The 115343-nt window shown below is 33.2% G+C and carries 113 protein-coding genes and 1 pseudogene (2 of these 114 running past the window's edge); 78 read left to right on the top strand and 36 right to left on the bottom strand.

Annotated elements, in window-relative coordinates; genetic code table 11:
• The 5 genes from L1276_RS11910 to L1276_RS11930 form a co-directional block, all read left to right on the top strand.
• A protein-coding gene (locus L1276_RS11910; protein WP_253788063.1) for an OprO/OprP family phosphate-selective porin crosses the window boundary here: on the top strand, nucleotides 1-370 show its 3' end. It extends 851 nt beyond the left edge of the window; 370 of the gene's 1221 nt are visible here — the last part of the coding sequence; its start codon lies off the left edge, out of view; its stop codon occupies nucleotides 368-370.
• Nucleotides 371-461: 91 nt separating this feature from the next.
• Nucleotides 462-1409 (top strand): DUF6515 family protein, encoded by a 948-nt coding sequence (locus tag L1276_RS11915; RefSeq protein ID WP_253788064.1) that lies wholly within the window; start codon nucleotides 462-464, stop codon nucleotides 1407-1409.
• Between the two features lie 121 nt (nucleotides 1410-1530).
• Entirely contained in the window at nucleotides 1531-2673 is a 1143-nt protein-coding gene (locus L1276_RS11920) for a formylglycine-generating enzyme family protein (RefSeq protein ID WP_253788065.1), read from the top strand.
• A 121-nt stretch (nucleotides 2674-2794) separates the two neighbouring features.
• Complete coding sequence (pepT, locus tag L1276_RS11925; RefSeq protein WP_253788066.1) at nucleotides 2795-4072, top strand: peptidase T; 1278 nt, start codon at nucleotides 2795-2797, stop codon at nucleotides 4070-4072.
• Entirely contained in the window at nucleotides 4073-4660 is a 588-nt protein-coding gene (locus L1276_RS11930; RefSeq protein WP_253788067.1) for a YdeI family protein, read from the top strand.
• Nucleotides 4661-4854: 194 nt separating this feature from the next.
• Here L1276_RS11930 and yajC read toward each other — a convergent pair whose 3' ends face one another.
• The 3 genes from yajC to L1276_RS11945 all read right to left on the bottom strand — a co-directional run bounded on the left by yajC (nucleotide 4855) and on the right by L1276_RS11945 (nucleotide 7535).
• A complete protein-coding gene (yajC, locus tag L1276_RS11935) occupies nucleotides 4855-5130 on the bottom strand; it encodes a preprotein translocase subunit YajC (protein ID WP_253788068.1) in 276 nt (91 codons plus the stop codon).
• Nucleotides 5131-5225: 95 nt separating this feature from the next.
• Nucleotides 5226-6137 (bottom strand): transcription antitermination factor NusB, encoded by a 912-nt coding sequence (gene nusB / locus L1276_RS11940; RefSeq protein WP_253788069.1) that lies wholly within the window; start codon nucleotides 6135-6137, stop codon nucleotides 5226-5228.
• Between the two features lie 291 nt (nucleotides 6138-6428).
• Nucleotides 6429-7535, bottom strand: a complete 1107-nt coding sequence (locus tag L1276_RS11945) for a Glu/Leu/Phe/Val dehydrogenase (RefSeq protein WP_305881997.1) — start codon at nucleotides 7533-7535, stop codon at nucleotides 6429-6431.
• Between the two features lie 205 nt (nucleotides 7536-7740).
• Here L1276_RS11945 and L1276_RS11950 point away from each other — a divergent pair, with 205 nt between their 5' ends.
• The 4 genes from L1276_RS11950 to L1276_RS11965 all read left to right on the top strand — a co-directional run bounded on the left by L1276_RS11950 (nucleotide 7741) and on the right by L1276_RS11965 (nucleotide 11513).
• Entirely contained in the window at nucleotides 7741-9519 is a 1779-nt protein-coding gene (locus tag L1276_RS11950) for an ABC transporter ATP-binding protein (protein WP_253788070.1), read from the top strand.
• Nucleotides 9520-9587: 68 nt separating this feature from the next.
• Entirely contained in the window at nucleotides 9588-9956 is a 369-nt protein-coding gene (locus tag L1276_RS11955; protein ID WP_253788533.1) for a PUR family DNA/RNA-binding protein, read from the top strand.
• A 163-nt stretch (nucleotides 9957-10119) separates the two neighbouring features.
• Nucleotides 10120-10950 carry an alpha/beta hydrolase gene (locus L1276_RS11960; protein WP_253788071.1) on the top strand — a complete coding sequence of 277 codons (831 nt, stop codon included), beginning with the start codon at nucleotides 10120-10122 and terminating at the stop codon, nucleotides 10948-10950.
• Nucleotides 10951-10967: 17 nt separating this feature from the next.
• Entirely contained in the window at nucleotides 10968-11513 is a 546-nt protein-coding gene (locus L1276_RS11965; RefSeq protein ID WP_253788072.1) for an alpha/beta hydrolase, read from the top strand.
• Between the two features lie 76 nt (nucleotides 11514-11589).
• On the opposite strand, the gene L1276_RS11970 is transcribed toward L1276_RS11965, so the two are convergent.
• Nucleotides 11590-11925 (bottom strand): tRNA-binding protein, encoded by a 336-nt coding sequence (locus tag L1276_RS11970; RefSeq protein WP_253788073.1) that lies wholly within the window; start codon nucleotides 11923-11925, stop codon nucleotides 11590-11592.
• Nucleotides 11926-12055: 130 nt separating this feature from the next.
• On the opposite strand from L1276_RS11970, the gene L1276_RS11975 reads away from it, so the two are divergent.
• From L1276_RS11975 to L1276_RS11985, 3 genes are all read left to right on the top strand, one after another.
• On the top strand, nucleotides 12056-12949 hold the full coding sequence (locus L1276_RS11975; protein ID WP_253788074.1) for an alpha/beta fold hydrolase: 894 nt from the start codon (nucleotides 12056-12058) through the stop codon (nucleotides 12947-12949).
• Nucleotides 12950-13137: 188 nt separating this feature from the next.
• Complete coding sequence (locus L1276_RS11980) at nucleotides 13138-13692, top strand: thioredoxin family protein (RefSeq protein ID WP_253788075.1); 555 nt, start codon at nucleotides 13138-13140, stop codon at nucleotides 13690-13692.
• 387 nt (nucleotides 13693-14079) lie between these two features.
• The gene (locus L1276_RS11985) at nucleotides 14080-14475 is read left to right on the top strand and encodes a GreA/GreB family elongation factor (protein ID WP_253788076.1); all 396 of its coding nucleotides are present in this window, start codon (nucleotides 14080-14082) and stop codon (nucleotides 14473-14475) included.
• Nucleotides 14476-14583: 108 nt separating this feature from the next.
• Here L1276_RS11985 and L1276_RS11990 read toward each other — a convergent pair whose 3' ends face one another.
• The 8 genes from L1276_RS11990 to L1276_RS12025 all read right to left on the bottom strand — a co-directional run bounded on the left by L1276_RS11990 (nucleotide 14584) and on the right by L1276_RS12025 (nucleotide 20378).
• On the bottom strand, nucleotides 14584-14898 hold the full coding sequence (locus tag L1276_RS11990; protein WP_253788078.1) for a cytochrome c: 315 nt from the start codon (nucleotides 14896-14898) through the stop codon (nucleotides 14584-14586).
• 98 nt (nucleotides 14899-14996) lie between these two features.
• On the bottom strand, nucleotides 14997-15929 hold the full coding sequence (locus tag L1276_RS11995) for a peptidylprolyl isomerase (protein WP_253788080.1): 933 nt from the start codon (nucleotides 15927-15929) through the stop codon (nucleotides 14997-14999).
• A 46-nt stretch (nucleotides 15930-15975) separates the two neighbouring features.
• On the bottom strand, nucleotides 15976-16269 hold the full coding sequence (locus tag L1276_RS12000) for a hypothetical protein (RefSeq protein ID WP_253788082.1): 294 nt from the start codon (nucleotides 16267-16269) through the stop codon (nucleotides 15976-15978).
• 1 nt (nucleotide 16270) lies between these two features.
• Entirely contained in the window at nucleotides 16271-17413 is a 1143-nt protein-coding gene (locus L1276_RS12005) for an MFS transporter (RefSeq protein WP_253788084.1), read from the bottom strand.
• A gap of 141 nt (nucleotides 17414-17554) precedes the next feature.
• Nucleotides 17555-17905, bottom strand: coding sequence for a cupin domain-containing protein (locus L1276_RS12010; protein ID WP_253788086.1), 351 nt, complete (start codon nucleotides 17903-17905; stop codon nucleotides 17555-17557).
• A gap of 49 nt (nucleotides 17906-17954) precedes the next feature.
• Nucleotides 17955-18827 carry a TIM barrel protein gene (locus L1276_RS12015; protein WP_253788088.1) on the bottom strand — a complete coding sequence of 291 codons (873 nt, stop codon included), beginning with the start codon at nucleotides 18825-18827 and terminating at the stop codon, nucleotides 17955-17957.
• Nucleotides 18828-18855: 28 nt separating this feature from the next.
• Nucleotides 18856-19752, bottom strand: coding sequence for an archaemetzincin family Zn-dependent metalloprotease (locus tag L1276_RS12020; protein WP_253788090.1), 897 nt, complete (start codon nucleotides 19750-19752; stop codon nucleotides 18856-18858).
• A gap of 260 nt (nucleotides 19753-20012) precedes the next feature.
• Nucleotides 20013-20378 (bottom strand): hypothetical protein, encoded by a 366-nt coding sequence (locus L1276_RS12025; RefSeq protein ID WP_253788092.1) that lies wholly within the window; start codon nucleotides 20376-20378, stop codon nucleotides 20013-20015.
• 266 nt (nucleotides 20379-20644) lie between these two features.
• On the opposite strand from L1276_RS12025, the gene trmD reads away from it, so the two are divergent.
• Nucleotides 20645-21325, top strand: coding sequence for a tRNA (guanosine(37)-N1)-methyltransferase TrmD (gene trmD / locus L1276_RS12030; RefSeq protein WP_253788094.1), 681 nt, complete (start codon nucleotides 20645-20647; stop codon nucleotides 21323-21325).
• 74 nt (nucleotides 21326-21399) lie between these two features.
• Here trmD and L1276_RS12035 read toward each other — a convergent pair whose 3' ends face one another.
• Nucleotides 21400-22137, bottom strand: coding sequence for a hypothetical protein (locus tag L1276_RS12035; RefSeq protein WP_253788096.1), 738 nt, complete (start codon nucleotides 22135-22137; stop codon nucleotides 21400-21402).
• A gap of 278 nt (nucleotides 22138-22415) precedes the next feature.
• On the opposite strand from L1276_RS12035, the gene rplS reads away from it, so the two are divergent.
• The 16 genes from rplS to L1276_RS12115 all read left to right on the top strand — a co-directional run bounded on the left by rplS (nucleotide 22416) and on the right by L1276_RS12115 (nucleotide 39449).
• Nucleotides 22416-22766, top strand: a complete 351-nt coding sequence (gene rplS, locus L1276_RS12040; RefSeq protein WP_253788098.1) for a 50S ribosomal protein L19 — start codon at nucleotides 22416-22418, stop codon at nucleotides 22764-22766.
• 282 nt (nucleotides 22767-23048) lie between these two features.
• On the top strand, nucleotides 23049-25271 hold the full coding sequence (locus L1276_RS12045) for an NADP-dependent isocitrate dehydrogenase (RefSeq protein WP_253788100.1): 2223 nt from the start codon (nucleotides 23049-23051) through the stop codon (nucleotides 25269-25271).
• A 145-nt stretch (nucleotides 25272-25416) separates the two neighbouring features.
• Nucleotides 25417-27798: a TonB-dependent receptor gene (locus tag L1276_RS12050; protein ID WP_253788102.1), complete on the top strand. Its 2382-nt coding sequence runs from the start codon at nucleotides 25417-25419 to the stop codon at nucleotides 27796-27798.
• 31 nt (nucleotides 27799-27829) lie between these two features.
• Nucleotides 27830-28651, top strand: coding sequence for a DUF4249 domain-containing protein (locus L1276_RS12055; RefSeq protein WP_253788104.1), 822 nt, complete (start codon nucleotides 27830-27832; stop codon nucleotides 28649-28651).
• A gap of 2 nt (nucleotides 28652-28653) precedes the next feature.
• Nucleotides 28654-29136 (top strand): GyrI-like domain-containing protein, encoded by a 483-nt coding sequence (locus tag L1276_RS12060; protein WP_253788105.1) that lies wholly within the window; start codon nucleotides 28654-28656, stop codon nucleotides 29134-29136.
• A gap of 46 nt (nucleotides 29137-29182) precedes the next feature.
• The gene (locus L1276_RS12065) at nucleotides 29183-29632 is read left to right on the top strand and encodes a DinB family protein (RefSeq protein WP_253788107.1); all 450 of its coding nucleotides are present in this window, start codon (nucleotides 29183-29185) and stop codon (nucleotides 29630-29632) included.
• Between the two features lie 94 nt (nucleotides 29633-29726).
• Nucleotides 29727-30182, top strand: coding sequence for a RidA family protein (locus L1276_RS12070; protein WP_253788109.1), 456 nt, complete (start codon nucleotides 29727-29729; stop codon nucleotides 30180-30182).
• 68 nt (nucleotides 30183-30250) lie between these two features.
• On the top strand, nucleotides 30251-30913 hold the full coding sequence (locus L1276_RS12075) for a thiamine diphosphokinase (RefSeq protein WP_253788111.1): 663 nt from the start codon (nucleotides 30251-30253) through the stop codon (nucleotides 30911-30913).
• A gap of 211 nt (nucleotides 30914-31124) precedes the next feature.
• On the top strand, nucleotides 31125-32075 hold the full coding sequence (gene rlmF, locus L1276_RS12080) for a 23S rRNA (adenine(1618)-N(6))-methyltransferase RlmF (RefSeq protein ID WP_253788113.1): 951 nt from the start codon (nucleotides 31125-31127) through the stop codon (nucleotides 32073-32075).
• A 79-nt stretch (nucleotides 32076-32154) separates the two neighbouring features.
• On the top strand, nucleotides 32155-32391 hold the full coding sequence (locus L1276_RS12085) for a uroporphyrinogen decarboxylase (RefSeq protein ID WP_253788115.1): 237 nt from the start codon (nucleotides 32155-32157) through the stop codon (nucleotides 32389-32391).
• Nucleotides 32392-32477: 86 nt separating this feature from the next.
• Entirely contained in the window at nucleotides 32478-33419 is a 942-nt protein-coding gene (locus L1276_RS12090; protein WP_253788117.1) for an alpha/beta fold hydrolase, read from the top strand.
• Between the two features lie 47 nt (nucleotides 33420-33466).
• A complete protein-coding gene (gene uvrB, locus L1276_RS12095) occupies nucleotides 33467-35458 on the top strand; it encodes an excinuclease ABC subunit UvrB (protein ID WP_253788118.1) in 1992 nt (663 codons plus the stop codon).
• Between the two features lie 113 nt (nucleotides 35459-35571).
• A complete protein-coding gene (locus tag L1276_RS12100) occupies nucleotides 35572-36801 on the top strand; it encodes a hypothetical protein (protein WP_253788121.1) in 1230 nt (409 codons plus the stop codon).
• Between the two features lie 44 nt (nucleotides 36802-36845).
• Nucleotides 36846-37856: a dipeptide epimerase gene (locus L1276_RS12105; RefSeq protein WP_253788123.1), complete on the top strand. Its 1011-nt coding sequence runs from the start codon at nucleotides 36846-36848 to the stop codon at nucleotides 37854-37856.
• Between the two features lie 2 nt (nucleotides 37857-37858).
• On the top strand, nucleotides 37859-38893 hold the full coding sequence (locus L1276_RS12110; protein ID WP_253788125.1) for an aminotransferase class I/II-fold pyridoxal phosphate-dependent enzyme: 1035 nt from the start codon (nucleotides 37859-37861) through the stop codon (nucleotides 38891-38893).
• Nucleotides 38894-38990: 97 nt separating this feature from the next.
• On the top strand, nucleotides 38991-39449 hold the full coding sequence (locus tag L1276_RS12115) for a DUF1456 family protein (RefSeq protein WP_253788127.1): 459 nt from the start codon (nucleotides 38991-38993) through the stop codon (nucleotides 39447-39449).
• Nucleotides 39450-39772: 323 nt separating this feature from the next.
• Here L1276_RS12115 and L1276_RS12120 read toward each other — a convergent pair whose 3' ends face one another.
• Nucleotides 39773-40480 (bottom strand): LytTR family DNA-binding domain-containing protein, encoded by a 708-nt coding sequence (locus L1276_RS12120; RefSeq protein ID WP_253788128.1) that lies wholly within the window; start codon nucleotides 40478-40480, stop codon nucleotides 39773-39775.
• Nucleotides 40481-40484: 4 nt separating this feature from the next.
• Nucleotides 40485-41525 carry a sensor histidine kinase gene (locus tag L1276_RS12125; RefSeq protein ID WP_253788130.1) on the bottom strand — a complete coding sequence of 347 codons (1041 nt, stop codon included), beginning with the start codon at nucleotides 41523-41525 and terminating at the stop codon, nucleotides 40485-40487.
• Between the two features lie 220 nt (nucleotides 41526-41745).
• Here L1276_RS12125 and L1276_RS12130 point away from each other — a divergent pair, with 220 nt between their 5' ends.
• Nucleotides 41746-42543 (top strand): DUF5694 domain-containing protein, encoded by a 798-nt coding sequence (locus tag L1276_RS12130; protein ID WP_253788132.1) that lies wholly within the window; start codon nucleotides 41746-41748, stop codon nucleotides 42541-42543.
• Nucleotides 42544-42997: 454 nt separating this feature from the next.
• Here the strand turns inward: L1276_RS12130 and sucC are convergent, their stop codons facing one another.
• Complete coding sequence (gene sucC, locus L1276_RS12135; protein ID WP_029268636.1) at nucleotides 42998-44191, bottom strand: ADP-forming succinate--CoA ligase subunit beta; 1194 nt, start codon at nucleotides 44189-44191, stop codon at nucleotides 42998-43000.
• Between the two features lie 415 nt (nucleotides 44192-44606).
• On the opposite strand from sucC, the gene gltB reads away from it, so the two are divergent.
• The 25 genes from gltB to L1276_RS12260 all read left to right on the top strand — a co-directional run bounded on the left by gltB (nucleotide 44607) and on the right by L1276_RS12260 (nucleotide 69528).
• Nucleotides 44607-49121: a glutamate synthase large subunit gene (gltB, locus tag L1276_RS12140; RefSeq protein ID WP_253788134.1), complete on the top strand. Its 4515-nt coding sequence runs from the start codon at nucleotides 44607-44609 to the stop codon at nucleotides 49119-49121.
• 95 nt (nucleotides 49122-49216) lie between these two features.
• On the top strand, nucleotides 49217-50671 hold the full coding sequence (locus tag L1276_RS12145) for a glutamate synthase subunit beta (protein ID WP_253788136.1): 1455 nt from the start codon (nucleotides 49217-49219) through the stop codon (nucleotides 50669-50671).
• Between the two features lie 889 nt (nucleotides 50672-51560).
• A complete protein-coding gene (gene lysA / locus L1276_RS12150) occupies nucleotides 51561-52853 on the top strand; it encodes a diaminopimelate decarboxylase (protein WP_256527390.1) in 1293 nt (430 codons plus the stop codon).
• 246 nt (nucleotides 52854-53099) lie between these two features.
• Entirely contained in the window at nucleotides 53100-53561 is a 462-nt protein-coding gene (locus tag L1276_RS12155) for a DUF4262 domain-containing protein (protein WP_253788140.1), read from the top strand.
• A gap of 54 nt (nucleotides 53562-53615) precedes the next feature.
• Complete coding sequence (locus tag L1276_RS12160; protein WP_253788142.1) at nucleotides 53616-53777, top strand: hypothetical protein; 162 nt, start codon at nucleotides 53616-53618, stop codon at nucleotides 53775-53777.
• 297 nt (nucleotides 53778-54074) lie between these two features.
• The gene (locus L1276_RS12165; RefSeq protein WP_253788144.1) at nucleotides 54075-55010 is read left to right on the top strand and encodes a hypothetical protein; all 936 of its coding nucleotides are present in this window, start codon (nucleotides 54075-54077) and stop codon (nucleotides 55008-55010) included.
• A gap of 539 nt (nucleotides 55011-55549) precedes the next feature.
• On the top strand, nucleotides 55550-55942 hold the full coding sequence (locus tag L1276_RS12170) for a helix-turn-helix domain-containing protein (protein WP_253788146.1): 393 nt from the start codon (nucleotides 55550-55552) through the stop codon (nucleotides 55940-55942).
• A gap of 93 nt (nucleotides 55943-56035) precedes the next feature.
• A complete protein-coding gene (locus L1276_RS12175) occupies nucleotides 56036-56395 on the top strand; it encodes a hypothetical protein (protein ID WP_253788148.1) in 360 nt (119 codons plus the stop codon).
• Between the two features lie 329 nt (nucleotides 56396-56724).
• On the top strand, nucleotides 56725-57504 hold the full coding sequence (locus L1276_RS12180) for a hypothetical protein (RefSeq protein WP_253788150.1): 780 nt from the start codon (nucleotides 56725-56727) through the stop codon (nucleotides 57502-57504).
• Between the two features lie 3 nt (nucleotides 57505-57507).
• On the top strand, nucleotides 57508-57879 hold the full coding sequence (locus tag L1276_RS12185; RefSeq protein ID WP_253788152.1) for a hypothetical protein: 372 nt from the start codon (nucleotides 57508-57510) through the stop codon (nucleotides 57877-57879).
• Between the two features lie 37 nt (nucleotides 57880-57916).
• On the top strand, nucleotides 57917-58366 hold the full coding sequence (locus L1276_RS12190; RefSeq protein ID WP_253788154.1) for a hypothetical protein: 450 nt from the start codon (nucleotides 57917-57919) through the stop codon (nucleotides 58364-58366).
• Nucleotides 58367-58523: 157 nt separating this feature from the next.
• Nucleotides 58524-59684 (top strand): DUF1624 domain-containing protein, encoded by a 1161-nt coding sequence (locus L1276_RS12195; protein WP_253788156.1) that lies wholly within the window; start codon nucleotides 58524-58526, stop codon nucleotides 59682-59684.
• Nucleotides 59685-59799: 115 nt separating this feature from the next.
• Entirely contained in the window at nucleotides 59800-60351 is a 552-nt protein-coding gene (locus L1276_RS12200) for a hypothetical protein (RefSeq protein ID WP_253788158.1), read from the top strand.
• Between the two features lie 35 nt (nucleotides 60352-60386).
• Nucleotides 60387-60854 (top strand): DUF1572 domain-containing protein, encoded by a 468-nt coding sequence (locus L1276_RS12205; RefSeq protein WP_253788159.1) that lies wholly within the window; start codon nucleotides 60387-60389, stop codon nucleotides 60852-60854.
• 97 nt (nucleotides 60855-60951) lie between these two features.
• A complete protein-coding gene (locus tag L1276_RS12210) occupies nucleotides 60952-61626 on the top strand; it encodes a hypothetical protein (protein ID WP_253788161.1) in 675 nt (224 codons plus the stop codon).
• A gap of 31 nt (nucleotides 61627-61657) precedes the next feature.
• A complete protein-coding gene (locus L1276_RS12215; protein ID WP_253788163.1) occupies nucleotides 61658-62371 on the top strand; it encodes a M949_RS01915 family surface polysaccharide biosynthesis protein in 714 nt (237 codons plus the stop codon).
• A gap of 170 nt (nucleotides 62372-62541) precedes the next feature.
• The gene (locus tag L1276_RS12220; protein ID WP_253788165.1) at nucleotides 62542-63729 is read left to right on the top strand and encodes a hypothetical protein; all 1188 of its coding nucleotides are present in this window, start codon (nucleotides 62542-62544) and stop codon (nucleotides 63727-63729) included.
• A 143-nt stretch (nucleotides 63730-63872) separates the two neighbouring features.
• Nucleotides 63873-64199: a helix-turn-helix transcriptional regulator gene (locus tag L1276_RS12225; protein WP_253788167.1), complete on the top strand. Its 327-nt coding sequence runs from the start codon at nucleotides 63873-63875 to the stop codon at nucleotides 64197-64199.
• Nucleotides 64189-64689: an SRPBCC domain-containing protein gene (locus tag L1276_RS12230; RefSeq protein WP_253788169.1), complete on the top strand. Its 501-nt coding sequence runs from the start codon at nucleotides 64189-64191 to the stop codon at nucleotides 64687-64689. The genes L1276_RS12225 and L1276_RS12230 overlap by 11 nt, the downstream gene beginning before the upstream one ends.
• A 44-nt stretch (nucleotides 64690-64733) precedes the next feature.
• A complete protein-coding gene (locus L1276_RS12235) occupies nucleotides 64734-65237 on the top strand; it encodes an SRPBCC domain-containing protein (protein WP_253788171.1) in 504 nt (167 codons plus the stop codon).
• A gap of 85 nt (nucleotides 65238-65322) precedes the next feature.
• Nucleotides 65323-66192, top strand: a complete 870-nt coding sequence (locus tag L1276_RS12240; protein WP_253788173.1) for an alpha/beta hydrolase — start codon at nucleotides 65323-65325, stop codon at nucleotides 66190-66192.
• Nucleotides 66193-66876, top strand: coding sequence for a GNAT family N-acetyltransferase (locus L1276_RS12245; protein ID WP_253788175.1), 684 nt, complete (start codon nucleotides 66193-66195; stop codon nucleotides 66874-66876).
• Nucleotides 66877-66944: 68 nt separating this feature from the next.
• A complete protein-coding gene (locus tag L1276_RS12250) occupies nucleotides 66945-67382 on the top strand; it encodes a hypothetical protein (protein WP_253788178.1) in 438 nt (145 codons plus the stop codon).
• Between the two features lie 35 nt (nucleotides 67383-67417).
• The gene (locus L1276_RS12255) at nucleotides 67418-67786 is read left to right on the top strand and encodes a nuclear transport factor 2 family protein (protein WP_253788180.1); all 369 of its coding nucleotides are present in this window, start codon (nucleotides 67418-67420) and stop codon (nucleotides 67784-67786) included.
• Nucleotides 67787-67938: 152 nt separating this feature from the next.
• On the top strand, nucleotides 67939-69528 hold the full coding sequence (locus tag L1276_RS12260) for an ABC-F family ATP-binding cassette domain-containing protein (protein ID WP_253788182.1): 1590 nt from the start codon (nucleotides 67939-67941) through the stop codon (nucleotides 69526-69528).
• Nucleotides 69529-69624: 96 nt separating this feature from the next.
• On the opposite strand, the gene L1276_RS12265 is transcribed toward L1276_RS12260, so the two are convergent.
• The gene (locus tag L1276_RS12265) at nucleotides 69625-69930 is read right to left on the bottom strand and encodes a MazG nucleotide pyrophosphohydrolase domain-containing protein (RefSeq protein ID WP_253788184.1); all 306 of its coding nucleotides are present in this window, start codon (nucleotides 69928-69930) and stop codon (nucleotides 69625-69627) included.
• A 46-nt stretch (nucleotides 69931-69976) separates the two neighbouring features.
• Nucleotides 69977-71512: a YifB family Mg chelatase-like AAA ATPase gene (locus L1276_RS12270; protein WP_253788187.1), complete on the bottom strand. Its 1536-nt coding sequence runs from the start codon at nucleotides 71510-71512 to the stop codon at nucleotides 69977-69979.
• Between the two features lie 100 nt (nucleotides 71513-71612).
• On the opposite strand from L1276_RS12270, the gene L1276_RS12275 reads away from it, so the two are divergent.
• Entirely contained in the window at nucleotides 71613-72311 is a 699-nt protein-coding gene (locus tag L1276_RS12275) for a DUF1963 domain-containing protein (protein WP_253788189.1), read from the top strand.
• Between the two features lie 14 nt (nucleotides 72312-72325).
• Here L1276_RS12275 and L1276_RS12280 read toward each other — a convergent pair whose 3' ends face one another.
• The gene (locus L1276_RS12280; RefSeq protein WP_253788191.1) at nucleotides 72326-73303 is read right to left on the bottom strand and encodes a Gfo/Idh/MocA family protein; all 978 of its coding nucleotides are present in this window, start codon (nucleotides 73301-73303) and stop codon (nucleotides 72326-72328) included.
• Nucleotides 73304-73620: 317 nt separating this feature from the next.
• On the opposite strand from L1276_RS12280, the gene L1276_RS12285 reads away from it, so the two are divergent.
• A complete protein-coding gene (locus L1276_RS12285; RefSeq protein WP_253788193.1) occupies nucleotides 73621-74937 on the top strand; it encodes an ammonium transporter in 1317 nt (438 codons plus the stop codon).
• A gap of 101 nt (nucleotides 74938-75038) precedes the next feature.
• Here L1276_RS12285 and L1276_RS12290 read toward each other — a convergent pair whose 3' ends face one another.
• The 4 genes from L1276_RS12290 to L1276_RS12305 all read right to left on the bottom strand — a co-directional run bounded on the left by L1276_RS12290 (nucleotide 75039) and on the right by L1276_RS12305 (nucleotide 80142).
• Complete coding sequence (locus L1276_RS12290; protein WP_253788194.1) at nucleotides 75039-75263, bottom strand: hypothetical protein; 225 nt, start codon at nucleotides 75261-75263, stop codon at nucleotides 75039-75041.
• 3 nt (nucleotides 75264-75266) lie between these two features.
• Nucleotides 75267-77351, bottom strand: a complete 2085-nt coding sequence (locus L1276_RS12295) for a protein-disulfide reductase DsbD (RefSeq protein ID WP_253788196.1) — start codon at nucleotides 77349-77351, stop codon at nucleotides 75267-75269.
• A complete protein-coding gene (gene tilS / locus L1276_RS12300) occupies nucleotides 77351-78661 on the bottom strand; it encodes a tRNA lysidine(34) synthetase TilS (protein ID WP_253788198.1) in 1311 nt (436 codons plus the stop codon). The genes L1276_RS12295 and tilS overlap by 1 nt, the downstream gene beginning before the upstream one ends.
• 194 nt (nucleotides 78662-78855) lie before the next feature.
• Complete coding sequence (locus L1276_RS12305) at nucleotides 78856-80142, bottom strand: anthranilate synthase component I family protein (RefSeq protein WP_253788199.1); 1287 nt, start codon at nucleotides 80140-80142, stop codon at nucleotides 78856-78858.
• A gap of 140 nt (nucleotides 80143-80282) precedes the next feature.
• On the opposite strand from L1276_RS12305, the gene L1276_RS12310 reads away from it, so the two are divergent.
• A complete protein-coding gene (locus L1276_RS12310) occupies nucleotides 80283-81473 on the top strand; it encodes a VWA domain-containing protein (protein ID WP_253788200.1) in 1191 nt (396 codons plus the stop codon).
• A gap of 242 nt (nucleotides 81474-81715) precedes the next feature.
• Entirely contained in the window at nucleotides 81716-82090 is a 375-nt protein-coding gene (locus L1276_RS12315) for a DoxX family membrane protein (protein WP_253788201.1), read from the top strand.
• A 54-nt stretch (nucleotides 82091-82144) separates the two neighbouring features.
• Here the strand turns inward: L1276_RS12315 and L1276_RS12320 are convergent, their stop codons facing one another.
• The 5 genes from L1276_RS12320 to L1276_RS12340 all read right to left on the bottom strand — a co-directional run bounded on the left by L1276_RS12320 (nucleotide 82145) and on the right by L1276_RS12340 (nucleotide 85876).
• Nucleotides 82145-82687: a lipocalin family protein gene (locus tag L1276_RS12320; RefSeq protein WP_253788202.1), complete on the bottom strand. Its 543-nt coding sequence runs from the start codon at nucleotides 82685-82687 to the stop codon at nucleotides 82145-82147.
• 164 nt (nucleotides 82688-82851) lie between these two features.
• On the bottom strand, nucleotides 82852-84255 hold the full coding sequence (lpdA, locus tag L1276_RS12325; protein WP_253788203.1) for a dihydrolipoyl dehydrogenase: 1404 nt from the start codon (nucleotides 84253-84255) through the stop codon (nucleotides 82852-82854).
• 299 nt (nucleotides 84256-84554) lie between these two features.
• On the bottom strand, nucleotides 84555-84845 hold the full coding sequence (locus tag L1276_RS12330; RefSeq protein WP_253788204.1) for a type II toxin-antitoxin system RelE/ParE family toxin: 291 nt from the start codon (nucleotides 84843-84845) through the stop codon (nucleotides 84555-84557).
• Nucleotides 84835-85080 carry a hypothetical protein gene (locus L1276_RS12335; protein ID WP_253788205.1) on the bottom strand — a complete coding sequence of 82 codons (246 nt, stop codon included), beginning with the start codon at nucleotides 85078-85080 and terminating at the stop codon, nucleotides 84835-84837. The genes L1276_RS12330 and L1276_RS12335 overlap by 11 nt, the downstream gene beginning before the upstream one ends.
• Nucleotides 85081-85417: 337 nt before the next feature.
• Nucleotides 85418-85876, bottom strand: a complete 459-nt coding sequence (locus tag L1276_RS12340; protein ID WP_053471104.1) for an Lrp/AsnC family transcriptional regulator — start codon at nucleotides 85874-85876, stop codon at nucleotides 85418-85420.
• Between the two features lie 357 nt (nucleotides 85877-86233).
• Between L1276_RS12340 and L1276_RS12345 the strand changes: the two genes are divergently transcribed.
• On the top strand, nucleotides 86234-87478 hold the full coding sequence (locus tag L1276_RS12345) for an aminotransferase class I/II-fold pyridoxal phosphate-dependent enzyme (protein WP_253788206.1): 1245 nt from the start codon (nucleotides 86234-86236) through the stop codon (nucleotides 87476-87478).
• 89 nt (nucleotides 87479-87567) lie between these two features.
• Here the strand turns inward: L1276_RS12345 and L1276_RS12350 are convergent, their stop codons facing one another.
• The 3 genes from L1276_RS12350 to L1276_RS12360 all read right to left on the bottom strand — a co-directional run bounded on the left by L1276_RS12350 (nucleotide 87568) and on the right by L1276_RS12360 (nucleotide 94007).
• Nucleotides 87568-88665 carry a DUF695 domain-containing protein gene (locus tag L1276_RS12350; protein WP_253788207.1) on the bottom strand — a complete coding sequence of 366 codons (1098 nt, stop codon included), beginning with the start codon at nucleotides 88663-88665 and terminating at the stop codon, nucleotides 87568-87570.
• Nucleotides 88666-88818: 153 nt separating this feature from the next.
• Nucleotides 88819-90747 carry an amino acid permease gene (locus tag L1276_RS12355; protein WP_253788208.1) on the bottom strand — a complete coding sequence of 643 codons (1929 nt, stop codon included), beginning with the start codon at nucleotides 90745-90747 and terminating at the stop codon, nucleotides 88819-88821.
• A 353-nt stretch (nucleotides 90748-91100) separates the two neighbouring features.
• Nucleotides 91101-94007 carry an FAD-binding and (Fe-S)-binding domain-containing protein gene (locus tag L1276_RS12360; RefSeq protein WP_253788209.1) on the bottom strand — a complete coding sequence of 969 codons (2907 nt, stop codon included), beginning with the start codon at nucleotides 94005-94007 and terminating at the stop codon, nucleotides 91101-91103.
• A 199-nt stretch (nucleotides 94008-94206) separates the two neighbouring features.
• Here L1276_RS12360 and L1276_RS12365 point away from each other — a divergent pair, with 199 nt between their 5' ends.
• Nucleotides 94207-95019 (top strand): mechanosensitive ion channel family protein, encoded by an 813-nt coding sequence (locus tag L1276_RS12365; protein ID WP_253788210.1) that lies wholly within the window; start codon nucleotides 94207-94209, stop codon nucleotides 95017-95019.
• Nucleotides 95020-95140: 121 nt separating this feature from the next.
• Here the strand turns inward: L1276_RS12365 and L1276_RS12370 are convergent, their stop codons facing one another.
• Together L1276_RS12370 and L1276_RS12375 are read right to left on the bottom strand one after the other, a co-directional pair.
• Nucleotides 95141-95680, bottom strand: coding sequence for a hypothetical protein (locus L1276_RS12370; protein ID WP_253788211.1), 540 nt, complete (start codon nucleotides 95678-95680; stop codon nucleotides 95141-95143).
• A gap of 41 nt (nucleotides 95681-95721) precedes the next feature.
• Nucleotides 95722-96144 carry a hypothetical protein gene (locus L1276_RS12375; RefSeq protein ID WP_253788212.1) on the bottom strand — a complete coding sequence of 141 codons (423 nt, stop codon included), beginning with the start codon at nucleotides 96142-96144 and terminating at the stop codon, nucleotides 95722-95724.
• Between the two features lie 455 nt (nucleotides 96145-96599).
• On the opposite strand from L1276_RS12375, the gene L1276_RS12380 reads away from it, so the two are divergent.
• Entirely contained in the window at nucleotides 96600-96833 is a 234-nt protein-coding gene (locus tag L1276_RS12380; protein ID WP_253788214.1) for a hypothetical protein, read from the top strand.
• 186 nt (nucleotides 96834-97019) lie between these two features.
• Nucleotides 97020-97567, top strand: a pseudogene (locus L1276_RS12385) (transposase).
• A 194-nt stretch (nucleotides 97568-97761) separates the two neighbouring features.
• Here the strand turns inward: L1276_RS12385 and L1276_RS12390 are convergent.
• From L1276_RS12390 to L1276_RS12400, 3 genes are all read right to left on the bottom strand, one after another.
• A complete protein-coding gene (locus tag L1276_RS12390) occupies nucleotides 97762-98595 on the bottom strand; it encodes a T9SS sorting signal type C domain-containing protein (RefSeq protein ID WP_253788216.1) in 834 nt (277 codons plus the stop codon).
• Nucleotides 98596-99213: 618 nt separating this feature from the next.
• Nucleotides 99214-100170, bottom strand: a complete 957-nt coding sequence (locus L1276_RS12395) for a DUF3137 domain-containing protein (RefSeq protein WP_253788218.1) — start codon at nucleotides 100168-100170, stop codon at nucleotides 99214-99216.
• Nucleotides 100170-100727, bottom strand: coding sequence for a LemA family protein (locus L1276_RS12400; RefSeq protein ID WP_253788220.1), 558 nt, complete (start codon nucleotides 100725-100727; stop codon nucleotides 100170-100172). Before L1276_RS12400 ends, L1276_RS12395 begins: the two co-directional genes overlap by 1 nt.
• A 443-nt stretch (nucleotides 100728-101170) precedes the next feature.
• Here L1276_RS12400 and L1276_RS12405 point away from each other — a divergent pair, with 443 nt between their 5' ends.
• From L1276_RS12405 to ribB, 15 genes are all read left to right on the top strand, one after another.
• A complete protein-coding gene (locus L1276_RS12405) occupies nucleotides 101171-102379 on the top strand; it encodes an anhydro-N-acetylmuramic acid kinase (protein WP_253788222.1) in 1209 nt (402 codons plus the stop codon).
• Between the two features lie 181 nt (nucleotides 102380-102560).
• Nucleotides 102561-104132 (top strand): glycoside hydrolase family 10 protein, encoded by a 1572-nt coding sequence (locus tag L1276_RS12410; RefSeq protein ID WP_253788224.1) that lies wholly within the window; start codon nucleotides 102561-102563, stop codon nucleotides 104130-104132.
• Entirely contained in the window at nucleotides 104119-105390 is a 1272-nt protein-coding gene (locus tag L1276_RS12415; protein ID WP_253788226.1) for an MFS transporter, read from the top strand. The genes L1276_RS12410 and L1276_RS12415 overlap by 14 nt, the downstream gene beginning before the upstream one ends.
• A 22-nt stretch (nucleotides 105391-105412) precedes the next feature.
• Complete coding sequence (locus tag L1276_RS12420; protein ID WP_253788227.1) at nucleotides 105413-105754, top strand: hypothetical protein; 342 nt, start codon at nucleotides 105413-105415, stop codon at nucleotides 105752-105754.
• Nucleotides 105755-105774: 20 nt separating this feature from the next.
• Nucleotides 105775-106224 carry a GNAT family N-acetyltransferase gene (locus L1276_RS12425; RefSeq protein WP_253788229.1) on the top strand — a complete coding sequence of 150 codons (450 nt, stop codon included), beginning with the start codon at nucleotides 105775-105777 and terminating at the stop codon, nucleotides 106222-106224.
• Complete coding sequence (locus L1276_RS12430) at nucleotides 106224-107837, top strand: glycoside hydrolase family 3 protein (RefSeq protein ID WP_253788231.1); 1614 nt, start codon at nucleotides 106224-106226, stop codon at nucleotides 107835-107837. Before L1276_RS12425 ends, L1276_RS12430 begins: the two co-directional genes overlap by 1 nt.
• A 125-nt stretch (nucleotides 107838-107962) precedes the next feature.
• Nucleotides 107963-108601, top strand: coding sequence for a peroxiredoxin (locus L1276_RS12435; protein WP_253788233.1), 639 nt, complete (start codon nucleotides 107963-107965; stop codon nucleotides 108599-108601).
• Between the two features lie 224 nt (nucleotides 108602-108825).
• The gene (locus L1276_RS12440; protein WP_007805605.1) at nucleotides 108826-109134 is read left to right on the top strand and encodes a co-chaperone YbbN; all 309 of its coding nucleotides are present in this window, start codon (nucleotides 108826-108828) and stop codon (nucleotides 109132-109134) included.
• Nucleotides 109135-109192: 58 nt separating this feature from the next.
• Nucleotides 109193-109450 carry a hypothetical protein gene (locus tag L1276_RS12445; RefSeq protein ID WP_008462029.1) on the top strand — a complete coding sequence of 86 codons (258 nt, stop codon included), beginning with the start codon at nucleotides 109193-109195 and terminating at the stop codon, nucleotides 109448-109450.
• 335 nt (nucleotides 109451-109785) lie between these two features.
• A complete protein-coding gene (tpx, locus tag L1276_RS12450; RefSeq protein ID WP_253788235.1) occupies nucleotides 109786-110283 on the top strand; it encodes a thiol peroxidase in 498 nt (165 codons plus the stop codon).
• A 13-nt stretch (nucleotides 110284-110296) separates the two neighbouring features.
• Nucleotides 110297-110671, top strand: coding sequence for a diacylglycerol kinase (locus L1276_RS12455; RefSeq protein WP_253788237.1), 375 nt, complete (start codon nucleotides 110297-110299; stop codon nucleotides 110669-110671).
• A gap of 13 nt (nucleotides 110672-110684) precedes the next feature.
• Nucleotides 110685-113132, top strand: a complete 2448-nt coding sequence (locus L1276_RS12460; RefSeq protein ID WP_253788239.1) for a DNA translocase FtsK — start codon at nucleotides 110685-110687, stop codon at nucleotides 113130-113132.
• A 7-nt stretch (nucleotides 113133-113139) separates the two neighbouring features.
• The gene (locus L1276_RS12465) at nucleotides 113140-113832 is read left to right on the top strand and encodes an outer membrane lipoprotein carrier protein LolA (protein ID WP_253788241.1); all 693 of its coding nucleotides are present in this window, start codon (nucleotides 113140-113142) and stop codon (nucleotides 113830-113832) included.
• An 8-nt stretch (nucleotides 113833-113840) separates the two neighbouring features.
• Nucleotides 113841-115301 (top strand): LptF/LptG family permease, encoded by a 1461-nt coding sequence (locus tag L1276_RS12470; RefSeq protein ID WP_253788244.1) that lies wholly within the window; start codon nucleotides 113841-113843, stop codon nucleotides 115299-115301.
• Between the two features lie 2 nt (nucleotides 115302-115303).
• Nucleotides 115304-115343 carry the 5' end (the start) of a 3,4-dihydroxy-2-butanone-4-phosphate synthase gene (gene ribB / locus L1276_RS12475; RefSeq protein ID WP_256527391.1) on the top strand. Its footprint extends 1091 nt past the window's final position, so 40 of the gene's 1131 nt are visible here — the first part of the coding sequence; it begins with the start codon at nucleotides 115304-115306; the stop codon falls past the right edge of the window.

The raw sequence follows: 115343 nt of genomic DNA on the forward strand, positions 1-115343 counted from the left end.
AGAAACTGCCTTTATGTATCGCGGTTTTTCATGGCAGAGCGAATGGCATACCAAACAAATTATTGATAAATTAAATAACGACAGTACAACAACTTTAAAAGGATATTATGTTCAGGCTGGATATTTTTTTCACAATACTTTTAATTGGTGGCCAAAACATTTAGAAATGGCCGGACGTCATGCTGCGTATAGACCTGATAATGACATCAGACAAAATAGACAAGATGAAACTACGATTGCTTTTAACTGGTTTTTTAAAGGACATAAAAACAAATTGACATCGGAGTTTAGTTATTTCAGCTTCGAAGACAAAACACTTCCTTTAGAGGCGGGATGGCGTTTTAGAATACAATGGGATATTTCACTCTAAGACGCCTGGCTTTCTCTATAGAAAATTCTTACTCCATTTTTAAATACAAATTCATTTTTTTAATAACTTTATCTAACTTAAAATACTGAAAATGAAAACCATAAATAAAAAAATAAGAAAAACAGCCCTAATTTTTTTGATCGGATCATCATTTTTGATTTCGATTGACACTATGGCTCAACGTCGTGCCGGCGGCGGCGGCGCTGGTATTCACAGAGCCGGCGGCGGTTCACAAGCTAGACCGGCAGTTTCAAGACCAGCCAGTCAATCACGACCTACGGTAAACAGACCAGCGGCCACAAGACCCGGATCTAATGGAGGAACAAGAGTTACAAGACCTGCTAATACTTCAAACACAAACATTAACAACAGAAACAATACAAACAACCGAAACTCTGGTAACATTAGAAATTCAGGCAACAGAAACACAAACATAAGCGGTAATACCAGAAATGTTGACAGAAGCAGAGACATTACAATAAACAACAATAGAAATACAGTTGTTAGACGAAATACCGTTGTTTACGCCCGACCGCCCTATGTATACGGCGGATATAGATATCACGCCTACAATCCTTATTTCTTTCATCCTTACACTCCATTTTATTATGGTCCTGTTTGGCATCCGTGGGGATTTTTTGTTGCAACTTTAGCCGTTACAGCAATTGTAGTGAGCGTTGAAAGCACACAATATCATTATGATCAGGGTGTTTGGTATGCCCCTTCAAACGGAGGGTATACAGCCGTTCCTGCTCCAGTTGGCGGAACAGTAAATAATATTCCGAGTGGTGCACAAACCGTCAATACAGGAACCGTAAACAATTATTATTACGGAGGAACTTATTATGAAAAAGATGGCAGTTCGTATAAAGTAGTACCTCCAACAGCCGGAACAATCGTTGACAATTTACCAGAAGGCGGTAAAGAAGTTACTATTGGTGATGTGAAATATGTGAAATTTGGAGAAACTTACTATCAGCCTGTACAAGTTGATGGTAAAAACAAATATGAAGTAGTTTTAGTGGAAGAAGATAAATAACAAAATCAGCATAAATTGTATTACTTCTATATAATAAATAGAGTTATATTTGTTTTTAGATACTTATAACTTTTTTATATATATTTACTTACAAAAAAGATACGAATTAAAAACAATTGCAATGAAAAATAAAACCTTTTGGATTTTCTCATTTTTGACAATCTGCATCATTTCAATTACTTATGGCGTTACACGATTAATTTCACCTAAAGAAAAATTAACAAAAACAGCTTTAGAATGCCATGAAATTCCTAATACATCAGAACCATCTGCGTTTAAACCTACTATCGAAAACAAAAACAAACCTGCCGGAAAAGCTCCAAAAGGAATGGTTTGGATACCAGGCGGCGAATTCTCTATGGGAAGCAATGTTGAAGATGAAAGTTTATGCAGTTTATCCGGTGTAACAAAAGATGCCGCTCCTATTCATCGTGTTTACGTTGATGGTTATTACATGGACGAAACTGAAGTTACCAACCAGGAATATGAAAAATTTGTAAAAGCTACCGGATATATAACGGTTGCTGAACAAAAACCAACTAAAGAAGAATTTCCAACAGCCGCAGAAGAAGATTTAATTACAGGTTCGGTAATATTTACTCCTACTTCATCAGCGGTTAATTTGAATAATTTTTTACAATGGTGGTCTTATGTTGGAGGAGCAGACTGGAAACATCCGCTTGGACCTGAAAGTTCTATTAAAGGAAAAGAAAATTATCCTGTTGTGCATATTACTTATGAAGATGCTGCAGCGTACGCCAAATGGGCTGGAAAAAGACTTCCAACTGAAGCAGAATGGGAATTTGCCGCAAGAGGAGGAAAAACCGGAGAAATTTATGCTTGGGGAAACACACTTAAACCAAAAGGAAAATTTCAGGCTAATATATATCAGGGGCATTTCCCTATTAAAGATGGCGATACAGGAGAAGACGGTTTTAAAGGAATTGCTCCTGTAAAACAATATGCTCCAAATACTTACGGCCTTTATGATGTTGCAGGAAATGTATGGGAATGGATAAACGACTGGTACAGCGTAGATTATTACAAATCATTAAGTGAAAGCGGGAAAGTTACTAAAAATCCGCAGGGGCCGGATGCTTATAATGACCCTAAAGATCCAACACAAATAAAACGGGTACATCGCGGTGGTTCATTTTTGTGTACTGACCAATATTGTACTCGTTACATGGTTGGGACAAGAGGAAAAGGCGAAATCAGATCAGCCGCCAACCACGTTGGTTTTAGATGTGTAAAAAGTATTTAAACCATAAAAAAACAGCACTGGAAAAGGGTTCTATAAAACAGAATCCTTTTTTATTTTTGAAGATAAAACACAGAATATGTCTGCTAAAAAAAATGTCTATATTTGCTAAAAATAAAAAGAAATGCAACATATCATAGATCGTTTTATCAGTTATGTAACAATTGATACTGAATCAGATCCAAATTCGAAAACAACACCCAGTACAGAAAAACAATGGAATCTTGCCAATAAATTAGTTGAAGAGCTAAAAACAATTGGTTTAACAGATGTTACAATAGACGACAAAGCTTATATCATGGCGACACTGCCAAGCAATGTTGATCACGAAGTACCTACAATTGGATTTGTTTCTCATTTTGATACTTCTCCAGACTTTAGCGGTGCCAATGTAAAACCTCAAATAGTAGAGAATTACGACGGAAAAGATATTGTTTTAAATGCTGAAAAAAACATCATTTTATCTCCGGATTACTTCAAAGACTTATTACAATATAAAGGTCAAACAATTATTACCACTGACGGAACTACGTTGCTGGGTGCCGATGATAAAGCAGGAATCACGGAAATTGTTTCTGCAATGGAATACCTAATTCAGCATCCGGAAATTAAGCACGGAAAAATCAGAATTGGTTTTACGCCTGATGAAGAAATTGGCAGCGGTGCACATCATTTTGATGTCGAAAAATTTGGTGCTCAATGGGCTTATACCATGGACGGAAGCCAGATTGGCGAATTAGAATATGAAAATTTTAATGCTGCCGGAGCTAAAATTACTTTTAAAGGAAAAAGCGTTCATCCGGGTTATGCAAAAGGCAAAATGATTAACTCAATGCTTCTTGCCAATGAGTTTATTAATGAACTTCCTAAAGGAGAAACGCCGCAGGAAACTAAAGGTTACGAAGGATTTTTCCACGTACATCATTTAACAGGAAGTATTGAAGAAACAGTTTTAGAATTGATTATTCGTGATCATAACAAAAAGAAATTCGAAAAACGTAAAGAACTTATTGAAAAAATTACGAAGAAATTCAACAAAAAATTCGCGAAGAAATTTGGCGAAGATATTGTAATTTCAGAAGTAAGAGATCAATATTACAATATGAAAGAAAAAGTACTTCCGGTAAAACATATTGTAGATATTGCCGAAAAAGCAATGCGCGAATTAAACATCAAACCAATCATAAAACCTATTCGCGGAGGTACTGACGGATCGCAGCTGTCTTTTATGGGACTACCTTGTCCTAATATTTTTGCCGGCGGACACAACTTCCACGGAAAGTATGAATATGTTCCTGCAGAAAGCATCCAGAAAGCAACTGAGGTTATTGTGAAAATCGCAGAACTTACCGCAATTCCTGGTATTTTTGATATAAAAGAAAATTCTAAAGTGAAAAAATAATTGGATTCTGCTTCCGAAAATAAAGGCATCTGGAAATACAGCAGTCAATGGGAAGAAGAATTACTTCTTCTTAAAGCTGTCATTGATAAAACTGAACTAAGCGAAACCACAAAATGGGGAGGTTCAGTGTATGTTTATCAAAAGAAAAATGTAATTGGTTTAGGAGGTTTTAAAGATTATTTTGCGATTTGGTTTTTCAATGGTGTTTTTCTAAAAGACAACAAAAAGAAGCTGACTAATGCTCAGGAAGATAAAACAAAATCATTGCGTCAATGGCGTTTTAAATCGAAAGAAGAAATAAACGAGACCGCAATTATAGAATACATCTTAGAAGCAATTGAAAATGAAAAACAAGGAAAAATCATTAAACCTTCAAAGAAAGAAGCCATAATTTCAGAACTTCTTGAAAAGGAAATGATTCAAAATCCTCTTTTAAAAGAAGCTTTCCAAAAGTTTAGCCCGTATAAACAATATGAGTTTCTGGAATATATTGAAAGTGCCAAACAAGAGAAAACAAAACTTTCGAGAATTGAAAAAGTGATTCCGATGATTTTGGCGAATGTTGGGTTGAACGATAAATACAGGTAGTTTAATTTAAAACTATACGAAAGACCTTTGTCAGAGTTTTAAACTTTGACAAAGGTTTTTTCTTTACGGCAAAGTATTGTCATTTCTTCGGCTGTAATAACACACTTAGTGCAGTTATACAAAACAAAAAAATCCCAAACTCCATTGTGAAGTTTGGGATTTATTATTTTAGAATTTCTTTTTTTACAAAAAAATTAAGCCTTTTTATTCAAAGCGGCACTCAATTCTAAAGAAATAGCTGAACGCTCTATTTTTAATTTTCCTGACATAGTTTCGATGACAACTGAAGTTTCAGCAAGCTCAACAACTTTACCATGAAAACCACTTTTAGTAATTATTTTATCACCTACTTTTAGGCCGCTTTCAAATTCTTTTTCGTTTTTTGCTCTTTTTTGTTGTGGTCTGATCATGAAAAAATAGATTACCACGAACATTAATAGGAATGGCGCAAATTGAGTTAATTGTCCCATAATTTAAATTCTGTTTTTGATTTATATTAATATTTTTTTTAAGGACTCTTCGACTTCGCTCAGAGTGACACTCAAAAATTAATTTTTATTCATTTTTACATCAAACCTCTACCCACTTTTACCATCTTTTTGTTGGCTTCAAGCTCTTTTACAAGGTTATCTAAAATTCCGTTGATAAAAATACTGCTTTTTGGTGTAGAATACTCTTTTGCAATTTCTAAATATTCGTTAAGAGTTACTTTTACTGGAATTGAAGGGAATTTCAAGAACTCGCAGATCGCCATTTTTAAGATAATAGTATCAATTTCAGCAATCCTTTCACTATCCCAGTTTGGAGTTTTATCGTCATATTCCTTTGCTAAAACCGATTCGTTTAAAACTGTTCTTCTAAATAAATCTTTTGCAAAATCTTTATCTTCAACGTCTTTATACAATTTAGGAACTCTAAAATCGTCTGGATCTTCTGTTTTAATTGCTTTTAACTGTTTGATAATATGTGTATTTACAACCGGAATATCATCAACCCAAGTTAATTTATCATCCTCCAAATATTCATATAATTTGTCATTTGGAACAATCACTTCTGCAAATAAATCAGCAACAAACTGTTTATCTTCCTCAAAAGTATTAATGTTATTGCTCATGTATTTTTTATACAAATCGCTTGCTTTTATATCATTTAAAAGCAAAATAATATAATCATCGTTTAATGACCAATTGTTGATTTTACGATTTTCTAAAGCAATACTAAGGGAATTACTTTCGGCAAGAAGCTGAAAGATTTTGTTTTTGATGAACTTTTCGTTCGGATTACGTTCTGCTGCAGTAGCAAGATGTTTTTTACTTGACAAATGCAAAAATACCGATTCTTTTTTGCAAATTTCAATCAATGAAGAAAGCATTATAAGATATAAGTCCTGAATATTATCTATACTGTAAAAAAGAAACTTCTCTTCTTTTTCCAGATTATCAGAACCGCTTTGGTGCATTGCATAAATGGATTGCATTACTTTAACGCGTATGTGTCTTCTATTTACCACCTTGTAAGAACATTTAAAAATTAGTCTGCAAAATTAGGAATTTCAATCCTGATATTAAAATTAATTCGTAAAAAAGTCGTCGTTTAAGTGGTCAGTTTTCAGAATTTAGTGGTTAGTCTGATTTGAAGTAAATCATTTATCAGTATTTAGTGAGCAGTCCAGTATATTGACAAAAAAAATCTCAGCTTACAGACCAAACTGTAAACTGAGACTAAATGCTATATATTGAACACTAAAAAAGTCAACACTGAATACTAATTACTTTTTAGCGTTTTCAATTTTTCTTGCATCAATACGATTTTGAGCAATTGTAAGCGCAGCTTTATGAGTTGTGATTCCGTTTTTTACAGCGTAATCAATAATTTCTAAAGTAGTATTATAGATGTTTTCGGTTTTAGCCATGATTTCAGATTTACCATAATGCTCTAATTCAGCATAAACATTGATAATTCCACCAGCATTGATCAAGAAATCCGGAGCATATAAAATACCTCTTTCCTGCAGTCTTGCACCGTGAACATTTTCATCAGCCAATTGGTTGTTTGCTGCACCAGCAATAACTTTCGCTTTAATTTTGTTTACTGTGTCGTCGTTAATTGTTGCCCCCATTGCACATGGTGCGTAGATATCAACATCGGCAGTATACAAATCTTCGCCTGTATAAATTGATGCGTTATATTTTGAAGCAACCTGGTATAATTTTTCTTCATTAATATCTGTAATTGTAACCTGAGCTCCTTCTTTAGTTAAATATTCAACCAGAGTTTCACCCACGTGTCCAATTCCCTGAACTAAAACTTTTTTACCATCCAGAACATCAGAACCAAACTGACTTTTAGCAGCGGCTTTCATTCCTAAATAAACTCCGTAAGCTGTTACAGGAGAAGGATTTCCAGAACCACCTCTTTCTTCAGAGATTCCGGTAACATAAGGTGTTACATCTCTTACAGTGTCCATGTCTTTCGTTTCCATTCCAACATCTTCAGCTGTAATATATCTTCCGCTTAAAGAATGTACAAACTCACCAAACTTACGCATTAATTCAGGCGTTTTTTGTGTTTTTGCATCTCCAATAATAACCGCTTTTCCACCGCCAATATTCAGACCGGTAATAGCTGATTTATAAGTCATACCTCTAGAAAGACGCAAAACATCATTTAACGCTTCCCACTCAGTATTGTAATTCCACATTCTTGTGCCTCCTAAGGCTGGTCCCATAACAGAATTATGAATACCAATAATTGCTTTTAAACCTGTATCTTTGTCATTGCAAAATACAATTTGTTCGTGATCATCAAAAGATAACTGACCAAAAACAGGGTCCATTTTTTGAAGTTCCTTTCCAGTTGCGAAAGCTGCATTCATAGTGTTAGTTTTAATTTGTTTAGAAATTATGAATTCGTCAAAAAGACAATCCAAACATAAACAATATATATATATGTGCTAATTTTTTATCTTTAAAATAACAATTTTACAATATAATTGTTTTGATTAAATTTCATTTTATTATAATTTTATTTAATAATAATTCATAAATTTAAATCAATTCAATATCGAATTTCTTAAAAAAATGAAAGAATTAAGCTATTTAAATAAATATTTCATCAAATATAAATACAGTTTTTCTCTAGGTATTTTAATCACCATAATCGCACAAATATTCTTTTTATTTACTCCAAAGCTAGTCAGTAAGTCTTTTGATATCATCGAGAAATTTCTAAAATTATCAGAAACAGATCAAAAATCATCGATACTAATTAACCATTACGAGCAGGATTTAATTCATAACATCCTCTTAATCATAGGAAGTGCAATTATTGGAGGATTCCTTACTTTTTTAATGCGGCAGACTTTAATTGTAATGTCACGCCATATTGAGTTTGATTTAAAAAATGAAGTTTTCAAGCAGTATGAAGTTCTTACTCAAAATTTCTACAAACAAAATCGCACCGGAGATTTAATGAATAGAATCAGTGAAGATGTTTCAAAAGTTCGTATGTATGTTGGACCTGCAGTAATGTACACCATTAACACTTTTATTCGTTTTGCCATCGTACTGCTATATATGTATAATGTTTCGCCTCTACTTACTTTATACACCATACTTCCACTGCCTATTTTATCGTATTGTATCTTTAAACTGAGTTCTGAAATCAATAAACGAAGCACCACATTTCAGCAGTATTTATCTAAAGTTTCAAGTTTTACTCAGGAAATATTTTCAGGAATCAGAGTTATAAAAGCCTATTCATTAGAAAATCAGCATCAAAACAATATGGTTGATCTTGCCGAAGAAAGCAAACGCAAAAGCTTAGATCTTGCCAAAGTACAATCGCTGTTTGGACCTTTAATGATTGCCCTTATCGGAATTAGTAACTTAGTAGTCATTTACTTTGGAGGCGTTATGTACATTAATGGGACTATCCCTAATATAGGAACTATTGCCGAATTTATCTTATATGTAAATATGCTTACCTGGCCTGTTGCTTCTCTTGGATGGGTATCCTCTATGGTTCAGGAAGCCGAAGCTTCTCAAAAACGATTAAATGAATTTTTGAAGATTGAACCAGAAATTAAAAATAACAATACAAATTCATCCGATATTCAGGGTGAAATTGCTTTTCAAAATGTTAGTTACACTTACGAAGATACCAATATCGAAGCCCTTAAAGAGCTATCTTTTACCGTAAAAAAAGGAGAAACACTGGCTATTTTAGGCAAAACAGGTTCTGGAAAATCTACAATTTTATCCTTGATTTCACGTTTGTATGATGTTACCAATGGAAAAATAACAATTGACGGAAACGAAATCAGTACTTTAAACTTAAATGATTTAAGAAACAGTATCGGAATTGTGCCTCAGGACGCTTTCTTGTTTTCGGATACTATTAAAAATAACATCAAATTCGGAAATCAAAATGCTTCTGACGAAGAAGTTATTGCAGCAGCTAAAAACGCTGTAGTACATGACAATATTATTGCTTTTAACAAGCAATACGACACCATTTTGGGCGAAAGGGGCATTACACTTTCTGGTGGACAAAAGCAACGTGTGTCTATCGCGAGGGCTATTATTAAAAATCCGGCGATTTTGCTTTTTGATGATTGTTTGTCTGCAGTTGATACAGAAACTGAAGAAACAATTCTAAATAATTTATTTGAGTTTTGTAAAGATAAAACTACAATAATTGTCAGTCATAGAGTTTCTTCAGCTAAAAATGCCGACAAAATCATCATTCTTGAAAATGGTAGGATTATTCAACAAGGCTCTCATAATCAATTAATAAATCAAGAAGGTTATTATGCATCGTTATATTTAAAACAACTTTCGGAAAAAGAATTACTTTAATTGTTGCGTAATCGATAAATTTTTATGATTTTTGAGTACTATTAATTCCAAAAATGATAGAACGTATTATGAGAGAAAATGACATGTTAGAAAAAGAAGAGATTTTTTCTAAAGTATTACGAGCAGGAAGAAGAACTTATTTCTTTGATGTGAGAGCTACTAAAGCTGACGATTATTATATCACGATTACCGAAAGCAAAAAATTTACTGAAGAAGATGGTTCTTTTCATTTTAAGAAACACAAAATTTATTTATACAAAGAAGATTTTAGTGCTTTTGCTGAAATATTAGAAGAAATGACTTCGTACGTTTTAAACCACAAAGGCGAAGAAGTAATCTCTGAAAGACATCAAAAAGATTTCAAAAAAGAATACGGTTCTGATAAAGCTGAAACACACAGAACAAGCTTTACTGATATTGATTTTGACGATATTTAGTCTGATATAACTTTTTTTTAAAGAAAGTACAAGTCCAATGTGTCCAGCATTTTGGACTTTTTTTATACATTTAAATTCTCAATTTTAATTTTTTAGGTTTTTTGGAATTTTTGAGATTTGGATTTTAAAATTTGAGATTATTAAAAGCAATAAACTATTTAAAATGAAAAAAATAACACTTTTACTTTGTTTCTTATTTATTGGAATCTCTTCATTTTCTCAAAATTCAGAATACGAAACAAAATCAAACATTCAATATCATAATACAGCAACCAACAAAGCTGACAATTATATTAACGAAAGATGTGTTCTGGACATTTATTATCCAAAAAACACAAAAGGCTTTGCTACTATTGTTTGGTTTCATGGAGGAGGATTAACAGGCGGTGATAAAGAGATTCCGGAAGCTTTAAAAAATAAAGGTTTTGCCATTATTGGAGTTAATTACAGGCTTTCGCCGAAAGTAAAAGCAGCAAAAGCGATTGAAGATGCCGCGGCTGCAGTAAGCTGGGCATTTAACAATATTACTCATTATGGAGGTGACCCTTCATCAATATTTGTTTCAGGACATTCGGCAGGTGGATATTTGGGAATGATGATTGGTTTGGATAAAAAATATCTTCAAAAAGAAGGGATTGATGCGAATAGAATTGCCGGTCTTATCCCGTTCAGCGGACAATGTATCACACACTTTGAAATTAGACAAGAAAACGGAATTCCGGAAAAACAGCCTACAATTGATGCTTTTGCACCTTTATACCACGTTCGCGCAGATGCTCCGCCGCTTTTATTGATTACAGGAGACCGCGAATTAGAAATGTTAGGCCGATATGAAGAAAACGCTTATATGGCCAGAATGATGAAATTAGTGGGGCATACACAAACAAAACTGTATGAATTAGACGGCTACGGCCACGGCATGACTGAACCTGCTTTTCCTTTATTGGTAAACGAAGTCAACCGAATTTTAAAAGAGAAACAAACTAAAAAATAACATATAATTCCACGGCAATGGAAACACAACTTTTAATTTTACCGGGATTAGGAAATTCCGGAGAGAAACACTGGCAGACCTTTTGGCATGAAAAATTCAAAAACTCAATTCGTTTAATTCAGGACAATTGGGATGAGCCTGTTCGAGAAGACTGGATTTCACGTCTAAACGAAGCCGTTGTAAAACTCGAAAAACCAACTATTTTAGTGGCGCACAGCCTGGCTGTTTCATTAGTTTTACATTGGGCAGAAACCAATTCAAATAAAAATATTATTGGCGCTTTATTAGTAGCTCCTGCCGATGTTGATTCACCTGAACATACTCCGGATATTATTAGAAATTTTTCTCCAATGCCGCTCTATAAATTGCCTTTCCCTTCAATAGTTGTGGCCAGCGAAAATGATCCGTACGCTTTATTTGAAAGAAAACAATATTTTGCAGAAAAATGGGGAAGTGATTTTGTAAATGTTGGCGAACTTGGCCACATTAACTCTGATTCTGATTTAAGATATTGGGAAGAAGGTCAGTTGATATTGCAGAAGTTGATTGAGAAAGTTTCTTAGCATACACTCTCAGTCACAGTTTTCAGTTTTTAATATGCTGATCACTGTGACTGAGACTGAAAACTGCGGCTGCAAACTATCCTATACGCAGTCCATTTGCTATTTTAAAATCGGGAGCCAATAAAATAACATCCCCCTCCTCGCCTACAGCGCCTAGAACCAGACATTCACTCATAAATTTTCCAATTTGCTTTTTAGGAAAATTTACAACAGCAACGATTTGTCTGTTTACCAAATCTTCTTTTTTGTATCGTTTTGTAATTTGTGCAGATGATTTTCTAATACCAATTTCGACACCAAAATCTATTGTGAGCTGAAAAGCAGGTTTTCTGGCTTCAGGAAAATCATTTACTTCAATAATTGTTCCTACGCGCATATCTGTTCTTTCAAATTCATTCCAGGTTAAATCCATTTTTAAAATTGTTTATTTACAAACCTATAAATTTTGTAAGTAATACAACTAATTCTATAACCTGTTTTTTCATACTACCATTAATTTTACTACATATATACGAGTAACTAATTAGTAAAAAATATAAACAATGGAAAATAGTGTAATAAATGCCAATCCAACTCTTAGAGATTTAGATTTTGATATACAACAATTAAATACGGATAAATATATTGAAACGGCCAAAAATGTAAAGCTTTATGTAAAAGATTACGGAAAAGGAAAACCGGTTATTTTAATTCACGGATGGCCGCTTTCTAATGAAATGTGGGAATATCAAATTGATTTTTTGGTTAAAAATAATTACCGCGTAATTGCTTATGACCGCCGTGGTTTTGGTAAATCCTCTCAGCCTTGGGATGGATACGATTATGATACTTTAACTGATGATTTAAGTGAAATTATAGAACAACTTCAATTAGAAAATGTGACTTTGGTAGGTTTCTCAATGGGAGGCGGCGAAGTAGTTCGTTACTTTAGCAGACATCAGGGAAAAGGTGTAGTCAAAGCAGCTTTAATTTCGTCTATTATTCCATTTTTATTAAAAACCGAAGATAATCCCGAAGGACGTCCAAAAGAAAAAACGGAAGCAACTGCAGCTTCAATACACGAAGACAGAATTGGCTTTTTAGATAATTTTGGTAAAACCTTTTTTGGAGTAAATATTATTAATAAACCATTAAGCACTCCTTTGTTGGAGTATTACCGAAATTTATGTTCTGCAGCTTCTCCAAGAGCAACATTGCAATGCGGAGAGTCATTAAATACTACTGATTTTAGAGATGAACTTCATACGATTAAGGTTCCGACTTTAATAATTCACGGAGACGATGATAAAAATGTTCCTATTGAAGTCAGCTCCGAAAAAACAGCAAAAGCAATTCAAAACAATACTTTCATTGTTTACGAAGGTGCGCCGCACGGCTTATTCTATACCGAAAAAGATAAATTAAATAAAGACTTACTTGAATTTTTAAATTCATAAAAATAAATTTAGCCAAAGATTGAACAGATTTAAGTGATTTTTTTTTAGATTAAATTTTATTTAAAATTATTAAATCTGTTCAATCTCTGTTTAAAAAAATTACTCCATTCAGAAAAATAACATTTTTTCTTGTGCTCTTTTTTTTACAGAATTTTAAAGCTATTTTTGAGAATTAATATTCAATAAAAATGGCACGAACTTCTTCAAATATGATTTCGCTTGGAACAATTGCTCCAGAATTTAATCTACCGGATACAAATTCGAATAACATGTATTCGTTTGAGGATTTAAAAGGATCAAAAGGAACTCTTGTTATTTTTATGTGCAATCATTGTCCGTTTGTGCTTCATGTAATCAATGAAATCGTTATGATTGCCAATGATTATCGTGTTCAGGGACTTGGCGTAATTGCTGTCTCAAGCAATGATATTGTAAAATATCCCGAAGATAGTCCAGAATTAATGACTGATTTTGCTTTAGAACATAAAATTGATTTTCCATATTTGTTTGATGAAACTCAGGAAACGGCCAAAGCTTATGACGCTGCCTGTACGCCTGATTTTTATTTATTCGACAATCAGGATCGCTTGTTTTACAGAGGACAATTAGATGATTCAAGGCCCGGAAACGGAATTCCGTTAAGCGGAACTGACTTAAGAAATGCTATTGATGCCTTGATTTATAATCGAACTTTAAATGAAATTCAGAAACCAAGTATTGGCTGTAATATCAAATGGAAATAAAGATTGCCAGCATTTAAAAAACTTTACCTATCTTTGTAAATCAAATTAACATTCCTCATTGTGAGCACTATAACAATATTTACAGTTTCTGCTTTGCAGTTTTCTTTTAGAAGAAGACCGCTTTCTGCTGTATTTATTTCGCATAGTAAGGCCTTTATCAATTAGGCCTCCGTCTATTTCATTTCTTCTTTCAGGCGGAGGATTTACATCAATTTAAACATTTATTTATTTGACAAAATGAATTTTGGTCAGATATTTTTTTGTTTTTCAAATTAACCATTTTAAGTATTTTCCTGCTTTAAAAAGCAGGTTACCAAATAACTTGTTTTAAAAAGCATAAAAGAAGAAAAATCATTCAAAAAATAAAACAATAAATTCAATATAGATATGAAACCAACACCCACTTTCTGTAAATCAGATTATCAATTTTTAAGAGAATTGATTTTAAAAAGTAAAAATTCAACAAATACTAAAGAAGCAAATCAGCTTTCACAAGAATTAGACCGTGCTGTAATAAGTAAAGAGAGCGAACTGGACAATTCAGTTATCAGGATCAATTCTCTAGTAACAATTGAAGATGTAAACGCAAAAAAACAAATGAAAATTCAAATCGTTTTACCATCAGCAGCAGATGTAAAACAATCTAAAATTTCAATTCTGGCACCTTTAAGTGTAGCTATTATTGGTTTTAAAGAAAATGATGAAGTTGATTGGGAACTGCCGGCCGGCATAAAAACTTTAAAAATAATTGCGGTAGATAATACGGCTGTACATCATTCATAACTTTTTAAACACCTCATTCTGTGAAGGTGTTTTTTTATATCTAATTGAAAACAAAAAACCTGTCCAATACTTTATTGAACAGGTTTTTTGTTTTTTTTGAAATACAAATTACAATTGCGAATGAAGATAATTTGTTATCGAAGCCATTTTTATATCGTCAAGCTTTGCTTTCTTCTGCATGCGAACCAAAATGGGCTGCCATTCTTCTTTACTAAATTTAGTTGGCTCATATAGTTTATGACATCTTACACAACTGTTTTCGTACAAATTTTTACCTTCTGCTAATTCTGGCGTTAATTCAACAGATGCTACTGTTTCTGCTGCGGGCGTCGTAACTGCAGAAGCAACAGCAGTTGATTTTGTTGAGCTGCACGCGGCTAAAAATAATACCGAAAAAGTGATACTTACTATTCTTAATTTCATCTTGTTTTTGTTTCGTTTTTAAGTAAAAATAAAAAAATCCCATTCGATAACCGAATGGGATTCTAGTTTAAAACAATTTTAAATTGTCTTATATATTCTTATTTCACGTCCATTAACTCAACGTCAAAAATCAATGTTGCATTTGGCGGAATAACTCCTCCAGCTCCAGCTGGTCCGTATCCTAAATCAGAAGGAATTACAAAACGAGCTTTGTCTCCAACTTGTAATAAAGCAATACCTTCGTCCCATCCTTCGATAACTTGTCCAACTCCTAATTTAAATTCGATTGGTTTTTTGCGTGGGTAAGATGAGTCAAAAACTTTTCCGTTTTCTAACGATCCTTCGTAGTGAACAGAAACTGTTTTTCCAGCTTCAGCTCTTTTACCTTCACCTTTTTGAATCATTTTGTAACGTAAACCGCTTTCTGTTTTATCAAAACCAGCCGCTAATTGTTCCATTTTCGCTTCAGATTCTGCTTTTAAAGCTGCTTCACGTTTTAGACGTGCCCCTTTTAAACCAACAAAAGCTTCAATTGCATTCCATTTTTGAGCTTCTTCACCTACTCTGATAATCTCTAAAGTTTCTAAAGCATCTCCTTGAGCTACTGCATCAACAATATCTTGTCCTTCTACAACGTAACCAAAAACACTATGTTTTCCGTCTAACCAAGGAGTTGGAACGTGTGTAATGAAAAATTGAGAACCATTACTACCAGGACCAGAGTTAGCCATAGATAAAACTCCCGGACGATCGTGTTTTAAACTTGATACAAATTCGTCATCAAATTTATAACCAGGATCTCCAGTTCCAGTTCCTTTAGGACATCCACCCTGAATCATAAAATCAGGAATTACTCTATGAAAGTTTAATCCGTCATAGAATTTTTGTCCTTGAGGTTTTACTTTATTTTCCATATTTCCTTCTGCAAGAGCAACAAAGTTCCCTACAGTTCCAGGTGTCAAATCGTGTGTAAGTTTTACTAAAATCGAACCTTTGCTTGTGTTGAATTTAGCGTATATTCCGTTTTCCATTGTTGTTATTTTTTAATTGAACGCAAATTTACAAATTAATTCTCTATCATTTTGCGTGAAAAATACAAGTATCCTTAATTACTAAATTTTCAAGATTAATAACTGATATTTTCGTATCCTCATCAAAATTGTTTGTCCGTTTTACAATTTTACCATACGGTCTTCTTTTTAAGAATATCGTATCGTTTCTTAGAATTGTGTTCTCATCAAAAACGATTATATCACTTAATCCGCATGGAATTCCGCATTTCCAGACATATTTTTTTATTTCTTCATCAGAAAGTGTCTTTTGACAACCTATAATCAAAAATAAGCCTGCAAAAACTGCCGTTTTTTTCATTTTAAACTTGTTTTTTAGACTTAGTTTTATAAGTCAATCCGTAAACAACTAATGATAATAACGATAAAATGACACATCCTATTGTAACAGCATGCCATCCACCCAGTTTCCACAATAATAATCCGTAAGCAGATCCTGCAGCAGTTCCTAAAAAGCTAAACGACATAAATACTGTATTTAGTCTGTTTCTGGCTTCTGGCAATAATGAATAAACTCGTGTTTGATTTGAAATATGAACACCCTGAATTCCAATGTCGATAAATACAATTCCAATTGCAATTCCAATTACGCTTTCTATAGCAAAATAGAAAACCAAGAAGCTTATCAATATCAATAAACAACCATATCCTACTGCAATTCTGGAATTTCCTTTATCACCAATTCTTCCAACTAAAGGCGCGGCTAAAGCTCCAGATGCACCTACAATTCCAAATAAACCAATTGTGGCGCTATTAAAATGAAACGGCTCTCCTGAAAGCAATAAAACCATTGTAGTCCAGAACGCTCCAAACTGAGCAAAACTGAATACGTTGATTGCCGTTGCTTCGCGCAGAACCGGCTGTGTTTTTATAAGAGTAAATAAGGATTGAATTAATTGGCCGTAAGTTCCTTTAAACTGAGGTTTATTAACTGGAAATTTACTTTGAATGACAAAAAAGATTAAGAGACAAATTCCGGCCGCAATAAAAAACATCGATCTCCAGCCCAAAACCTGCCCTATAAAACCACTTAAGGTTCTGGAAAGTAAAATTCCGACTAATAAACCGCTCATGATGGTTCCAATAACTTTTCCTCTTTGTTCAGGCGTACTTAATGAAGCAGCCAAAGGCAAAATAAGCTGTGGCACTATCGAGGTTATTCCAATTAACAAAGAAGCAATTTGTAAAATAAGAAAACTCTTGGCCGTTGCAGCAATAAGCAAAGCAATAACTGAAGCAAAAGTGGTAATTAATATCTGTTTTTTTCGTTCTAATTTATCGCCAAGCGGCACCATAAAAAACAAACCAATAGCGTATCCGGCCTGAGTTAAATATGTGATGGTTCCGGCGCTGGCTTCCGGAATTTTAAATTCGTTGGCAATTAAAACAATTAAAGGCTGGCAGTAATAAAGATTTGCAACTATAAGACCAGTGCAAACTGCCATAAACAGGACGTTGGTTTTAGATAAATTCATTTTGCAAAAATACCGATCTAATCTTAATCAAAACTTTAAAATAATTATAAAATTTATAAATTTAAGATCAGATCGAGGTTTTTAAATGATAATTCTCTTGATTTAAAATTTTTAAGGTTTGAGAAAATCTTCTCTTGCCGGGCCAAAAACATCTGTAAGCATACCACTTTCTAAGCATACAACTCCATGAATTGCGTGGGGCGGAATGTAAAAACTATCGCCTTCTTTTAAAGTTTCCGTTACGCCGTTTATCGTTACATCAAATTTTCCGCTTGCCACATACGTAACTTGTGTATGATAATGTTCGTGCAAAACACCAATTCCTCCGGTTTCAAAATGTACATTTACAAGCATAACTCTGTCATCAAAAGCCAGAATTTTGCGTTTGATTCCTTCTCCTACTACTTCCCACTCTATTTCGTCTCCTTTTATAAACTCTTTGCTTGTTCCTATATCCGACATAACTTTCAAAATTGATTTTTACAAAAATAAGACATTTTGATGATTATCTTTAAATCAATTGTTTTGAAATAAAATCAGCACTTGCTTTAATAGACTGAAATGAATTTACTGCAAAATTATTTTCCTGTTCTACAAAAAAATGAACGAGTCCGGATTGTTTTGCTTCTTTAAAGAAAGGCTTAAAATCAATTAATCCAGATCCGACTTCTGTATTCAGCGTCTGATTTTTTTTATCCATATCCTTGACGTGCCACATTTTGAAACGTCCGGGATTTGCTTTGAATAATTGCAGCGGATCATATCCTGAGAAAATTACCCAATACAAATCTAATTCAAAGTAAACTAGTTTTTTATCTGTTTCATTCAATAAAATCTCATAACCCGTGATGCCGTCATGTTTTTGAAACTCGAAATCATGATTATGATAGGCTAATTTTAAACCCGCATCTGCACACATTTTTGAGGCCTGATTTAATCGTGAAGCAATTTTTTTATAATCATCAATATTTTTTCTAAAAGGTTCATCAACCCACGGAACAGTTAAAAATTCACTTTTAAGAATCTTTGCTGCTTCAATTGAAGCTATGAGTTCAGTTGTATTTCCATCATATAAAAAACTTCCTAAATTATAATGTCCGCTTACTGCTTTTAAATTATTTTCATCTAAAATCTTTTTTAATTCAATTGAAGACAATCCCCAAAACTGATCTTTAATCGAAAAACCATACGTTTCTACATTCGTATATCCTGAAGCGGCCACTTTTTCTAAAGTCGTATTTACATTTTTTGGAAGTTCTTCGCGCAATGTGTACAACTGCAAACCTATTTCTTTCTTTTTCATAGAAAATGCTAATGAGGGTAAAGCCAAAACTGCTGTCGCAGCAAGGCTGGTATGAATTAAAAAATTTCTTCTTGTGATCATCTTAATTATAATTCAAAATGTGGCTTGATCAATGAATAATATCTAAATCTTTTTTCATATCCAGATATTCTTCAGTTAAATTATTTCTTTTAAAATAATTTTCTAAATTGGTCAGTCTGTTCTTATTATCATACTTAATACATGAACTTAATTTTTGCTGACAAACAGAACATAATCGTATCGAATGTCTGTCAGTTTCGCTCATACTATTGGTTCCATTCATAACGCAATTTGCATTTGTACAATGATGTAAACCAAACATATGTCCAATTTCATGAGAACTAATTTTAAGTAATCGGGATAAACAGAGATTAAAATTCTCAGAAGTCAATTCTCCATCCTGCAGTCTGTAAATAGAACTTACTCCCACTTTATCCCGATAAGACGCCAATCCAAAAACATAATTCCATTCTGGTTTCGGGTATAAATCGACTTCAGAAAGTCCCATTAAGGCAATTCTGTTTAGAGGTTTTTCTTTCTTTAAAATGCTGTCCAAAAGATAGCCTGCCAGAAATTGTTCATGATTTTCATAAAGCATTCTTCTAGCCGATTTGGGAACGACATTATTTGAAATTGCTTCTAAAGTTTTTGTTTTTAATTGAAAGTAAATTTCCAGATATTCATTTAATAATTCTATCTGTTTTTTTTGCAATACAGTAAAATTTCCGATAGGTCGTATATAAATAATATTCGACTCCTTTGTTGGAACAATATGTTTAGATTTTTCATATTGTTCAAAAGTCTGCCCATTTTCTTTATGCGAAAACAACCAATCTCCATAAGCAGGTTTTCCTAGTTTAACATCATTAATTTCAATACTTTTGAAATACGGATCTTTGGGCTTGGGCTGGGATTTATTATCTGAATCTTTCTGTTTGTTACAAGCGCAAAATAATAGAAGAAGGAAGATGGTTATTTTTTTCATTTATTTCTTTGAATCTATTTAAAAAGCAATTTTAAATTAATTCCTTAAAAATAAACTTTTCGTCATAATCGACTTCAAATTTTTCAAGAAAATTCATGTACTCTTCTCTAAATTTTCTTTTCATGACGCTGTTCTTGATTCTCAATATAATTATAACGGCATTTAATTGAGATTTGCTATATGAAAATGCTCCATATCCTTCTTGCCATTCAAGAAAAAAAAATCAATCCTAGTATGAATTTGTTCCGTAGAGACTACATTTATTTGGCTGTCAACAAATTCATTCCGTGAATCTTTTGGGAATCTATTGCCTGTGGAGGATAATTCTGTTTCTCTTTTCTTGTTGAAGTCACTTTCCCATCTTTATTTATATATACATAATTGTAGTTCCAATAATTTTGTCCTGCTATTTTTGAACCATCAGAATGCTCCATGTTAGTAAAAACCTGATCTGCATATACCAGGATTTCACCATTCTCATTGTCAGCTAAGGTTCTGACAGGTGATCCCCATGTTTTAATTAGTTTTGATTTTGATTCTCCTATCGCAACTTCCATCGAATTTTTAGTACTGGAGCAAGAAACAAGAAGAACAAACATAACGGTCATTAGTAGTATCTTTTTCATAAAGTTAGTTTTTGGGTCTGTATTACTTGTTTTTTATATAATTAAGCATTGTAATAATACCTGAAATTAATACTTATTTATTTACACAATTATAATCGAATGTTATATAATTGTCATTTAACATTCTGTAAAACAACATATTGAACTTTAAAGTTTTTTATAACAAAAAATGTATTAAAAGAAGGTTTCAAATTATTTGCTTTTCGTTTTTTAGAATGCCAATTATTAACTTGTATCTTTGCATCCTAGAATAATTACAGAAAAAAATGCGAATTGACATTATAACGATTTTGCCGGAATTATTAAGAAGTCCGTTTGAGGCTTCGATTATGAAACGTGCTATAGATAAAGGTTTAGTAGAAGTACATTTTCATAATTTACGCGATTATACCACCAATAAACAAAAAAGCGTAGATGATTATCAGTTTGGCGGAGGTGCCGGAATGGTTATGATGGTACAGCCAATAGATGATTGTATTACACATTTAAAAAGCCAGCGCGAATACGACGAAATTATTTATATGTCGCCCGATGGTGAAACTTTAAACCAAAAAATGGCGAATAAAATGTCGATGTATGAAAACATAATCATTTTATGCGGACATTATAAAGGTGTTGATCAACGTGTAAGAGATCATTTTATTACCAAAGAAATTTCTATTGGCGATTATGTTTTATCTGGCGGAGAATTAGGCGCTTTAGTTTTATCTGACGCATTAATTCGCTTAATCCCTGGTGTTTTAAGTGATGAAACCTCAGCTTTGACTGATAGTTTTCAGGATAATTTACTTTCAGGACCAATATATACAAGACCAGCAGATTATAAAGGATGGAAAGTCCCTGAAGTTTTAACAAGCGGACATTTTGCTAAAATTGAAAAATGGCGTGAAGACAAGGCATACGAACATACAAAAAACAGACGTCCGGATTTATTAGAAGATCATTAGAAAAAGTTTACAGTCACAGTTTTCAGTTTAATTTTGATAACTGAAAAACTGTGACCGATAACTGTGACTGAAAACTATCCGTCGTAATTCATCGAAACAATCGCTTGGTTTGTTAGTTCGATATCTAAAATATGATCTTGAGAAAAAGTGTCTCCTACTGAAATCAAAGTTTCAATATCTCCTGAATTATTAAGCGTTATTTGAATACTGTAAATATCTAAAGTATCATACCAATAATCATTGGCTTGTATATTAGTAAATTCATTGTTTTGATTGTAAAATTTAATTAATTCGTTTTTGCAATCTGAAAGCCCGTTGATATGTTTAAAAATTGTATCTGAATATTTTTCAATATCCAAATCAGGAATATATATAGAGATTTTTCCTTTTACATTTTTATTGAATATTACAATCTCCTTTTGAGGGATTTCAAACTTATTATTATCTTCCTTAGAAATTTTAAAATCTGATAAAGTCAGCTTAGGCAGTTCTTTCTTTTCCTTAAGTTTTCTAATATCTTTTATACTAAAATTATTACCATGTGATTTGGCTTTTTGCTCCATTACATATAATTTAGAAACCTCTTTATTGTTACTCAAGTCTACAATTTCTTTAAAAACTTCATACGCCGATTTATGAAACCCTAAAAGAATATATACGTTTGAAAGTACTAAATTATCTTCTTTACTTTTGTCCACATTCTCCAATTCATAAAGCAGATCATAAATGTTTTCTACACTTTCTTTTGAGTCGTTTGATTTTCTAAATGCATTAGAAAACTCAATATATTGTTTCAAATAATTTTTCTCCATTCAATTTTATCCTATAATTGCATTCTGTTTATTACGAATATAAGATTTCTATTTCTTAAAAGTAAAAGAAAGACTTTATTTGGGGGATTTTAAAAAGGAAAAAACTTAAAATTATGACTAAAAAACTCATACTAATACCCCTTTTATCAGCGGCTTAAAATAATTTACAATTTATAATTCATAATTTATATTTATTTTCTACATTTGCACCCGAATTAGACTAACCTCTGGCGAGATCCGTGAATGTTACTCTATTAAACTATAATAATAAAATTATCATGGCAGATTTATTAAAATTCGTTCAAACCGAATTCGTTGCTAAAAAAGATTTCCCTGCTTTTGGAGCTGGAGATACTATCACAGTTTTCTACGAAATTAAAGAGGGTGAAAAAACAAGAACTCAGTTTTTTAAAGGAGTTGTTATTCAAAGAAGAGGTTCTGGTAACACAGAAACTTTCACGATTCGTAAAATGTCTGGAGCTATTGGAGTTGAGCGTATCTTCCCAGTAAACTTACCAGCTTTACAAAAAATCGAAATCAACAAAAAAGGTGCAGTTCGTAGAGCTAGAATTTTCTACTTCAGAGAACTTACTGGTAAAAAAGCTAAGATTAAAGATAAAAGAAGATAATCATTTATCAATCTGTTATAAAAAACTCGTTTCATACTATTTGAAACGAGTTTTTTTTATGTCTTTTTTTTAACCAATATCAAAACTGTAATTTTTTAATATCAAAATCATCGATTTAGCAATTTTACGAAATCGTATTAGCAATCTGATAATTTCAGCAATTATCAGGAAATCTAAACCGTTTTCGGACTGTTTTTATTATATTTGCTCCGCTCGTTTTGAGCCGACATATACCTTTTACATCGCCATTCTTTGACGACACGATTATAAAAAAAAAAAAAAATGACACAGAATTCAAAAATTTTTTACACCTTAACTGATGAGGCGCCATTATTGGCGACGTACTCTTTATTACCTATTGTTCAGGCTTTTACATCTACTGCTGGTATTGCTATTGAAACTAGAGATATCTCTTTGGCAGGAAGAATTTTATCTAATTTTCCTGAGTCTTTAACAGATGCTCAAAAAACAGGAGATGCTCTTGCAGAACTTGGTCAATTAGCTACGCAGCCAGAAGCTAACATTATCAAGTTACCAAACATTTCGGCATCTGTACCACAATTAAAAGCGGCTATTGCTGAATTACAATCTCACGGTTACAACATTCCTAATTTCCCGGAAGATCCTCAAAATGATGCTGAAAAGGAAATTAAAGCAAAATATGCAAAAGTATTAGGTTCTGCTGTAAACCCTGTTTTACGTGAAGGAAACTCAGATCGTAGAGCGCCAAGAGCAGTTAAAAACTTTGCAAAAGCAAATCCACACTCAATGGGTGCATGGTCTGCTGACTCAAAAACTAAGGTAGCTTCAATGACTGGAGGTGATTTTTACGGAAGTGAAAAATCATTGACTGTAAACGAAGCAAACGATGTAAAAATCGAATTTGTTGCAAAAGACGGAACTACAACTGTTTTAAAAGCAAGCACGCCGCTTAAAGCTGGAGAAATCATCGACAGCTCTGTTTTAAGTGTAAAAAAATTAAAATCTTTTGCTGCTGATGCCATTGCCGAAGCTAAAAAAGAAGGTGTTTTACTTTCTGTGCATTTAAAAGCTACAATGATGAAAGTTTCAGATCCAATTATCTTTGGCGCTATCGTTGAAGTATATTTTGCTGATCTTTTCAAAAAATACGAAACTTTATTTGCAGAATTAAACGTTGATACTAAAAATGGCTTAGGTGATATCTATGCTAAAATTGCAGGAAGACCTGAGCAGGCTGAAGTTGAAGCTGATATTACTAAAGCTATCGAAAACGGACCAGCTTTAGCAATGGTTAATTCTGATAAAGGAATTACAAACTTACACGTTCCTTCTGATGTTATTGTTGATGCTTCTATGCCGGCAATGATTCGTACTTCTGGACAAATGTGGAACAAAGAAGGTAAGGCACAAGATACAATTGCAGTTATTCCAGATCGTTCTTATTCTGGAATTTACACAGCAACTATAGATTTCTGTAAAAAACACGGTGCTTTTGATCCTAAAACAATGGGAAGTGTTCCTAACGTTGGATTAATGGCTCAAAAAGCAGAAGAATACGGATCTCACGATAAAACTTTTCAAATAAAAGGTGATGGTGTTGTTCGCGTTGTTGATGCAAACGGAACTGTTTTAATGGAACAAAACGTTGAAACAAACGATATTTTCAGAATGTGCCAGGCAAAAGATGCTCCTATTCAGGACTGGGTTAAATTGGCTGTAAACAGAGCTCGTTTATCTAGTACTCCGGCCGTTTTCTGGTTAGACGAAAACAGAGCACACGATAGAGAATTAATCGTAAAAGTTCAAAAATATCTTAAAGACTACGATACTACAAACTTAGATATCCGTATTTTAAACCCGGTTGCTGCTACAGAATTTACTTTAGACAGAATCATCAAAGGTTTAGATACTATCTCTGTAACAGGAAACGTTTTACGTGATTACCTTACAGATTTATTCCCAATTTTAGAATTAGGAACTTCTGCAAAAATGTTATCTATCGTTCCTTTAATGAATGGTGGCGGATTATTCGAAACCGGTGCTGGTGGATCTGCTCCTAAACACGTTGAGCAATTTACAGAAGAAGGATATTTACGTTGGGATTCATTAGGAGAATTTTTAGCTCTTGGTGCTTCATTAGAGCATTTAGGGCAAACTTTAGACAATTCTAAAGCAATTGTTTTAGCTGAAACTCTAGACGAAGCAAATGATAAATTCTTAGCAAACGATAAATCTCCGGCTCGTAAAGTGGGGCAGATTGACAATCGTGGTTCTCACTTTTACCTTGCATTCTACTGGGCTCAGGCTTTAGCTGCTCAAAATAAAGATGCAGAATTGAAAGCGATCTTTACTCCAATTGCTGCTGAATTTGAAGCAAACGAAGCTAAAATCGATGCAGAATTAATTGATGCACAAGGAAAAGCTCAAAGTATTGGCGGTTATTACCAGCCAACTCCTGAGTTAATAAGCAAAGCTATGCGTCCTAGCGAAACATTCAATGCTATTATTGCTAAAATTAAATAATTTAAACGCACAGCGTGCGTCTCAATACTATACCGAAAGGACAACTCACAAGGTTGTCCTTTTTTTATTCTTAACTTATGTTTAACAAAAGTTCGTCTGTAATATTTAGTAAGAATCACTATCTATGTATATCAAAACCAGTACAATGATTACAAAAAAACTCAGCCTTTTTCTAATTATTATCTTTACAACTTTTACTTCTTTTTCTCAAGAAAAATTTACACTAAGCGGTACAATAAAAGATTTTAAAAATAACGAAACTTTAATTGGTGTTAATATTTACATTCCGGCTTTAAAAATAGGAACAACCACAAACGAATATGGTTTTTATTCTATTACAGTTCCTCGCGGTGAACATCAAATAGAAATAAGTTACGTAGGCTACCAAACCATTCAGCAGACGATTGTTTTAAACCAAAACACCAAAAATAATTTTGCCATCAGCGAAAGCGGCGAAGAACTTCAGGAAGTTGTAATTACTGACAATAAAGGCAAAATAAACATTAAGTCTCCCGAAATGAGTGTAAACAAACTCTCAATTTCAACCATAAAAAAAATGCCGGTAGTTTTAGGAGAAGTCGATGTTTTAAAATCTATTTTATTACTTCCGGGAGTTACAAATGCGGGCGAAGGCGCATCAGGATTTAATGTTCGCGGCGGCGGTGCTGATCAGAATTTAATTTTATTAGATGAAGCTACTATTTTTAATTCATCACACGTTTTCGGGTTTTTCTCGGTTTTTAATCCAGATGCTATTAAAGATTTAAAATTGTATAAAGGAGGCATTCCGGCTCGATTTGGAGGACGCGCTTCTTCTGTTTTAGAAATTTACCAGAAAGACGGAAGCAGTAAAAATTTTCATGTAAACGGTGGAATTGGTTTAATCTCAAGCCGTCTTCTTTTAGAAGGCCCAATTGTAAAAGACAAAGGTTCTTTTTTAATTGGAGGAAGAGCTTCTTATGCGCATTTGTTCCTAAAACTATCCGAAGAAAATAAAGATAACTCTGCCTATTTTTATGACTTAAATGCTAAATTCAGTTATAAACTAAACGACAATAACAGCTTATATTTATCTGGCTATTTTGGTCGTGATGTTTTCAGCTTAAATAAAAGTTTTACCAATATTTACGGAAATTCAACTTTAAACCTTAGATGGAATCATTTGTACTCTGATAAACTGTTCTCTAATTTATCTTTAATCTACAGTGATTATTATTACGGACTTGACTTAGATTTCGTGGGTTTCAAATGGGATTCAGGGATTAAAAACTACAATATCAAATACGATTTCAAACATTATATTTCAGATAAATTCAAACTAAATTATGGTTTAAACGGAATTTACTACGAATTCAATCCCGGAACGATCAAACCAAGCGGAAATGATTCCGGAATTAATCCCGATCAGCTGGATAAAAAATATGCTTTTGAACCTTCTGTTTATTTAGATGCCGAAAATCAGCTTTCTAAAAAAATTACTATTGCTTATGGTTTGCGATACAGTTTGTTTTATCGTTTGGGTTCTTCGACTATCAATTATTACGACGATAATAATCCCGTTATTTTCAATTCTGATATGCAGATTTATGAAAAAGGCACGCCAACCTCAACAAAGTATTTTGGCAAAAATAAAGTAATTCAGGATTACAACAACCTTGAACCAAGACTTGCCGTTTCTTATCAATTAAACGAAGATCAATCTGTAAAAGCGAGTTACAATCGTATGGCGCAATATCTTCAATTAATTTCAAACACCTCATCTCCTACTCCTCTTGACGTTTGGATGCCAAGTGACAATTACATCAAACCGCAGATTGCAGATCAGGTGGCTTTAGGTTATTTCAGAAATTTAAAAGACGGTGATTATTCACTTGAAGTTGAAACTTATTACAAGAAAATTCAAAATAGATTAGACTATATTGATGGTGCCGACTTAATTGCTAATGATGCGATCGAACAGGTGATTTTAAACGGAAGAATGCGTGCATATGGTCTGGAAATTATGGTTAAGAAAAACACTGGTAAATTCAACGGCTGGGTTTCTTACACCTTATCAAAATCTGAGCAGCAAACACCCGGAAGAACTCCTGAAGAAATTGGAATTAATGATGGAAAATGGTACAGTTCTGCTTATGATAAAACACATAATTTAGCGATCACATCGGCTTATAATCTAAACGAAAAATGGTCATTTGGCGCTAATTTTGCTTTACAGTCAGGTCAACCGGTTACGTACCCAAACGGACAATATGAGTATTTAGGAATTACAGTTCCTAGTTATGGCCAGCGAAATGAAAACAGGCTTCCGGCTTATCATCATTTAGACGTTTCTGCAACTTTAACACCTCGAAAAAACAAAGACAGAAACTGGAAAGGCGAATGGGTTTTCAGTATTTATAATTTGTACAACCGAAGCAACGCAGCCTCTATCAATTTCAGACAAAATTCTGATACAGGATTAAATGAAGCGGTACGATTATCGATTTTCGGAATAGTGCCGGCGGTTAGTTATAATTTCAAATTTTAAACAATTTTTCTTAACTGAAAATAAAGATCCCATGAAAAAAATAATAATATTCATCTTCTTATTTACATCGTTTTTCTTTACAAGCTGTGAAGATGTTGTCGATGTTGATCTCGATAACGCTCCTCCCAAATTAGTAATTGAAGCTGCCATAAACTGGGAAAAAGGAACAACAGGAAAACAACAATTTATAAAATTAACTACAACAACTGGTTACTTTGAAAATGTAATTCCAACAGTTTCAAATGCCGTAATTTATATCACAAACAGCCAGAATGAAAAATTTAATTTTAATGAAATCCAAAAAACGGGACGTTATGTCTGTAACGATTTTATTCCCGAAATAGATGAAACTTATAAACTGACGATCATAAGTAACGGCACAGCATATACTGCCTCCGAAACATTAAAATCTGTTGCTCCCATTACAAGAATTGAACAAAATAACCAAGGAGGTTTTACAGGAAAAGATATAGAAATAAAAGCCTATTATAACGATCCAGCCGATGAAGATAATTTTTATTTGTACCGATATTTATACTCCAATAAAATAACATCAAACTATTATGTTGATGAAGATAAGTTCTTTCAGGGAAATGAATTCTTCAGCGTTTCAGATGATGATGAACTTGAGACCGGTGATGAAATTGAAATTACACATTACGGAATTTCAAAACAATATTACAATTACATGAGCATTTTGGTGAGTATTGCAGGAAGCAATGTCGGCGGACCTTTTCAATCGCCGCCCGCAACTGTAAAAGGAAATATTATTAATACAACTGACAAAACAAATTATCCGTTAGGCTATTTTTCACTTAGCGAAAAAGAAACAAAAAAATTCAAAATTCAATAATAATGGAAGCAAGAATTGAAACTTTGACTGAGAAAAAACTCATTGGAAAATACATTGATATGTCTTTTATCGAAAATAAAACATTTCAGCTATGGAGCAGTTTTATGCCTAAACGAAAGGATATCAAAAATACTATCGATAATAATTTATATTCTTTAGAAGTTTTCTCTCCAGATCACTTTGATAATTTTGATCCAGCCAAAACATTTCAAAAATGGGCTGCTGTTGAAGTTGAAAATTTAGAGCATGTTCCGCCAAGAATGGAAACTTTAATTGTTCCTGATGGGCTCTATGCCGTTTTTGTTCATTACGGACCTGTTTCAGAAGGACACAAAACGTATCATTCCATATTTGCAGAATGGCTTCCAAAATCAGCATATATTGTTGATGACAGACCCCATTTTGCTGTAATGGATCACAAGTACAAAAAAGACGATCCGGATTCTGAAGAAGAAATATGGATTCCGATAAAAAACAGAGATTGATTTTTCAGTCGTGAAATATTCTTCTTAACTTTCAGATAAAAAAAACATGTTAATCGAAACACTAAAAATACTTTTCAACAGGGATTTAAATAAACTAAAATTCGAAATCGAATCGTATGAAAACGAAAATCAAATTTGGGCAGTTAATCACGATATTTCTAATTCTGGCGGTAATCTTTGTTTACATTTAATTGGAAACCTGAATACTTACATAGGAGCCGAAATTGGAAAAACAGGATATATTAGAAATCGTCCTTTAGAATTTTCTCTAAAAGATGTTCCGAAATCAGAATTAATCCAGAAAATTGAAGATACCATTTTGGTCGTAAATAATGCACTCGACATTTTAACCGAAGCCGATTTACAACAAATTTATCCACAGATAGTTTTTGAGAAAGAAATGACAACCGGATTCTTTTTGATTCATCTTGCTACACATTTAGGCTATCATTTAGGACAGATAAATTATCATAGAAGACTGCTGAATCAGCCATAAAAAATATAATAAAACCGTAAAACCTCAACATATGTAAATGTTTTAGAAATTAGAATTACGAAATCTTTGTACTCTTAATTTTAATTTTTAAAACATGAAACATTTAATAGCTTATTTAGTCTGCATTTGTGCATTACAAACAAAAGCACAAACTTTCAAAAATCCTGATTCGTTATTTGATCCTGCACCGTATGGTTTCAGTCATGCATCTTCAGTAAAAACATCTGGAGAACTGGTTTATATTTCTGGTCAGAGCGGCGGTTTTGGCAAAGAACATATTTTAAGTTCAAACTTTAGAGAACAAGTTCAAACGGCTTTAAAAAACCTGACAACAATTTTAAATAATTATGAGCTAAAGCCAGAAAATGTAATGAAAATTACAATTCTTATCGTAGACCATTCCTCAGAAAAACTAAAAATATGGGAAGAAGAAATGAGCAAAACATGGAAAAACAAACCATTTCCCGCAAGTACATTAATTCCTGTACCCAGATTAGCACTGGACAAAATGTTGATAGAAGTTGATGCCGTTGCCTTTAAATCCAATTAAATAAGCAGATCTCCAAGTCAAAGCCCGTAAGTTTTGTACATTTGCGACATATTTTAAAAAACATCTACATGTCATCACATCATATAGTTCGCGACGATCAGGAACCCGCTTTAATAATTGCCAATGGAGCAGCCTGTAATCCCGAATTATTAGGACAATTGCTCGAATGGTCTCCGTTGGTTATCGTGCTAGATTCAGCGATGGAAAGAGTGGTTGAATTAGGGATTAAAGTCGATGTGCTGCTTGGTGATTTTGACCGTGGTTTTGACCCAGAAATTTATAAAACTTCGCAATATCCTATTGAAATTGTCCACACGCCAGATCAGGATAAAACCGACTTAGAGAAGGCTTTTGATTATTTGGTTAAAAGAAAAATCCCTGCCGTAAATGTAGTCTGGGCAACCGGAAGACGTGCCGATCATACCATAACAAACCTTACAAATATTGTTCGTTACCGTGATTTACTTAAAATCGTAATTCTAGACGATCATTCGAAGATTTTCCTTCTACCAACAAAATTCGAAAAATGGTATACTGCAAAAACTCCAATTTCCTTAATTCCAATTGGCGTTGTAAATGGTATTTATTCAACCAATTTAAAATATGAATTGAATGATGATACCCTGACAATGGGTTACAGAACCGGAAGCAGTAATTCGGTTTTAGAAGATGGTCTTATATCAATTTCTCATACAAACGGAGATTTGTTGTTAATGGAATGCTTTGATTAAAAGCTAAAAAAATAAAAAGTCCATGCGGGACGGAATATTTATAGTTTAAAATATCTTGTACTAATTAAAGCTCCAGCGTGGTGACACACAATATAAATGTCGCTCCGCTGCAGCTTTAATTACCCCTAAATTAAATCCCTGTAAATATTACGCTCCTTCGGAGCTTTCTTAAAAAAAGGAATATCTATCTTTACGCAGAAATAAATCAAAAATGAAAGCAGAAAACAATTCTCAAAAAGACAATTTACATCCTAGAAATCTTCACCGTTCGCGATATGATTTTGAACTTCTGATCACTAATTGTCCTGAATTAAAAGCTTTTATTTCCATAAATAAATACGGAATCGAAACCGTTGATTTCAGTAATCCGCTTGCTGTAAAAACTTTAAACAAAGCTTTACTGCAAACCTATTACGATATTCAGAATTGGAATATTCCTAAAAATTATCTGTGTCCGCCAATTCCGGGACGCGCTGATTATATTCATTATATAGCCGATTTATTAGCAGAAACAAACAATAACCAAATTCCCGAAGGTAATTCTGTCATGGGACTGGATATTGGAACGGGTGCAAATTTAATCTATCCGATATTAGCAAATTCAATTTACAACTGGAGTTTTGTTGCAACAGACATTTATAAAAGTTCAATTGAAAACGCAAGTAAAATTATCGAAGCCAATCCAAGATTAATTGATGCCATTAGTCTACAACAGCAGACTGAACCTCGATTTATTTTCAAAAACATTATAATTCCAGAAGACCGATTTACATTCACCATGTGCAATCCGCCTTTTCATGCATCGGCAGAAGAAGCAAATAAAAGTACTTCAAGAAAAGTTTCGAATTTAAATCCGAAGGAAAAGAAAAACACAAATCCTGTTTTAAACTTCGGAGGTCAAAATGCTGAATTATGGTGCAATGGCGGTGAAATTGGATTTGTAACCCAAATGATTTACGAAAGTGCAAAATACGGTTCACAATGTTTATGGTTTACGACGTTAGTTTCTAAAAAAGAAAATCTTTCCTCTATCTATAAAACTTTAAAAAAGGTGAATGCAGTTTCGGTTAAAACAATTGAAATGTCGCAAGGACAAAAAAATAGTCGTATTGTCGCATGGAGCTTTTTAAATGAAGGTGAACAAAAAAAATGGTTCCTGTAAACTTCTGATTTCCAATAGAAACCTTGATTTTATAATTTCGTTTTGCTACATTTAGTATAAACTATTTAAAATCAAGATTATGGCAGAATATATAGGTTATCTCGCATCTGTTTTTATTGTTGGAGGCTTTTTACTGAAAAACCTCAGAACCATCCGCTTCATTAATATGTTTGGCTGTATTTGTTTCGTTATCTATGGCATTTTTTTAAATGATTACAGAGATCTTAACCAATGGCTTTTACCCGTAATTATTCCAAATGCTATTTTAGCTTTAGTACAGGTATATTATTTGACATCAAAAAAAGAGGAATCTTAAAATTATGATATTTTAAACCAAAATTCTGATACATTTTTCACTTACGATAATCGTAACTTTAAGGTTGAAAACAGAATTTCATCACCATGTTAAAACTATATTCTCGCCTATTTATCGTGTTATTTTTAATCACAAGTTGTGCTTCAACCAAAAAAGCAAAATTTGAAGATTATGTTTTTAAAACTAAAATTGAAGAACAAAAATATCAAATTGCTTACGACAAGTCTTTAAAACTCTGGGGATTTCCTTATACAGAAGAAAACGTAAAAACCAGTTTTGGAACGGCACACGTAATTATTTCCGGACCTAAAAACGGAAAGGATTTAGTTTTACTTCACGGAATGGACGCCAGCTCCACAATGTGGTATCCAAACATTAAGGTTTTAGCTAAAAATCATCGCATTTATGCCATTGATTTTATAATGGAACCGAATAAGTCGCACTTAACTGCAAAACCGCTTTCTTCAGAAGAAATTGTAATTTTGTACAACGAAATTTTCAGTTATTACAAACTAAAGAAATTTGATATAATTGGTGCATCAAGAGGCGGTTGGATCGCAACTTTATTAGCCGCACAAAAACCGAATTCAATTGACAAAATTGTTTTATTGAGTCCTGCTCAGACATTCAAATTTATCGATAAAATGGGCAAAACAACTTCGGCTTTAATGCTGAAACTTTTTCCAAGTGAAAAGAAATTCAGTAAAACACTTTCGACATTTTCAACTCATCCGGAAAAAATAAGTCCAGTGTACAAAAGGCAGTTTTATTTGGCTAATAAATATGCAAAATCAAATTCGAGTTTGTTAAAAATGCATCCGTTTTCAGACAAAGAATTAGAATCAATTAAAAATCCGGTTTTAGTTTTAATTGGTGATAACGACGTTATTAACTCGGAAGAAAGTTTAGAACGTGCACAAAAATATTTGGCAAACAGCAAAACAAAAATCATCAAAGATGCCGGACATTTTTTAACAATCGATCAGCCTAAAATTACAAATGATGCTGTTATTAATTTTTTAGAATAGCATCCAAACTTTGTATCTTTACAAAACTAATTTTTCATCAGTAACAAATGAATTTCCAAGTAACTTCAGATTATAGTCCAAAAGGAGATCAGCCTCAAGCCATACAAAAACTGGCGCAAGGTGTAGTCGACGGAGAAAAATATCAAACTTTATTAGGAGTTACGGGATCTGGTAAAACCTTTACTGTGGCAAATGTTATTCAGGAAGTACAGCGGCCTACCATAGTTTTGGCACATAACAAAACTTTGGCGGCGCAATTATATTCCGAGTTTAAACAGTTTTTTCCAAATAATGCCGTTGAATATTTCGTTTCTTACTACGATTATTATCAGCCTGAAGCTTTTATGCCTGTAACAGGGGTTTTTATTGAAAAAGATTTATCTATCAATGAAGAGCTCGAAAAGATGCGTTTAAGCACTACTTCTTCCCTTCTTTCGGGTCGTCGTGATGTTTTGGTTGTGGCATCAGTTTCTTGTTTATATGGTATTGGAAACCCAGTTGAATTTAAAAAGAATGTTATTGAGATAAGCAGGGATCAGGTCATTTCGAGAACCAAATTACTTCATAGTCTTGTACAGAGTTTATATGCCAGAACAGAAGCTGATTTTAATCCGGGAACGTTCAGGATTAAAGGTGACACGGTTGAAGTGTATCCAAGTTATGCCGATGATGCTTACAGAATTCACTTTTTTGGAGATGAAATTGAAGAAATAGAAGCCTTTGATGCAAAAACTTCACAAGTCATTGAAAAGTTTAAAAGACTTACGATTTACCCTGCCAATATGTTCGTGACTTCTCCCGAAGTTCTGCAAGGCGCTATTTGGGAAATTCAGCAGGATTTGGTAAAACAAGTAGATTATTTTAAAGAAACAGGAAAACATTTAGAAGCCAAACGTCTGGAAGAAAGAACCAATTTTGATCTAGAAATGATTCGCGAATTAGGTTACTGTTCCGGAATTGAGAATTATTCTCGTTATCTTGACGGAAGACAGGCCGGAACACGACCTTTCTGTCTTCTGGATTATTTTCCAAGCGATTTTTTAATGGTTGTAGATGAAAGCCACGTTACCGTTTCTCAGGTTCACGCTATGTACGGAGGCGATCGCAGCCGTAAAGAAAACCTGGTTGAATATGGTTTTAGATTACCTGCCGCAATGGATAACCGACCTTTGAAGTTTGAAGAATTTGAAGCGCTGCAAAATCAGGTAATTTACGTTTCGGCAACTCCTGCAGATTATGAATTGCAGAAATCAGATGGTATTTATGTAGAACAGATTATTCGTCCAACCGGATTATTAGATCCTGTTATTGAGGTACGTCCAAGTTTAAATCAGATTGATGATTTGATCGAAGAAATTCAGGTTCGCTGCGAATTAGACGAAAGAGTTTTAGTAACTACTTTGACCAAAAGAATGGCAGAAGAATTAGCTAAATATTTAACAAAAGTAAGCATCCGCTGTCGTTACATTCATTCTGAAGTTGATACTTTGGAACGTATCGAAATTATGCAGGATTTACGAAAAGGTATTTTTGATGTTTTAATTGGAGTTAACTTACTTCGTGAAGGTCTAGATTTGCCCGAAGTTTCTCTAGTTGCTATTTTAGATGCTGATAAAGAAGGATTTTTAAGAAATCACCGTTCTTTAACCCAAACTATTGGGCGTGCGGCAAGAAATTTAAATGGTAAAGCTATTATGTATGCCGATAAAATTACGGCAAGTATGCAGAGAACAATTGACGAAACCAATTATCGCAGAACAAAACAGATTAATTACAACGTTGAAAACAATATCACTCCTCAGGCCTTAAATAAAAAAATAGACAGTGCTTTTACAAAAAATCCTTTGGTAGAATACGAATTAGGCCATACTTTACAAGCTGCCGCAGAACCGGAAACGGCTTATTTATCAAAAACTGAACTGGAAAAACTGATTCGGGAAAAACGAAAATCTATGGAAAAAGCAGCAAAAGAACTGGACTTTATGCAGGCAGCCAAACTTCGTGATGATATTAAAAAACTCCAGGAACAATTGGCTTAAGCATCTAGTTTTAAAAAAGTTAAAAACAGCAAATAAGAAATTCATTTTTTAAAAATTATCTAATCGAGTCTTTTCAAAATTTATTAGATTTATGAAAATTTTTAAATTCTGAAATGAAATATCATTTACTCTTTTTTCTGTTTTTAATTTTTAACTGTTTTTCAACAGCGCAATCCGGCAAAGATGATTTTTGGAATGAAGAGTTAGAAAATTCATCTGAAATTATAAAACCTAATACCCTTTCTACTCATCCTTTTGGAATTTATATCTCAAGGTTAAATCACAATTTCAACGTTCGGAATACTGATAAATATTCCTTTTCGTTTGAAATTTCAAGCGGTAATGTTGTACTTCCTTACGTAAAATCATACGAATTAACAGATCCTAATGATCGTGAAATATCTAAAAACCAGCCTTGGCATACTCGTGAATTTTCATTTGATTTAAATAAAGTTCCATCAAAAATAAAAGAATTTGAGGCGGATGGCGTTATTAGATCGTATCGATTTAACTTTACATTACCCCTTACGGTTAATCATGAACTGAATTTCAGCCTGCGTGCCAATTCACTGGATCGCGGTAAATATCCTTATTCTATTTTTACTTCTGATGAATCGATTGAATGGTTTCATCGCAATATTGCCGGTGGAAAAGATCCCTTTTCAAGGTATCATTATGGTATAAACAAAGCCGGAATATCTTATAAAGATGAAAACGGAAAAGTTCTAAAAATGGACAACAATAATTTCACAATACCGGGAGCCGATATAAATTACACCTATTACCCTAAGTTAGAAATGAATGAAAAACACCATATATATCTAAATTTTGGAGCGCAGTTAGGGATTAATACTTCTAAATATAATCCTGCTGCTGATTTGGGAGTTTCTTCTTCCATCTTAAAAAAAATGATAATCAAGAATAAAAACATTCTAAGTTTTGGCTTAAGTGCCGGAGTTTTACGTCAGCATATTTTTGAATATGGAGACGGCGTAAACCTCAGCAATCAGGATTTTTTATGCAGTTTTGAAGGTTTGATTAATTACAAAGTAAAACTGAGAAACAGTAATCATATTTCTTATGGAATCAATTATAATTTCCAAAATTCTTATAATAAGAAAAGCGACATGGATTATATTGTTTTAACCGGTGAAAGAATAAATACGCATTGGCAGAAAACAATATCGCATTTATATGAAGATTTAGAAGGATGGAGTGCAATTTGTACTTATTCTACGAAGCGATTTTCTTATTTTGTGTATCTTCGGGAAGATTTAAATTTAGATAATGCGCCTGATTTACAAACAGGTATTGGAGTAAAAATGTCAATTAAAAAGAGTTAGAATTCTATTTTTTTCGAACAAAACAAAAAACAAGCTTATTAACCATGAAATTAATTTTAAGAGAATACAATCTCAAACTAAAACATACTTTCACCATTTCAAGAGAATCTATTGATTTTCAGCCTTCGTTAATTGTTGAACTTCAAAGTCAAGGTTTTTCTGGTTTTGGAGAAGCAACTTCAAATCCGTATTACAATACAACAGTTCCTGTAATGATGCAGGATTTAGAGAAAATCCGCAACGTTATTGAAAGTACAGAAGATGAAACTCCTGAGGTATTTTGGGCAAAAATCCATCCGTATTTAAAAAACGATATGTTTGCTTTATGTGCATTAGATTTGGCTTATAATGATTTATATGCACGAAGAAAAGGCAAAAAATTATACGAATTATGGAACTATACAACCGAGAGAAACCCAATGACGGATTATACTATTGGAATTGCTTCTATAGAAAAAATGGTTTCTAAAATGCAGGAACTTCCGTGGCCTATTTATAAAATTAAATTAGGAACCAAAGAAGATATCGAAATTGTAAAAGAACTTCGTAAACATACTAATGCTGTTTTTAGAATTGATGCCAATTGCGGCTGGGGAGTTGAAGAAACTATAAATAATGCAGTAGAACTAAAAAAACTGGGCGTTGAGTTTCTGGAACAACCTATGAAGGCAGACAATTGGGAAGGCCACAAAGAAGTTTTTAAGCATTCTGTACTTCCGGTAATTGCAGATGAAAGCTGTATTATAGAAGAAGATGTGAAAAAATGCTTCAATCATTTTCATGGTGTGAATGTGAAATTGGTAAAATGCGGCGGACTTACACCTGGAAAAAGAATGATCGAAGAAGCTAAAAAATTAGGTTTAAGAACCATGGTAGGATGCATGACCGAATCTACTGTTGGGATTTCTGCAATAGCTCATTTACTGCCTCAGCTGGATTATGTTGATATGGATGGCGCTCTTCTTTTAGCAGAAGATATTGCAACAGGCGTTACTATAAAAGACGGCGTTGTAAGTTATTCTGATTTAAACGGAACCGGAGTTACACTTCTATAAAAATGAAAGTCGAAAAATTTCCCGATAGAATTATTGAAATTGGGCAGGAACAGCATTTGTATTTTGGCGGCACTGCGTATTTAGGACTGCCAACAAATACCACATTTCAAAATTTGGTTATACAGAATATTTTAAAATGGGGAACCACTTATGGCAGTTCTAGAACTGCCAATATTCAATTAACCGCTTACGATTCGGGCGAAAGTTTTTTAGCCTCTCATATTGGTTCAGAAAGTACTGTCACGGTTTCGTCCGGAATGCTGGCTGGAAAACTGGTTTTAGAAAAATTGAAAAAACAAACCGATTGTTTTTATCATTTAAATGAAATTCATTCGGCTATCCAGATTGAAAATAGTCTTTCTGTATTTGTGAATGAAAAATTAAATGATCGCTTGTTAGATTCAAAACCTGAAAAAATAACGATTTTGACTGATGGCGTTCCTTCATTTCAAACCAAAGCTGTCGATTTATCTTTCTTAAAAGAAATTCCAAATCATAAAGAAATTACATTGGTTATTGACGAATCTCATTCGTTTGGAATTATTGGCCAAAATGGTTCCGGACTTTACTCTTCAATTCAATATCCAATTAAAAGAAAAATAATGGTTTCTTCTTTAGGGAAAGCTTTTGGATTAACAGGCGGCGTAATTGCATCTGATCACGAATTTATCAAAGAAATAAAAGAAATCGAAACTTTTACAAGTGCTGCCGGTATGAATCCTGCCTTTGTACAAACGCTTTCTGACGCCACTGAAATTTATAAAACCCAGAATCAAAAATTAAAGGAAAATCTAAATTATATCGATTCGATTTTGATCAAAAGCAGCAATGTCAAATTTGATAAGAACTATCCTTTAATTTATCTGTTATCAAATGAATTGGTAGAAAAATTAAAGCAAGAAAGAATCATTATTGCAAGTTTCAAATATACTAAAGATGCCGAACCTTTAAATCGAATTGTAATTACAGCTAATCATTTAAAAGAAGATTTAGATAATTTGGTTACAACTTTAAATGATTTCAATTCTAGATTTTAATCATTTTAAAAACTACCTTTGTAAAAATAAATGAGGAGTTGTAGTTTCAGATTGGAAAACCTGGAACTTGAAACAGAAAAAACCTGAAACAAAAATTATGACAAATAACGATATACTTAAAAAACTTCGCGTGGCTTTGATGCTCCGTGATGACCAAATAGTTGAAATTTTAGAATTAGTAGATTTTAGAATTTCAAAATCAGAATTGGGTGCTTTTTTTAGAGCCGAAGATCATCCCAATTATACGGAATGCGGCGATCAGGTTTTACGTAATTTCTTAAACGGATTGGTGATTCATTTAAGAGGAACGAAAGAAAACCCTAAAAACCCTACAGATGTTTTAGCTAAACATAAAGCTGAAATTCCGAAGAAGGAAACTTCTAAAGATAGACCAGAGTTTAAAGCTGCACCAAAAGATTCAGAAAAATATAGAGGCGATCAAAATCGATCAAAATCAAGTTCATCAGCTGGAAAACCTAAAAAGAAAACATTCCCGAAAGGAAATGGAAAACCAGATGTTGTAGAAAAAGTAGTTTTTAAAAACGGAAAAAAATAAGAAATAATTTAACCGCAAAGAGCGCAAGTTTTTTTTCTTAGCTGTACGCTCAAAAACGCAAAGTTCGCAAAGCTAAATTGATAAAGCTTTGCGAACTTTGCTTTTATAAAAAAATTTTAATTACGATTAATTTTAAAATATAGCCCGCGGTTTCAACCGTGGGAACGCCCAGAGATACATTGAGCGGTATAAATTGTGTCCTCGTGGTTGAAACCACGGGCTATGCTGAAATAAGATTTGTAAAATTTTAAGATTTAGCTTTGCGAAATTTGCGTTCGTAATGACAAAGAAAAGTAAATATCTTAGCGCTCCTTGCGGTTAAATTATATTTTATTCTCCTCTATTTTATCAAAAAAAGCATCTTTAAAAGTCGCTCCAATTGGCAGTTCTTTTCCATTAATAAAAACAGAAAAATTATCCGTTGATTCGATATGCTTTAAAGAAATAATATGTGATTTATGAATCTGAATAAAATTATTTTCAGGAAGAGATTCAATTACATTTTTCAAGGAAGAATGCGTAATAATCTGTTGTGTTGAAGTATGAATACAGACATAATTCTGGAGACTTTCAACATATAAAATATCGCTTAAAAAAATCTTTTGAAATTTATTTTTTCCATCTGTTTTAATGAACAAAAAATCGGGTGTATTATTTTGGTTTGAAATTACCACTTTAGGCTCTGAATTCAGTTTTGAAACAGCCTGATAGAAACGTTCAAACGAAATAGGTTTTAATAAATAATCAACTGCATTCAACTCAAAACCTTCTAAAGCAAAATCAGGATAGGCTGTGGTAAAAATGACTTTTATATTTTTCGAAATAATTCTGGAAAGCTGTAAACCTGTTAATTGTGGCATTTGAATATCTAGGAAAATCACATCAACAGATTGCGTATTCAGAAATTCCAACGCCTTTAATGAATCATTAAAAACACCGGCTTTCTCTAAGAAATTCACCTTGCCAATATAGTTTTCTAATATTCGGGTTGCAGGCGGTTCATCATCCACAATAATGCATTTAAAAGCCATAGATTTATTTTTTTAGTGGTATTTTCAAGTACGTTTTAAAGGTATTATTTTCTTCTGTTTTTTCAAGTGTAAATTGTTCTTTATACATATATTCAAGTCTTTTCGTCAGGTTTTCAAAACCAATTCCTGTTGAAGAATAATTTTCTCCATTTACATTATAATTGAAAGTTGAAATCTCTAGAAACTCCTCTTTTATTTTGATCGAAATAACTGCTTTTTCATTTTCATTGTTCAGTTTTCCATGTTTAAAAACATTCTCTACAAAGTGAATTAAAGCCGAAGAAAGTATTCTTTCAGTTGAATATTCTCCTTCAACAGAAAAATCCAAATACAGCTGATCTTCAAAACGTTTTTTCTGCAGATGAATGTAGTTCTGAATAAACTGAATTTCTTTGGATAAAACCGCTTCATCTTTATCTGTTTCAGTAATAACATATCGAAGCAAATCTGAAAGTACCAAAATATCATCAGCCATTTCATCTTCTTTTAAAACTAACTGACTGTAAAATGAGTTCAATGTATTAAATAAAAAATGCGGGCTAACCTGTGCTTTCAGAATTTGAAATTCGGCTTTTTTATTCTCCAAAAGCAATTCCTGATTTTGATATTGTGTAGTTTGAAACTGCCAAAACAAAAAAGTCAATGCGCTTAAAATTACAGCCGGCAATCCGAAGAAAAAATTATCTTTTATATAATAGGTTATTTCTCTGGCTTCTTCATAGTAGTTGTGCATTCCAGTAATATTAAACATAATAACTTCTTCCAAAAAATAACGAACAGCCGTAAAAAGTAATAATGAAATTGGAATTGTCAGAATATAAAAGAGTAATTTCTTTTTGTTTAAAAACCAATTGCAAAAGAAATAAAAATTGAGAATGTAGATAATAAAAACAGCCAGTAAATAAGCTGGAGTAATTCCTAAATAAATAGCTTTTAAGACTACTTTCACTTCTCTATTATTAAGCCCAATATCCCAGAAAACATAAGTTAGGAACAATAAAAAGAAAAAGACAATATGATAGTAAAAAGGAATTTTTGATTTCATAGTTTTTGATAATTAATCCAAAAATACAATTAAGCCTTAAATAGAAAATTATATTTATTTAAAAGATACTTTTTTAGGGATGAACTATCAAAAACATTACACGAAATTATTCCATAATGAATTTCCTGTGTTTATAAAATGAAATCCTATGTTCATCAAAAACAAAAAATAGAGGTCAAAAGACAGCATACATTTGTCATGAATTTAAAAACAAACCGTCATGCAAAAAATCATTTTATTACTAGCAATTATTACATTAAACTTAACTTCTGCTCAAACTAAGAAAAAGCAGATTCTATTGGTTGGAACTTTTCATTATGCAAATCCAGGTCTTGATGTTGCTCAACTAAATAATTTCAACATCATGTCTGAAAAAAGCCAAAAGGAACTCGAAATAATGAGTGACAAAATCAAAAAATTTGGCCCAGATAAAATATTTGTAGAATGGGAATTTAAAAAACAAGCCGACTTAGACAAGTTTTACAATAAAAATACTGACAGTCTTTTTAAAACTAACAAAAGCGAAATAACACAACTGGCACTTCGTACGGCAAAGAAACTGAATCATAAAAAATTATACGGAATGAATCTTTATACTTCTTTTCCCTATGACAGTTTAATGATGGCAATGGAAAAAGCTAACCAGAAGGACTTATTGGAGAAGAATAAAGCGATAACTGAAAGTTTCGAAAAAAAACATAACGAAAAAATTAGAAAAAGTTCGTTACAAGAAATGATGTTGTATTACAATACAAAACAATCCGAAAATGAAAATATTCAATGGTATTTGGAAGTAGCAAACAGAGCTGGAAATCCAGATGATTTTACAGGACCGTCTTTAGTTTCAAATTGGTACAAGAGAAACTTATACATGTATTCTTTAATTCAGAAATTAACGGAAAGTACAGATAATAAAATAATGATTTTAGTCGGCGCCGGTCACGCTGCTCTGATTAGAGAATTTATAGAACATGACCCTACATTTGAACTTGTAGAATTATCTACTGTTTTGAAATAGTATTTTTTAACCGCAAAGGGCGCAAAGAATCACGCAAAGTTCGCAAAGTTTTTTAGCCACAGATTATTCGGATTAAAAGGATTTTTAAAATCTGTGCTAATCTTTGTAATCTGTGGCTAACTTTTCAAACAAAAGCTTTGCGAATTTTGTGTTTATAAAATGATTTTAATTACAAAATCCAATTATCAAATATAGCCCGTGGTTTTAACCACGGGGACACAATACATATGACAATCTGTTTATCAAATCTGTATGTCACGGAGCGTCCCCGTGGTTGAAACCACAGGCTATATTGAAATAAAATCCACAAAATTTTATCGATTTGGCTTTGCGAACTTTGCGTTTGTATTCATAATCCTTGACAAAAAACCTTGCGCTCTTTGCGGTTAAATTAACTCCAAAAAAAATCCCTCCGAAGCGGAGGGATTTCTATATAAATTGATTTCTTATTTAATTAAGAAAGAGCAGCTTTAACTTGGTCAGCAGCTTCTTGGAATTGAACTGCAGATAAGATTGGCATACCAGAGTTGTCAATTAATTCTTTTGCAATTTCAGCATTTGTTCCTTGCAAACGAACGATAATTGGCACTTTAATAGCGTCTCCCATATTTTTGTAAGCATCAACAACACCTTGAGCAACACGGTCACAACGAACGATTCCTCCGAAGATATTAATTAAGATAGCTTTTACGTTTGGATCTTTTAAGATAATACGGAAAGCTGTTTCAACACGTTTTGCATCAGCAGTACCTCCTACATCAAGGAAGTTAGCAGGCTCAAAACCAGCGTATTTAATTAAATCCATAGTTGCCATTGCAAGACCAGCTCCGTTTACCATACATCCTACAGTACCGTCAAGGTCAACATAGTTAAGACCAACTTCTTTAGCTTCAACTTCAATTGGATTCTCCTCACGGATATCTCTCATTTCAGCATATTTAGGTTGTCTGTATAAAGCGTTATCGTCGATGTTAACTTTAGCATCAACAGCCATAATTTTATTGTCTGAAGTTTTCAAAACTGGATTGATTTCAAACATAGAAGCATCAGAACCAATGTAAGCATTGTATAATGAATCGATGAATTTAACCATTTCTTTGAAAGCATTTCCAGAAAGACCTAAGTTAAAAGCAATTCTTCTAGCTTGAAAGCCTTGTAAACCTACAGAAGGATCAACTTCTTCAGTAAAAATTAAATGTGGAGTGTGCTCAGCAACTTCTTCGATATCCATTCCGCCTTCAGTAGAATACATAATCATGTTGCGTCCTGTAGCTCTATTCAATAAAACAGAAACATAAAATTCAGACGTTTCACTTTCACCAGGATAGTATACATCTTCTGCTACTAAAACTTTGTTTACTTTTTTACCTTCAGCAGAAGTCTGAGGTGTAATCAATTGCATTCCGATAATTTGTCCTGCAATTTCTTCAACTTGTTGTAAATTTTTAGCCAATTTAACTCCACCACCTTTTCCACGACCACCGGCGTGAATTTGTGCTTTTATAACGTGCCATCCTGTACCAGTCTCGGCAGTTAATTGTTTTGCAGCAGCTACAGCTTCAACTGCATTGTTAGCCACGATTCCGCGTTGAATACGTACTCCGTAACTCGCTAAAATTTCTTTTCCTTGATATTCGTGTATGTTCATAATATAGAATTTGTCTGGTTCTGAATTTAGTTCAGAATAAAAGTGCGACAAAAGTAACAAAATACAACTTAATAGTAAAATCTTTTTCAATTAAATAATGTTACATATACGTATTAACAGTTCAATACTTTTCAACGCAAACAAATCGTTAACGAAACAATTTGTTAATGTTAACACAAAACGATTAAAACGTTTGATATTTAACAAAAAATTCACTGAATTTATTGACCTAACGACGATTTTTCTTAATATATTTTATTGTCAATTATGATTTTGATAATTCGCAATCGTTTATATAATAATATTATCATTTAAGAACCCTTTTTCTAATATTACTATAAAAATGAAAGTGAATATATAATTTCACTACATTATGTTTAACGAAATCTTTATTTTTGTAGAAAAAATATCAAGAATGAGAGTTAAAGAACAAGGGCTTTATCTGCCTGAATTTGAACACGACAATTGTGGTGCAGGATTTATTTGTAATTTGAATGGTATTAAGTCAAATGATATTATTCACAAAGCATTAGACATCTTAATTAAATTGGAACATCGTGGTGCCGTTAGTTCTGATGGAAGAACTGGTGACGGGGCCGGAATTTTATTCGACATTCCTCATGATTTTTTTAAGAAAGTTTGTGACTTTGAAATCCCGGAAGCGCGTGAGTATGCAGTAGGAATGGTTTTTTTACCAAAAAGCAAAAACCAGGTTTCTTTTTGTATCAATGCATTTGAAGCAACTATTAAAGATCAAAACTTGAAGATCTTAGGTTGGAGAGATGTACCTGTTGACGTTGAAAATTTAGGGCAAATCGCCGCAGAAAAAGAACCAACTGTTAAACAAGTTTTCGTTTCTAAAAACGGACAAGATTTAACTGAACAAGAATTTAATGCAAAACTTTTTGCAGCTAGAAAAATTGCAGAACATGCCGTAAGAGGATCTAAAACCTCAGAAAGCCATATGTTTTATTTTACTAGTTTATCGACAACTACTATAATATATAAAGGTCTATTGATGCCGGAAGACATCAGCCGTTATTATATAGATTTGAAAGATCCGGACTTGGTGACTCGTTTAGCGCTTGTACACCAGCGTTTCTCTACAAATACATTCCCATCTTGGGACTTAGCTCAGCCGTTTAGATACATGTGTCATAATGGTGAGATCAATACACTTCGTGGAAACGTAAGCCGTATGCGTGCTCGTGAAGAGCTTATGCAGAGCAAAGTTTTTGGCGATGATATCAAAAAATTATTCCCAATTATCTTAGAAGGAAAATCAGATTCTGCTTCTATGGATATGGTGGTTGAACTTTTATTAATGACAGGTCGTTCGCTTCCAGAGGCAATGATGATGGTGGTTCCTGAAGCTTGGGAAAAACACCAGACAATGTCTCCGGAAAAAAGAGCTTTCTACGAGTTCAACGCTTGTATTATGGAGCCTTGGGATGGTCCGGCTTCTATTCCGTTTACAGATGGAAACGTAATTGGTGCTTTATTAGACAGAAACGGATTGCGTCCTTCTCGTTACACTTTAACAAAAAGCGGATTCGTAATTATGTCTTCTGAAATTGGCGTATTAGACATTGATCCGGAAGATGTAATTCAGCACGGTCGTTTAGAACCAGGAAAAATGTTCTTGGTTGACATGAACGAAGGTCGTATCATCGAAGACGAAGAAGTTAAGAAAGCAATAGTTACAAAACGTCCGTACCAAGAATGGTTAGATGCTAACTTGTTGCCTTTAGCAAAAATCCCTTACACAAATAATCCAACTCCTGTTGAAAAATTAGATTTCTTAACAAGACAAAAATTATTTGGTTATACAATTGAAGATTTAAAAACAATCATCAACCCAATGGGAGGCCAGGGAGCTGAAGCTATCAGTTCTATGGGTAACGATACGCCGTTGGCAGTATTGTCAGACCAGCCTCAATTGTTGTACAACTATTTCAAACAATTATTTGCTCAGGTTACCAATCCTCCTTTGGATGGTATTCGTGAAGAAATCATTACAGATATTAGTTTAGCAATTGGTGGTGATTTCAATATATTTGAAATTGAATCGAAACAATGTAAAAAATTAAAAATCCAAAATCCGGTTATTTCTAACGAGGATTTAGATAAAATAAGAAATATTGACCATGCAGATTTCAAATCGGCTACTATTTCTACTTTATACAAAATAGAAAAAGGAGTTAACGGTCTAGAACGCGCTCTTGAAAAATGTGTTCAGGCAACTTACAAAGCTGTTTCTGAAGGATGCAACATTATCATTCTTTCTGATAGAGGTGTCAGCGAGCAATTAGCACCAATCCCAATGTTATTGGCTTGTTCTTACATTCACCATTCTTTAAACATTTTACAAGTTCGTTCTAAATTCGGAATCATAATCGAATCTGCAGAACCACGTGAACCGCATCATTTTGCTTTATTGTTTGGATATGGCGCAAGCGCGATCAATCCGTACATGGTAAACGAAATCATTTACGATCAGGTAGCGCAAGGTTTCATTACCGGAGTAAAAGCCGATTATGCTGTAGTTAACTACAACAAAGCGATTGCAAAAGGAATCGTTAAAATCATGAACAAAATTGGTATCTCTACATTACATTCATACAGAGCTGCGCAGATTTTCGAGATTTTAGGTTTAAATAAAACATTTACCTCTAAATACTTCCCTTACACGCCATCAAGAATCGAAGGTATTGGTTTAATGGAAGTAGAAAAAGAAGTAAAAAAACGTTTCCAAAAAGCTTTCCCAAATTCAAAAATTGCAAACTTGCTTTCTTTAGAAATTGGAGGTATTTACAGATGGAGACGTGGTGGTGAAAAACACATGTTTAACCCAACCACTATTTCTAAATTACAACAAGCGGTTCGTTTAAACAGCCCGGAAAGTTATAAAGAATACTCTAATGCAGTAAACGAGCAAAGCTCAAACTTAATGACTATTAGAGGTTTATTTGAATTCAACAATTTAGATCCAATTTCTATTGATGAAGTAGAACCTTGGACAGAAATTGTAAAGAAATTCAAAACGGGTGCGATGTCTTACGGATCTATTTCGAGAGAAGCGCACGAGAATTTAGCGATTGCAATGAACAGAATTGGCGGAAAAAGTAACTCTGGAGAAGGTGGAGAAGATCCAAAACGTTTCCAGAAAGAAATTAACGGAGATTCCAGAAACAGTGCTATCAAACAAGTTGCATCAGGACGTTTTGGTGTTTCGATCAACTATTTGACAAACGCTAAAGAAATTCAGATCAAAATGGCTCAGGGAGCGAAACCTGGTGAAGGTGGACAATTACCTGGAGAAAAAGTGGTGCCTTGGATTGCTGAAACAAGAAACTCTACACCTTATGTAGGTTTGATTTCGCCTCCTCCTCACCACGATATTTACTCAATTGAGGATTTATCTCAGTTGATTTACGATTTGAAAAATGCAAACCGTGAAGCTCGTATTAACGTAAAATTAGTTTCTGAAGTTGGAGTTGGAACCATCGCTGCCGGTGTTGCCAAAGCAAAAGCTGACGTTATCTTAATTTCAGGTTATGATGGAGGAACGGGAGCTGCGCCATTAACATCTTTACAACACACAGGTATTCCGTGGGAACTTGGTTTGGCTGAAGCGCAGCAAACTTTGATCTTAAACGATTTAAGAAGCCGTGTAGTTTTAGAGTGCGACGGACAGTTAAAAACAGGTCGTGACGTTGCAATTGCAGCTTTATTAGGAGCTGAAGAATTTGGTTTTGCAACTGCACCGCTTGTAGCTTCTGGATGTATCATGATGAGAGCTTGCCACTTAAACACTTGCCCAGTTGGTATTGCAACTCAGGATCCTGAATTGAGAAAAAATTTCAAAGGAACTCCAGAGCACGTAATCAACTTCATGTATTTTATTGCTGAGGAGTTAAGAGAAATCATGGCGCAGTTAGGTTTCAGAACTTTAAAAGAAATGGTAGGTCAGTCACAAAAATTAAATGTGAACAAAGCCATCAAACATTATAAAGCAAATGGTTTAGACTTGTCACCAATTCTATACAAACCGGAAAAAGCAAAAACAGAGCCGAATCATAATACAACTACTCAGGATCACCAACTTGAAAACGTATTGGATTTTGACATCATCAAAGAAGCAATTCCGTCTATTTATAGAAAAGAAAAAACAAGAGTAACCTTTAAAATTAAAAATACAGACCGTTCTGTAGGTGCGATTTTGAGTAACGAAATCTCAAAAATCTACGGTGCACAAGGATTACCTGATGACACTATTTTAGTTGATTTTGAAGGTTCTGCCGGACAAAGTTTTGGTGCTTTTGCAACAAACGGATTGTCGTTTAAAATTCACGGAAACTGTAATGATTATTTAGGAAAAGGTCTTTCTGGAGGAAAATTAATTGTAAAAGTACCTCCTACTGCGACTTTCAGCCCTGAAGACAATATCATTATTGGAAACGTTGCCCTTTACGGAGCTATTACCGGAGAGGCTTATATTAATGGAATGGCCGGAGAGCGTTTCTGTGTTAGAAATTCTGGAGCAACAGCAGTTGTGGAAGGAATTGGAGATCACGGATGCGAATACATGACCGGTGGTACAGTAGTAGTTTTAGGAAAAACAGGAAGAAACTTCGCAGCTGGTATGAGCGGCGGTGTGGCTTATGTTTATGATCCAAATAAAAAATTCGACTCAACAGTTTGTAACATGGAAATGGTTGCATTTGATCCGTTGGAAGAAGAAGATCTTACGAAACTAAGAAAACTGATCAAAAATCATTCATTGTACACAAGCAGTCCATTAGCAAAAAGAATTTTAGCAGACTGGGAAAACCAACAACAGCACTTCGTAAAAGTAATGCCAACTGATTACAAAAAAGCATTACAAAGAATTGCAGAAGAGAAAAAAATAGAAGAATTAATAGCTTAATTAAAAGGTTCTGAGATACAAAGGTGCAGAGGTGCTAAGTTTTTCAACTCACCTCTTACATTTTACAACTCACAACTAAATTTATTAAAAATGTCATGGGTAAAATAGGCGGATTTAAAGAATATAATAGAGCCGACGAAAGTAATTTAGCAGTAGCAGAACGTGTTTCTAACTACAACGAATTTACTATTCCGTTAGCAAAAGATAAAGTAAAAGAACAAGGTTCAAGATGTATGGATTGTGGTATTCCTTTTTGCCACAGTGGTTGTCCGTTAGGAAATTTAATTCCTGACTTCAACGACATGGTACATCAGGAAGAATGGCAGAGTGCATTAGAGATTTTACAATCGACTAATAACTTTCCTGAATTTACAGGACGCTTATGCCCTGCTCCATGCGAAAAAGCATGTGTATTAGGAATCATAAAAGATCCTGTTTCAATCGAAAACATTGAGAAAAACATTGTAGAAATTGGTTTTGCAGAAGGCTGGATCAAACCACAAACTCCAAAAACAAGAACTGGAAAAACAGTTGCCGTTATTGGTTCCGGACCTGCTGGACTTGCAGCAGCACAACAATTAAACAGAGCTGGCCACACCGTTACTGTTTTTGAAAGAGACAATGCAATTGGAGGTTTATTACGTTACGGAATTCCAAACTTCAAATTGGAGAAAGGAATTATCGACAGACGTGTAGCCATCCTTGAAGCAGAAGGAATCACTTTTAAAACAGATGTAAATGTTGGTGTAAACTTTAGCATTGAAGAATTAAACGCATTTGATTCTATCGTTTTATGTGGTGGAGCAACTGAAAGAAGAAGCTTACCAACTAAAGGAATCGAAAGTAAAGGTGTTGTTCAGGCAATGGATTTCTTGACACAGCAAACTAAAGTTTTATTTGGAGAATCAATTCCAGATCAGGTTAAAGCAACTGGTAAAAATGTTATCGTTATTGGTGGTGGAGATACAGGTTCTGACTGCGTTGGAACATCTAACAGACACGGAGCAAAATCGGTAACTAACTTTGAGATTTTACCAAAACCTCCAGTTGGAAGAAGCGAGTCAACTCCTTGGCCTTTCTGGCCATTGCAGTTAAAAACATCTTCTTCTCACGAAGAAGGCTGCGACAGAAACTGGTTAATCAATACTAAAGAATTCATTTCGAACGACAAAGGCGAATTAACTGGATTAAAAACAGTTGAAGTAGCTTGGAAAATGACTCCGGGTCAGCGTCCAGAATTAATCGAAAAAGAAGGTTCAGAAAAAATATGGCCTTGCGATTTAGCTCTGTTAGCTCTAGGATTTACAGGCCCAGAGAAAACATTAAGCGAGCAATTAGGAATCGAAACTGATTTTAGAAGCAATTACAAAGCACACAACTATCAGACAAACGTTCCTCACATTTTCACTGCTGGTGATATGAGAAGAGGACAATCATTAATCGTGTGGGCTATTTCAGAAGGTCGCGAAGCTGCAAGAGAGGTAGATTTGTTCTTAATGGGCTCTACCAACCTGCCTACTAAAGGAAAAGGAGATCTTCCTAGCCTATAATTTTAGGTTCTAAGATTCTGAGATGATAAGGTTCTAAGTTTTTTTTCCTTGCATTTTATTCAATCTTTATTCCGATGAACAACATAACTACTAACAAACCCTTGAATTGATATTCAGGGGTTTTGTTTTTTTAGTCCTAGATTATTATGATTAAAGGGATTTTTTGCTTGCCACGACCAGAGCGATAGCGAACAGGCGAAGCAATTCTCTAATTTCCACAAATTTTTATTCCTGGCCGATTTCTATTTCGAATATAGCCCGTGGTTTCAACTACGGGAACACAATATAAGATTACGTCCAATCCGCCATGTTTCCCGTGGTTAAAACCACGGGCTATGTTTTTGAGTATTCTGCGAAAATTCAAAATTAAGAATCTAATCTTTAAATATAACCCGTGGTTTCAACCACGGGAACTCAATATAAGATTACGTCCAATCCGTAACGTTTCCCGTGGTTGAAACCACGGGCTATGTTTTAGCATTTTGCAAAAATTCAAAATTAAGAATCTAATCTTTAAATATACCCCGTGGTTGAAACCACGGGAACTCAATATAAGATTACGTCCAATCCGTAACGTTTCCCGTGGTTGAAACCACGGGCTATGTTTAGCATTTTGCGAAAAAATCTTAGACTAAAAAATTAGAGAAAATTAGAGAATTGCTTCGCCTGTTCGCTATCGCTCGGGTCGTGGCAAGCAAAAATAATCTGTGAAAATCATTTTAATCTGTGGCAAAAAACAATTTCATCAGCATTTAAGAAATAGTTAATTCCTAAATTCATGGCAAAAAAACTTAGTATCTTAGCATCTTAGAACCTTAGCATCTTAAAAAAGGTTATAAAAATCCAAAACAAACAACTTTTTGTTTAAAAACAAACAATTTGTTACAATTTGTTATTTTTCTGCAAAAAATTTGTCGTTACTCAAAAGTGTAATAACTTTGCCCAAAATGATTTAAAAATGCAAGCAAAAGATTTACTGCAGTTAGCAGACCAATTTGGAAGTCCATTGTATGTTTACGATGCCGAAAAAATCCAATCTCAGTACAACAGATTAACTAAAGCTTTCTCTAAAGTAGAAAACTTAAGAGTTAATTACGCCATGAAGGCATTGTCAAACGTTGCGATTCTTCAGTTATTAAAGAACATGGGGTCTGGCTTAGATACTGTATCAATTCAGGAAGTTCAGTTAGGACTTCACGCTGGCTATGAACCCGAAAGAATTTTCTTTACACCAAACGGCGTTTCTCTAGAAGAAATCGAAGAAGTTGCCGCAATGGGTGTACAAATCAATATCGACAATTTATCTATTTTAGAGCAATTCGGAACAAAACATCCACATATTCCGGTATGTATTCGTATCAATCCACACGTAATGGCGGGCGGAAATGCAAATATTTCGGTTGGACATATCGATAGTAAATTCGGAATTTCTGTTCACCAGATTCCGCATATCTTGCGAATTGTTGAAAATACTAAAATGAGCATTGTCGGAATTCACATGCACACAGGATCTGATATTTTAGATATCGAAGTATTCTTGTATGCTGCTGAAATCTTGTTCGATACCGCAAAAAATTTCAAAGATTTACAATTCTTAGATTTCGGAAGCGGATTCAAAGTTCCTTACAAAAAAGATGATATCGAAACAGACATCGAAGAATTAGGTAAAAAATTATCGAAAAGATTCAATGCTTTCTGTACAGAATACGGCAGAGATTTAACACTGATTTTCGAGCCAGGAAAATTCCTGGTGAGCGAAGCAGGTCATTTCTTAGTAAAAGTAAACGTAGTAAAACAAACAACATCAACAGTTTTTGCTGGAGTTGACAGTGGTTTCAACCACTTAATTCGTCCAATGTTGTACGGATCTTCACATCATATTGAAAACATCTCAAACCCAAAAGGAAAAGAGCGTTTTTACTCTGTTGTAGGATACATTTGCGAAACTGATACTTTTGCCAACAACCGCAGAATTCAGGAAATTACTGAAGGAGATATTTTATCATTCAGAAACGCTGGAGCATATTGTTTCTCAATGTCATCCAACTACAATTCAAGATACAAACCAGCCGAAGTTCTTTGGATGAATGGTCAGGGAATTTTAATTCGCCAAGCTGAAACATTTGAAGATTTACTTAAAAATCAAATTCCGTTACCGCAAGAAGTTGCTGCAACAGTTTAAAATAAAAAAAAAGAGAATATCACCGAAGTCCCGTTTCTTAATTGAGGCGGGATTTTTTTATTGTAGATTTTATAGTTCAGATTTTAGATTTATAAACGTCTGTCAGGCTGAGCGAAGTCGAAGCCCACGCAAAGTTTATCCCACCAACTACCATCCCAAAGCCAAAGTTTCTGACAATCTTGATTTCAAAAGAAGATAAGAAATTATATATCCTACAAAAATATTATATTTGAAAATAATAAGCATATGAAACAAAACGAAGAAGATAGGAAGCAAGTATATTTTAAACAGGTTTATGATAACATCAAAAACATTGGTTATCATACAACTGCAATAATGGAGGAAGAGAATTTTACGCCTTTTACATATTCTACGGGACTATTTGAAAATTTTAAAATTCCAGAATTATTTATTTCTGGACTTGGACCTAATCTATCAGGAGAAATAATTAAAAATTATGCTGAAAAGTATAAGAACAAAACAGTGCCTGTATATAAAAAAATAGATGATTTAATAGATACATTTCCTATTTACTTTATAAAAGTAAACAATCACGACTTGGCAAAATATGCTCTTACTTCGATTAAATTTTATGAAAACAGTTATTACGAATATTTACAATTAGTTTTCCCTGATTTAAACGGAAATTTTCCTAACGAAAGTACTTATAATTACGATCAAGAAATAATTGGAGAGTTTACTATATGAACCATTTGATTATAAAAAAGACTTTGATGAATTTCTAATTAAAAGAAAGAAGAAATGAAAAGTGTAAAAAAAATAGTTAAAGCAACAAGAGTAGTTAATAAAGATTCAAAAGTTACTGTAGATCCATCACTTAAAGAACTTAAAGATATTAAGTTTAAGTCAGGAAAAACAGATGAAATAAATAAACTGAATTTTAAACTAAGTTTTAATTCTTAAACATCATAGCTTAGGCTCAAGCATATCCCGTTTCTTAATTGAGGCGGGATTTTTTTATTTTAGATTTCTTAGATTTTAGATTGAAGACGTTTATCAGGCTGAGCGAAGTCGAAGCCCACGTAAAGTAACCACAAAGTTTAAAAACTGAAACTTCAAAATTATTTCCAAATCATTTTGATTTACATTTATACAGTAGTTAAATTAATTATAAATTAGCTGGATTAATATCCAAAACCTATTTTGTGTAGAGAAATCACTACAATCATTTTTACAAAAGTTAACGAAACAGAATTAAACATGAAACAAACCATTACGTCATTATTCTTAATTATAACGTATTTAACAAATGCTCAGGAAAATAATAAAGCTGAGCTGGATCTAGAAAAGTATTTTTCGAAAATAAATGAAAAAAATATTGAATATCTTATTCCCTACAGAAATTATGAGTCAATGTTTGGATGGTATGATATGCGTGATGGAAAGATCGTTACTCCCGCAATTTTTAATGAAGTAGATTTTGAGACAAATAAAACTTTAACCTTTACTTATAATTCTATTGAATATAACTTTAGCTTACCGCAAAAAATTGAGCAAGTAAAATGGGTCCGTGGTTTTCTTCCAGATGATCCTATTGCTGATGATAGTCTTTTAGGATTTCATGTAGAGAACCAAACAATCGACAGATATTCAAGTAAATTTAAAAAAGTTCGCATCATAAATGAAAAATCAGATTATAAGATTGGTATTGCAACCAATTTAGAAAACATGCAAGGAATAATAGATGAAAAAGGAAATATAGCTGCAGGCTTTGATTTTAAATTTAGTGAAATTGATTATTTCAAAAATGACAAAGATGAAATATATTTTATAACAAAAAGACCTTCAGAAAAATTATACGTAATGTATTCAAAAGATGGAAAGGAAGTGTCTACACGACCAATAATTGATTATCATTTGGTTTCTCCCAACAGATTGATCAAACATGGGGAATATCCTTTTCAAAAAGAAAAAATTTGTGTAGTGACCTTTCCAAATTATGAAGATAATATTTTAGATGAAAATACTTTTAATTTTATTTTATCAAAAAATGATTATGGAATAACTAAAGTCAATGTACGAGAGTTAATAATTAATAATAGGAAAGTAAAAAAATATATTTGTCTCGCAGTCAATAATGATGGACTTTACTATGTTGATGAGTTAGGCATTAAATATAAATATATGATTAAATAAACTGATCGCTCAAATTTGTAATACCTTCCAGCTCCCGCTAGCGCATATCTCGCTCGTGAACAGAAGCAAAAAAAATCAACATCATAAAAACTTTACAGGCACGAGCGAAACACTCTCACTAGCAAAAGATAATTCCAATTAAATACTATGAAAATCATAATCCGAATATTATTTTTTATTGGACTTTTTCTTTTAATTGTCAGCTATTTTATTACTCCATACATTATCGACGATGGAGAATTTATAGTAGTTGACGAAGATGCAGTAGGTTTCTTAAAAATATTATATATCATCACTAGTATTATTTTTGGATATCTATCCTTTACATTTCTTAGAATTTTTAAAAACAAAAGCTATCTGATTTTTTCTTTTATTTTTCTTGTTCTCAGTTTAATATTTCTAGCTAAAATGTTTTTATATTTTGATAGTTTTTTAGAATAATTACAAGATATAGAATTGAAAATTTTAATATCCAACGATTAATTACTGTAAGAAAAACTGTATTTTTGTTTCAGAAAAAAATTAAATACCTTTGAAATATGAGCACAACAACAAAACCAAAACATATCGGTAGAAACATCAGCCGAATTAGAGAGCTTAAGGGTATGAAGCAGGAAGCGCTTGCGCAAGCAATTGGCTCAAACCAACAAGCAATTTCTATTATTGAAAACAGTGAAACTGTTGATCAAGAAAGACTTGCTAATATTGCAGAAGCACTTGGGGTTACGGTTGAAGCCATAGAAAGTTTTTCTGAAGAAAATGTATTTAATTATTTCAATACTTTCAATGATTCAGTTTCAAACAGCAATTTTGGGCATAATAATATTTGTAATTTCAATCCACTTGATAAAGTTGTAGAACTTTACGAACGTTTAGTTCTGGCTGAAAAAGACAAAAACGAATATTTAGAAAAATTATTAAAAGGAAAATAATTCCTTATAAATAAAAATCCAGCAAAAGCACAAAGATCTTATGATTTTGTGCTTTTTTTGTAAACGGAAAACAAACAAATAAAATACAACAAAATGAAACCACAAATAAGAATCCTGCTTTACTCCATTCTATTCTTTTTATATCTTTCTTCCACATCATTTTTTCTTTCGCTGGGAGAAATATTAAAAACCGATCCTTATATAACTTTAGGCTGCGGGTTTGCTGTTTTAAACCTTATTTATGCTTTTTTTGGATTAAAATGGAAACCTTTGCTTAATATAATTTCTGCTGTTGTTATTGCTGCTTTGGCTTTATTTCTGGCTTTAAAATTTACCAATCTGCACTGGTTTATAGATTATGACCCTTATCAGGTTAAAACCGCCATATTTGCTAATGCTGTTTTTTCTATTATTTTTTGGGAAATTGTGTATCAGATAAAAATTAGAAAATAATTAAAGACATTCATTTCGTTTAATTTTCAATTTCTGCAAACAACGATAAGAATTAATCTATGTCAACATTAAAAATTACTTCAAAATTTAAAATTGCAAATAGGATTTTTTATGTCTTAGGAATTCTTTTTTTCTGCTTTTTGAGTATTCTTTTTTTTTCTAAATATAAAGAAAATCACTCCAATGCAGGGAATTTAATACCTGTTATCTTATTTGCGCTTTTTGCAATATTCGTTTTTTATTATATTATTTCTTTGCCCAGAATTTATGTTTATTCAGATAAAATAGAATTAAAAAGCCACTTTGGCCTATTTAAAAGAACCTATCTTTTGAGTGAAATAGAAAACTGGCTTGTTAGACAAAAAGAAAGTAAATACGGTAATTATGAAAATTTGTATCTCACTTTAAACAGTAAGAAAATCGTAAAATTAAAGAGTTATGATTATGATGATTTTTATGAAGTACGATCAGTAATAACTAGAAACAAACCACAAAATAAGATATTAAAAGACCAATTAGATAAAAAAGAATCTTTACGATTAGCCATTTTCTGCACACTTTTGGGTTTACTCTTTATTTATATTGCAGCCCAATTTTACAAAGATGCAAGTCTAACAAAAAATGATGTATCAATTATAAAAGCAAAATTATCAGATGATATTAAACTAAAACGTCACAAACGTTCGAAGTCTCTCATTTGTACACTAGAAAATTTCAATGAATTCGAATTTACAATTGGAAGTCTGGCAATAAAAGAAACGTATTATAGAGATTTGATGAACGATTTAAAGAAAGGAAATCTAATTAGTCTCACAATCGAAAAAGATCAATATCAGAAAAAAATAAGTAAAAAAACTCCAATGTCAATTTTAGACAAATACTTTCATTATGAAAAAATTGATGTAGTTGAAGCAGAAAGCAAAGATTTTAAATATTTATCATTATCTGACTATAATAAAGTAAATAGGCAAAATGATTATTGGGGAATAGGATTTTTTGGTCTTTTTGGAGTATGTCTGTTAATTGGAGTATTTTTTTATTTGAAAAAAGAAAAACCGTTCAGTAAAAATCAATTACTATATACTTCTTCAAACCAACTTAAAAAATAGTAAATGAAATTATATATCAGAGTTTTGATTTATTGTGTAATGGTCATTATATACTTCTTCTCTACTGTTGCGTTAATAAAACTAGATCAGATTCTAAAATTAAAAGAACTTTTTATAACCTTAGGTTTCGGATTCACATTAATCAATATCGCTTACTCCTTTTTAATATTAAAATGGAAACCAGAATTAAACATAATTTTCTCTATTGTCATTGCATCATTATGTTTATTTTTAGCCCTAAAATTTGCCAATCTAAATTTATTCTCCAGTTATGATGCTTACAATATAATGACAGCCATATTGTCCAACGCTGTTTTCTCTATTATCTTTTGGGAAATTTTGTATCAGGTAAAAACCAGAAAATCAAAAATTTAAATATCAAAAACTCTCCAAATCTAAAATCCAAAAACCTATGAAAATTACGATTACCCTGTCGGCGTTATTCCTGTTATTTACTGCCAATGTATTCAGCCAAACCTTAGCTGATTTAAAATTAAAACCCAAAGAAATTCCAAAAGGCTATACTCCTAACGACGGTCAAATTTGTGTTACACCTCAGGCCTGCAATTTTTATACTGATATCGAAACCTACAGCAATATTGTTGGGACTGTAAAAAACAAACAAATTCAGAGTTTTAAAAACAGAGCCGACAGCGGTTCTATTATGTATTTTGAATTCGAACACGTTTTTAAAGGAGACCGATTCCTGCAAGGATTATTATGGGGAAAAGCCGGTCAGCCAACTGATGAACATCCGGAAGAATATCTGGCCAAAGGAAAATTTCTAATTATTTGGAGTTTTCATCCGGACAGTCCTGTTAAAGAAAAATCAGAAAATAAAATAGAAGCGATTTTGCAATAAGAGGTAAATCCAAAACTGAGTTATTTTAACTGGGCATTTCATTTGTTTAGAACCGAAAATAAAATTTTATGATGCTCTAAATTTTCATTATTTTTTATTGACAATACTTTTACAAAAAATCATTAGATTTACTTATAAGTATTTAAAAATCAAACTCATGAAACGACAGCCATCAATTGATATTGTCCGCGGCATTGTAATGATTATTATGGCTCTTGATCATGTGCGTGATTTGATGCACGCCGATTCGATTACTCAAAGTCCAACCGATTTAGCAACTACTTCGCCTTTATTATTTTTTACTCGTTTTATTACACATTTATGCGCGCCCACTTTTGTTTTCCTGGCAGGAACTTCGGTTTATCTTTCGCTTCAAAAAACAAATAATTTTACCGAAACAAGACAGCTATTATTAAAAAGAGGTCTTTGGCTCATTCTGCTTGAATTTACAATTGTCAATTTTGGATTGTTCTTCGATATCGGTTTTCACACACTTTTATTTGAAGTGATAGCCTCAATAGGTTTCGGTTTTATCGCTTTAAGTTTGCTGTTGAAAGTCCGTTCCCAAACACTTGGAATAATTGGACTTTTGATTATCGTTTGTCACAATCTCTTACCACTTATTCCATTTGCAGAAAATTCGGTTATAAAAACTGTTTTAGCACCTTTTTTTAGTCCGGTTGTGTTTCCGTTTTCGGGAAGAGCTTTCGTCATGGGATATCCGCCGATTCCTTGGCTTGGAATTATGCTTGTTGGTTTTGCAGCAGGAAAATTCTTTGAATTGGCAGAAGAGAAAAGGAAAAAACTATTCACAAAAATTGGTTTAAGTGCTTTAGTCCTATTTACAATAATTCGCTTTATAAATATTTATGGCGACCCCGCTTTGTGGACAACACAAAAAAATGCTGTTTTTACCTTTTTATCTTTTATGAATGTAACCAAATATCCGCCTTCACTCCTATTCTGTTTGGTTACTTTGGGCATTATGTTTTTACTGCTTGCCTTTGCAGACCAATTTCACAACAAAGCTAAAGAGGTAACTTTAGTTTACGGAAAAGTACCTTTATTTTACTTTGTCGTTCATTTTTATGTTATTCATATCTTAACCTTAAGCATGCTTTTTATACAAGGTTTTGATTGGTCACAATTTGAATTTGCTTCTGGAACTTTTGGAAGACCTAAAGGCTTAGAAAGCGGCTGGCCACTTTGGACCATTTATTTAATTTGGATTTTTGTTGTTGGATTGCTTTACAAACCTAGTCAATGGTTTGGAAAATATAAGGCTGAAAATAATTTTTGGTGGCTGAAATATATTTAAATAATTAATGAAAAAATAACACAATAAAAAACTTAAGGGCTTAAAAAACAACGGAATTTCGTACATCTTTTTTATATTAGCAGTTTCAAATACTTATGAATTGCAATCAAAAAACATGAAATTTAAAATTTTACTTTTATCCGCCTTTATTTTTATCTCTTGCAAAAAAGAATCAAAAACTCAAAAAACTCCAATTGCTTTAAAAGACACAGTTGCATCAGTTGAAGAAATTGAAATTATAAACGACGATTTAGATACAATTGTAGTTTCTGCCAAACATAAAACGAACAAAATTCTTTGCGATTTAGACGGAGACGGAAAAAACGAAACTGTTGAAATTGTTAGAAGTACAAATAATGATAAAAGCGGTTTACGCATAGTTTTTGGAAACGGAAATCGCACAGATTATTTCGGAATGGGAAATAACGTTCTGGGACAGGGTTTTGACGAAATCGACTGGGCCGGAATATTCGAAAAAGCCTCAAAAGGAGAAATTGTCTGGAACAATGTAAATGAAGACGGCGAAATTATGGGCGATGAAGAAATAAAAGAAGAAGACAAAATTAAACTGCCAAATGACGGTATATTTATTCATGCCGTTGAAAGCTGCGGAGGAGGAATTATTTACCTGAAAAACGGTAAATACGATTGGATTCAGCAGGAATAAATCAATTCTTATTATAGATTCTAAAATATTGAAATATGAAAAATACTGTAGAAATTGCGAATCGTTTTAGAGAAACTATTTTAAACGGAACCTGGATCGCCAATACCAATTACAAACACCAGCTGCAAAATTTGAATTGGAAAACAGCCGTAACTCCCGTAAAAAACCTCAATACTATTTCGCTTCTTGCACAGCATATTCATTATTACATTAACGGAATAAATACCGTTTTTAAAGGCGGACCGCTGGATATAAAAGATAAATTCAGCTTTGACTTTGCTCCTGTTAATTCACAGGAAGAATGGGAAACTTTTTTAACCAGATTCTGGAATTCAACCGAGGAATTTGCCTCTTTTGTAGAACAAATGCCCGATGAGAAATTAGATCAGGTTTTTGTTGATGAAAAGTACGGAACATACAAAAGAAATATTGATGCCATGATAGAACACAGTTATTACCATTTGGGTCAAATTGTATTGATTAAAAAACTATTGGCAGAATAAAAACTGGAAATAAAAAGAAAATCCGAATATTTCATTTGAAGAATAATTTTTAATATTTTTATAAATAAAAACTCTAATATGATAAACAGGAATTAGAATGAAACAATTATCTAATCCATTTTTAAATCTAGCTATAACCTTTTGGGCTGTACTTTTTTTTGTTTCCTGTCAGAAAAAATCGGAAAATAGTAACAATGTTTCTATCGAGAAAAAAACTATTCTTCAAAAAAAATCTTCTCCAATAGACAATCCAAAAAACCTTAAAGAAGAAGTTCTGCTTAATTATATAGATAAAGCGACAACCATTAAGCCTAATTCTAAAAATGGCGTACCGTTTGACAAACTTGATTATGATAAAGTCATTGCTTACGATTTTGACGGAAGCGAAGAAACATATCCAAAAGTGATAGATAAACATGGGAAATTTGTTCCTGTTGTTTTGGCGCAAAAAGTACTCTCGCAAATTCAGGCGGACAAAATACTTTCGACATTAACAAAAAAATCAACCTACGGCGAAGGGACAGCTGCTTGTTTTAAACCACATTTTGCAATTATTTTTTATAAACAGAATAAAGCAGTTAATCAAATTAGCATTTGCTTAGATTGCAACTATTTAATTTCGGATATTGATATTCCTGCCGAAACATATTCAAAAGTAAATAAAGGAACTCCAGAAGAATATTCACTAATAGGGTTTACAAAATCAGGAAAAGCTGCCATAATAAGTTTATCCAAAGAACTGGGATTTTATTATCAGCAAAAAAACCAATAAACATAAAATTTTAAAAGCCTCAAAAAGCCCTATGAAAAACATTTCATTTTTATTACTATCAATACTTTTATTATCAAGCTGCAAAGAAGATAAAAAAGAAGAAACAAAACCCACAGCAAAAACTGAACTGGCAGCAATTGAATACAAAGACTTTGCTTTAACGGTAGAAAAAATTGATTCTACACAATTTCCTGCTTCAATTAAATATGAAGGTTTCGTCAAAAATGCCGTAAGATGGAAAGATAAGTTAGGAGATAATATCGTAATTACTACAGAAACGGGATATCATATCAACAAAAAATTCCAACATGAATCTGACGGTTCTGATGCCGAATTGTTTGCGTATCATTTTATAGTTTCTGGGAATAAAGTGAAACAAGCCTGGAAAGTTTACGATTATATTTCTGATTGTCCGGTTGATATTGTGGCTTCGTTTGTAAAAAACACATTTCAGGTAACCGATCTTAACAAAAACGGAATTGCTGAAACTTGGTTAATGTATAAAACAGCCTGCCACGGAGACGTAAGTCCTTGCAACATGAAGATTATTATGTACGAAGAAAATCAAAAATATGCCATGCGAGGCGAAAGCAAAATTCAGGTTGGGCTTCTTGACAATGGCGAAAAGCAATTTATAGGCGGTGAATATAAACTGGATGAAAACTTCAAAAAAGGTCCAAAAGTTTTTAAAGAATTTGCCCAAAAATTATGGAGTGATAATTTAATTGAAACTTGGGAAGATTAATTTTTCTGTTATTTTCAAGTCTTTTTTGTCATTTCTCCTTTGGTTGAAATGATATACTTTGCTTTATTTCTCATAAAAAAACGCTCATTTATACTCCTTAAAATAATTTAAAAAAAGGCATAGTTGTTGAAAATTAAAAAAGATATATTTACACCTTCAAACAGAATGCTATGCAAAAAATTACTTTTTTAATTTCTATACTATTTTTAGCTCTTTCTTCTTGCGGCGTTAAAACAACGCAGTCGATGCTGAGTGACGGAAATTATGACGGCGCCATTGATCGCGCGGTTGAAGCACTGCGAACTAAAAAAGATTCGAAAGGAAAACAAGATTATGTTTATCTGCTGGAAGAAGCGTTTGCAAAAGCCAAAGATCGCGATTTGCGTAATCTTGAAATGATGACAAAAGAAGCAAATCCTTCAAATGCAGAGCGTATTTACAATACGTATTTACAGCTTAATAATCGTCAGGAAAAAATTCGTCCTTTACTGCCTCTGCCTTTATTAAAACAAGGAAAAAATGCGTATTTCCCTTTTGATAATTACTCAGATCAAATTGTGAGCAGCAGAAATGCACTTTCGAAATATTTATATGAAAATGCGTCGGCACTTTTAAAATCAAATAACAAACTGGATTTCAGAAAAGCATATGATGATTTTGTATATTTAGAAAGCATTAATCCAAACTATAAAAACACCAAAAAACTGATGGACGACGCTCAGTTTAAAGGAACTGATTTTGTAGATGTCTACGCCAAAAATGAAACCGAAATGGTCATTCCGAAAATACTTCAGGAAGACTTACTGGATTTTAAAACTTACGGATTAAATGACAAATGGACAGTTTACCACAATGCAAGACAAAAAAATGTGTCGTATGATTACAGTTTAATTATCAATTTCAGACAAATCCTAATTTCGCCTGAGCAGATAAAAGAGAAAGAATTTATTAAAGAAAGACAGATAAAAGATGGTGTAAAAACACTTTTAGACAGTCGCGGAAGACCTGTAAAAGATAGTTTAGGCAAAGAAATAAAAGTAGATAATTACAGAACGCTTCGTGCTAATATTTATGAATTCAGACAATTTAAATCCTGCCAGGTAACGGCAAAAGTAGACTATATTGATTTAAAAACGAATCAGTTAATCCAGACTTTCCCGGTAAGCAGTGAGTTTGTTTTTGAAAATATTTATTCGACTTACAAAGGCGATAAAAATGCGTGCGAAGATAGTTATATCTCTTATTTTAATAAACGTGCCGTGCCATTTCCAAATAACGAACAAATGGTTTTTGATACGGGCGAAGATTTAAAAGCAAGACTCAAAGATATTATTGTTCGGAATAAATTTAGAAGCTAAATTAAAACTACAAAAAGGTGCATTTTTATGCGCCTTTTTTGTTTTTATAAAAATCCTCATCTAAAAAAATTATTAAAATTAATTGCGCAGCCAAAAAGTTGCTTATATTTGCAACTGATTAGTTGCGTAAATTACATTCAAAAATGAAACGAGATATTTTTCAGGCTATTGCCGATCCTACACGAAGAGCGATTTTAGTTTTAATTTCTGCCAATGCATTAACGCCAAATGCCATTGCAGAACAATTTAATACGACCAGACAAGCCGTATCGAAACATATCAAAATTTTAAATGAATGTGAATTACTCGATGAAAAAAAAGTGGGCAGAGAAATTTATTATCAGCTCAAAATCGATAAAATGAAAGAAGTGGATCAATGGCTCGAACAATTCAAAAAAATCTGGGAAAGCCGTTTCAGCCAGCTTGATCAAGTATTAATAAATCTAAAATCTAAAGAAAATGAAATCTAACCTGTTAATGAATTTTACTGTAGACAAAGAAAATAAGACTGTAAATATCAAACGTGAGTTTGATGCCTCACTTTCAAACGTTTGGTCAGCATGGACAGAACCTGAAATTTTAGATCAATGGTGGGCACCGGCTCCGTTTAAATCTAAAACAACAATTATGGAATTTAAAGAAGGTGGACGCAGATTGTATGCTATGGTTGGACCGGACGGCGAAGAACGCTGGAGTTGTTTTGACTATACTTCGATTTCTCCCAAAACAAACTTTAAACATTCTACCACTTTTTGCGATGCCGAAGGAAATCCAAACTCCATTTTTGGTAGTTCGTATTGGGATTTAACGTTTTCTGAAAAAGGTGATTTGACAGTTGTTGATATTGCAATTAGACGAGACAGCTTTGAAGAATTAGAAAAAATAATCGAAATGGGTTTCAAAGAAGGAATTACAGCAACTATGCAAAGTTTAGATAAAATCTTTGAATCCAGAAAATAAAACAGTTTCAATAAAGTAATAATGAATTTAAAATCCAGAGAATTATGAAATCAAATCTTTTAATGAATTTTACTGTAGACAAAGAAAATAGTACTGTAAATGTAAAACGTGAGTTTAGTGCATCATTAGAAAACGTTTGGTCTGCATGGACAGAACCTGAAATTTTAGATCAATGGTGGGCACCTGCTCCGTGGAAATCCAAAACAAAAAGCATGGATTTTAAAGAAGGCGGACGCAGAATATATGCTATGATTGGCCCGCAAGGCGAAGAACATTGGGCTATTGCCGATTTTACTTCTATCAGCCCGAAAACAAATTTTAAATATCTGGATGCTTTTAGCGACAGCGAAGGAAATTTAAATACTGATTTTCCGAGATCAGATTGGAATGTAAATTTTTCTCAAGAAGGAAATTCAACTATTGTTGATATTGCCATTAAACATGAAAATTTATCCGATTTGGAAAAAATTATCGAAATGGGTTTCAAAGAAGGATTTACAATTGCAATGGAAGGTTTAGACAAAATTTTTGCTAAAAAAGCAAAATAAATAAGACTGAATGATATAAAAAGACGAAAGCAGCAGAAAATAAATTGTAACTTTCGTCTTTTTACAAATCATTTTTACTTCTATAATGAACAAGTTTTTTACCCTCACTTTTTTATTTCTTTTCTCAACATTTATTTTTAGCCAAAGCAGCAAACCTAAAACCACAGAAACGACCAAACCTTTTATTTTAGGCGTTATAGATGAAATACAATCTAAGGAATTAGGCGAAAACAGAATCTTAAACATTTATCTTCCTGAAGGCTATAACCCAAAAGATCAGGAAAAATATCCAGTAATTTATCTATTGGATGGTTCTGCTGATGAAGATTTTATTCATATTTCGGGCTTAGTGCAGTTTAATAGTTTTGAATGGATCAATCAGGTTCCAAAATCGATTGTGGTAGGTATTGCGACTGTAGACAGAAAAAGGGATTTTACTTTCCCTACATCTATTGAAAAGGATAAAAAAAAATATCCAACAACTGGGCATTCAGATAAATTTATAGCTTTTATCGAAAAAGAATTACAGCCTTTTATTAATAAAAAATACAAAACAACCACTTCTAAAACCATTATAGGCCAGTCTTTGGGCGGATTACTGGAAACCGAAATCTTATTTAAAAAACCTTCCCTTTTTAATAAATACGTAATTGTAAGTCCAAGTTTATGGTGGGACAATGGTTCTATTTTAAATCTGGATTCTGAGATTTTTCAGGAGAACTTTAAACAACCCGCTGAAATTTACATTGCTGTAGGTAAAGAAGGTCTTACGCCAACCGAAGTCCCTAGAGTTATGGAAGTGGATGCTAATGTATTGGCCGAAAAAATAAAAGCTTCAAAAAGCAAAAACATCAAAGTTTATTTTGATTATTTCCCTGCAGAAAATCATGGTACGATTTTGCATCCGGCGGTTTCGAATTCTTTTAAATTCTTTTATCCTCAAACAAAAGAATAAATGAGTACAGAAGAAAACAAATTAGATAATCCGGTTTGGAATTCGTTGCATGAAAGTCACGAAAAATACGCTCTAGATTATAACGGAACCCAATTTTATAATCCTGATTATTGTCCGTTTGGAGGGTTTTCAGAATATGAAAGTACTTTAAAATCCGCAGATGAATATGCTTCGTTATGCGAAAATTTCTTTATTGTTGGCGAAAAACCTAAAATTTCAGATACTTTAAAAATCAATAAAGAACTAGTTTGTCTGCAAATGATCATTCATAAAAAACCTCAAATAAACTTTGACAGCGAAATCATTAAATTAACCGAGGAACACAGCGAAGAATTGGTAAATTTGGTGAATTTGGTTCAGCCCGAATATTTTAAAAGCAAGACCTTTTCATTAGGCAGTTATTACGGAATTTTTAATAATGGAAAATTAGTTTCTATTGCCGGCGAAAGAATGAATATGAACAACTTTACAGAAGTCAGCGCCATAATTACACATCCGGATAATACCGGAAAAGGTTACGCCAAACAATTGACTTCGCACGTTGTAAATACTATTTTTGATGAAGGTAAAATTCCGTTTTTGCATGTTGTTGAAACCAATATGGGCGCAATAAAACTGTATGAAAAACTTGGATTTATAACCCGAAGAAAAATGAGTTTTTGGAATATTTCTAAAAAGTTGTAAAGCAATAAAATTCAAAATAAATTTCAATCAGTATTTTTCAATGAAAATCAATATATTATAATTAAAAAATGAAATTTCCAACTACAGCAGACGATCTAAAGAATGAGATTTTTGAATCGGTTGACAAAATAAACCAAGTTGGAGATTTACGCATTCGCCAGTTAATTCGAATTTTACCCAAGATTAATGATCAAATAATTATTGAAAGTGTTCTCCAGATTTTTGAGAATGAAAATAGAATTGATTCTGTTTATACGGATCAAAAATATGCCGGAATAATTTTGAAAAAGTTAAATCCAAAAACAGAACAAAGTGCAGTTTTAATCCTTAGCAGAACATTAAAAAATTGGAACAAAAGTGTAACAGAATTCCCCCAATGGCTGAAAAGTAATTATGGAATTGAAAATCTTAAATATGTATTTTCTGAATTTGAAAAAAATAATTTAACTACTTTAGAATCAGAAAATTTAAAAACAATGAAATGGTTTTTAGAAATTGAATCTTAAAATTAATATTCTTAATTTAATTAAAATTTTTGATCATGACACCAAATAAACAAACTGTAAACGAATATATGGCCGCTTTTATGGTAAGCGATCATGAAAGAATTCTTGCCTGCCTTACTGAGGATGTAGTTTGGGAAATGCCCGGAATTTATCAGCACGTGGGTAAAGAAGCTTTTGACAAGGAAATTGAAAATGACAATTTTGTTGGAAATCCAACCATTCAGATTATTAAATTGATTGAAGAAAATGACATTGTGATTGCCGAAGGTGCCGTTCAGGGAAACATGAAAAACGGCAATAAACTGGATGCCGTTTTTTGTGATGTTTTTGAAATGCAAAATGGAAAAATCAAAAAACTTACCTCCTATTTAATGTCTAAAAATGCCAATTTAAAATTTGAATAGTTTGACATTAAAATCTTAAAAAATATTTTTTATATCTTTGCATTACTAAATAAACTGCACAAACTCTATGTGAATAAAAATTTCTTTCGGACAATTTTAAGGTAAGCTGCTAAACGGCTTGCTCATTTGTTTATTCCTTAAAGAAAGAAATTATGGTTATTTTACAGAATATCTCATACATACATTCAAACAAAGATTTATTGTTTGACAAAATCACTTTTATAGTTAATCATCACGAAAAGATTGCTTTAATTGGCAATAACGGCGTTGGTAAATCGACATTGTTAAAAATTATTGCAGGAGAATTACAACCTGCCGACGGATTTTTAAAAACCGACTCCAAACCTTATTATCTGCCGCAGATATTCGGGCAATTTAATCATCTTACCATTGCACAAGCTTTGCAGGTTGAAGTCAAACTGAATGCGCTTCAGGAAATTCTTAACGGAAATGTTTCCGAACAAAACCTCAACGCTTTAAACGACGACTGGACAATTGAAGAACGTTGTAATGAAGCATTGCAATATTGGCAATTGCAGGATTTAAGTTTAAATCAGAAATTAGCAACATTAAGCGGCGGGCAAAAAACAAAAGTTTTCCTGGCCGGAATTTCAATTCATCAGCCTGATCTTGTTTTACTTGATGAACCGAGTAATCATTTGGATATTTCGGGAAGAAGCATATTATACAATTTTATAAAAAGTACTTCTTCAACTTTGATAATTGTAAGTCATGATCGAAAATTATTAAACTTATTAAATTCGGTTTACGAATTATCTAAATATGGAATTACAGTTTATGGCGGAAATTATGATTTTTACACTGAACAAAAACTAATAGAAAACAATGCTTTGAGTCAGGATATTCAAAGTAAAGAAAAGGCTTTGCGAAAAGCGAAAGAAAAAGAACGCGAAACTCTCGAACGGCAAAACAAACTGGATTCCCGCGGTGAAAAGAAACAAAAGAAAGCCGGAGTTTCCAGAATTATGATGAATACTTTACGCAATAGTGCCGAAAACAGTACCGCTAAAACAAAAGGTGTTCATGCTGAAAAAATTGGCGGAATATCAAAAGAATTACAAGAATTACGATCGTCTTTACCGGATATTGACCAAATGAAATTTGGTTTTGACAAAACGGATTTGCACAAAGGAAAAACACTTTTTACAGCGGCTGAAATTAATCATAGTTACGAAGATCTATTCTTATGGAAAAAACCGCTTAGTTTTCAAATTCTGAGCGGCCAGCGTTTGGCCTTGAAAGGTTTAAATGGTTCAGGAAAAACCACTTTGATTAAAATAATTATGGGCGAATTACAACCCAAAACCGGAAGTATATACAAAGCCGATTCGAAAATTATTTATATCGATCAGGATTATTCGCTTATTGAAAATGAAATTTCAGTTTATGAACAGGCTCAAAAATTTAATGTTTCCGGCTTACAGGAACATGATATAAAAATGAAACTGAACAAGTTTTTGTTTTCTCAAAATGACTGGAATAAACCTTGTCTTGCTTTAAGCGGAGGAGAAAAAATGCGTTTAATGCTTTGTTGTTTAACGATTAATAATCAAGCGCCTGATATCATTATTCTAGATGAACCTACAAATAATCTTGATATCCAAAACATCGAAATCCTGACTGTGGCAATTAATGAATATACAGGAACTTTAATTGTGGTTTCGCATGATGTTCATTTTTTAGAGGAAATTCATATTCAGGATTTTATTGAACTTTCTTGAAACAGCTGTATTAATCCATAATATACTTTTTTTTTGCGGCCGAAAACAGACCAAATAATTTCTGCCGCGAAAAAAAATGTTATTTTAAAAACTCTGTTATTTTAAATATGAAAACCATTTTTCTTCCATAGATTTTTCTATATCAATATCATGATAATTGGCAAATAATAAAATTTGTCCTAGAACATCAGCCAGTTCATGCGAAATATTGTTTTTTAATTCTTCTTTCGTTAGATTTCTATTTCTTCCCCGAAGCGTATACGAAAGATAATTTTGCGTTAATTCTCCAATCTCTTCATGTAGTTTTAAAATGTACCAATCTTCGTCTCTTTTTATTTTACAGTTTTTTTCATATTGATCCGAGACCATCAGAACTTTTTTTGTCAATTCCTTTAAATCCATTAGTTTTTATTTTTTAATCTTTATTTGTTTAGCAATAAAAAATCAATCATCCAAGCCATCCCTCACGATCCAGGCTTCGATATTGAATCGCTTCGGCAATGTGGTGTGAAATTACATTTTCAGAATTATCTAAATCGGCAATCGTGCGTGATACTTTCAAAATCCTATCGTAAGCTCTTGCCGAAAGATTTAACCGTTCCATGGCGTTTTTCAATAATTCTTTCGATTGTTCATCTAAAGCACAAAACTCTCGGATAAGTTTACTGCTCATTTGTGCATTGTAATGAATATTTTCTATGTCTTCAAAACGCTTGGTTTGAATTTCACGTGCTGCCGTTACACGTTTACGGATTTCTACACTACTTTCAGCTTTGCGGTCATCTGCTAATTTATCAAACGGAACCGGTGTAACTTCAATATGAATGTCAATTCTATCCAAAAGCGGACCCGAAATTTTACTCATATAACGCTGCATTTCGTGCGGAGAAGAAGTATTGGGCATACTTGGATCATTAAAAAATCCACTCGGACTTGGATTCATGCTTGCCACCAACATAAATGAAGACGGATACGTCACCGTAAATTTAGCTCTCGAAATTGTAACTTCTCTATCTTCTAAAGGCTGACGCATTACTTCTAAAACATCTCGTTTAAATTCCGGAAGTTCATCCAAAAACAAAACACCATTATGTGCCATCGATATTTCTCCCGGCTGCGGATAACTTCCTCCTCCAACAAGCGCAACATTCGAAATTGTATGATGCGGACTTCTAAAAGGCCTTTGATTCATTAAACCAACTTCTTTTAATTTTCCGGCAACACTATGAATTTTAGTAGTTTCAAGTGCTTCACGCAGCGTCATGGGAGGTAAAATACTTGGAACTCGTTTTGCCAGCATTGTTTTTCCGGCTCCCGGCGGACCAATTAAAATAATATTATGTCCTCCGGCTGCAGCAATTTCCATACAGCGTTTTATGCTTTCCTGTCCGCGAACGTCTGAAAAATCAAATTCAGGGAAATCCAGGTTTTTATAGAATTCGGTGCGAGTATCGATCACAGTTGGCTGCAATGTTCCTTTTCCAGCAAAAAAATCGATTATTTCCTGCACATTAGAAACACCGTAAACATCTAAACCAGCCACAATTGCTGCTTCTTTTACGTTTTGAATTGGCAGAAAAAAACCTTTATATCCTTCTTCTTTTGCTTTTATGGCAATAGGCAATGCACCGCGAATGGGCTGTAAACTTCCATCAAGAGAAAGTTCGCCCATAATAATATACTGCTCAATTTCCGGAGCTTTTATCTGGTCTGAACCAACTAAAATTCCCATTGCCAAAGTTAAATCATACGAAGAACCTTCTTTTCGAAGATCAGCCGGAGCCATATTGATTGTTATTTTTTTTCCGGGCAGACTGAAACCATTATTTTTAAGTGCTGCAGCAATTCTGTAACTGCTTTCTTTTATTGCATTATCTGGAAGTCCAACTAAATGATAACCAATTCCTTTATCCATATGAACCTCAACTGTAATTGTTGTGGCTTCAACCCCAAAAACAGCACTTCCGTAAACTTTTACTAACATAAATTAATCTTAATTGAAAAAGTAAAAGTATTTAATTATGTAGAAAAAAATACTATTTTTGTAAATATTTTATTACTTTTTAAAATTTAGATTTATAGTTATGAAAGAAGTCGAAAAAATAAAAGATAAGCTTTCAAAAAAGGCAACTGAATTTATTACTGGGGGATTTAAACCAACAAATTCAATGACAGAAAGTTGGATTGGAAGGGTTTATCTATATGATGAAAATGAAGAAATTCCTTCGGATAGTAATGGAAATTTAATGTTTCCTTTGTTTCAATTATGCTTTAATCAATTACCTTTTACTCCAGAAATTTTAAAGGATACCAAAATTATTACAGTTTTTATATCTCAAGATTTCCCAATAGATTTAACTCCAAATAAAAATAATTGGGTTTTACGTGAATATAAAAACTCAGATAATATCGTGTTTAAGAATTTAAAAAATGATTCTTCATTTATAAAACCATTTCCTTTATCAAATAAATTTGTAGAAGAAGATTATCCCGTTTGGGAAGATTCAGAAATACCAGATGACGTATTTGATAAAATTAATGAACTCGAAGATTCAGGAGAAATTGATTCTTATTACGATTTTTTCGAAAATATTGATGGACACAAAATTGGAGGCTATGCAAGTTATTGCCAATCTGGAATATATTTTGGTGAAGATTATGAGTTTGTTTTTCAAATCGCTTCTGATGAAAAGGCAAATCTTAACATAATTGATAGTGGTAATTTCTATTTCGCAAAAAATAGAAAAACTGGAGAATGGGTTTATTATATTGATTTTTATTAAATTATAAAATCGGATTAAACAAAACTTAATCCGATTTGTGTTTTAATTTCTTCCACAATCTTACTTAAATCCAAGCTATTTTGATGAGACCAAAGTTTGCTTTCAATCTGGTTATTTCGAATACAATTTTGACATTCTATAATTTCATGAGAATATCCTTTTCCTAAAGTCGGCAAACTGATCACAGCCTCCTTTTCTTCATTTATAAATAAAGAATATCCATCAGCGACAAACCAAGGTGCATTTAATTCTATTCGTCCTTTTGTACCTCCAATAACCGCTTTCATATCCGATTCTGAAACAATAGATGCATGCAAAACCGATTGTGCCGACTCATATTGTAAAATCATAGAAGTCTGCAAATCTATATCGTTTTTATGTTTAATGGCTTTTGCAATAATCTCTTTGGGATTTCCTAATAGAACATAGGATAAAAATAATGGATAAACACCAATGTCAAAAAGTGCTCCACCTCCTAATTCTTTATCAAAAAGTCTTTTATTTTCAGTTTCACTTCCGTGAAAGGCAAAATCGGCTTTTATATAATTTACGTTTCCAATTATTCCATTATTAATTTTCTCTAACACATCCTGAACCGACGGAATAAATCGTGTCCAGAAAGCTTCCATAAAAAACGTATTATGTTTTCGAGAAGCTTCAAACATACGTTCGGCATCTTTATGCGAAAGAGCAATTGGTTTTTCGCATAAAACATGTTTTCCATTTTCTAAAGCCTTTATAGAAAGTTCTGCATGCGAATCGTGCGGTGTTGCAATATATACGATATCTACTTCTGCATCTGCAAAAAGGGACTCATAAGAATTATAGGCTTTTGCAGCATTATATTGCTGTGCAAATTCTTCTGCTTTAGCAATATCCCGAGAAGCTGCGGCGGTTAATACGGCATCTTCAACTAATAATAGATCTGTTGCAAATTGATTGGCGATGTTCCCTAAACCAATAATTCCCCATTTTATTTTTTGATTCTTCATTCTTATATTTTAATTATAAAAAATGTTAAAAACACTAAATATACTTTACCAATTAAAGATAATTAGATGTTTTTAAATAACAAACAACAAGTTTAACTCAAAAAAGTGTATTAAAAAAATAGGAAAATTATACAATTTGCAAAATAAGAGAAAAAAAATGCTGCTAAAATGTAAATTTTAAGTCTGTTTTAACAAATAGACTCAAATTTAAGGGGGTTAAATTTTAAAATTAACAAAAATAAAGGATTAGACTCTATTTTTTTAGGGGGTATTAAATCATTTTATACTTTTATCAAAAATTTTAAAACTAAATAACTATGCGAAAAATTATTTTAAGTGTGATTCTTATCACTATTTTGGTACTAACCTTTATATCAAATTTCATCATCGCCGATAACCCAATTCCGGCAGAAGCTGTAAAGTTTGATACCGGAGATACAGCCTGGATGATCGTTGCAACTGCTTTTGTATTGTTAATGACTCCAGGATTAGGATTTTTCTACGGAGGAATGGTAGGTAAGAAAAACGTTATCAGTACTATGCTTCAAAGTTTTATGGCAATGGTAATTGTTACAATTTTATGGGTTGTTGTTGCTTTCGGATTAGCTTTTGGTCCTACAATTGGAGGAATCATTGGAAATCCATCTACTAATTTATTCTTTGAAGGAGTGGGAACCAACACTGCTTGGAGCCTTGCACCGACGATTCCATTTATGTTATTCGCGTTATTTCAGGCCAAATTTGCCATCATTACTCCTGCTTTAATTACAGGTGCTTTTGCAGAACGTGTGCGTTTCTGGGCTTATTTGTTATTCATGGTTTTATTTATATTATTGATATATGCTCCATTAGCCCACATGACTTGGCATCCTGATGGAGTTTTCTTTAAAATGGGAGTTCTTGACTTCGCTGGTGGAACTGTAGTACACATGAGCGCTGGATGGGCTGCATTGGCCGGAGCAATTTTCTTAGGAAAAAGAAAAATTCAAAAAGTTAACCCTGCGAGAATTACTTATGTATTACTTGGAACAGGTTTACTTTGGTTCGGATGGTTTGGTTTCAATGCAGGATCTGCATTAGGAGCAAATGGTTTAGCTGTACAAGCTTTGGGAACAACTACTGTTGCTGCGGCTGCGGCTGCAATGGCCTGGGTTTTCCTTGACAAAATTTTGGGTCATAAATTATCTGCACTTGGCGCTTGTATCGGAGCTGTTGTAGGTTTAGTTGCAATAACTCCTGCTGCCGGTTTCGTAAGTATTCCTCACGCTATCTTCATTGGTTTATTCTCTGCAATTGTAAGTAACTTGGTAGTAAGCAAATTTCCTAAAGGAAAAATTGATGATGCTCTGGATGTATTTGCTTGTCATGGTGTTGGTGGTATGGTAGGGATGTTATTAACTGGAGTTTTCGCTTCAAAAGCTATTAACCCTGCTGTTGGAGATAACCAAGGTTTAATTTTTGGAACTCCAACTTTATTCATCAATCAGTTAACTGCTTTAGTTATTGTATCCATCTTTGCTTTTGCAGCTTCTTATGCTTTATTCTTTATCGTAAATAAAATTACTCCTCTACGAGTTACAGAAGAAAAAGAAGAGTTAGGACTTGACATTTCTCAACACGGAGAGTTCTTATAAAAATTAATTTTCCCTTTTTCCCTTAAATAAAAAAGCACTCTAAGTTTAACTTAGAGTGTTTTTTGCTTTGAATTAAAATCAAACCTTATTTATTATTTTGATTAAAGTGAAAGGGAACCAATGAATGAGAAAAAATACCCAAGACCTAATATGCATAATAAGATAATTATTATCCAGGATTTAAAAATTTCAGCCTTTGTAATCGATTCATCATCTCCTTTTTCCCTACGAGTCTTCGCATTATCGCTGCTAGCTAAATACCATAAAAACGCAGCTAAAACAAATGCCCCACTTATTATTAAATCTAAAAAAACAGAAAATTTCATTTTTTATTTAAAATTCGAAATTCCTTCTTTTAGCCATTTTAAATATTCATCAGCACTTACATAACTAATTGTTGGTTTAGAAGTATGTAGATTATTTCCTTCTAAGTCTGTAATAACATATAAAGGCTGTGTATTGGTTTTATATTTGGAAATCATGAAATCTGTCCATTTATCACCAACTGTAATGATTTTATCTCCTGATTCTGTAACAAATTGTTCTTCTTTAGGAAGATCACGTTTATCATCAACATAAAGAGAAATCAAAACCACATCATTCTTTAGAATTGGTAAAATCGCTGGTTCAGACCAAACATTGTTTTCCATTTTTCTACAGTTTACGCAGGCGTAACCTGTAAAATCAAGCATAATAGGTTTCTTGATTTCTTTAGCGTAAGCTAATCCGTCTTCGTAATCGTGAAAAACCATAATTCCATGCGGGCCTAATTCAGCGCCTTCCGGAAGTCCTTTTATGGATTCTGAAGAAACAGCACCATTACCAGAGCCACCTACTCCAAACGGACTTTCGCTGTATTGCGGCGGCGGCGGAAATGCGCTGATTAATTTCAACGGCGCTCCCCAAAGTCCAGGAATTAAATACATTGTAAACACTAAAGTAAGCAATCCTAAATACAATCTGCCAACCGAAATATGATGAGTTGGACTATCATGCGGCAATGTAATTTTTCCGAATAAATATAAAGTCAAAGCACCAAAAATAGCAATCCAGATTGCGATAAAAACCTCTCTTTCTAAGAAATGTAATTGAAGAACTAAATCAGCATTAGATAAAAATTTAAATGCCAAAGCTAATTCTAAAAACCCTAAAACCACTTTTACGGTATTTAACCATCCGCCAGATTTTGGCAATGAATTTAACCAGCCCGGGAACATGGCAAATAACATAAACGGAAGTGCTAATGCTAATGAAAAACCAAGCATTCCAACTACCGGAGCAATTCCTCCGTTTGAAGCCGCTTCAACCAATAAAGTTCCAACAATTGGTCCTGTACAGGAAAATGATACAATTGCCAAAGCCAAAGCCATAAATAATATTCCTATTAATCCGCCTTTATCAGCCTGCTGATCAGCTTTATTTGCCCATGAATTTGGAAGCATAATTTCAAAAGCACCCAAAAATGAAGTAGCAAAAATGATTAAGATTACAAAGAAAATCAAGTTAAACCAAACATCTGTAGACAATGCATTTAAGGCATCGGCACCAAATACTTTAGTAACAATAAGACCTAAAATCACATAAATTGCAATGATGGAAAGCCCGTAAATAACAGCATTTCTAATTCCTTTTGCACGGCTTTTACTTTGTTTCGTAAAGAAACTAACCGTCATAGGAATCATTGGGAAAACGCAAGGAGTCAACAAAGCTGCAAATCCAGATAAAAATGCAATAAAAAAGATCGACCACAAACTTCTTGCAGGTGCAGGAGCCGGAACATCTTCTTTAACTTCATTTTCAGCTTTTACGGATTGATCTTTAGTTCCTGCTGTTTCTTTTTTAAGAGTATCAACTGCTAAACCAGCCGTTTTTGTTTCGTCTAATTTCGCTTCTGTTATAACCGGAACTTCATCTATTTTGAAAGTTGAAGGAACAGAAATCGAAAATTTCTTGCTTGAATTGATACAAACTTCTTTACAAACCTGAAAATCAAAATCAACATCAACCGTTTTTAGATTCGGGTTTATAATTTTTATTTCCTGTTCGATATGCGCTTTTCCTTCAAAAAAGGTTTCATCTACACCAAAGACATCGTTGTAGGCTGTTTTTGTTTTTCCTTCTTTGGCTTTTCCAACCAATTCGTAATTCCCTTTTTGATTTTTAAATAAAATTTCCAGCGCAAGTGGTCCGCCTTCGGGTGTAAATTGCGAATACATGTGCCAGTCTTTTTCAATCGTCCCATCGAAAATTAAGACTGCGTTTTTCCCTTTTTTTTCAATTTTAGAAGTCCATTTTACCGGCTCTAAAATTTGGGAATTTCCTGCCAGAGTAAAAAAGAATAAAAGTAAAAAGGCGGTTATTTTATTCCAGATACTTCTTGTGAGTATCACTTGATGGTTTCGATTAATATTCATTATTGCAATTCTATTTTAAGTATTTTATTTGTGGTATTTTTAATTCTAAAACGTTCGTCCTGCCTTATCCCAACAACCCAGACTATTTGATTATCAGATGATAAAATCCATGTTTTTTCTTTTTCGATCAATGATAGTTTTTCATCTTTAAAAAGTTTGCTCACTTTTTTAGATTTCCCATTCATTCCAAAAGGCTGAAAAACATCCCCTTCATTCCATTTACGTAAAATCAAAGGAAACCGGATTTTTTCGGCGTCCACAAATATAGCTCTATTTGAATCTATAGTTATGTGACCTACGTTACAAAGTGTCATTTTTAAGGGAAAATTAACTTCTGTATCGTTTTCATGAATTTGAAATTCTTCTTTTTCTGATGTTTCTGAAACTGGGCTCAAAATCAAAATTTCCCGATTCTTTAACAATCTGAATTCTTCCGAAAAAATTTGTTTTCCTGATTGACCTTCAACCAATTCATAAATATCTTTCCATGCCGAAAAACCAAACTCATTCAGCCATTGATACAAATAGGATTTATAGTTGGGAAGTTTTTTAAGCTGATTTAAATCGAAATGAATATCATCTCCGGCTTCTTTCGCCACCTGCTGATAAATCATAATTGACGCGTCTTCAACCATTTCTTTTGATTCCTGAAGATAGGATTGCGTTTTTTGAAAAGCAGTCAAAAAATTCGGATTGATTTCTTTTAAAATCGGAACTAAATTGTGGCGAATTTTATTTCGCAGATATTTGTTAGAGGCATTACTGCTGTCTTCGCGCCATTCGATTTTATTATCTTCGGCATATTTCAAAATTTCTTCTCTTGAAAATGGCAAAAGCGGCCGAATAATTTTATCGTTTTCTTCTGGAATTCCTGTTAAACCGTCTAATCCGGTTCCGCGGGTTAAATTAATGATAAAGGTTTCTAAGTTATCATCTGCATGATGCGCCGTTAAAATGTAATCGAAGTTTTTTTCTTCTAAAAGTTCGTAAAACCAACTGTAACGAAGTTCCCTTGCCGCAACCTGGGTTGATAATTTATAGTCTTTTGCGAAAGCTTCGGTATCAAATTGTGTTATAAAAACGGGAATATTATTTTTATCGCAATACTCCTGAATAAAATTCTGATCTCCAAAACTTTCTAAACCGCGAAGCTGGAAATTGCAATGTAAAACAGCAATTTCATATGGTAATTGTTTTAGCAAATGCAGTAAAACCATACTATCTAAGCCCCCGCTAACAGCAAGAAAAAGCTTTTTCTGGGCTAAAAATGGAAATCTGGACGTAATATGGTTTTCGAATTTTGAAAGCATCTGATAAAAGTAACAAATTAAATTTTATCTATTTTTAAATGAAATGTTAAGCAATGTTTTTTTTGTTTGCCATGAATTACACTTTTACGAATTATTTTTAAAATCATTTTAATACTTTGAGCTGTGGCTATATTTTTCACCTCAAATTGAAGAAAAAAATTAATGGAAATTAGTGTAATTCGCGGCAAACCTTTTTACTGTAAAACCTCGTGCATTGCCTTAGCTTTCAATAAACATTCTTCGTATTCTTTTTCTGGGATTGAAAGTGATGTTATAGCGCTCCCAACAGAAAACGAGACGTATTTTTTATCCTGATTGTATAATATACTGCGAATTACGACATTGAAATCAAAATCACCTTCGGGCGTAAAATATCCTACGGCGCCACTGTATAAACCTCTTTTGGTTTCTTCCAGATTTTCGATGATTTTCATAACCGAAATCTTTGGCGCACCCGTCATACTTCCCATTGGAAAAGTTGTTTTTAAAACATCGATGAGCGAATATTGAGCATCTAATTTTGATGTAATGGTCGAAATCATTTGATGAACCTGCAGAAAAGAATAGATTTTGCAAAGTTCTGTAACTTCAACTGAACCTTTTTGTGCGGTATGTGATAAATCATTCCGAACTAAATCTGTAATCATGATATTCTCAGCACGCTCTTTTGTATCAGATTCTAAATATTCTTTTGATTTTTGATCTTCCTCTGGATCTAAAAAACGTTTGGATGTTCCTTTTATGGGCTGCGAAATAATTTTATCTTCTATTTTTTTTAAATAACGTTCCGGAGAAGCCGATAACAAATATTGCTTGTGATTTTTAAAGAAAATAGAAAACGGAGCTTGTGAAATCTCATTCAGCTTCTTAAATTTTTCCAGCGGATTAATCTCGGCATTTTCAGCAAAAAATTCCATACAGAAGTTGGCTTCGTACATATCTCCTATATGAATATGTTCCAGCATTTTATTTACTTTTTGTATATATAAATCTCTAGAAATACGTTGTTCAATCTTTATAGATTCTGCACTTTCGACTTTCAACTTGTGACTTTTGACTATTTCAATAAAATCATCTTCCATTTCATCATCACAAAGCAATAAATACTGAATTTCAAGCTGATTCCCTTTTAAGGCAAATATTTTTTTTGGCTGGAAGAAGAATAAATCCGGAAAATCCAATCCGTCAAAATTATTTGATTTTAAATCTTCAACATCATTTTTTAAATCATAAGATAAGTAACCAAACAACCAGTCTTTAGTAGTTTGCTGATATTGTTTTAGATCTTCAAAAGCATTCTGAAAATCGGTTTTTAAAGACGTAAAAGCATCAACAGCGAGCAAAAAATCAAAACTTGAATATTCCTGCGGATAGGAATTACTGTCTAAAAAAATGACTTCTCGAAATTGCTGTGCCCAGTTTAAAAGCTGTTGTTTAAACTGCTCCGGATTGGAAATAGGTTTGGTAATAGAAACTCTCAAAAATGAATAGATTTTTAAATTACAAAATTACAACAAAAAAAATCTAATGTTTAAAAATTCTTGGCACGCTTTTTAATACTTCGAACTTGTATTAATACACGTGCATTTAACAATCAAAAACTTAACAATTTAAAACTTTTATGAAAACACTTCTAAAATTAAGCTTTATAAACTTCTTAGTAATCTTTTTGCTTTTCTCTTGTAAAAAAGCTGACAGCACTTCATCGGCAGAAATAAAAACAGAAGCTTCAGCTGCTACAGATGCAAGCGGTTCTGAAACTGAAGGACCGCAACAGCAGCTGCAAATTCAGGCAGGTCAAATTACCGCAGGAGAATGGAATGATTTAAATAATTGGGCGTTCTGGGAATCATTAAATGAAAATTCTGAATTTTCAGAAATGAGTACTTATTGGAATTACAACTTAAGGGACAGAATCTCTGTAAATATAAAATCTGGTTCAGAAAACGTAATTGACATTCCTGTATCGTTACTTAATTCAAAAAATGAAATCGTTTGGATTTCAAGAACCAATAACAAAGGAAATGCTGAATTATGGCCTCTTCTGAAAAACTCAAAAAATTCAGAATCAAAAAATTTAAAAGTAAAGATTGGGAATGAGACATTTGAAAACATTCAAAATTATAACAAATTAAAAAACAATAATTTATCTCTTAAAAATTATAGCAAAAGAAATCATGAAACCATAATTGATGTTGCGTTTATGGTTGATGCTACGGGCTCAATGGGAGATGAGATAGATTATTTAAAAGAAGAACTATCAGATGTTATCTCAAAAGTAAAAGAGCAAAACCAAAATGCAAAAATAAACACAGGTGCTGTGTTTTATAGAGATCAAAACGAGGAATATGTAACTAAAGTTTCTGATTTTTCATCTAATATCAACACTACTGTCAGTTTTATAAAAGAGCAGTCTGCTGCTGGAGGAGGCGATTTTCCAGAAGCTGTTGAAACTGCCCTGGATAAATCAATTAATTCTTTACAATGGTCAGGAAATGCAACTTCAAGAATACTTTTTCTAGTACTAGACGCACCGCCTCATTATGATGAACAAATTGTATCTCAAATTCATACATTAGTTGAAACGGCAAGTAAAAAAGGAATCAAAATTATTCCTATTACCGCTAGCGGCATTGACAAAGAAACTGAATTTTTAATGCGCTATATGGCAATTGCTACTAATGGCACTTATGTATTCATTACTAATGACAGCGGTATTGGTAATGATCATATTGCGGCATCTGTAGGAGATTATCAGGTAGAGTATTTAAATAAACTGATGGAAAGACTAATAAATGAAAGTTTAGAGTAAAAACAGGACTAAAGACACATTAGCAAAAATTAAATAAAACTGTTAAAAACCAATATTTTAGTAAGAAAAAAATCATTATATTTGATATAGCATTTACACTAATCCCAAAATAGAATATTATTGATTATTAAATTCTCAATAAAATGACACTGAAAATAGATTTGCATTTTATTTGAAGAAGTATTGATTTGCATTTTCAGCACACTAATTATATCATTTTAACCTATCAAATTCTAAGTATTATGAAAATTGCTACTATTATTGTCCGCGTTTTGATCGGCCTTTTACTGCTGTTTGCTTCTATTTCGTTCTTTTTTAAACTTGCGCCGGAACCAGAAACAACAGGTAATTTTAAGGCTTTTAATATGGGTTTAGTTGCTTCAACTTATTTGCTTCCCCTTGCAAAAACAGTTGAATTGCTTTGTGGTCTTTCATTTGTAACGGGTCGTTTTGTGACTCTGGCAAATATTCTGATTTTACCAATTACTATCAATATCTTATTTATCAATTATTTTTTAGCGCCGGAAGGCCTTCCAATTGCCATATTACTTTTTCTGGCTAATTTATTCTTGATTTATAGATATTGGGATAATTATAAAACTGTCTTTACGCCTTAATTATATATCGTATAAAACAAACAAACCCGACATTTAGAATGCCGGGTTTTTTATTTAGTTTGATTTGTCGTGTTTTACCCAAACCAAATCTGATATATTGTAGCCAATATCCTGAGCTTTGATCAGAAAATCTGCTTTAATGCTTTCCGGCATTGTAGTTTCTCTCGAGAGTATCCACATATACTTCAGGCTTTCACCTGCCACAAGTGCGTACTTATAATCTGGATCTACGGCAATAACATTGTATCCGGAATAAAAAGGACCAAAAAATGAGACCTTAAGCATACCAACATTGTCCTTTTTGACAAGCTTGGCTTTCCCGATGCTCTCCTCCCATTTGTCTTTTTTGACATTATAGCCCTTATTATCAACTTTTATGGTGCCGTTTTCATTCAAAGAATATTCGGCAGTAACATTATCTAGATTTTTTTCCCATTTATAGTCTAATCTGGCAATTTCATACCATTTACCAAGATACTTTGCTTTGTCAAAATTAGTGACTGCAGCTGCATTTTTGGGAATCGTTGAACCGCAAGAATAAAGTACCAATGCAATTCCTGCTCCTAATAAAACCGGAGCTATATATTTATTTTTCATGATGTAATCTTTTTATTATCATAAAGATAACATCATAATTACACATCTAATTTACAAAATTTTTCTTTGATTTTATATTTTTCACGTATTTAAATTTGCGTCCAAATAAAAACCCGTCTCGTTAAAAAACGAGACGGGTCTTAAAATATAATTTTACGTAAATATTATACGTGTATCGCTCTATTTTCTGTTGCTGCCAATGCTGCTTCTTTTACCGCTTCCGCGAAAGTTGGATGCGCATGGCTCATTCTTGAAATATCTTCAGCAGAAGCTTTAAATTCCATTGCAGTAACCGCCTCAGCAATTAAATCGGCTGTACGTGCTCCAATCATGTGAACTCCTAAAACCTCATCTGTTTTTTCGTCAGCAAGAATTTTTACAAAACCGTCTAAGTCAGCACTTGCTCTTGCACGTCCTAACGCTTTGAAAGGGAAACTTCCAGATTTGTAAGCAACTCCTGCCGCTTTTAATTGCTCTTCTGTTTGTCCAACTGCAGCAACTTCCGGCCAAGTGTACACTACACCAGGAATTAAGTTGTAATCAATATGTGGTTTTTGACCCGCTAAGATTTCAGCAACCATTGTTCCTTCTTCCTCTGCTTTGTGAGCTAACATCGCACCGCGAACAACGTCACCAATTGCGTAAATATTTGGAACATTAGTTTGTAAATGGTCGTTTACTTCAACTTGTCCTCTGTCTGAAATTTTTACTCCGGCTTTGTCAGCATTCAATCCGTCTGTGTAAGGACGACGACCAACAGAAACTAATGAATAATCTCCTTCAAGAGTAATTGTTTCTCCTTTTGCATTTTCAGCCTGAACTGTAACAGCATCGCCGTTTCTTTCAACTGATTTTACTTTGTGAGAAACGTAGAATTTCATTCCTTGTTTTTTCAATACTTTAGTCAATTCTTTAGAAAGAGAACCGTCCATTCCAGGAATGATTCTGTCCATGAATTCAACTACAGAAACCTGAGCACCTAAACGAAGGTAAACTTGTCCAAGCTCGATTCCGATAACTCCTCCACCAATAATTACCAAGTGTTTTGGAACTTCTTTTAAAGCTAAAGCTTCAGTAGAAGTGATGATTCTCTCTTTATCAATTTTGATGAATGGTAAAGAAGATGGTTTTGATCCTGTAGCAATTACAGTATATTTTGCTTCGATAGTTTCAGATGTTCCGTCAGCTTTTGCAACTTCGATGTGAGTTGCGTCTACGAATGAACCTAAACCATTGAAAACAGTAATTTTATTTTTATCCATTAAGTAGTTAATTCCACCAACGGTTTGATCTACAACGGCTTGCTTGCGCGCGATCATTTTCTCTAAATTGATTTTTACATCTCCAGAAACTTCGATTCCGTGATCTGCAAAATGAGCAATTTCAGCATAATGATGAGAAGAAGATAATAATGCTTTTGAAGGAATACAACCTACGTTAAGGCAAGTTCCGCCTAATGAATTATATTTTTCTACAATTGCAGTTTTAAAACCTAATTGTGCGCAACGAATTGCTGATACATATCCTCCAGGACCTGAACCTATAATGACTACGTCAAATGAACTCATAGTATTTTGTTTTTATTTTAGCGGTTACAAAATTAATGAATAAAGTTTTGTTTAAAGTTTAATTTTCAATGTTTTTTGTGTGAAATTTTGGATTGGGGTTTTCTGCCACAAAGGCTCAAAGACACAAAGTTTTTTTGTTTTTTTATCTTGCAATCGGGAGCACAGCTGCAAAGTGTCTACGTAAGCTTGTCATCCTGAGAAACGAAGGATCACACTAGAAGTTCCACATGCAAAACTGCTCTGCGTCTATACAAAAAAACCTTTGAACCTTTGTCACTCTGAACCTTTGTTCCTCCTGCCTAAGGTTTTCTTTCTGGATTTCTAGAAGTGTGAAATACAGAATAAATTACTATTTCGGTTCCAATAATCTCATATATAATAACAAATGGAAATTTAACCAAAGTCATTTCTCTATAATCTGGTTGTTTTTTAATTTCGAATAATTCTGGATTTGTTTTTAAAACTTGGAGATAAGATTTTAAATAAGTTAGAAATTGCTTCCCTAAACCTTTACTTCTGCTTTCGTAAAACGCAATAGATTCATCAATTTCTTTTTCTGCTAATGGTAAAATTCTAATTTTAAAAACCATATTTTGCATTCAAACGTTTCTCTGCTTCTTCCCAAGAGCTTGCCTCTACTTCTCCAGACAAATATTTTTCTCTTTCTTCAGCAACTAAGTTGTAATGCGAATCTGGAATAACTGACTCTTTTTCATCATGATTTATGGCATCAAAAACGCTTTCTAAAATCTCTAATTTTGAATCGTCGTCTATGAATTTTCCAAAATCTTTGATAAGCTTGCGTCTTAATTCTTTCGTTTCCATTTTGTTTGTATTTAAACTCAAATTTAAGATTTATAATGATTCAATTATGTTAAAAAAATTTTCTGCCACAAAGGCTCGAAGACACAAAGTTTATTTGTTTTTTATCTCGCAATCCCAATAGCTATCTGGAGCAGAGTCGCAAAGTGTCTACGCAAGCTTGTCATCCTGAGGAACGAAGGATCACACTAGAATCTCCTCATGCAAAATCGCCAATCTTTGTAGAGTTACGCATGTGATCCTTCGTTCCTCAGGATGACAAACTGGACGTTAGACGCACTGCAGTGCGTGTCTACATGAAAACCTTTGAACCTTTGCCACTCTGCAACTTTGAACCTTCCTAAAAAGAAATCACTGTCGAGTTCTTCACTTCGCTAATCATAAACATGCTTTGCGTGCTTCCAATATGTTGTAAACTCGTAAGTTTCGTTACTAAAAATTCTCTGTAAGCTTCCATATCTTTTACTAAGACTTTTAAAATATAATCGTAGTCGCCGCTTACGTGATGGCATTCTAAAACTTCATTTAGTTTTATGACTTCGCTTTCGAATTTGGTTAAAAATTCTTTGGTATGCTGAATCAATTTTAGATGGCAAAAAACTACAAAACCTTTTTCAATTTTAGATTTATCTACTAACGCTGCGTAGTTTTTTATTATGCCTTCGCGCTCGAGCTTTTTGATTCTTTCATAAACCGCAGTTACCGAAAGATTGAGTTTTAAAGACAATTCTTTGTTTGTTTTTTTACTATCGGTTTGCAGTAAAACCAGGAGTTTTTTATCGATTTCGTCTAGAGTCATTTTTAGTTGATGGTTTTTGGTTGATGGTTGATGGTTGATAGTTTATCACAGAAGAAAGAAAATCTATTCAACTGTGTTTCTTAGATCAAATTTAGATTAAAAATCATAATAAAAACATATTAATAGTTTTAAAATCTAATTTTTCATTTTATAGTTGATTAATTTTCTAATTAGACCTTATTTTGAACAGAATTTCTTTTGAAAATGAGAGTCCTAGCCCTGATAGAAGCGACATCCTTTTATGGTGGGGTTCACCATAAAAGATACAGCGGATAGCAGGAAACTGCTCCAAATTATTCAACTGAAAAATCTCCACTATAAGAACTTGAAACTTGAAACAAAACAAAAACTAACTATATGAAAGACTTTAACCCAGCAGATAAAATTCAGGATTTGCAATACTTTGGTGAATTTGGCGGCGTGAATCCGTCGATTTCTGATTCTTCGACTTATACTTTTCTTTCGGCAAAAACTATGTTTGACACTTTTGAAGGAAATATGGAAGGCTGTTATTTGTATTCGCGCCATTCGTCGCCAAGTAATTTGTATTTGGATCAGGCTTTGGCAGCGATGGAAGTAACAGAAACGGCAAATGTTTCGGCTTCTGGAATGGGAGCGATTACACCTACTCTATTACAGCTTTGCGGTGCGGGCGATCACATTGTTTCTAGCCGAACTATTTATGGCGGCACTTATGCTTTCCTGAAAAACTTTACTCCAAGATTCGGAATCGAAACGAGCTTTGTTGACATTACAAAACTGGATGTTGTAGAAGCTGCAATTACACCAAATACGAAAGTTTTGTATTGTGAAACGGTTAGTAATCCGCTTTTGGAAGTGGCTGATATTACTGGTCTGGCTAAGATTGCTAAAAAGCATAATTTAAAATTGGTTGTCGACAATACGTTTTCACCTTTATCGGTTTCTCCTGCAAAATTGGGTGCTGATATCGTGATTCACAGTTTAACGAAATACATTAACGGAAGCAGCGACACAGTTGGCGGCGTGACTTGTGCCTCGAAAGAATTTATTAACGCTTTGAAAAATGTAAATTCTGGTGCGAGCATGCTTTTGGGGCCAACAATGGATAGTTTGCGTTCGGCAAGTGTGATGAAAAATCTTCGTACGCTTCATATCCGAATTAAGCAGCACAGTCATAATGCACATTTTCTGGCCGATCAATTTGAAAAAGATGGTTTAAAAACGGTTTATCCGGGATTAAAAAGTCATCCAAGTCATGAATTGTATAAAACGATGATTAATCCGGAATATGGTTTTGGCGGAATGCTGACAATTGATGTTGGAACTTTAGAGAAAGCAAATGAATTAATGGAGTTGATGCAAGCCAGAAATTTAGGTTATCTGGCAGTAAGTTTAGGTTTTTACAAAACATTATTCAGCGCGCCCGGAACTTCGACTTCAAGTGAGATTCCGTTGGAAGAACAAAAGGAAATGGGATTAACGGATGGTTTGATTCGTTTTTCGATTGGCTTGGATAATGATATTGATCGTACTTACGAAATGATGAAGGCTTGCATGACAGAACTTGGTATTTTAAATTCCGCAAAGATTGGCAAAGAGGTTTTCTCAGAGATTCGCTAAAGTTTTTTTCTCACGCAGATTTGGCTGATTATGCCGATTTTTTTATAGAAAAAGCCGTTCTGAATACTATCTGAACGGCTTTTTATAATTTATCTGGGTTCGTAATGTCTGAATGTCTGCCAGTATTTGTCTTTATATATTTCGTAACTTATATCGAAAGATCGACTGTGTTTTTTAATTAACTGGTCTGCTGTTTTTGACGGTTTTCTAAAGTCTTTGCAGGCAAAAAAGATTTCTCTTTTGTTGTTTACTGTTTCTCTTCCAAGATTTAAATAACCATCTGAATCTTTAAGATGCGATACAACTTCATCTTCTATTTCGTTTAATAACTGATAAGTGTCTTTATCTGGCATTCCGTTATTATTATCACTTCCATCAAATGGAATTGTGATAATAAAGATCCAGGGATGCGATGCTTTTTGATCCCAGCTTAAAAGATCAGTATTCATTAATCCTATGACAACCCCTCCATCTTTTGTATTTGACTCGAAACCTGAATAGTTATCATTTTCTGTATTATGCCTTGTTCCGTCGTATTTTTCAACAAATTCTTTTTCTCTCCAAATCAGATAATCTTTTAATTTTTCAATTGGAATTAATTCTTCAGAAGTGTCATTTGGTCCCACTACCTTCATATTATCGATTAAAGTCAAAGAATTTAATTCTCCCAAATAGTTATCCAAAAAGATATAAACACCATTCACTATTCTTCCTTTATTTTCTTCCACGAAATCATCGTACACAACTGTTAAATCTATTTCATCAGGATAATCTTCGTGTGTATTTGGACAAAATTTTAAATTATCTTTATTGAACTTAAAACCTTCATAATCAATACCAATATTTTGAATATCTGATGAAGGTTTTAGTGCAGTAATTTTCCAGCCTTTAATTTGAGGAGCCGCGTTTACCAATTCTTCAATTGCATAAATATTTCTGATCGCTCCATCTGGCGTTAGGATCAATTCAACTGTATCATCATCAAACATTCCTGTTAGGAAATAAATTCCGTTATGAACTTCATCCAGTTTTGGTGCCAGCTTTTCAAGAAAACCTTGATGTATGTTTTGTCTGCTTTTTACGACTTTAAAAAAATCTTTTTCATTTTGTAAAAACCAATTCCAAAAATCAGCATTAGATTGTATTGGAGCTTCTTTTTTGCCCAATATTTTATCCAGAAAACCCATATATTATATATTAATTTTAATTTTTTAATAGAAACAAACTTAAGGAAAAGTGTTTTTAAAACATAAGAATATTTCTATAAAAACTACAAGAATTTAAAAAGCCGTTCTGAAGTACTCAGAACGGCTTTTCATTTATAATTTATAACTTTTACCTTATAATTTAATGTTGAGTTTACTGTTTTTTCTACTGTAAGTAAAGTAGATCAACAATCCTATCAGAAGCCAGATTGTAAAATAAATCCAGTTCCAAACACTTAATTCAGCCATCATGTAAAGACAGCAGATTAATCCTAAAAGCGGAATTAAAGACAAGTTTCTTCTGAATGCCCAAACAGCTAATCCAACTAAAACAAATAAGAAAATCCACATTGGGATTTTGTGTTTGAATAAGCTAAATCCTGACTCATATTTTGCAGAATCATCAATTGGCAAACCTTTTACAACTTGGGCATATTTTGCTTCGTCGTCTTGATATTGTCCTAACAAATGGTCTAAGTCTGATGTTTCGGCAGTTTTATTGTTTACTTCGATACTTTTTAAATAATTGAATACTTTTTCAGATTCTGTTTTATCTAAAGATGTTACAATTGTTGTTGCATCGTTTATTTGTGTATCATTATTAATAAACGCCATTGTAGCTTTATTGTTGAAAGCAAAAGCATAATACAATCCGGCAATCATTAAAACCGGTAAAATATATTTTGAATTTACATAAGGCGTTTTGAATTTTCCTCTTGGAATTTCAGGTTTGTTTTGTAATACTAAAACTCCTGCACAAACCAATACAAAGGCAAATAAAGTTCCTATACTGCATAGATCGGTTACCATCGTAAGATTTAAGAATAATGCCGGAATTGCTACTACAAAACCGGTTACGATTGTAGCAAAAGATGGTGTTTTGAATTTTGGATGAACAGTAGAAAATTTCTTTGGCAATAAACCATCACGGCTCATACTCATCCAGATACGCGGCTGTCCCATTTGAAAAACCAATAAAACACTTGCCATTGCTACTACTGCACTTACTGCAATAATTCCAGACATCCATTTTAAGTCTAATTTATCGAAAACAAATGCCAGAGGATCTCCAACATTTAATTCGTGATATTTTACCATTCCGGTTAAAACCAAGGCAATAGCAATATATAAAATAGTACAAATGATAATGGCCCACATCATTCCTCGTGGTAAATCGCGCTGTGGATTTTTACATTCTTCAGCAGTTGTCGAAATAGCATCAAAACCAATATAAGCAAAGAATACGGCAGAAACTCCTTTTAAAACCCCGCCAACTCCATTTGGAGCAAACGGATCCCAGTTTGCCGTATCTACATAAAATACTCCTACAGCAATTACTAAAAGTACTACGCAAAGTTTTACAACAACCATTAAATTACTAGCGTTACGAGATTCTTTCATTCCTCTGTAAACCAAAGCCGTAATCAAAATAATAATGAATAAAGCAGGTATATCAGTAACAAAATGAAAAGATCCTATTGTTGGTGCAGTTGTCCATGCTGTGTGCGCCTGCTGCAAAGCTGCACTTAAATTTTTGAAAGATTTTCCGCCGCGCATTAAAGCTTCGGCATCATTAAATCCGTTTGAAGCAGTTAAATAATCCATTTGAATCCATTGCGGCAAATGAATACCGCCACTCTGGAGCAGTCCCGTAAAATAATCACTCCACGATATAGCAACGGTTATGTTCCCTACGGCATATTCCATGATTAAAGCCCAGCCAATAATCCAGGCAATTAATTCCCCAAAAGCAACATAAGAATAGGTATAAGCACTTCCTGAAACCGGAACCATCGAAGCAAATTCGGCATAAGCAAAAGCGGCAAAACTACAAGCCAAAGCTGTAAATAAGAACAAAAAGATTACGGCTGGTCCACCGTCTGCACTGGCTTTTCCAATCGTACTAAAAATTCCCGCTCCAACAATAGCCGCTATCCCGAATGCAGTTAAATCCCTTGTAGTCAAATGTTTTCCTAAGGCATTATGACCGTCTGTTTCGTTCTGAGCAACCTGCTTCAGAATATCCTGTACTGTTTTCTTTCGGAATAAACTTGATAATGCCATATATGTTTTCCTGTTATAAATTAATTTAATTCAGTCGTTTTTGTTTTATTTTGCAAATAATGCAAAAATTATCCTTATTTCAAATATATAAAACGATTTTGTTTTCGCTGAAGTTTTTTTTTCGCCACGAATTGCACTAATTTCTCGAATTATTTTTTTGCCACAGATTAAAATGATTAACACAGATTAAAAAATTTAAATTAAATCTGCTCAATCTGCCAAATCTGCGAGAGAAAAAATCTTTCCAATCTTTTTATCCCAATGGCTCTCGAGAGTGGTTAAAACTAAAACAAAAAAATCCGTTGTTATCCGCGTTTTCACGAAGTGAATCCGTGTCATCCGCGTGCAATTTCTCAACGCAGACAATTCCTCAAAATACTAACCGGATGCTGTGCTTCTCGTTTTGTTCCGTCGTAAATTTGATGGCGGCAACTCGTTCCTGCAGCCGCTATTTTTACATTTTCGGCGGTGTTTCTTACTTTTGGGAAAAGCGTGTCTTCCCCCATTTGCATGCTCACTTTATAATGTTCTTTTTCATAACCAAAAGAACCCGCCATTCCGCAGCAGCCCGAATTGTAAATTGTAACCGTATTATTTTTAGGTAAATTCAGCATCGCAAAAGTTGCTTCAACAGAACTTAAAGACTTTTGATGGCAATGTCCGTGAATTTTAATTTCTTTCGTTTCTTCAGAGAAAGAATCCGGCGTTATTTTTCCGTCAATTATTTCTTTTTTGAAGAATTCTTCGATTGTAAAAGCATTTTGCGAAATACGTTCTGCGCTTTCTTTATCCGATGCCAATCGTAAATATTCATCTCTAAAAGTCAAAATCGCCGAAGGTTCAATTCCTATTAACGGCGCTTTCGCAGAAATCAAATCTTTGAATATATTGATATTGATATCCGTTATTTTTTTCGCTTCTTCCAAAAACCCTTTTGATAAATATGTTCTGCCGCTTTCCTCGTGATTTACAATTAAAACTTCGTAACCTAATTTTGTCAACAATTCAAAAGCATCGATTCCGATATTTACGTCGTAATAATTCGTAAATTCATCTACAAACAAATACAATTGTCCGTTTGGAAAAGCTACATTTTTAGGTTTATTACTTTCATACCATTTTCTAAAAGTCTTTTTTGCTAAAAGCGGCACTTGTCTTTCGGGCGCAATTCCCATTGATTTTTTAACCAGCGAATGATTCGAAATAAAATTCGTAATCGACGGAAACAAACTTCCCATTTTATTCAGTTTTGCGTTGTTGGCAAAAATCTTGCTTCGGGTCGAGAATCCGTTTGCTTTTTGATATTGGTATAAAAATTCGGCTTTTAGAGTTGCAACGTCAACATTACTCGGACATTCGCTGGCGCAGGCTTTGCAGCTTACACACAACTCAAAAACTTCGTATAATTCTTTCTGATCAAATTTGTTTTCTTTTTCAGAATAGGTCAAATATTCTCGTAAAGCGTTTGCTCTGGCACGAGTCGTTTCTTTCTCATTTCTAGTAGCACGATAACTCGGACACATTGCGCCTCCCGCCGATGGCATTTTTCGGCAATCGCCAGAACCATTACATTTTTCGGCAGCACGTAAAATTCCCAAACTGTCTGAGAAATCCTGAAACGTTTTAATATCCGGTTCTTCCCTTCCTGAAATCACACGATGATTTTCATCCATTTTCAAGGCATTGACAATCTTCCCGATATTTAAAACCGAATTCGGGTCAAATGCTAATTTGATTCTTTTCAGCAATTCGTAATTCTTTTCGCCAATCATAAACGGAATAAACTCCCCGCGCACAATTCCGTCACCGTGTTCACCGCTTAACGAACCTCTGTATTTTTTTACCAAATGCGCCACATCGGTCGCAATAGTTCTAAATAATTTTAAGTCAGATGTTTTCTTTAAATTCAAAACCGGACGCAAATGCAGTTCTCCTGCACCCGCATGCGCGTAATAAATCGCTTCCTGTCCGTGACGTAACATCATCGCCGAAAACTCTGCAATATAAGCCGGTAAATCACTTAATTCTACGGCCGTATCTTCAATAGAATCGGCAGCTTTATTGTCGCCTACAATACTTCCTAAAAGTCCGAGTCCAGCTTTTCTAAGTTCGTTGGCTTTATCAATATCAGCACCGTAAATTTTCACGAGCGCGTAACCAAAATTGTTTTTTTCTAAATCAGCAATTAATGCATTCGCCTGATTTTCGGCATCTTCTAAAGTATGAGACGCCACTTCAAAAAGCATAATCGCTTTGGGTTCGCCAACCAAAAAGAAACGGTTTTTAATGTGTTCACGATTCGTTTTCGTACAATCCAAAATCGTATCGTCGATCATTTCACAAGTGTACAAATGATGTTTCATTGCCACGACAACAGACTCTAAAGATTCCTGAATCGTATGATAATGTCCAACGACCATAATACTGTGCGCTGGCGGTAAATCATCAACTTTTAAAGTGATTTCGGTTGTAAAAGCCAGCGTTCCTTCGCTTCCGCAAAGCAGTTTTCCTAGGTTTATTGTTGGCTCGGTTCCGCCAAATAATTCTGATCGTAACAAAATATCAACGGCGTAACCTGTATTTCGTCTGTGAATTTCCGGTTTCGGAAACTCTTTTATAATTTCTTCCTGAATTGCTTTTACAGAAAGTTCGTCGTAAACGCTTTTATAGATTTTATTTTCTAAAGAATCGCCTTTGGTTTTCTCAATAAATTCTGCCGAGGTCAATTCGCTAAAAGCTACTTCAGATCCATCGCTCAAAATCGCTTTTACCTCGGCAATTTTATCACGCGTAACACCATAACGAATCGAAGTTGTTCCAGATGAATTATTTCCTACCATTCCGCCAATCATCGCGCGGTTTGAAGTTGATGTAATGGGTGCGAAAAATACGCCGTGCGGTTTTAGAAATAAATTCAGTTCGTCGCGAATAACGCCGGGCTGAACGGTAACCGTTTTTTTCTCAGCATCGTAACCTAATATTTTGGTAAAATGTTTCGAAACATCAACCACAAGTCCGTCTCCAACGGCTTGTCCGGCAAGTGAAGTTCCGGCAGTTCTTGGCGTTATCGAAATATTATGCTGTGCCGCAAAGCGAATTAACTTACTGATATCTGCTGTGGATTTAGGTAAAGCCACCGCATTTGGCCGAATCCGATACACTGATGCGTCTGTCGAATAAAGTGTTTTATGAAGATCATCGTATAAAAGTGTGCCTTCGAGTTCGCCGGCTAATTGCTCTAAATGAGATTGGGTCAACATGTAAATGGTGCTTTTCTTAAAAAAAATAATGCTCAAAAACTGAGACAACAAATATAAAAATATAGCAGGTTAAAATGTAGTAAATGCCGATTTATCTTAACAGCCCGTCAACATTTTATAAAATTAAAGACAAATTCTGTAAAGAGCCAAAATTGCGAAATGGGTAATTTTAAGATTTTACTTTTTACGCCTTATAATTATGGAAAATTTCGTTCAGGACGTCTTCAAACATTTAGAAAACTATTATTACAGCATTGTCGATCTTACGCCAAAATTCATTCTCGCCATTGTTGTCATTCTCGTTTCGTGGTTTATTGCAACCCGAATTGGTATTTTTACAGGAAACCGACTCAAAGCCAGAATGCACGACCGACTTCTAGCTACTTTTATCACCCGTTTAATCAAATCGGTTTTTATTATTATTGGGGTTTTGTTCATGTTCAAAATTATTGGTCTTGACGGAATCGCCCAAAGTATGCTTGCCGGTGCCGGAATTTCGGCTTTTGTAATTGGTTTTGCGCTTAAAGATATTGGAGAAAATTTCCTTGCCGGAATTCTGCTGGCTTTCAAACGTCCGTTTTCTATTGGCGATATTATCGAAAGTAACGGCGTAAAAGGCGAAGTTATTAACCTCAATCTGCGCGATACCGAAGTGAAAAGCGATTCGAAAATCATTTATATTCCCAACGCACTTTTAATTAAAAATACACTTATTAACTACAACAGCGAAGGATTTCTACTCCAGACTTTCACAGTAGGACTCGAATATGGTTCTGATTATACCCGCGCCATAGAAATCGTAAAAGAAGTTTTAGGAAACAGCGAAGATGTAACCAAAAAAGATCATGAAAATGCCGCCGTAATTACAGATGTTGCCGCTGCAGGAGTTATTCAGCTCAATATTAGGTATTGGGTAAAAACTGCATCAACGACTGAAAATTCAGAATGCCGTTCTAAAATTATTGCCGCAGTTTTGAAAAAGTTGAAGGAAAATGAGTTTGTTTTAAAGTAAGGTACAGAGGTTCAAAGTTACGAAGGGACAAAGGTTTTCTTTCCAAACCTAATTGTCATTCTGAGCGTTCCCAATAGAGAAGGATAATGAAAAAGTTTTACGGAAGATTAAATTCCAACAGCTATATTTTTTCGTAAGGTCGTTTCAAAAATAATTCACAAACAAGCTCAAACTTTTCTCTTAAAAGTTGTAATTGATATTGGTTATAATAAACCGTATTTTCTATTTCTTTAAAAATTGGTTCCATAATATACTCATACAAAACATGCCCTGAATATTGAAGTTTTATTTTTTTATGTATAACGTACAATTCAAAATACAACATATTCTTTAACCTGAATAATAAAAACTTTTCATCAGACATTTTTTCCATGTCAAAAACCTTAAAACTAATATCATCCAAAAACTTCATAATCAAAATAGTTAACTCAATAACAGACTCTTCATATAAAATTATTAAATTGGAATGCAGCTCTTTATGAACAGATTTTATAAGCAATGCTTTTTTTCTTTGCTCTAGTTTTTCCTGATCAGAAAGTGTTGACCAGTTTATGTCTTTCATAAAACCTTCCAAAATCTGTATTTCAGAACTATGAGGTTTGATTTTATTGTCTCTTGAAAGATAGAATTCTTTTATTTCTTCAATTTCTTCAAATGTCATAATTCTTTTATTTTTTTCTACTTTAAAGCAAGGAACCGTTTTTAATCTAAGGATGATTCATGAACAACTCTATAACATTTAAATACACATCCAAAAGTCTTTCCTTTAATAATTAACCAATCTAAAATTTCTTTATTTATAAGCTTATATAATTCATACTCAATAAACTCAGCACTATAATTTAATCTCTGATATTCCGGATGAGTTCTAATAAGTTCTGTGAGATCCCATTGTGTAAAAGTAATTTCATTTATTGAAATATCGTACGTATAAATAATTTCATCTTTTTTAGCTGTACAGCCACTTCCGTGAAAATAATATTCAATTCCATTAATTGATCCCAATCTTTCAAAGAAGGTTCGAGAAAATGAACATGGATTTATATCTTGTTTGTATTTATCTTTTAATAAAGCTTCAAAGCTTCTGATAAATGTAATGTAGTCGGTTAAGATTTTTTCTATCATAATTTGCGGTTCAAATCTAAATCTTAAAATGTTATTTTCCAAAGAGATTCTCCAATGTTGTCATTTCGACCGAAGGGAGAAATCGCACTAGAAATTACGCAGACATAATCGACAATCTTTGTGGTTACGAGTGTGATTTCTCCCTTCGGTCGAAATGACAAACTGCCTGGAAATTTATTTGAGTTTATCTTTTTTAAAAATAACGCTTTATATTTACCGCGTAGAGATGATTTAGTCTATTTAGCTCATTTTTAAGTTTTAATAAAATATATTATTTTTCTTACTTTTTGTTATTGTTTTTTGATACATTTACAACTCTTAAACTACAACATTAAGAACGAAATAAGATTTGCCCTTGTATTATGTGTGCGGTATCGGAAACGGCCGTAAGCGCTGTTGTAGGCGTTAGAAGCACTAATTTACAAGGGTTTTTTATCTCTAAAACTACAACATTTATGAGTACCAACACACTTTCCACAGAAACCCAAATCAGGCTTTTGATTTTTTTCAATGAAAGAATTGATTCTAAAGAAATGGCTAAAACACTAAGACAGGTAAATTTCACACTCGCATTAGGCGTTATGAGCGAACACGAAGAACTTCAAAACGAAATCACCAAATTAAGGGATAGCTTTTACTGGCTCAATGAATTGGCTGAAACTTTAAATCCTTATTTGGATTTGGAGTAGGATCAAAAAAGCAAAACCTCGATTTAAAATCGAGGTTTTCTCTTTTAGTAATTGATAAACTTTGCGGGCACGAGCGGGACGCTCGCGCTAGCAGAGAGATTCTTGATTTTTGAAAACTATTTAAGACGCTAGCGCGAGCGTCCCGCTCGTGCCCGCAAAGTATCTCCAGCATTAGATAAAAAATAAATGAGCAGAAAATATAAATTTGGAGAAAAAACTGGAGCATATTTTATCAGCTTCGCTACAGTTTACTGGATAGATGTATTTACAAGAGAAGAATATTTTAGCAATGATTGAATCTCTAGATTATTGTCGCAAACATAAATCAATGGAAATTTATGGATATTGTATAATGCCAAGTCATATTCATTTAATTTTTAGATCAGGAAATGATGATCCCTCAGGATTGATTAGAGATTTTAAAGGATTTACTTCTAAAAAACTTCTTAAAACAATCGAAGAAAATTCTCAAGAAAGTAGAAAAGAATGGATATTATGGATGTTTGAAAAAGCTGGAAAGAAAAATAGTAATGTAAAATTCAGGCAGTTTTGGCAGCAAAATAATCAACCTATCGAAATTTGGTCATTAAAAGTTTTTGAGCAAAAACTAAATTATATTCATAATAATCCTCTTGAAACTGGTTTTGTTACTAATCCGGTAGATTGGAAATACAGTTTTGCAAGAAAACTATGGAAATAATGATCAGACTGTTTTAGAAATTGATATTAATTGATGTTCTCTGTGTGGGCACGAGCGGGACACTCGCGCTAGCTAGAGAAATCAACAAATTAAGGGATAGCTTTTACTGGCTCAATGAATTGGCTGAAACTTTAAATCCTTATTTGGATTTGGAGTAAGATATTAAAATTAAAAAATCCGCGGAATCAAATTGATATCCGCGGATTCTTGTTTTATGCTTTTAGAAAATTAAAAAAGCACCTTCCTGGTTATTGTATATTCATTCTCAAATGTCGTTTTAACTAATAAAATTTGAGTACCGGATCGAATACTGTTAATCTCTAATTCAGAAGTTCCGATTTTCTGTCTGATGTAAAGAAGTTTTCCCGTAACATCAAAAACTTCAACTTCTTTTAAAGTGTTGTCAGAGGATCTCAAAGTGATTATTTTGTCTTTTGAAACAACAGTAAAATTTCTCGAAATAGTTTTAAATTCATCAACCTCTAATTTTCTATTTGTGTGTCTGAGTACAAAACGATTGTTAAAAGTACCATTTAGGGTTGAAAAAGTATAAGGACCATATTTCAGATTGTGAATAATGCCAGTCTCATTATCATGCAAATAAATATCTGCATCAGTTAAATCACCATCTGCTTGATCTATCGATATTTTAAGATCTCCAGTGATATTTGATTTGTAACCCAAAGGTATAGTATCTTCGGGGTCTATTGGAATGGCACGTCCCTGAATAACCAGATTTTTATCATCATTAATACTGTAAAAATCTGCATATTTATTGGCATCCATAGTAACGGCATCATAATTATGATCCCAGCCGTTAGTTGCTCCGGATATGTAGCCTATCAAAATTTGTTTGAAAAGTCCTTCATCATTTGTCAGATTAAGCCAGACGCGGTGTCTAATTATTTCCTGTGACGAAAATGAACTTGAAAACGAATTGATATTACAACGAAGAAAACTGCTGTTTACAGGAACCGCCGTGCCTTGTACAGGAATTGGATTAAACAAAAAAATCCATAGAATAACAAAAAAATATATTGTTGAAAAGAAATGTTTTTTCATGATTATTGATTTAAAAATTATTAAAGGGTTTTTACACGCCGGCGTATATTTATTTTAAATTTTAAACAACATCAATAGAAAGCCTGGGACATTATAAATGTCCTAGAAATACAAATATTTTTATAATAAATGAAGAGTAGTTTTTTCCTATTGCTTAGTTTTAAAATTTATAAATTATATTCGATCGGCTGATACAAAAAAACAGTTAATTGATTGGCCAGTCTCAAAAAAAACTAAAACGCAGATACAGCTTTATAAGGTATTACGTCGATGATTTTTGCATTTTAACGATCAAATATTATTTTAAGTTAAGAATATATGCAAAATAAAAAAAGGATTTTTGAAAAAAAATACGGTATAATTTTATAGAAATTTACAGAAAGTATTACTCTCGATTTTATTCAAAAAATGCAGAAATATTAAAGAATAAGGACTTTTTTTAGACAACATCAGAATGCCATTATTTTGGATAAAAAAGTAAGATATCTGCGGATACAAAAAGCAAATAACCAATTTTGATTATACCTGAATTATTTAACAACAAAAAAACCGCTTAATAAATCTCGAACAAATCAAAATCTATTAAACGGCTTAAAAATATTTTATAAAAAAGTAAATCTACTCCTTCCCCCAAATCCTGGTATTCAAATCCAGTTCATGAACAATATCATGCATGAATTTCACGATCGAAAGATCATCGGTAAGTAAATCGGGAGCTAAAAGCGAAGAATGAATAGGAGCTTCAAAATAATTGTGAGACAACGGAAAAGCGATATACATTTTAGAATGTATAAACGAAATTGAAATCGTTGAGTCGCATTTGTTGTTTAAATCCAGAATTCTTTCCATCATGGCGGGAGTTAGAATATATCTCGCCTCAATTTGGTTTCTGGAATAGGTTACAAATTTATTGTCAAATTCGGTGTTTTCTAATTGTACAACTTCTGTGTTTCCAAAACTGAAAACATTTTTAGAAAACCACGCTCCAAGACTAGCACCAAAACCTTTTGGACGAACCACTGTCGAAACTTCAAAGTTTTTATTGAAATCGGCTACAAATATAATTCCCTTAAAAATGGTGTGCCAATGTGTTTTGGTTCCGTTTTTGTCGCGTGTTTCTGTTTTATATTCGGCATGAACTTCGGCAAACCAAAATGAAGTTTTATCGTTTGTTCCGCTAATTAAATCCTGCGTTTTATAACGATCAGGTTCGGTTGTAAAAAGTTCAGAACTGATAAACTCATATTCCGGAAGTCCGCTTTGCGGTATTATTACCAAGCTTTCATTGATATTTTTTAATGCCGATGCTACAACATTTGTCTTGTAGACAAATTTATATATTTTTGCTTCGTCATTGGTTTTAAAATATTGTATAATACCAACAATAAAGGGTACTAAGCCTCCATAAAATCCCAGAGTTGGAAATTCAATTGCTAATCCCACAATTAAAATCACCACTGCAAGACCAAACAGTATATAAGAGCTTTTATATGTTTCTGATATTTTTTTTCGGTCAACTTCTAAGGTATTCAGAATTTCCTGCAGATTGTCTTTCGAATTTATTTCTGAATCCATTAATTATTGAATAGTTCTTTTGCACTAATATTTTTACGTTCTTCTTCTGGTGTTGCCAAAACCTCAATTTTAGTGTAGCCCAACATTCCTGCAAACACATTTCCGGGAAACATCATAATTGCGTTGTTATAATCTGTCACTGCAGCATTATACGTTCTTCTGGCAGCGGCAATTTGTTCTTCGCTTTCTGTCCATGTCGACTGCAGGTTTAAGAAATTCGTATTGGCTTTTAAGTCCGGATAATTTTCAACCGTCACCATTAAACCTTTTACTGCCGAGCTTAATTCGGTATCTAAACTTGCTTTTTCGGCATCGGTCAAAGAACCTGAAGCTGCTTTTGCACGAAGTTCTACAATTTTAGTTAAAGTACTTTGTTCGTAATTCGTGTATTGCTTTACAACTTCAACCAGATTCGGAATCAAATCAAAACGTTTTTTCAGCATTACATCAATCGCTGAGAAAGCATTGGTAACCTGATTTCTTTTTCCGATAAGTGAATTGTAAATTACGATTCCGACAATAAAAAGGAAAACAAAAAGTCCTATAATAACAAACATGGCTTGATTTTTTTAATTGATTTTGAGCAAATATATAAAAAGAGATGTAAGTATTGTTTAGCATTTCGTTTTTATTTAAACACATAGAAACATAGTTTTTGGAAGTGAATAAAAGGACTAAATAAAATCAAGATTTTGCACATAGCTGTATAGTATTCTTATTCCTTTTTTAAGCATAGCCAGTGGTTTCAAACACCGGAAATGTATTATGAATTATTCTGTGTTTCAGTGATTGAACCACTAGCCCATATTAAATACAAAGTAATTTCATCCTTTTTTAAAAAAGTAAAACGCCTTTAACCACAAAGTAAACTATGTTTCTATGTGTTTAAACAATTACACCCAATGTATAAAAAATAAATCTCGAAGTTTATTTATATTTATATGCAAAATAATCCCATTTTAGCGTTACCAAATTAAATGCATTTTTAAGATTACCTGAAATGAATAAAAATATAAAAGCTCTTTACGAAATTGCTCAAAAAGAGACCAGAAAAATAGTAGGTTTAATGTCCGGTACTTCACTTGATGGACTCGACTTAGCGCTTTGCAAAATTTCGGGCGAAGGCGAAAATACAATTGTAAAAATCGAGCAGTTTGAAACCTTAGATTATAATGAAGATATTAAAACTGAAATCAGAAAGGTATTTGCTAAAAAAACAATCGATTTTCAACATTTGGTTCTGCTCAACGAATGGATTGCAGATTTACATGCCGGAATGATAAACGATTGCCTTTCTAAATGGAATATTCCCGCAGGTGAAGTTGATTTAATTGCTTCGCACGGACAAACGGTTCTGCATGCACCAAAGTTTTTACATCAGCAGGAAAAATTCCCCAATGCGACTTTACAAATTGGCGATGGTGATCATATTGCGGTAAAAACCGGAATTATCACTTTATCTGATTTTAGACAAAAACATGTTGCTGCCGGAGGCGAAGGTGCTCCTTTAGCCGTTTATGGCGATTATTTGTTGTTCAGTAAAAAAGGCGAAAACCGAATTATGCTTAACATGGGCGGCATTGCGAATTTTACCTATTTACCCGCATCACAAAATGCGGAAGAGGTTTTTGTAACCGATACCGGAACCGCAAATACTTTAATCGACATTTTCACCAAACAGTTTTTCCCTGAAAAAAGTTTCGATAAAGATGCTGAAATTGCTAAAAGCGGCACAGTAAATCAAGAACTTTTAAGCGAATTAAAAAGCGATGCTTTCTTCAAGAAAAGCTTCCCAAAAACTATTGGTCAGGAATTATTCAACCATAATTTTGTAAACTCGGCTTTGGTAAAATTAAGCTTAGAAAACATTTCGGCATCAGATTTGCTGGCGACTTTAACACGCCTTAGTGCCGAAACGATTGCTGAAGCAGTTTTGTTTGTTGTACAAAATACTAAAACGCCAATCGAAGAGTTTACAGTTTATATGTCTGGCGGAGGCGCGCGAAATCCGTTATTGGTAAAGTGGTTACAGGAATTATTATCTTGTAAATTTGAAAAAAGCGACGCTCTGGGGATTTCAGGCGATGCTAAAGAAGCTGTTTTGTTTGCTGTTTTGGCTAATGAAACTGTTGCAGGCGGTAATTATAATTTTGGTTCGCAAAAAGGAATTCCATCGGTAACAATGGGGAAAATTTCTTTTCCAGATTAAATATAAACTGCCACTAATTACACGAATTTTCACGAGTTATTTTTTAATACTTTCAGAATAAAAAATTAATGCAATTTGTGAAATTCGCGGCAAAAAAACATTTAAAATAAAATTTTAGTAGAATTCATTGAATTCGTGACAAAACAAACTATTTTTGGTTCTTGTTAAATAAACATTTGAAATGCATAAAAATCAGCACTTACTATACTCTATCATCTTTTTATTTTTCTTTGGATGGAAATCTGTTTCTCAGGAAAAAATAATGCATCCCAAAAATGAATTTAGAGGAGTCTGGATTGCGACTGTAGTAAACATTGACTGGCCAAAAACGGCTCTTGACAATGTTGAAAAAGAAAAAGCTGATTATTTAGAAATTTTAAATACGTATAAAAAACTCAACTACAACGCTGTTATTGTTCAGATTAGAAGCGTTGGTGATGCTTTCTTTCCATCTGATTTTGCTCCATGGTCCAGATTTTTAACTGGCAAAGAAGGTGTAATTCCGAGTCCGTATTACGATACACTTGCCTGGATGATTGAAGAAGCACATAACAGAGGTTTCGAGTTTCATGCATGGCTGAATCCATATCGTGCGACTTTCGATTTAAACAAAAACCTTTTAAACCCAAATCACGATATTTTTAAACATCCGGAATGGATGATCGAATACGGCGGTAAATACTATTACGATCCTGCTTTGCCGGAAGTTCAATCGCATTTAACAAAAGTAGTAAAAGAAGTCGTTGACAAATACGATATAGATGCGATTCATTTTGATGATTATTTTTATCCGTATGCTGTTCCCGGAAAAGTTTTTAACGATACTGCTTCTTACAAAAAATACGGATCAGGTTTAAGTGTTGCTGACTGGCGTCGTGCTAACGTAAGCAACTTTGTACATACCATTTCAACCACTATAAAAGCAAGCAAACCGTGGGTTCAATTCGGAATTAGTCCGTTTGGGGTTTGGCGAAATAAGTCTCAGGATCCAAGAGGTTCTGAAACACAGTCAACTTCAAATTATGATGATTTATATGCAGATCCTGTTTTATGGATGGATCAAAAATGGATTGATTACATCTTACCTCAATTATATTGGAGCATGAACAATCCGAGAGCCAATTACTCAAAATTGGTAAAATGGTGGGCCGAAAATTCAAATAATACAGCTGTTTATATTGGCCACGCTTCATACAAAATAAGAGGCGACGCTGATAAAAGCTGGAATTTTGCAACCGAAATTCCAAATCAGGTCGATTTTGCCAGAAGTTTTAAAAACGTTTCCGGAAGTGCTTATTTCAGCGCCAAATGGTTTATGAATAAAAACTTTGATGTTGTACGTCTTTTAGAAGAAAACCAATATAAATATCCGGCAATTCCTGCTGCGGTTCCTAATTTGAAGCGTATTATAATTGACAATCCTGTTTTTACTGAATTTACAAAAGACGGTTCAAAATACACTTTCAGTATCAAAAGTCCGCTTAATACAAAGGTACGTTACGTTGTAATTTATGGAGGTGAGCATATCTCAAAAATAGATACTAACGATGCGTCGAAAATAATCGACAAAGTTAGAGCTGTTGAAAAAGATGGTGTTATTTCATTTTCTATTCCCGCAGAAAAAATGAGTATGTATAAAGCTTGTGCTGTAACATTTATTGATTATTTTGCGAACGAAAGCACACCTGCTGCTGCCGACATAAAAAAGAATTTTAAAATATATTCACCTGCTCAGCCTAATGAAAACAGATAATAAACCCTGGTTTTGGATTCCGCTTCTAAACTTTGCATCGGGACTGCCTTACGCCGTTATAATTTCCGTTTCGGTAATTATGTACAAAAATCTCGGAATTTCAAATGAAGATATTGGAGTTTATACCAGTTTATTATATCTGCCTTGGGTAATTAAACCGCTTTGGAGTCCGTTTATAGAACTGACAGGAACCAAAAGAAAATGGTTTTTATCGATGCAATTTCTTATATCGATTGCCTTTTTATTAGTTGGATTTACAATTCCAACAAATGGTTTTTTTGTAATGACTTTGGCCATTTTCTGGGTTGCGGCTTTTGCTTCGGCTTCAAATGATATTGCCAGTGATGGCTTTTATTTATTGGTTTTACCCGAAAATCAGCAGTCATTTTTCCTTGGAATCAGAAGCACTTTTTACAGACTTTCTTTATTAGCCGGAAACGGATTAATTGTGCTTTTTGCCGGATATTTAGAACATAAATACGGAGATAATACTAAAGCATGGTCTTACACTATGATCGCTGTGGGATTATTAATGACATTTATTACGATTTACAATTTCATTTTTACTCCAAAAAATGAAATAAACACAGTTGAAAACAATAAAGAAACACATCATCAAAGCTTTGGAGCTATTTTTATTAGTTTCTTTAAGAAAAAACAAATTGGATTAATTCTGGCTTTTATTCTGGTTTTCAGATTAGGAGAATCGCAGTTGCTTAAAATGCTGAGTCCTTTTTTATTGGATTCAAAAGAACTTGGCGGAATGGCCTTAGACACTGAGGCTGTTGGAATTATTTATGGAACATTTGGTGTTGGCGCATTGACTTTAGGCGGAATTTTAGGCGGAATTGCTATTTCTAAACAAGGCCTTACTAAGTGGATGCTTCCGATGTTTTTAGCGATGCATCTGCCTATTATTGGATTCATTTTATTAGCATTTTTTCATCCAACATCCGTTTATTACATTTATGCCGTTGTGATTTTAGAACAATTTGGTTACGGTTTTGGTTTTACTGCCTTTATGATGTATTTAATTCATGTTGCCGAAGGAGAATCAAAAACAGCCCATTATGCACTTGCAACTGGTTTTATGGCATTAGGAATGATGCTACCGGGAATGCTGAGCGGTTATATTCAGAAATATTTAGGCTATGATAACTTCTTTATTTGGGTTTTTATAGCTACAATTCCAGGTCTTATTTTATCACGTTTTTTAATTTTCCCGAAAGATTTTGGGAAAAAATCTGAAGAAGTTTAACCCCAAATCAAACTCTTACAATATGGAAATCAATGAAAATTTGCAGGCCGAACGCAACCTAAAAGGAGCTGAGTTCGAAAAATCCGGAAATCTTGAAAAAGCTATTGAATTATATGAGGAAAATGTCGCAGAAAGCTTTAAAGGAAATCATCCTTATGATAGATTAGCAACAATCTACAAAAACCAAAACGATCTCGACAACGAAATCAGGGTTTTAGAAAAAGCTATTGTGGTTTATGAAGAAATCACAATCGAAGACCGACTGGAAGGTTTACCAAAACTTTTCCGTTTTAAAAACCGATTGGATAAAGCAATTGAAACCAAAAAACAATTAGCGAAACAAAAGAAAGCAAAGCTGAAATAAAAATAATTTTACAGTCTATCATGATTACTTTAAAACGAACCAATTCAGATGATCCCGACTTTATAAAGCTGGTCGCTTTATTAGATCAGGATTTAGCAATTAGAGACGGAGAAGATCATGCGTTTTACAATCAGTTTAATAAAACCGATAAAATAAAACATACGATTGTTTATTACGAAAACGGGATTCCTGTTGCTTGCGGCGCTTTTCGCGAAAAAGAAAGGGACAAAACCGAAATCAAACGAATGTACGTTCATCCCGATCATCGAAAAAAAGGGATTGCTTCTGCCATTTTAAAGGAACTCGAAGTCTGGGCAAAAGAAGTCGGTTACATTTACACTATTTTAGAAACTGGAAAAAATCAGCCAGAAGCCATCAACTTATATCAAAAATTAAATTACACCATAATTCCAAATTATCCGCCTTATGAAGAGATGGATAATAGTGTTTGCATGAAAAAGACTTTATAATGAAAATTACTGCCGAAGCATTACGACAAAGAATAGGACAATTTTTCTTTCCTGCCGTTTTTATCAACGATACCGAAGAAAATATTCAGGAAACAGAACGCCTTATTAGAGAACATAATATTGGCGGACTGACCTTTTTTCATAGTCGTGCGAGCGCAGCAACGAATTATGAAAGCAAGAAAAAAGTTGTTTTTAATGACGACAGCTACGAAAAAATCAAAGCTTTAATTGTTCGTTATCAAAAAGCAGCTTCTACGCCGCTTTTAATCAGTATTGATGCAGAATGGGGCTTGGCAATGCGAATTGAAAAAACACCTCAATATCCGTATGCGATTACGCTTGGTGCTTTACCTTCAACCAAATCTGATTTAGTATTTGAAGTTGGAAAACAAATTGGTTTAGATCTTAAAGCAGCGGGAATTCAGTATAATTTATCGCCTTTGGCAGACATCAACAACAATCCCAATAATCCTGTTATTGGATACCGTTCTTTTGGTGAAAATAAAGAAAAAGTAGCCGATTTTTCGATTGAATATTTAAAAGGAATGTCGGAAGTTGGTGTTCTAGGCTGTCTGAAACATTTTCCCGGACACGGAAATACCAATGTGGATTCGCATTTAGGGTTACCTGTTTTAAAAGAAACTTTAGAAGAATTATTAGAAAACGAATTGTATCCTTTTATTAAAGGAATTGAAAATAATGTCGATTCGATTATGATTGGACATTTGGCAGTTCCAAGTTTAAATGAAGGGAAAGATACTTCTGCAACCTTATCAAAAGCGGTTATTCAGGATCTATTGCGTAATAAATTAGGTTATGACGGTTTGGTAATTTCTGATGCTTTAAATATGCACAGTGTTTCTAAATTGTATGAAACCAAAGGTCAATTGGAATGGGAAGCTTTCCACGCAGGCAATGATGTTTTATGCTTCGCCGAAAATGTTCCGGAAGGAATAGAAGCAATCTATAAAAACGCTTCGCCGGACCGTATTTTTGAAAGTTATAAACGAATTATAAAAGCCAAAGAAAAAGCGGGTATTCTTTCTGGAAATACAGCAGCTTCAGGTGAATTAAACTTCGAAAAAACAGCTGAATTAAATCTGCAGATTGCTCAAAATGCTCTTACTACAATTATTGATAATTCAAATTCAGAATTAGCTTTTGAATCTCAGAAAAACAATAAATTAGCCAAACTTAGTTTATATAAAAATACTGAAAACACATTCTTTAAAACTTTAAATTCAAAACTGGCTTCTCCGGAATTTGCTTTTGAAAACTTAGAGATTTCGGATATTTCATCCATCAAAAAAGAATTAGAAAATTTCGACACTATTTTAATTTCATTATTTGTTCCAAAGGCAAAACCAATGAACAATTTTGAAATTGACAATGAAGTTTTAGAACTCCTTTCAAGCTTACTTCAAACCAAAAAATGCATTGTTTACGTTTTCGGAAATCCGTACGTTTTACCTATAATTCCAAATTTAAAAAAGGCTTCAGGATTAGTTCAGGCGTATCAGGACTTTGAAGAATTTCAGAAAACAGCAGGAATTCACTTTTTAGATAAAATTACTTCGAATGGAAATCTCCCAGTAAACATTGAAATTCAATAAGTTAAAAAGTTAAATAGTCAAAATTTATCAACTTATAAATTTTTATAATCACATCTTATTGTAAGAACCTGTACTTATGCCCTATTTTTGCATCAGAAATAAATTTTTAACGTAAAACGAAAAATATGTCTTTAGTAGGAAAAAAATTCCCAAGTATTGCAGTAGATGCTATCTCAGAAATGGGTGACAATTTAAAAATCAACATTTTTGAAGAAGCAGTAAACAACAATAAAAAAGTACTTTTATTTTGGTACCCAAAAGATTTTACTTTTGTATGTCCAACTGAATTACACGCCTTTCAAGCTGCATTACCAGAATTTGAGCAAAGAAATACTATCGTAATTGGTGCTTCTTGTGACACAAACGAAGTTCACTTTGCCTGGTTGAATACGCCAAAAAACAATGGTGGAATCGAAGGTGTTACTTACCCAATCTTAGCGGATACAAACCGTAACCTAGCTAACATTTTAGGTATTCTTGATATTGATTCTACAGAATACAGTGAAGAAACTGACTCAGTAATCATCGAAGGCTCAAACGTAACTTTCAGAGCTACTTACCTTATTGATGAAACTGGAAAAATCTTCCACGAAAGTGTAAACGATATGCCATTAGGACGTAACGTAAACGAATACTTAAGAATGGTTGACGCTTACACGCACATCCAGACTAAAGGTGAAGTTTGCCCTGCAAACTGGGAAGCTGGAAAAGAAGCTATGTCTGCAGACAGAGTTAGTACTGCTGAATACTTAAGCGCTAATTAAGCTGCTAAGATACTAAGGTTCTAAGATGCTAAGTTTTTTAACTTAACTTTTGAATCTTAAATACAATTCTACAATAAAAGTCAAGAGATTCTAAGATTAAACTTAGATCTTAGAATCTCAACGACTTAAAAAAACGTCAAATAAATCCACACAAAGTTATTCGGTTCGAGAGCAAACTTAGCATCTTAGAACCTTAGCAACTTAGTGTCTTAAAAATAAAAACTATGTTAATCGACTTAAACGAAGATACGTTAGCAGATTTAGTTGCTAAAAACGAAAAAGTAGTAGTACAATATTCAGCTTCATGGTGTGGAAACTGCCGTATTATGAAACCAAAATTCAAAAAACTAGCAACAGAAAATGAAGCTATCACTTTTGTTTTGGTTGATGCAGAAAATTCTCCTGAATCTAGAAAATTAGCTAATGTGAGCAACCTGCCAACATTTGCAACTTTCGTAAACGGACAATTAGTTGGCGAAACTCAAACCAACAAACAAGAAGTTTTAATCGATCTTGTAAACGCAATTGCTTAATTCATCATTAAGCTTTGTTAAAGTTTAAAACTTTTACAAAGCTCTAAAACTCCACAACATGAAATTACCAGTAATAAAGCATTTAACGCAATTCATAGAAGAAAACGATCAGGATTATATCATTGAAACAATCGAAGTTCTGGAAGCTATGACCGAAATTCCTTCTCTTAAAGATGAAGAATTAGACGTAATTGGCGAATTGATTTCGAATATGTACGGTGCTCTTGAAGTACAAAAATTGGTTGCTCAGGGAACTGATAAAAAAGAAGCTCTAAATACGTTTATGAAACGTGTGTTAGGTTCAATCGATAAATAAGCAGGCCTCTTTTTTCAAAGAAAAAACAAAAAAACATGACTGAGAAAGCGTTTCTGAAAAGAGGCGCTTTTTTGTTGTGTCAAATGGCACACGGATGACACGGTCTGCTCACGCAAAAACACAGATCTAAACGGATTTTTTTATTTTTTACGAAATGAAAATAAATCCGTTTAGATCCGAGGCTTCACAAAGTGAATCTGTGTTATCCGCGTACAATCTATGCGGAAACCAAGATAAAAATTCACCTCCTTAATCTCTCCTTAAACCCGTAACAAATACTTTTAGATTCAAATATTAATCCTTACTTTTGAACCTCATTAATTTAAACAAAAATCATGGCTTCAATCACATTAGGAGGAAATCCAGTTCATACATCAGGCGAATTACCAGCAGTTGGTTCAAAATTAGCTGATTTCAAATTAGTACAAAACGATTTATCAGTTGCTTCATTAAGCACTTTCGCTGGTAAAAAATTAGTTTTAAACATTTTTCCAAGTGTTGATACAGGAACTTGTGCAACATCTGTTAGAACTTTCAATGCAAATGCAAGCGGATTAGAAAACACTACTGTTTTATGTATTTCAAGAGATTTACCTTTCGCTCAAAAACGTTTTTGTGGTGCAGAAGGTTTAGAAAATGTAGTTAACTTATCTGATTTTCAAACTGGTGCTTTTGGTAAAGCAAATGGTTTAGAAATCGTTGACGGACCTTTGGCTGGTTTACACTCAAGAGTTATTATTGTTGTTAATGCTGACGGAACTGTTACCCACACAGAACAAGTTGCTGAAATTGCAAACGAACCAAATTACGAAGCAGCTTTAGCAGCACTATAATATTTTCCAATAAATGGAGTTTCAAAAAGATAACACTTTTGTTACAGGTCGTTTAAAAAGCGTTACATATGCTTTTAAAGGAGCTGTAAAATTGATAAGAACAGAACACAGCGTTATGGTTCAATTCTCATTGGGAATTGTAATGACTATTGCAGGGTTCTATTTTCATATTTCTCAAACCGAATGGCTATGTCAAACCTTAGCCATTGGTTTGGTTTTAAGCATTGAAGGATTAAATACGGCAGTTGAAAAAATCGCCGATTTTATTCACCCCGATTACAGCAGACGAATTGGGTTTATTAAAGATATTGCTGCAGGAGCGGTATTTTTTGCCGCAATGACAGCAATAGCAATTGGTTTGATAATTTATATTCCAAAATTTATATAGGCGGAACGCAAGAATGGCAAAAACAAAAAAAGAAACTGTAGACAAAAAAAACGAATCAAAAGCTGCAAGCATCAGGTCTTACACATTATCCAAACAACAAAAATTTGTTTTGGGATGCCTTTTGGTACTCTTTTCTATTGCATTATTGGTTGCATTTATTTCTTTTTATGTTAACGGACAATGGCAGACAGACCAAAGCGCTGTTAGTCAGCTTGGAAGTCGTGAAGAAGTAGTACAAAACTGGCTCGGAAAATTCGGGGCATTCCTTGCTGATTTAATTGTTTACCGAGGTTTCGGTCTTGCCTCTTTCATAATTGTTCGTTTATTCTTTTTAACCGGATTATTTCTGGCATTAGAACTTTCGACAAAAAAATTAAAAAACACTTGGTTTTGGGATTTATTTGCCATTATCATTGTATCTATTCTATTTGGTTTTTTCGCCACCTCAGCACCAGAACTTGGAGGAACAATTGGTTATGAATTAAACCTTTTTCTTCAGGATTACATCGGGAAAACCGGAACTTTATTGACCTTACTTTTTGGTTTGATAGTTTATTTAATTTTCAAAATAAAAGTATCGCCGGAAAAAATTCAGTCTTATTTTGATTCAACTAAAAAAGAATTCAAATCTGAGTTAAATTCCATCACAAAACCTAAACAAAATCCAGAGCCAGAAAGCGCTTATAATTTAGAAGAATTTGCGATTGAAGAAGATCCTGAACTAGACAACATTCATCTAAAAACAGAGGATACTCAATTCGAAATCAATAAAGATGCTTTAAAACCAACTATTAATCATTCATCAGAAATTGAATTAAATCCGATTTTAAAACCAATTCAGCCAAAACAAGAACTTCCATTAGTTTCTCCTGATGAAGCATTTGTAATTGAAAAAGCGGAAGAAGAAGATATTATCGAAGAAAACTTAGCATCTCGTTTAGTTGCCGATTTCGGGTTATTTGACCCTACTTTGGATTTATCCAATTATAAATTTCCAACCATCGATTTATTGAAAGAATATTCGACGGGAGGAATCACTATCAATCAGGAAGAATTAGAAGAAAATAAAAATAAAATTGTAGATACACTTCGTAACTACAAAATCGAAATTGCTCAAATTAAAGCAACTGTTGGTCCATCTGTGACTTTATATGAAATTGTACCGGAAGCCGGAATCAGAATTTCAAAAATTAAGAGTTTAGAAGATGATATTGCATTGTCATTATCGGCTTTAGGAATTCGTATTATTGCTCCAATTCCAGGAAAAGGAACAATTGGTATCGAGGTTCCAAACAAGACTCCAACTATGGTTTCGATGAAAAGCGTTATTGGTGCTGCTAAATTTCAGGAAGCCGAAATGGAACTGCCAATTGCTTTAGGAAAAACCATTTCAAACGAAACTTTTGTGGTTGATCTTGCCAAAATGCCTCACTTATTGATGGCAGGTGCAACAGGGCAGGGAAAATCGGTTGGATTAAATGCAGTTTTAACTTCACTTTTATATAAAAAACATCCTGCAGAAGTAAAATTCGTTCTAGTCGATCCGAAAAAAGTAGAGCTTACACTTTTCAATAAAATAGAAAGACATTATTTAGCTAAACTTCCTGACACAGAAGATGCTATTATTACAGACAACGCAAAAGTTGTCAACACTTTGAATTCTCTTTGTACCGAAATGGACAATCGTTATTCTTTATTAAAAGATGCGATGGTTCGTAATATTAAAGAATACAACGAAAAATTCAAATCAAGAAAATTAAACCCAGAAGCCGGACACCGCTTTTTACCTTACATTGTTTTGGTTGTCGATGAGTTCGCTGATTTAATTATGACAGCAGGAAAAGAAGTAGAAGTTCCGATCGCTCGTCTGGCCCAGCTGGCGCGTGCTATTGGTATTCACTTAATTATTGCAACTCAAAGACCATCTGTAAACGTTATTACAGGTTTAATTAAAGCCAATTTTCCAGCGAGAATTGCGTTTAGAGTAACTTCAAAAATTGATTCAAGAACAATTTTAGACACTCAGGGCGCAGACCAGTTAATTGGACGTGGAGATTTATTATACACCAATGGAAATGATGTTGTTCGTGTTCAATGTGCCTTTATTGACACTCCTGAAGTCGAAAAAATTACAGATTTTATAGGTGCCCAAAAAGCATATGCCACTGCATATTTACTTCCAGAGTTCGTTGGAGAAGAAAGTGGCATTAATCTTGATATGGATATTTCCGAAAGAGATACCTTATTTAGAGAAGCTGCTGAAATTATTGTAAATGCCCAGCAAGGTTCTGCTTCATTACTGCAAAGAAAATTAAAATTAGGTTACAACAGAGCCGGTCGTTTGATCGATCAGCTGGAAGCAGCAGGAATTGTCGGCCCCTTTGAAGGCAGTAAAGCAAGAAGTGTGAACATTTTAGACTTAAGTGCTCTTGATCAATTTTTTAATAATGAACAAAATTAATCCAATCATGAGAACAAAAATTCAGGAAATCAAAAACAATTCTATCACTAACATGACCAAAAAGTGTTTTCAAATGGCAGTTATTTTGCTTTTGAGCTTCACTTCTATTCAGGCTCAGGATAAAAAAGCTAAAGATTTATTGAACGAAGTAACTACTAAAATAAAAAGCTACGACAATATTGTAATCGATTTTAAATATTCTTTGAATAACGCAAAAGAGAATATTAATCAGGATAGTAAAGGAAATGTAACCATGAAAGGCAATCAGTATGTATTGAATTTTATGGGCGTAACTAAGATTTTTGATGGACAAAAAACATACACAATTGTTCCTGAAGACGAAGAGGTTACCGTTTCTAAAGTAAACGAAAAAGATGATAATGCTATTACACCTTCAAAAATGCTTACTTTCTTTAATTCTGGTTACAAATACACTATGGATATTGTGCAAAATGTAAAAGGAAGAAAAATCCAGTACATTAAATTGGTACCAACTACCGGAAAAGATCAAAGAAAAGAAATTTTGTTAGGGATTGACGTTCAGACAAAACACATCTATAATTTGATTGAAACTGGAAAAAACGGAACAAAAACAACTTTAACCGTTAATTCTTTTAAAACCAATCAGCCATTATCAAAAAATCAATTTACCTTTGTAGCGAGTAAATACCCGAAATACTACATCAATAAATTAGATTAATCAGAAGGTTGAAAATACTAGACAAATACTTATTAAAAACATTCTTAGTTACATTTACTACGGTATTTGTAATCCTTTTTTTCATATTCATACTGCAGACAGTATGGCTATTTATATCAGAATTAGCAGGTAAAGATCTCGACTTATTATTGGTCGTGAAATTCCTGCTTTTTTCTATGCCCCGTATTATCCCATTGGTTTTACCGCTTTCGGTACTTTTGGCTTCGATTATGACTTTCGGAAATTTAGCCGAAAATTATGAATTCGCAGCCATGAAATCTTCCGGAATTTCGCTTCAAAGAGCAATGAGGGTTTTGATAATTTTTATATTCGTTTTGAGTATTGTGGCATTTTGGTTTGCCAACAACGTTATTCCTTATGCTGAATATAAATTTGTGAACTTCCGTAAAAATATAGCTCAGGCAAAACCTGCCATGGCAATTGCCGAAGGTCAGTTTAACGATGTTGGAACCTACAATATTAAAGTAAACAAAAAATCAGGCGAAAACGGAAATATTTTAACCGGCGTTACAATTCACGAGAAAGCAACTAATGTAGGAGAAAATAAAACTGTAATTAAAGCGAAAGACGGAGAATTAATAAGTAACGAGAAATCAAGTATTTTAAAACTCGTTTTAAATGATGGTTTTTACTATCAGGATGTTACTCCAAAAAAATATGAAGACCGCGCTAAACTTCCTTTTATAAAAGCAGCTTTCAAAAAACACATCATCAACATTGATTTATCTGAATTAAATAAAGTTGATAACAGTAAAGAAAGTATTGCAGGAACAAATGCGATGCTGAATGTAAACGAATTACGCTATACTTTAGATTCATTAAGCAAGAATCTGGACAATGAAATTGTTTCTTTTTCTGAAAATATAAATCAGCGTGTCGGAATTAGGAAATCTATTGCTCCAAGCGAAGTAGAAAAAGCTAAAAAGAAAAAAACACTGCCAAACGATCTTTTGACTTTATATACAAACAAGCAAAAATCTGATGTTTTAAAAATGGCAGCCAGCAATGTTACCAGTAATATTTACTCAATTGAATCAACTCAAAAAGATTTAAAAGATAAGCAACGTGAAATAAACAAACACTTAACTGCATTGTACGAGAAGTTTGTTATTGCTTTTGCGTGTTTCTTAATGTTCTTTATTGGTGCACCGCTTGGAGCTATTATTCGAAAAGGAGGACTTGGTTTACCAATCGTTTTTGCAGTTTTAATTTTTATAACTTTTCATTTCATCAATACTTTTGGAAAACGATTATCACAAGAAGGCGGTATGACTCCATTTATGGGATCATGGATGTCTTCATTTATATTACTTCCACTAGCTGTATTATTAACGTATCGTGCCACAAACGATAACGGATTAATTAATTTTGATGCGATAACCACTCCTATTTCACAACTAATTCAAAAAATTTCTGAGCGGTTCTCACCTGCTCAAAACAAACAATAATTATGTCAGCAAAAATTCAACTTAATACCATTGAGGAAGCTA

It is taken from the genome of Flavobacterium sp. HSC-32F16 (genome assembly GCF_024171645.1).
GTDB lineage: Bacteria > Bacteroidota > Bacteroidia > Flavobacteriales > Flavobacteriaceae > Flavobacterium.

Excerpts from the sequence above, each read along its gene's own strand:
- tpx (WP_253788235.1), top strand. The coding sequence starts at position 109,786 with ATGGCTTCAATCACATTAGGAGGAAATCCAGTTCATACATCAGGCGAA.
- L1276_RS12130 (WP_253788132.1), top strand. The coding sequence starts at position 41,746 with ATGCAAAAAATCATTTTATTACTAGCAATTATTACATTAAACTTAACT.
- L1276_RS12360 (WP_253788209.1), bottom strand. The coding sequence starts at position 94,007 with ATGTTGACCCAATCTCATTTAGAGCAATTAGCCGGCGAACTCGAAGGC.
- L1276_RS12170 (WP_253788146.1), top strand. The coding sequence starts at position 55,550 with ATGAGCACAACAACAAAACCAAAACATATCGGTAGAAACATCAGCCGA.
- L1276_RS12165 (WP_253788144.1), top strand. The coding sequence starts at position 54,075 with ATGAAACAAACCATTACGTCATTATTCTTAATTATAACGTATTTAACA.
- L1276_RS12265 (WP_253788184.1), bottom strand. The coding sequence starts at position 69,930 with ATGGATTTAAAGGAATTGACAAAAAAAGTTCTGATGGTCTCGGATCAA.
- L1276_RS12230 (WP_253788169.1), top strand. The coding sequence starts at position 64,189 with ATGAAATCTAACCTGTTAATGAATTTTACTGTAGACAAAGAAAATAAG.
- L1276_RS12160 (WP_253788142.1), top strand. The coding sequence starts at position 53,616 with ATGAAAAGTGTAAAAAAAATAGTTAAAGCAACAAGAGTAGTTAATAAA.
- L1276_RS12205 (WP_253788159.1), top strand. The coding sequence starts at position 60,387 with ATGAAAAATACTGTAGAAATTGCGAATCGTTTTAGAGAAACTATTTTA.
- L1276_RS12195 (WP_253788156.1), top strand. The coding sequence starts at position 58,524 with ATGAAACGACAGCCATCAATTGATATTGTCCGCGGCATTGTAATGATT.
- L1276_RS12310 (WP_253788200.1), top strand. The coding sequence starts at position 80,283 with ATGAAAACACTTCTAAAATTAAGCTTTATAAACTTCTTAGTAATCTTT.
- L1276_RS12335 (WP_253788205.1), bottom strand. The coding sequence starts at position 85,080 with ATGGAAACGAAAGAATTAAGACGCAAGCTTATCAAAGATTTTGGAAAA.
- L1276_RS12425 (WP_253788229.1), top strand. The coding sequence starts at position 105,775 with ATGATTACTTTAAAACGAACCAATTCAGATGATCCCGACTTTATAAAG.
- L1276_RS12090 (WP_253788117.1), top strand. The coding sequence starts at position 32,478 with ATGTTAAAACTATATTCTCGCCTATTTATCGTGTTATTTTTAATCACA.
- L1276_RS11955 (WP_253788533.1), top strand. The coding sequence starts at position 9,588 with ATGAGAGAAAATGACATGTTAGAAAAAGAAGAGATTTTTTCTAAAGTA.
- rlmF (WP_253788113.1), top strand. The coding sequence starts at position 31,125 with ATGAAAGCAGAAAACAATTCTCAAAAAGACAATTTACATCCTAGAAAT.
- L1276_RS11990 (WP_253788078.1), bottom strand. The coding sequence starts at position 14,898 with ATGAAATTAAGAATAGTAAGTATCACTTTTTCGGTATTATTTTTAGCC.
- tilS (WP_253788198.1), bottom strand. The coding sequence starts at position 78,661 with ATGCTTTCAAAATTCGAAAACCATATTACGTCCAGATTTCCATTTTTA.
- L1276_RS12085 (WP_253788115.1), top strand. The coding sequence starts at position 32,155 with ATGGCAGAATATATAGGTTATCTCGCATCTGTTTTTATTGTTGGAGGC.
- L1276_RS12115 (WP_253788127.1), top strand. The coding sequence starts at position 38,991 with ATGACAAATAACGATATACTTAAAAAACTTCGCGTGGCTTTGATGCTC.
- L1276_RS12035 (WP_253788096.1), bottom strand. The coding sequence starts at position 22,137 with ATGGAGAAAAATTATTTGAAACAATATATTGAGTTTTCTAATGCATTT.
- L1276_RS12435 (WP_253788233.1), top strand. The coding sequence starts at position 107,963 with ATGTCTTTAGTAGGAAAAAAATTCCCAAGTATTGCAGTAGATGCTATC.
- L1276_RS12050 (WP_253788102.1), top strand. The coding sequence starts at position 25,417 with ATGATTACAAAAAAACTCAGCCTTTTTCTAATTATTATCTTTACAACT.
- L1276_RS12340 (WP_053471104.1), bottom strand. The coding sequence starts at position 85,876 with ATGACTCTAGACGAAATCGATAAAAAACTCCTGGTTTTACTGCAAACC.
- L1276_RS11995 (WP_253788080.1), bottom strand. The coding sequence starts at position 15,929 with ATGGAAAACGGAATATACGCTAAATTCAACACAAGCAAAGGTTCGATT.
- L1276_RS12105 (WP_253788123.1), top strand. The coding sequence starts at position 36,846 with ATGAAATTAATTTTAAGAGAATACAATCTCAAACTAAAACATACTTTC.
- L1276_RS12255 (WP_253788180.1), top strand. The coding sequence starts at position 67,418 with ATGACACCAAATAAACAAACTGTAAACGAATATATGGCCGCTTTTATG.
- L1276_RS12460 (WP_253788239.1), top strand. The coding sequence starts at position 110,685 with ATGGCAAAAACAAAAAAAGAAACTGTAGACAAAAAAAACGAATCAAAA.
- L1276_RS12260 (WP_253788182.1), top strand. The coding sequence starts at position 67,939 with ATGGTTATTTTACAGAATATCTCATACATACATTCAAACAAAGATTTA.
- L1276_RS12365 (WP_253788210.1), top strand. The coding sequence starts at position 94,207 with ATGGAAAATTTCGTTCAGGACGTCTTCAAACATTTAGAAAACTATTAT.
- L1276_RS11920 (WP_253788065.1), top strand. The coding sequence starts at position 1,531 with ATGAAAAATAAAACCTTTTGGATTTTCTCATTTTTGACAATCTGCATC.
- L1276_RS12235 (WP_253788171.1), top strand. The coding sequence starts at position 64,734 with ATGAAATCAAATCTTTTAATGAATTTTACTGTAGACAAAGAAAATAGT.
- uvrB (WP_253788118.1), top strand. The coding sequence starts at position 33,467 with ATGAATTTCCAAGTAACTTCAGATTATAGTCCAAAAGGAGATCAGCCT.
- L1276_RS11960 (WP_253788071.1), top strand. The coding sequence starts at position 10,120 with ATGAAAAAAATAACACTTTTACTTTGTTTCTTATTTATTGGAATCTCT.
- nusB (WP_253788069.1), bottom strand. The coding sequence starts at position 6,137 with ATGCAATCCATTTATGCAATGCACCAAAGCGGTTCTGATAATCTGGAA.
- L1276_RS12190 (WP_253788154.1), top strand. The coding sequence starts at position 57,917 with ATGAAAATTACGATTACCCTGTCGGCGTTATTCCTGTTATTTACTGCC.
- L1276_RS12000 (WP_253788082.1), bottom strand. The coding sequence starts at position 16,269 with ATGAAAAAAACGGCAGTTTTTGCAGGCTTATTTTTGATTATAGGTTGT.
- L1276_RS12020 (WP_253788090.1), bottom strand. The coding sequence starts at position 19,752 with ATGAAAAAAATAACCATCTTCCTTCTTCTATTATTTTGCGCTTGTAAC.
- L1276_RS12270 (WP_253788187.1), bottom strand. The coding sequence starts at position 71,512 with ATGTTAGTAAAAGTTTACGGAAGTGCTGTTTTTGGGGTTGAAGCCACA.
- L1276_RS12215 (WP_253788163.1), top strand. The coding sequence starts at position 61,658 with ATGAAAAACATTTCATTTTTATTACTATCAATACTTTTATTATCAAGC.
- L1276_RS12405 (WP_253788222.1), top strand. The coding sequence starts at position 101,171 with ATGAATAAAAATATAAAAGCTCTTTACGAAATTGCTCAAAAAGAGACC.
- L1276_RS12380 (WP_253788214.1), top strand. The coding sequence starts at position 96,600 with ATGAGTACCAACACACTTTCCACAGAAACCCAAATCAGGCTTTTGATT.
- L1276_RS12210 (WP_253788161.1), top strand. The coding sequence starts at position 60,952 with ATGAAACAATTATCTAATCCATTTTTAAATCTAGCTATAACCTTTTGG.
- L1276_RS12330 (WP_253788204.1), bottom strand. The coding sequence starts at position 84,845 with ATGGTTTTTAAAATTAGAATTTTACCATTAGCAGAAAAAGAAATTGAT.
- pepT (WP_253788066.1), top strand. The coding sequence starts at position 2,795 with ATGCAACATATCATAGATCGTTTTATCAGTTATGTAACAATTGATACT.
- L1276_RS11970 (WP_253788073.1), bottom strand. The coding sequence starts at position 11,925 with ATGGATTTAACCTGGAATGAATTTGAAAGAACAGATATGCGCGTAGGA.
- sucC (WP_029268636.1), bottom strand. The coding sequence starts at position 44,191 with ATGAACATACACGAATATCAAGGAAAAGAAATTTTAGCGAGTTACGGA.
- L1276_RS12155 (WP_253788140.1), top strand. The coding sequence starts at position 53,100 with ATGAAACAAAACGAAGAAGATAGGAAGCAAGTATATTTTAAACAGGTT.
- L1276_RS12065 (WP_253788107.1), top strand. The coding sequence starts at position 29,183 with ATGTTAATCGAAACACTAAAAATACTTTTCAACAGGGATTTAAATAAA.
- L1276_RS12290 (WP_253788194.1), bottom strand. The coding sequence starts at position 75,263 with ATGAAATTTTCTGTTTTTTTAGATTTAATAATAAGTGGGGCATTTGTT.
- L1276_RS12285 (WP_253788193.1), top strand. The coding sequence starts at position 73,621 with ATGCGAAAAATTATTTTAAGTGTGATTCTTATCACTATTTTGGTACTA.
- L1276_RS11915 (WP_253788064.1), top strand. The coding sequence starts at position 462 with ATGAAAACCATAAATAAAAAAATAAGAAAAACAGCCCTAATTTTTTTG.
- L1276_RS11945 (WP_305881997.1), bottom strand. The coding sequence starts at position 7,535 with ATGAATGCAGCTTTCGCAACTGGAAAGGAACTTCAAAAAATGGACCCT.
- L1276_RS12005 (WP_253788084.1), bottom strand. The coding sequence starts at position 17,413 with ATGGCAGTTTGCACTGGTCTTATAGTTGCAAATCTTTATTACTGCCAG.
- L1276_RS12320 (WP_253788202.1), bottom strand. The coding sequence starts at position 82,687 with ATGAAAAATAAATATATAGCTCCGGTTTTATTAGGAGCAGGAATTGCA.
- L1276_RS11950 (WP_253788070.1), top strand. The coding sequence starts at position 7,741 with ATGAAAGAATTAAGCTATTTAAATAAATATTTCATCAAATATAAATAC.
- L1276_RS11980 (WP_253788075.1), top strand. The coding sequence starts at position 13,138 with ATGGCACGAACTTCTTCAAATATGATTTCGCTTGGAACAATTGCTCCA.
- L1276_RS12145 (WP_253788136.1), top strand. The coding sequence starts at position 49,217 with ATGGGTAAAATAGGCGGATTTAAAGAATATAATAGAGCCGACGAAAGT.
- L1276_RS12370 (WP_253788211.1), bottom strand. The coding sequence starts at position 95,680 with ATGACATTTGAAGAAATTGAAGAAATAAAAGAATTCTATCTTTCAAGA.
- L1276_RS12045 (WP_253788100.1), top strand. The coding sequence starts at position 23,049 with ATGACACAGAATTCAAAAATTTTTTACACCTTAACTGATGAGGCGCCA.
- L1276_RS12445 (WP_008462029.1), top strand. The coding sequence starts at position 109,193 with ATGAAATTACCAGTAATAAAGCATTTAACGCAATTCATAGAAGAAAAC.
- L1276_RS12125 (WP_253788130.1), bottom strand. The coding sequence starts at position 41,525 with ATGAAATCAAAAATTCCTTTTTACTATCATATTGTCTTTTTCTTTTTA.
- gltB (WP_253788134.1), top strand. The coding sequence starts at position 44,607 with ATGAGAGTTAAAGAACAAGGGCTTTATCTGCCTGAATTTGAACACGAC.
- L1276_RS12240 (WP_253788173.1), top strand. The coding sequence starts at position 65,323 with ATGAACAAGTTTTTTACCCTCACTTTTTTATTTCTTTTCTCAACATTT.
- L1276_RS12440 (WP_007805605.1), top strand. The coding sequence starts at position 108,826 with ATGTTAATCGACTTAAACGAAGATACGTTAGCAGATTTAGTTGCTAAA.
- L1276_RS12415 (WP_253788226.1), top strand. The coding sequence starts at position 104,119 with ATGAAAACAGATAATAAACCCTGGTTTTGGATTCCGCTTCTAAACTTT.
- yajC (WP_253788068.1), bottom strand. The coding sequence starts at position 5,130 with ATGGGACAATTAACTCAATTTGCGCCATTCCTATTAATGTTCGTGGTA.
- rplS (WP_253788098.1), top strand. The coding sequence starts at position 22,416 with ATGGCAGATTTATTAAAATTCGTTCAAACCGAATTCGTTGCTAAAAAA.
- L1276_RS12280 (WP_253788191.1), bottom strand. The coding sequence starts at position 73,303 with ATGAAGAATCAAAAAATAAAATGGGGAATTATTGGTTTAGGGAACATC.
- L1276_RS12015 (WP_253788088.1), bottom strand. The coding sequence starts at position 18,827 with ATGATCACAAGAAGAAATTTTTTAATTCATACCAGCCTTGCTGCGACA.
- L1276_RS12055 (WP_253788104.1), top strand. The coding sequence starts at position 27,830 with ATGAAAAAAATAATAATATTCATCTTCTTATTTACATCGTTTTTCTTT.
- trmD (WP_253788094.1), top strand. The coding sequence starts at position 20,645 with ATGCGAATTGACATTATAACGATTTTGCCGGAATTATTAAGAAGTCCG.
- L1276_RS12010 (WP_253788086.1), bottom strand. The coding sequence starts at position 17,905 with ATGTCGGATATAGGAACAAGCAAAGAGTTTATAAAAGGAGACGAAATA.
- L1276_RS12175 (WP_253788148.1), top strand. The coding sequence starts at position 56,036 with ATGAAACCACAAATAAGAATCCTGCTTTACTCCATTCTATTCTTTTTA.
- L1276_RS12465 (WP_253788241.1), top strand. The coding sequence starts at position 113,140 with ATGAGAACAAAAATTCAGGAAATCAAAAACAATTCTATCACTAACATG.
- L1276_RS12400 (WP_253788220.1), bottom strand. The coding sequence starts at position 100,727 with ATGTTTGTTATTATAGGACTTTTTGTTTTCCTTTTTATTGTCGGAATC.
- L1276_RS12100 (WP_253788121.1), top strand. The coding sequence starts at position 35,572 with ATGAAATATCATTTACTCTTTTTTCTGTTTTTAATTTTTAACTGTTTT.
- L1276_RS12350 (WP_253788207.1), bottom strand. The coding sequence starts at position 88,665 with ATGGGTTTTCTGGATAAAATATTGGGCAAAAAAGAAGCTCCAATACAA.
- L1276_RS11975 (WP_253788074.1), top strand. The coding sequence starts at position 12,056 with ATGGAAAATAGTGTAATAAATGCCAATCCAACTCTTAGAGATTTAGAT.
- L1276_RS12220 (WP_253788165.1), top strand. The coding sequence starts at position 62,542 with ATGCAAAAAATTACTTTTTTAATTTCTATACTATTTTTAGCTCTTTCT.
- L1276_RS12070 (WP_253788109.1), top strand. The coding sequence starts at position 29,727 with ATGAAACATTTAATAGCTTATTTAGTCTGCATTTGTGCATTACAAACA.
- L1276_RS12185 (WP_253788152.1), top strand. The coding sequence starts at position 57,508 with ATGAAATTATATATCAGAGTTTTGATTTATTGTGTAATGGTCATTATA.
- L1276_RS12430 (WP_253788231.1), top strand. The coding sequence starts at position 106,224 with ATGAAAATTACTGCCGAAGCATTACGACAAAGAATAGGACAATTTTTC.
- L1276_RS12060 (WP_253788105.1), top strand. The coding sequence starts at position 28,654 with ATGGAAGCAAGAATTGAAACTTTGACTGAGAAAAAACTCATTGGAAAA.
- L1276_RS12390 (WP_253788216.1), bottom strand. The coding sequence starts at position 98,595 with ATGAAAAAACATTTCTTTTCAACAATATATTTTTTTGTTATTCTATGG.
- L1276_RS12120 (WP_253788128.1), bottom strand. The coding sequence starts at position 40,480 with ATGGCTTTTAAATGCATTATTGTGGATGATGAACCGCCTGCAACCCGA.
- L1276_RS12355 (WP_253788208.1), bottom strand. The coding sequence starts at position 90,747 with ATGGCATTATCAAGTTTATTCCGAAAGAAAACAGTACAGGATATTCTG.
- L1276_RS12345 (WP_253788206.1), top strand. The coding sequence starts at position 86,234 with ATGAAAGACTTTAACCCAGCAGATAAAATTCAGGATTTGCAATACTTT.
- L1276_RS11965 (WP_253788072.1), top strand. The coding sequence starts at position 10,968 with ATGGAAACACAACTTTTAATTTTACCGGGATTAGGAAATTCCGGAGAG.
- L1276_RS12455 (WP_253788237.1), top strand. The coding sequence starts at position 110,297 with ATGGAGTTTCAAAAAGATAACACTTTTGTTACAGGTCGTTTAAAAAGC.
- L1276_RS12275 (WP_253788189.1), top strand. The coding sequence starts at position 71,613 with ATGAAAGAAGTCGAAAAAATAAAAGATAAGCTTTCAAAAAAGGCAACT.
- L1276_RS12250 (WP_253788178.1), top strand. The coding sequence starts at position 66,945 with ATGAAATTTCCAACTACAGCAGACGATCTAAAGAATGAGATTTTTGAA.
- L1276_RS12225 (WP_253788167.1), top strand. The coding sequence starts at position 63,873 with ATGAAACGAGATATTTTTCAGGCTATTGCCGATCCTACACGAAGAGCG.
- lpdA (WP_253788203.1), bottom strand. The coding sequence starts at position 84,255 with ATGAGTTCATTTGACGTAGTCATTATAGGTTCAGGTCCTGGAGGATAT.
- L1276_RS12395 (WP_253788218.1), bottom strand. The coding sequence starts at position 100,170 with ATGGATTCAGAAATAAATTCGAAAGACAATCTGCAGGAAATTCTGAAT.
- L1276_RS12410 (WP_253788224.1), top strand. The coding sequence starts at position 102,561 with ATGCATAAAAATCAGCACTTACTATACTCTATCATCTTTTTATTTTTC.
- L1276_RS12315 (WP_253788201.1), top strand. The coding sequence starts at position 81,716 with ATGAAAATTGCTACTATTATTGTCCGCGTTTTGATCGGCCTTTTACTG.
- L1276_RS12375 (WP_253788212.1), bottom strand. The coding sequence starts at position 96,144 with ATGATAGAAAAAATCTTAACCGACTACATTACATTTATCAGAAGCTTT.
- L1276_RS11985 (WP_253788076.1), top strand. The coding sequence starts at position 14,080 with ATGAAACCAACACCCACTTTCTGTAAATCAGATTATCAATTTTTAAGA.
- L1276_RS12075 (WP_253788111.1), top strand. The coding sequence starts at position 30,251 with ATGTCATCACATCATATAGTTCGCGACGATCAGGAACCCGCTTTAATA.
- L1276_RS12420 (WP_253788227.1), top strand. The coding sequence starts at position 105,413 with ATGGAAATCAATGAAAATTTGCAGGCCGAACGCAACCTAAAAGGAGCT.
- L1276_RS12025 (WP_253788092.1), bottom strand. The coding sequence starts at position 20,378 with ATGAAAAAGATACTACTAATGACCGTTATGTTTGTTCTTCTTGTTTCT.
- L1276_RS12245 (WP_253788175.1), top strand. The coding sequence starts at position 66,193 with ATGAGTACAGAAGAAAACAAATTAGATAATCCGGTTTGGAATTCGTTG.
- L1276_RS12295 (WP_253788196.1), bottom strand. The coding sequence starts at position 77,351 with ATGAATATTAATCGAAACCATCAAGTGATACTCACAAGAAGTATCTGG.
- L1276_RS12110 (WP_253788125.1), top strand. The coding sequence starts at position 37,859 with ATGAAAGTCGAAAAATTTCCCGATAGAATTATTGAAATTGGGCAGGAA.
- L1276_RS12200 (WP_253788158.1), top strand. The coding sequence starts at position 59,800 with ATGAAATTTAAAATTTTACTTTTATCCGCCTTTATTTTTATCTCTTGC.